General features: G+C 38.5%; 107 protein-coding genes, 1 riboswitch and 1 other annotated feature (2 of these 109 cut by a window edge). Of the genes, 86 read left to right on the top strand and 21 right to left on the bottom strand.

Annotation, left to right across the window (positions count from 1 at the left end):
• The 7 genes from dnaE to B5473_RS19870 all read left to right on the top strand — a co-directional run.
• A protein-coding gene (gene dnaE / locus B5473_RS19900) for a DNA polymerase III subunit alpha (protein ID WP_079528430.1) crosses the window boundary here: on the top strand, positions 1-1,519 show its final stretch. Its footprint begins 1,556 nt before the window's first position; only the last 1,519 of its 3,075 coding nucleotides appear in the window; its start codon lies off the left edge, out of view; it ends in the stop codon at positions 1,517-1,519.
• Positions 1,520-1,725: 206 nt separating this feature from the next.
• Complete coding sequence (locus B5473_RS19895) at positions 1,726-2,394, top strand: FadR/GntR family transcriptional regulator (protein WP_254865378.1); 669 nt, start codon at positions 1,726-1,728, stop codon at positions 2,392-2,394.
• Positions 2,395-2,420: 26 nt separating this feature from the next.
• The gene (gene accD, locus B5473_RS19890; RefSeq protein ID WP_079528425.1) at positions 2,421-3,293 is read left to right on the top strand and encodes an acetyl-CoA carboxylase, carboxyltransferase subunit beta; all 873 of its coding nucleotides are present in this window, start codon (positions 2,421-2,423) and stop codon (positions 3,291-3,293) included.
• Positions 3,286-4,242: an acetyl-CoA carboxylase carboxyl transferase subunit alpha gene (accA, locus tag B5473_RS19885; RefSeq protein ID WP_079528423.1), complete on the top strand. Its 957-nt coding sequence runs from the start codon at positions 3,286-3,288 to the stop codon at positions 4,240-4,242. Before accD ends, accA begins: the two co-directional genes overlap by 8 nt.
• A 155-nt stretch (positions 4,243-4,397) precedes the next feature.
• Positions 4,398-5,357, top strand: a complete 960-nt coding sequence (pfkA, locus tag B5473_RS19880) for a 6-phosphofructokinase (RefSeq protein ID WP_079528421.1) — start codon at positions 4,398-4,400, stop codon at positions 5,355-5,357.
• A 28-nt stretch (positions 5,358-5,385) separates the two neighbouring features.
• On the top strand, positions 5,386-7,146 hold the full coding sequence (gene pyk / locus B5473_RS19875) for a pyruvate kinase (protein WP_079528817.1): 1,761 nt from the start codon (positions 5,386-5,388) through the stop codon (positions 7,144-7,146).
• 143 nt (positions 7,147-7,289) lie between these two features.
• On the top strand, positions 7,290-7,679 hold the full coding sequence (locus B5473_RS19870) for an FxsA family protein (protein WP_079528419.1): 390 nt from the start codon (positions 7,290-7,292) through the stop codon (positions 7,677-7,679).
• Here the strand turns inward: B5473_RS19870 and B5473_RS19865 are convergent.
• On the bottom strand, positions 7,663-8,631 hold the full coding sequence (locus B5473_RS19865) for an AI-2E family transporter (RefSeq protein WP_079528417.1): 969 nt from the start codon (positions 8,629-8,631) through the stop codon (positions 7,663-7,665). The genes B5473_RS19870 and B5473_RS19865 overlap by 17 nt on opposite strands.
• 262 nt (positions 8,632-8,893) lie before the next feature.
• On the opposite strand from B5473_RS19865, the gene citZ reads away from it, so the two are divergent.
• The 3 genes from citZ (at position 8,894) to mdh (ending at position 12,500) form a co-directional block, all read left to right on the top strand.
• Positions 8,894-10,009: a citrate synthase gene (gene citZ, locus B5473_RS19860; RefSeq protein WP_079528414.1), complete on the top strand. Its 1,116-nt coding sequence runs from the start codon at positions 8,894-8,896 to the stop codon at positions 10,007-10,009.
• Between the two features lie 79 nt (positions 10,010-10,088).
• A complete protein-coding gene (gene icd / locus B5473_RS19855) occupies positions 10,089-11,351 on the top strand; it encodes an NADP-dependent isocitrate dehydrogenase (RefSeq protein ID WP_079528412.1) in 1,263 nt (420 codons plus the stop codon).
• 210 nt (positions 11,352-11,561) lie between these two features.
• Positions 11,562-12,500: a malate dehydrogenase gene (mdh, locus tag B5473_RS19850; protein ID WP_079528410.1), complete on the top strand. Its 939-nt coding sequence runs from the start codon at positions 11,562-11,564 to the stop codon at positions 12,498-12,500.
• A 53-nt stretch (positions 12,501-12,553) separates the two neighbouring features.
• On the opposite strand, the gene B5473_RS19845 is transcribed toward mdh, so the two are convergent.
• From B5473_RS19845 to B5473_RS19835, 3 genes are read right to left on the bottom strand one after another with little or no spacing between them, the layout of a single operon-like run.
• Positions 12,554-13,321 carry an ABC transporter permease subunit gene (locus B5473_RS19845; protein ID WP_079528406.1) on the bottom strand — a complete coding sequence of 256 codons (768 nt, stop codon included), beginning with the start codon at positions 13,319-13,321 and terminating at the stop codon, positions 12,554-12,556.
• 12 nt (positions 13,322-13,333) lie between these two features.
• Positions 13,334-14,272 (bottom strand): sulfonate ABC transporter substrate-binding protein, encoded by a 939-nt coding sequence (locus B5473_RS19840; protein WP_079528404.1) that lies wholly within the window; start codon positions 14,270-14,272, stop codon positions 13,334-13,336.
• Between the two features lie 13 nt (positions 14,273-14,285).
• Complete coding sequence (locus B5473_RS19835; protein ID WP_079528401.1) at positions 14,286-15,059, bottom strand: ATP-binding cassette domain-containing protein; 774 nt, start codon at positions 15,057-15,059, stop codon at positions 14,286-14,288.
• A 361-nt stretch (positions 15,060-15,420) separates the two neighbouring features.
• Between B5473_RS19835 and B5473_RS19830 the strand changes: the two genes are divergently transcribed.
• The 16 genes from B5473_RS19830 (at position 15,421) to B5473_RS19755 (ending at position 37,431) form a co-directional block, all read left to right on the top strand.
• The gene (locus tag B5473_RS19830) at positions 15,421-16,131 is read left to right on the top strand and encodes a response regulator transcription factor (RefSeq protein ID WP_079528398.1); all 711 of its coding nucleotides are present in this window, start codon (positions 15,421-15,423) and stop codon (positions 16,129-16,131) included.
• Positions 16,131-17,669, top strand: coding sequence for a two-component system histidine kinase PnpS (pnpS, locus tag B5473_RS19825; protein ID WP_079528394.1), 1,539 nt, complete (start codon positions 16,131-16,133; stop codon positions 17,667-17,669). Before B5473_RS19830 ends, pnpS begins: the two co-directional genes overlap by 1 nt.
• 267 nt (positions 17,670-17,936) lie before the next feature.
• Positions 17,937-18,908: an FtsH protease activity modulator HflK gene (gene hflK, locus B5473_RS19820; protein ID WP_079528392.1), complete on the top strand. Its 972-nt coding sequence runs from the start codon at positions 17,937-17,939 to the stop codon at positions 18,906-18,908.
• On the top strand, positions 18,905-19,978 hold the full coding sequence (gene hflC / locus B5473_RS19815; RefSeq protein WP_079528389.1) for a protease modulator HflC: 1,074 nt from the start codon (positions 18,905-18,907) through the stop codon (positions 19,976-19,978). Before hflK ends, hflC begins: the two co-directional genes overlap by 4 nt.
• 165 nt (positions 19,979-20,143) lie before the next feature.
• On the top strand, positions 20,144-20,584 hold the full coding sequence (locus B5473_RS19810) for a DNA polymerase I (RefSeq protein WP_079528387.1): 441 nt from the start codon (positions 20,144-20,146) through the stop codon (positions 20,582-20,584).
• Positions 20,585-20,821: 237 nt separating this feature from the next.
• A complete protein-coding gene (locus tag B5473_RS19805) occupies positions 20,822-21,976 on the top strand; it encodes an ATP-grasp domain-containing protein (protein WP_176142108.1) in 1,155 nt (384 codons plus the stop codon).
• A gap of 56 nt (positions 21,977-22,032) precedes the next feature.
• The gene (locus tag B5473_RS19800) at positions 22,033-23,715 is read left to right on the top strand and encodes a methyl-accepting chemotaxis protein (protein WP_079528380.1); all 1,683 of its coding nucleotides are present in this window, start codon (positions 22,033-22,035) and stop codon (positions 23,713-23,715) included.
• A gap of 537 nt (positions 23,716-24,252) precedes the next feature.
• On the top strand, positions 24,253-26,883 hold the full coding sequence (gene polA / locus B5473_RS19795; RefSeq protein WP_079528377.1) for a DNA polymerase I: 2,631 nt from the start codon (positions 24,253-24,255) through the stop codon (positions 26,881-26,883).
• Between the two features lie 12 nt (positions 26,884-26,895).
• Positions 26,896-27,768, top strand: a complete 873-nt coding sequence (mutM, locus tag B5473_RS19790; RefSeq protein ID WP_079528375.1) for a bifunctional DNA-formamidopyrimidine glycosylase/DNA-(apurinic or apyrimidinic site) lyase — start codon at positions 26,896-26,898, stop codon at positions 27,766-27,768.
• Positions 27,769-27,780: 12 nt separating this feature from the next.
• Positions 27,781-28,377 (top strand): dephospho-CoA kinase, encoded by a 597-nt coding sequence (gene coaE, locus B5473_RS19785; RefSeq protein WP_079528373.1) that lies wholly within the window; start codon positions 27,781-27,783, stop codon positions 28,375-28,377.
• 183 nt (positions 28,378-28,560) lie between these two features.
• Positions 28,561-29,580, top strand: a complete 1,020-nt coding sequence (locus B5473_RS19780) for a glyceraldehyde-3-phosphate dehydrogenase (RefSeq protein ID WP_079528371.1) — start codon at positions 28,561-28,563, stop codon at positions 29,578-29,580.
• A gap of 248 nt (positions 29,581-29,828) precedes the next feature.
• Complete coding sequence (gene nrdR / locus B5473_RS19775) at positions 29,829-30,296, top strand: transcriptional regulator NrdR (protein WP_079528369.1); 468 nt, start codon at positions 29,829-29,831, stop codon at positions 30,294-30,296.
• A 22-nt stretch (positions 30,297-30,318) separates the two neighbouring features.
• Positions 30,319-33,060 (top strand): DnaD domain protein, encoded by a 2,742-nt coding sequence (locus B5473_RS19770; RefSeq protein WP_254865377.1) that lies wholly within the window; start codon positions 30,319-30,321, stop codon positions 33,058-33,060.
• 5 nt (positions 33,061-33,065) lie between these two features.
• Positions 33,066-34,010 (top strand): primosomal protein DnaI, encoded by a 945-nt coding sequence (gene dnaI / locus B5473_RS19765; RefSeq protein ID WP_079528364.1) that lies wholly within the window; start codon positions 33,066-33,068, stop codon positions 34,008-34,010.
• 535 nt (positions 34,011-34,545) lie between these two features.
• A complete protein-coding gene (thrS, locus tag B5473_RS19760; RefSeq protein ID WP_079528362.1) occupies positions 34,546-36,477 on the top strand; it encodes a threonine--tRNA ligase in 1,932 nt (643 codons plus the stop codon).
• Between the two features lie 129 nt (positions 36,478-36,606).
• Positions 36,607-37,431: a manganese catalase family protein gene (locus B5473_RS19755; protein WP_079528360.1), complete on the top strand. Its 825-nt coding sequence runs from the start codon at positions 36,607-36,609 to the stop codon at positions 37,429-37,431.
• 62 nt (positions 37,432-37,493) lie between these two features.
• Here the strand turns inward: B5473_RS19755 and B5473_RS19750 are convergent, their stop codons facing one another.
• A complete protein-coding gene (locus B5473_RS19750; RefSeq protein ID WP_079528358.1) occupies positions 37,494-38,330 on the bottom strand; it encodes a manganese catalase family protein in 837 nt (278 codons plus the stop codon).
• A 457-nt stretch (positions 38,331-38,787) separates the two neighbouring features.
• Here B5473_RS19750 and infC point away from each other — a divergent pair, with 457 nt between their 5' ends.
• The 5 genes from infC (at position 38,788) to B5473_RS19725 (ending at position 41,076) form a co-directional block, all read left to right on the top strand.
• Entirely contained in the window at positions 38,788-39,291 is a 504-nt protein-coding gene (infC, locus tag B5473_RS19745; protein WP_139377776.1) for a translation initiation factor IF-3, read from the top strand.
• Between the two features lie 35 nt (positions 39,292-39,326).
• Positions 39,327-39,527: a 50S ribosomal protein L35 gene (rpmI, locus tag B5473_RS19740; RefSeq protein WP_008407727.1), complete on the top strand. Its 201-nt coding sequence runs from the start codon at positions 39,327-39,329 to the stop codon at positions 39,525-39,527.
• 76 nt (positions 39,528-39,603) lie between these two features.
• On the top strand, positions 39,604-39,963 hold the full coding sequence (gene rplT, locus B5473_RS19735) for a 50S ribosomal protein L20 (RefSeq protein ID WP_079528354.1): 360 nt from the start codon (positions 39,604-39,606) through the stop codon (positions 39,961-39,963).
• Between the two features lie 133 nt (positions 39,964-40,096).
• Positions 40,097-40,357 carry a DUF1294 domain-containing protein gene (locus B5473_RS19730; protein WP_079528352.1) on the top strand — a complete coding sequence of 87 codons (261 nt, stop codon included), beginning with the start codon at positions 40,097-40,099 and terminating at the stop codon, positions 40,355-40,357.
• A gap of 128 nt (positions 40,358-40,485) precedes the next feature.
• Positions 40,486-41,076, top strand: coding sequence for a peroxidase-related enzyme (locus B5473_RS19725; RefSeq protein ID WP_079528350.1), 591 nt, complete (start codon positions 40,486-40,488; stop codon positions 41,074-41,076).
• 38 nt (positions 41,077-41,114) lie between these two features.
• Here the strand turns inward: B5473_RS19725 and B5473_RS19720 are convergent, their stop codons facing one another.
• From B5473_RS19720 to B5473_RS19710, 3 genes are all read right to left on the bottom strand, one after another.
• Positions 41,115-42,167 (bottom strand): ABC transporter permease, encoded by a 1,053-nt coding sequence (locus B5473_RS19720; RefSeq protein WP_079528348.1) that lies wholly within the window; start codon positions 42,165-42,167, stop codon positions 41,115-41,117.
• Positions 42,168-42,169: 2 nt separating this feature from the next.
• Positions 42,170-42,847: an ABC transporter ATP-binding protein gene (locus B5473_RS19715; protein ID WP_079528346.1), complete on the bottom strand. Its 678-nt coding sequence runs from the start codon at positions 42,845-42,847 to the stop codon at positions 42,170-42,172.
• Positions 42,848-42,935: 88 nt separating this feature from the next.
• Positions 42,936-43,316 (bottom strand): sigma-w pathway protein ysdB, encoded by a 381-nt coding sequence (locus tag B5473_RS19710; RefSeq protein WP_079528344.1) that lies wholly within the window; start codon positions 43,314-43,316, stop codon positions 42,936-42,938.
• Between the two features lie 90 nt (positions 43,317-43,406).
• Here B5473_RS19710 and B5473_RS19705 point away from each other — a divergent pair, with 90 nt between their 5' ends.
• From B5473_RS19705 to B5473_RS19685, 5 genes are all read left to right on the top strand, one after another.
• On the top strand, positions 43,407-43,889 hold the full coding sequence (locus B5473_RS19705) for a dUTP diphosphatase (protein ID WP_079528342.1): 483 nt from the start codon (positions 43,407-43,409) through the stop codon (positions 43,887-43,889).
• An 84-nt stretch (positions 43,890-43,973) separates the two neighbouring features.
• Positions 43,974-45,062 carry a M42 family metallopeptidase gene (locus B5473_RS19700; protein WP_079528340.1) on the top strand — a complete coding sequence of 363 codons (1,089 nt, stop codon included), beginning with the start codon at positions 43,974-43,976 and terminating at the stop codon, positions 45,060-45,062.
• Positions 45,063-45,338: 276 nt separating this feature from the next.
• Entirely contained in the window at positions 45,339-46,946 is a 1,608-nt protein-coding gene (locus B5473_RS19695) for a spore germination protein (protein WP_079528338.1), read from the top strand.
• Positions 46,943-48,055 carry a GerAB/ArcD/ProY family transporter gene (locus B5473_RS19690; protein WP_079528336.1) on the top strand — a complete coding sequence of 371 codons (1,113 nt, stop codon included), beginning with the start codon at positions 46,943-46,945 and terminating at the stop codon, positions 48,053-48,055. Before B5473_RS19695 ends, B5473_RS19690 begins: the two co-directional genes overlap by 4 nt.
• Positions 48,052-49,182, top strand: coding sequence for a Ger(x)C family spore germination protein (locus tag B5473_RS19685; RefSeq protein WP_079528333.1), 1,131 nt, complete (start codon positions 48,052-48,054; stop codon positions 49,180-49,182). Before B5473_RS19690 ends, B5473_RS19685 begins: the two co-directional genes overlap by 4 nt.
• Positions 49,183-49,341: 159 nt before the next feature.
• Here the strand turns inward: B5473_RS19685 and B5473_RS19680 are convergent, their stop codons facing one another.
• Positions 49,342-49,794 (bottom strand): CoxG family protein, encoded by a 453-nt coding sequence (locus tag B5473_RS19680; protein WP_079528331.1) that lies wholly within the window; start codon positions 49,792-49,794, stop codon positions 49,342-49,344.
• 277 nt (positions 49,795-50,071) lie between these two features.
• Here B5473_RS19680 and argF point away from each other — a divergent pair, with 277 nt between their 5' ends.
• Positions 50,072-51,037, top strand: coding sequence for an ornithine carbamoyltransferase (argF, locus tag B5473_RS19675; protein WP_176142145.1), 966 nt, complete (start codon positions 50,072-50,074; stop codon positions 51,035-51,037).
• A gap of 269 nt (positions 51,038-51,306) precedes the next feature.
• Here argF and sspI read toward each other — a convergent pair whose 3' ends face one another.
• Positions 51,307-51,516 carry a small acid-soluble spore protein SspI gene (gene sspI, locus B5473_RS19670; RefSeq protein WP_079528326.1) on the bottom strand — a complete coding sequence of 70 codons (210 nt, stop codon included), beginning with the start codon at positions 51,514-51,516 and terminating at the stop codon, positions 51,307-51,309.
• Between the two features lie 123 nt (positions 51,517-51,639).
• Here sspI and B5473_RS19665 point away from each other — a divergent pair, with 123 nt between their 5' ends.
• The 8 genes from B5473_RS19665 (at position 51,640) to B5473_RS19630 (ending at position 62,305) form a co-directional block, all read left to right on the top strand.
• Entirely contained in the window at positions 51,640-52,401 is a 762-nt protein-coding gene (locus B5473_RS19665; protein ID WP_079528324.1) for a TrmH family RNA methyltransferase, read from the top strand.
• Positions 52,402-53,005: 604 nt separating this feature from the next.
• A complete protein-coding gene (gene qoxA / locus B5473_RS19660; RefSeq protein WP_079528322.1) occupies positions 53,006-53,893 on the top strand; it encodes a cytochrome aa3 quinol oxidase subunit II in 888 nt (295 codons plus the stop codon).
• Between the two features lie 37 nt (positions 53,894-53,930).
• Positions 53,931-55,895, top strand: a complete 1,965-nt coding sequence (gene qoxB, locus B5473_RS19655) for a cytochrome aa3 quinol oxidase subunit I (RefSeq protein WP_079528320.1) — start codon at positions 53,931-53,933, stop codon at positions 55,893-55,895.
• Positions 55,895-56,494: a cytochrome aa3 quinol oxidase subunit III gene (qoxC, locus tag B5473_RS19650; RefSeq protein ID WP_079528318.1), complete on the top strand. Its 600-nt coding sequence runs from the start codon at positions 55,895-55,897 to the stop codon at positions 56,492-56,494. The genes qoxB and qoxC overlap by 1 nt, the downstream gene beginning before the upstream one ends.
• 3 nt (positions 56,495-56,497) lie before the next feature.
• Positions 56,498-56,779 (top strand): cytochrome aa3 quinol oxidase subunit IV, encoded by a 282-nt coding sequence (qoxD, locus tag B5473_RS19645; protein WP_008407695.1) that lies wholly within the window; start codon positions 56,498-56,500, stop codon positions 56,777-56,779.
• 68 nt (positions 56,780-56,847) lie between these two features.
• Positions 56,848-57,076, top strand: a binding site (T-box leader).
• Between the two features lie 313 nt (positions 57,077-57,389).
• Positions 57,390-58,427, top strand: coding sequence for a phenylalanine--tRNA ligase subunit alpha (gene pheS, locus B5473_RS19640; protein ID WP_079528316.1), 1,038 nt, complete (start codon positions 57,390-57,392; stop codon positions 58,425-58,427).
• Between the two features lie 17 nt (positions 58,428-58,444).
• Entirely contained in the window at positions 58,445-60,850 is a 2,406-nt protein-coding gene (gene pheT, locus B5473_RS19635) for a phenylalanine--tRNA ligase subunit beta (RefSeq protein ID WP_079528314.1), read from the top strand.
• Positions 60,851-60,974: 124 nt separating this feature from the next.
• Positions 60,975-62,305, top strand: a protein-coding gene (locus tag B5473_RS19630; protein ID WP_439848463.1) for an IS3 family transposase whose coding sequence is annotated in 2 segments (ribosomal slippage) — positions 60,975-61,356 and positions 61,356-62,305 — 1,332 coding nt in all. Because the reading frame shifts where the segments join, the coding sequence is not laid out codon by codon here.
• Between the two features lie 58 nt (positions 62,306-62,363).
• On the opposite strand, the gene B5473_RS19625 is transcribed toward B5473_RS19630, so the two are convergent.
• Positions 62,364-62,840 carry a nucleoside-diphosphate sugar epimerase gene (locus tag B5473_RS19625; protein WP_079528312.1) on the bottom strand — a complete coding sequence of 159 codons (477 nt, stop codon included), beginning with the start codon at positions 62,838-62,840 and terminating at the stop codon, positions 62,364-62,366.
• Positions 62,841-62,966: 126 nt separating this feature from the next.
• Between B5473_RS19625 and B5473_RS19620 the strand changes: the two genes are divergently transcribed.
• Positions 62,967-63,506 carry a hydrolase gene (locus B5473_RS19620; protein ID WP_079528310.1) on the top strand — a complete coding sequence of 180 codons (540 nt, stop codon included), beginning with the start codon at positions 62,967-62,969 and terminating at the stop codon, positions 63,504-63,506.
• A gap of 42 nt (positions 63,507-63,548) precedes the next feature.
• Here the strand turns inward: B5473_RS19620 and B5473_RS19615 are convergent, their stop codons facing one another.
• On the bottom strand, positions 63,549-64,088 hold the full coding sequence (locus B5473_RS19615) for an ECF transporter S component (protein WP_079528308.1): 540 nt from the start codon (positions 64,086-64,088) through the stop codon (positions 63,549-63,551).
• Between the two features lie 225 nt (positions 64,089-64,313).
• Positions 64,314-65,651 (bottom strand): amino acid permease, encoded by a 1,338-nt coding sequence (locus B5473_RS19610; protein ID WP_079528306.1) that lies wholly within the window; start codon positions 65,649-65,651, stop codon positions 64,314-64,316.
• A gap of 377 nt (positions 65,652-66,028) precedes the next feature.
• On the opposite strand from B5473_RS19610, the gene B5473_RS19605 reads away from it, so the two are divergent.
• The 4 genes from B5473_RS19605 (at position 66,029) to B5473_RS19590 (ending at position 69,850) form a co-directional block, all read left to right on the top strand.
• Positions 66,029-66,679, top strand: coding sequence for a TrkA C-terminal domain-containing protein (locus tag B5473_RS19605; protein WP_079528304.1), 651 nt, complete (start codon positions 66,029-66,031; stop codon positions 66,677-66,679).
• A gap of 226 nt (positions 66,680-66,905) precedes the next feature.
• Positions 66,906-68,105, top strand: a complete 1,200-nt coding sequence (locus B5473_RS19600; RefSeq protein WP_079528302.1) for a quaternary amine ABC transporter ATP-binding protein — start codon at positions 66,906-66,908, stop codon at positions 68,103-68,105.
• The gene (locus tag B5473_RS19595; RefSeq protein WP_079528300.1) at positions 68,098-68,961 is read left to right on the top strand and encodes an ABC transporter permease; all 864 of its coding nucleotides are present in this window, start codon (positions 68,098-68,100) and stop codon (positions 68,959-68,961) included. Before B5473_RS19600 ends, B5473_RS19595 begins: the two co-directional genes overlap by 8 nt.
• A 1-nt stretch (position 68,962) precedes the next feature.
• Complete coding sequence (locus B5473_RS19590; protein ID WP_079528298.1) at positions 68,963-69,850, top strand: glycine betaine ABC transporter substrate-binding protein; 888 nt, start codon at positions 68,963-68,965, stop codon at positions 69,848-69,850.
• A gap of 138 nt (positions 69,851-69,988) precedes the next feature.
• Here the strand turns inward: B5473_RS19590 and B5473_RS19585 are convergent, their stop codons facing one another.
• Positions 69,989-71,179: a coenzyme F420-0:L-glutamate ligase gene (locus B5473_RS19585; protein WP_079528295.1), complete on the bottom strand. Its 1,191-nt coding sequence runs from the start codon at positions 71,177-71,179 to the stop codon at positions 69,989-69,991.
• A gap of 153 nt (positions 71,180-71,332) precedes the next feature.
• Between B5473_RS19585 and B5473_RS19580 the strand changes: the two genes are divergently transcribed.
• Together B5473_RS19580 and B5473_RS19575 are read left to right on the top strand one after the other, a co-directional pair.
• Positions 71,333-72,226, top strand: a complete 894-nt coding sequence (locus B5473_RS19580) for a LysR family transcriptional regulator (RefSeq protein WP_079528293.1) — start codon at positions 71,333-71,335, stop codon at positions 72,224-72,226.
• Between the two features lie 22 nt (positions 72,227-72,248).
• Complete coding sequence (locus tag B5473_RS19575) at positions 72,249-73,694, top strand: DEAD/DEAH box helicase (protein ID WP_079528290.1); 1,446 nt, start codon at positions 72,249-72,251, stop codon at positions 73,692-73,694.
• A 70-nt stretch (positions 73,695-73,764) separates the two neighbouring features.
• On the opposite strand, the gene B5473_RS19570 is transcribed toward B5473_RS19575, so the two are convergent.
• Positions 73,765-74,658 carry a TetR/AcrR family transcriptional regulator gene (locus tag B5473_RS19570; RefSeq protein ID WP_079528287.1) on the bottom strand — a complete coding sequence of 298 codons (894 nt, stop codon included), beginning with the start codon at positions 74,656-74,658 and terminating at the stop codon, positions 73,765-73,767.
• Positions 74,659-74,890: 232 nt separating this feature from the next.
• Here B5473_RS19570 and B5473_RS19565 point away from each other — a divergent pair, with 232 nt between their 5' ends.
• Together B5473_RS19565 and B5473_RS19560 are read left to right on the top strand one after the other, a co-directional pair.
• Positions 74,891-76,414, top strand: a complete 1,524-nt coding sequence (locus tag B5473_RS19565) for a DHA2 family efflux MFS transporter permease subunit (RefSeq protein ID WP_079528285.1) — start codon at positions 74,891-74,893, stop codon at positions 76,412-76,414.
• A 90-nt stretch (positions 76,415-76,504) separates the two neighbouring features.
• Entirely contained in the window at positions 76,505-76,876 is a 372-nt protein-coding gene (locus B5473_RS19560) for a VOC family protein (RefSeq protein WP_079528283.1), read from the top strand.
• A gap of 37 nt (positions 76,877-76,913) precedes the next feature.
• Here B5473_RS19560 and rnhC read toward each other — a convergent pair whose 3' ends face one another.
• The gene (gene rnhC / locus B5473_RS19555) at positions 76,914-77,843 is read right to left on the bottom strand and encodes a ribonuclease HIII (protein ID WP_079528281.1); all 930 of its coding nucleotides are present in this window, start codon (positions 77,841-77,843) and stop codon (positions 76,914-76,916) included.
• A gap of 262 nt (positions 77,844-78,105) precedes the next feature.
• Between rnhC and zapA the strand changes: the two genes are divergently transcribed.
• From zapA to B5473_RS19490, 13 genes are all read left to right on the top strand, one after another.
• A complete protein-coding gene (zapA, locus tag B5473_RS19550) occupies positions 78,106-78,366 on the top strand; it encodes a cell division protein ZapA (RefSeq protein ID WP_008405018.1) in 261 nt (86 codons plus the stop codon).
• Positions 78,367-78,371: 5 nt separating this feature from the next.
• Positions 78,372-78,911: a CvpA family protein gene (locus tag B5473_RS19545; protein WP_079528278.1), complete on the top strand. Its 540-nt coding sequence runs from the start codon at positions 78,372-78,374 to the stop codon at positions 78,909-78,911.
• A 215-nt stretch (positions 78,912-79,126) separates the two neighbouring features.
• On the top strand, positions 79,127-80,842 hold the full coding sequence (gene polX, locus B5473_RS19540; protein WP_176142107.1) for a DNA polymerase/3'-5' exonuclease PolX: 1,716 nt from the start codon (positions 79,127-79,129) through the stop codon (positions 80,840-80,842).
• Positions 80,843-80,856: 14 nt separating this feature from the next.
• Positions 80,857-83,223 carry an endonuclease MutS2 gene (locus B5473_RS19535; RefSeq protein ID WP_079528274.1) on the top strand — a complete coding sequence of 789 codons (2,367 nt, stop codon included), beginning with the start codon at positions 80,857-80,859 and terminating at the stop codon, positions 83,221-83,223.
• A 70-nt stretch (positions 83,224-83,293) separates the two neighbouring features.
• Entirely contained in the window at positions 83,294-83,707 is a 414-nt protein-coding gene (locus B5473_RS19530) for a DUF350 domain-containing protein (RefSeq protein WP_079528272.1), read from the top strand.
• Positions 83,708-84,130: 423 nt separating this feature from the next.
• Positions 84,131-85,822 (top strand): long-chain-fatty-acid--CoA ligase, encoded by a 1,692-nt coding sequence (locus B5473_RS19525; RefSeq protein ID WP_079528270.1) that lies wholly within the window; start codon positions 84,131-84,133, stop codon positions 85,820-85,822.
• A 104-nt stretch (positions 85,823-85,926) separates the two neighbouring features.
• Positions 85,927-86,508 carry a TetR/AcrR family transcriptional regulator gene (locus B5473_RS19520; protein ID WP_079528268.1) on the top strand — a complete coding sequence of 194 codons (582 nt, stop codon included), beginning with the start codon at positions 85,927-85,929 and terminating at the stop codon, positions 86,506-86,508.
• Positions 86,509-86,522: 14 nt separating this feature from the next.
• Positions 86,523-87,296 carry an enoyl-CoA hydratase gene (locus B5473_RS19515; RefSeq protein WP_079528266.1) on the top strand — a complete coding sequence of 258 codons (774 nt, stop codon included), beginning with the start codon at positions 86,523-86,525 and terminating at the stop codon, positions 87,294-87,296.
• Between the two features lie 61 nt (positions 87,297-87,357).
• Positions 87,358-88,131 carry an electron transfer flavoprotein subunit beta/FixA family protein gene (locus B5473_RS19510; RefSeq protein ID WP_008405030.1) on the top strand — a complete coding sequence of 258 codons (774 nt, stop codon included), beginning with the start codon at positions 87,358-87,360 and terminating at the stop codon, positions 88,129-88,131.
• Between the two features lie 56 nt (positions 88,132-88,187).
• On the top strand, positions 88,188-89,165 hold the full coding sequence (locus B5473_RS19505) for an electron transfer flavoprotein subunit alpha/FixB family protein (RefSeq protein WP_079528264.1): 978 nt from the start codon (positions 88,188-88,190) through the stop codon (positions 89,163-89,165).
• 271 nt (positions 89,166-89,436) lie between these two features.
• Complete coding sequence (trxA, locus tag B5473_RS19500) at positions 89,437-89,751, top strand: thioredoxin (protein WP_079528262.1); 315 nt, start codon at positions 89,437-89,439, stop codon at positions 89,749-89,751.
• A gap of 135 nt (positions 89,752-89,886) precedes the next feature.
• Positions 89,887-91,677 (top strand): excinuclease ABC subunit UvrC, encoded by a 1,791-nt coding sequence (uvrC, locus tag B5473_RS19495; protein WP_079528260.1) that lies wholly within the window; start codon positions 89,887-89,889, stop codon positions 91,675-91,677.
• Positions 91,678-91,709: 32 nt separating this feature from the next.
• Positions 91,710-91,888: riboswitch (Lysine riboswitch) on the top strand.
• An 89-nt stretch (positions 91,889-91,977) separates the two neighbouring features.
• Positions 91,978-93,210 carry an aspartate kinase gene (locus tag B5473_RS19490; RefSeq protein WP_079528258.1) on the top strand — a complete coding sequence of 411 codons (1,233 nt, stop codon included), beginning with the start codon at positions 91,978-91,980 and terminating at the stop codon, positions 93,208-93,210.
• 97 nt (positions 93,211-93,307) lie between these two features.
• On the opposite strand, the gene B5473_RS19485 is transcribed toward B5473_RS19490, so the two are convergent.
• Positions 93,308-93,724, bottom strand: coding sequence for a YslB family protein (locus B5473_RS19485; RefSeq protein WP_079528256.1), 417 nt, complete (start codon positions 93,722-93,724; stop codon positions 93,308-93,310).
• A 271-nt stretch (positions 93,725-93,995) separates the two neighbouring features.
• Between B5473_RS19485 and B5473_RS19480 the strand changes: the two genes are divergently transcribed.
• The 10 genes from B5473_RS19480 (at position 93,996) to B5473_RS19435 (ending at position 101,532) form a co-directional block, all read left to right on the top strand.
• Positions 93,996-94,610: a succinate dehydrogenase cytochrome b558 subunit gene (locus B5473_RS19480; protein WP_079528254.1), complete on the top strand. Its 615-nt coding sequence runs from the start codon at positions 93,996-93,998 to the stop codon at positions 94,608-94,610.
• Between the two features lie 95 nt (positions 94,611-94,705).
• Complete coding sequence (gene sdhA / locus B5473_RS19475) at positions 94,706-96,451, top strand: succinate dehydrogenase flavoprotein subunit (RefSeq protein ID WP_079528252.1); 1,746 nt, start codon at positions 94,706-94,708, stop codon at positions 96,449-96,451.
• A 16-nt stretch (positions 96,452-96,467) separates the two neighbouring features.
• Entirely contained in the window at positions 96,468-97,244 is a 777-nt protein-coding gene (sdhB, locus tag B5473_RS19470; RefSeq protein WP_079528249.1) for a succinate dehydrogenase iron-sulfur subunit, read from the top strand.
• Positions 97,245-97,386: 142 nt separating this feature from the next.
• Entirely contained in the window at positions 97,387-97,830 is a 444-nt protein-coding gene (locus tag B5473_RS19465) for an acyl-CoA thioesterase (RefSeq protein ID WP_079528247.1), read from the top strand.
• A 69-nt stretch (positions 97,831-97,899) separates the two neighbouring features.
• A complete protein-coding gene (locus B5473_RS19460; protein WP_008405041.1) occupies positions 97,900-98,121 on the top strand; it encodes a helix-turn-helix domain-containing protein in 222 nt (73 codons plus the stop codon).
• A 73-nt stretch (positions 98,122-98,194) separates the two neighbouring features.
• Positions 98,195-98,638 (top strand): MarR family winged helix-turn-helix transcriptional regulator, encoded by a 444-nt coding sequence (locus B5473_RS19455; protein ID WP_079528245.1) that lies wholly within the window; start codon positions 98,195-98,197, stop codon positions 98,636-98,638.
• Between the two features lie 16 nt (positions 98,639-98,654).
• Positions 98,655-99,455, top strand: a complete 801-nt coding sequence (racE, locus tag B5473_RS19450) for a glutamate racemase (protein WP_079528243.1) — start codon at positions 98,655-98,657, stop codon at positions 99,453-99,455.
• Between the two features lie 124 nt (positions 99,456-99,579).
• Positions 99,580-100,332 carry a ribonuclease PH gene (gene rph / locus B5473_RS19445; RefSeq protein ID WP_079528241.1) on the top strand — a complete coding sequence of 251 codons (753 nt, stop codon included), beginning with the start codon at positions 99,580-99,582 and terminating at the stop codon, positions 100,330-100,332.
• Positions 100,332-100,925: an XTP/dITP diphosphatase gene (locus tag B5473_RS19440; RefSeq protein WP_079528239.1), complete on the top strand. Its 594-nt coding sequence runs from the start codon at positions 100,332-100,334 to the stop codon at positions 100,923-100,925. Before rph ends, B5473_RS19440 begins: the two co-directional genes overlap by 1 nt.
• Before the next feature lie 106 nt (positions 100,926-101,031).
• Positions 101,032-101,532, top strand: a complete 501-nt coding sequence (locus B5473_RS19435) for a YfcE family phosphodiesterase (protein WP_079528237.1) — start codon at positions 101,032-101,034, stop codon at positions 101,530-101,532.
• 695 nt (positions 101,533-102,227) lie between these two features.
• Here the strand turns inward: B5473_RS19435 and B5473_RS19430 are convergent.
• Positions 102,228-102,779 (bottom strand): nucleoside-diphosphate sugar epimerase, encoded by a 552-nt coding sequence (locus tag B5473_RS19430; protein WP_254865376.1) that lies wholly within the window; start codon positions 102,777-102,779, stop codon positions 102,228-102,230.
• A gap of 242 nt (positions 102,780-103,021) precedes the next feature.
• On the opposite strand from B5473_RS19430, the gene B5473_RS19425 reads away from it, so the two are divergent.
• From B5473_RS19425 to tnpA, 6 genes are all read left to right on the top strand, one after another.
• Positions 103,022-104,098 carry an aldo/keto reductase gene (locus B5473_RS19425; protein ID WP_079528235.1) on the top strand — a complete coding sequence of 359 codons (1,077 nt, stop codon included), beginning with the start codon at positions 103,022-103,024 and terminating at the stop codon, positions 104,096-104,098.
• Positions 104,099-104,369: 271 nt separating this feature from the next.
• Positions 104,370-105,170 carry an ABC transporter ATP-binding protein gene (locus tag B5473_RS19420; RefSeq protein WP_079528232.1) on the top strand — a complete coding sequence of 267 codons (801 nt, stop codon included), beginning with the start codon at positions 104,370-104,372 and terminating at the stop codon, positions 105,168-105,170.
• Between the two features lie 15 nt (positions 105,171-105,185).
• The gene (locus B5473_RS19415) at positions 105,186-106,007 is read left to right on the top strand and encodes an ABC transporter permease (RefSeq protein ID WP_079528230.1); all 822 of its coding nucleotides are present in this window, start codon (positions 105,186-105,188) and stop codon (positions 106,005-106,007) included.
• Between the two features lie 84 nt (positions 106,008-106,091).
• Positions 106,092-107,105, top strand: coding sequence for an ABC transporter substrate-binding protein (locus B5473_RS19410; RefSeq protein WP_079528227.1), 1,014 nt, complete (start codon positions 106,092-106,094; stop codon positions 107,103-107,105).
• 39 nt (positions 107,106-107,144) lie between these two features.
• Positions 107,145-108,485: an LLM class flavin-dependent oxidoreductase gene (locus B5473_RS19405; protein ID WP_079528225.1), complete on the top strand. Its 1,341-nt coding sequence runs from the start codon at positions 107,145-107,147 to the stop codon at positions 108,483-108,485.
• Between the two features lie 202 nt (positions 108,486-108,687).
• Positions 108,688-109,161, top strand: coding sequence for an IS200/IS605 family transposase (tnpA, locus tag B5473_RS19400; RefSeq protein ID WP_139377765.1), 474 nt, complete (start codon positions 108,688-108,690; stop codon positions 109,159-109,161).
• A 177-nt stretch (positions 109,162-109,338) separates the two neighbouring features.
• Here tnpA and B5473_RS19395 read toward each other — a convergent pair whose 3' ends face one another.
• From B5473_RS19395 to B5473_RS19385, 3 genes are read right to left on the bottom strand one after another with little or no spacing between them, the layout of a single operon-like run.
• Positions 109,339-110,010, bottom strand: a complete 672-nt coding sequence (locus B5473_RS19395) for a GNAT family acetyltransferase (protein WP_079528223.1) — start codon at positions 110,008-110,010, stop codon at positions 109,339-109,341.
• Positions 110,010-110,690, bottom strand: coding sequence for a GNAT family N-acetyltransferase (locus B5473_RS19390; protein ID WP_079528221.1), 681 nt, complete (start codon positions 110,688-110,690; stop codon positions 110,010-110,012). The genes B5473_RS19395 and B5473_RS19390 overlap by 1 nt, the downstream gene beginning before the upstream one ends.
• Positions 110,680-111,558: a carbon-nitrogen hydrolase family protein gene (locus tag B5473_RS19385; RefSeq protein ID WP_079528219.1), complete on the bottom strand. Its 879-nt coding sequence runs from the start codon at positions 111,556-111,558 to the stop codon at positions 110,680-110,682. The genes B5473_RS19390 and B5473_RS19385 overlap by 11 nt, the downstream gene beginning before the upstream one ends.
• A gap of 309 nt (positions 111,559-111,867) precedes the next feature.
• On the opposite strand from B5473_RS19385, the gene B5473_RS19380 reads away from it, so the two are divergent.
• The 3 genes from B5473_RS19380 to B5473_RS19370 form a co-directional block, all read left to right on the top strand.
• Positions 111,868-113,319, top strand: a complete 1,452-nt coding sequence (locus B5473_RS19380; RefSeq protein ID WP_079528217.1) for an aldehyde dehydrogenase family protein — start codon at positions 111,868-111,870, stop codon at positions 113,317-113,319.
• A gap of 408 nt (positions 113,320-113,727) precedes the next feature.
• Entirely contained in the window at positions 113,728-114,915 is a 1,188-nt protein-coding gene (locus B5473_RS19375; protein ID WP_079528215.1) for an HD-GYP domain-containing protein, read from the top strand.
• A gap of 116 nt (positions 114,916-115,031) precedes the next feature.
• Positions 115,032-115,343, top strand: partial view of a peptidase gene (locus B5473_RS19370; RefSeq protein WP_079528213.1) — the 5' end (the start) only. Its footprint extends 873 nt past the window's final position; only the first 312 of its 1,185 coding nucleotides appear in the window; the start codon lies at positions 115,032-115,034; its stop codon lies off the right edge, out of view.

Genomic DNA, 115,343 nt, shown 5'->3' with positions numbered 1-115,343 from the left:
GCAGAACGGATTATTGAAAATTGACTTTTTGGGGCTCCGTAATTTAACGATTTTAGAGCAAATACGGAAGTCGATTAAGTTTACTCATAATACACAACTCAATTTTAATCAAATTCCGCTCAATGATGGGAAGACATTTGAGCTATTACAAAATGGCGACACTAATGGTATTTTCCAGCTAGAGTCGGATGGCATGAAAAATGCACTCCGTGAAATTAAACCGACCCACTTTTTAGATATTGTGGCGGTCAATGCATTGTATCGACCGGGTCCGATGGAATTCATCCCGATGTATGCAAGAAGAAAACATAAAAAAGAGCAGGTAATCATGCCGCATCCGCATTTAACACCGATTTTGGAAGAGACATACGGCGTTATTATTTATCAGGAGCAAATAATGCGCATTGCGAATGTAATGGCGGGCTTTTCTTTTGGTCAGGCTGATTTGCTCCGTCGTGCTGTAAGTAAAAAGAAGCGGGATGTACTAGAACAGCAGCGAGCCTCTTTCGTAAAAGGTGCTTTAACAAAAGGCTATACACAGCAGGCAGCGGAAGAAGTATATGCATTGATAGTCCGGTTTGCAGATTATGGCTTCCCGAAAAGCCATGCCGTTGCCTATAGTGTTATTTCCTATCAGATGGCATACTTGAAAGCCAATTATCCGGTCAATTTTTATGCTGCCCTCCTGACAAATGCAACGGGTAATCCGGAAAAACTTGCCCAAATTATAATGGAGGCAAAAGCAAGGGGAATCGAAATTCTGCCGCCGTCGATTAATCGAAGTATGCGTCACTTTAAAGTGGAAGGCGGGAAAATCCGATTTAGTCTCTCTGCGATTAAAGGTGTACCGCAGCCTTTTATGCAAAAACTGTTAATTGCGCGTCAAGAAAGACAAAAGCCTTTTGATTCTATATTTGATTTGGCTGTGACGTTGACGACAGCGAATTTCAACAGAAAAATTATCGAACCGCTCATTAAAGCAGGTGCACTTGATGAATTCGGCAAAGATCGTGCTACATTACTCGCTACTATTGAAGGTGCACAAAAACAGGCTGATTTCGTACGACCTGGCGGGGATGACTTGTTTGAAGGGGCATTGCTCGCATTCGGCAAACCGAAATACAGTGAAACATCGCCAATACCGGAAAAAATCAAATTGCAGTACGAAAAGGATGTGCTCGGTTTTTATTTATCAGATCATCCAATCGTAAAATTACGAAGCCATTATCCGGAAGTTACGGCTACTGTTCAAACTTTGGCGCATCTTAAAGACAATGCATTCGTAAAAATGATCGGTCAAGTTCGGGAAATGCGCCAGCTCCGTACAAAGCGCGGTGAACTAATGGCATTTGTTCAGATGGAAGATGAGTTTGGAACAGTTTCTTTAACATTATTCCCGAAAGAGTATGAGCAAGTTGTCGGGAAAATCCGGGAAGAGGGACTGCTTTATATCGAAGGCTTTTACGAGCATCGATTTAACAAACAGCAAATAAAAGTTAAACAGATTATTATAAAATAAATAGTATTAAAGAGCGCCTTCTAATAGCTTTAGAGGCGCTCTTTTTATATGGGTTCATCTAAATTTATCGAAAAAACGTAAATCTAGTTATATATTCGCAAATTTTATTATATATAAAATATAAGTTTTATATTTTCTCTTTACAATGTGAAAAACATTTTGTATTCTTACTTTAGTAACTGGTCTGACCACTTTTGTTAATAATAATGGAAAGCGTTAGTCACGGTGAGGTGAAAAATGTGGAAGATAAGCCCGCAAAAAAGATGTTTATTCAAATTGTGAAGCAATTACACGATTTAATTGCGGAACAAAATATTCAGGAAGGGCAAAAGCTTCCTTCAGAAAGAATGTTAAGCGAGCAACTGCAAGTGGGAAGGTCTTCGGTTAGGGAGGCTTTACGCAGTCTGGAGTTGCTGGGCTTAATCGAAACAAGGCATGGCGGTGGTACATATTTGGCTAGTATGCAGCACCATCAGTTTGTTGAAATTGTCGGATCATTTATTTTGCAGGACGAAAAATCGATTGCGGATGTGTATGCGACGAGAGAAATGCACGAAAAAGAAGCGATTCGAATTATTTGCCAGTCTGACAATTTGAGGGCACTTCCGATTTGGGAGAGCTTTTTTGTAAAGGTAGAGCTTGGGCAAGAGTTAAAAAGAGAAGACATACTTCGTGAATGTATGATCGTTTCAGGTAACCGGCTTGCATTAAAAATTTGGCTTCAGCTTCTTTCTTTCAGCAATAATTTATTGGCAAATGAAATAACAGAAGAAGAGAAAATGGAATTAAAAATACTGCTTGCTTCATTGCAAATGGGTTATTTACATGAAGCAACTGATTCATATGAAAAATGGATGGTCATTATTAAAGAATGATTACGTGAATATAAAGGGGGATTACGATGGCGATTCGTGATTTATTTACAATTAGTCGTAAAAAAAATACTGATAATATAACTAGAAAAGAAGATGAAAAATCCTTTCCGGAAGGCATCGTGACAAAATGTCCTAAATGTAAAACGATTCATGTCACAAAAGAACTCGAAAAAAACTTAAAAGTATGCGCAAAATGTCAGCATCATTTTAGTTTGAATGCCAATGAAAGAATTGCCTGTTTTTTAGATGAGGGTTCATTTGTTTCAATGGACGATCATCTTCAAACTACAAATCCATTAAACTTCCCTGCATATGTGGAAAAAGTGGAAGCGGATATTAAAAAGACAGGGTTAAACGAAGCAGTATTAACAGGTGTAGGTGCATTAAAAGGGATGCAGGTTGTTGTTGCGGTAATGGATTCGCATTTCCGTATGGGGTCGATGGGATCGGTTGTGGGTGAAAAAATTACCCGCGCTGTAGAAAAGGCGACAGAGCTGAAAGTGCCATTCATTATCTTCACGGCAAGTGGCGGTGCACGTATGCAAGAAGGGGTATTGTCATTGATGCAAATGGCAAAAACGAGTGTTGCTTTAAAACGCCATAGCGAGGAAGGCTTACTATATATTTCAATTTTGACGCATCCGACTACAGGTGGTGTATCGGCAAGTTTTGCATCGATCGGCGATTATAATATCGCAGAGCCTCAAAGTCTGATTGGATTTGCGGGACGTCGTGTAATAGAACAAACGGTACGCGAAAAGTTACCGGATGATTTCCAGACAGCAGAATTTTTATTAGATCATGGACAGCTTGATGCAATTTTCAACCGTACAGAAATGCGCGACAAAATTGCAACAATTGTTAAGCTGCATGTACAAGGAGGCGTATCGCATGTCTAAATTAATGGCATTTGAAGAACCGGTTGTAAAACTTCGTGAAAAAATTGTAGAGTTAAAAACAATTGCCACGGAAGCAGAAGTGGATATGAGCGGAGAAATCGAGAAGCTGGAAACACGCTTACAAGAACTTGAAAAAAACGTTTATGCAAATATGGAGCCTTGGCACCGTGTGCAAGTAGCCCGCCATGCTGACCGTCCAACAACACTTGAATATATTGAACGTATTTTTGAAGATTTTATCGAAGTACATGGGGATCGTACATTTAAAGATGATGCAGCAATTGTCGGCGGGATTGCATCATTCAATGGTCAGCCAATTACGATTATAGGACACCAGCGCGGGAAGACGACAAAAGAAAATATTCGCCGTAATTTTGGTATGCCTCATCCGGAAGGCTACCGCAAGGCGTTACGTTTAATGAAACAGGCAGAAAAGTTCAAACGCCCAATTATTTGCTTTATCGATACGAAAGGTGCGTATCCTGGTAAAGCAGCTGAGGAACGCGGTCAAAGTGAAGCGATTGCGCGTAACTTGTTTGAAATGGCGGGTATTCGGGTACCGATTATTAGTATTGTAATTGGTGAAGGTGGAAGTGGCGGTGCCCTTGCACTTGGAGTCGCAAATAAAATTTTGATGCTTGAAAACTCAACGTATTCGGTAATTTCTCCTGAAGGAGCTGCATCAATTTTATGGAAAGATGCAAGCTATGCTAAAGAGGCAGCTGAAGCGATGAAAATAACAGCCCTTGATTTAAAGCAGCTTAAAGTTATTGATGGGATTATACCGGAAGTTGCCGGCGGTGCCCATAAAGATATTGAGCAGCAAGCGATTTTTATGAAAGAATATCTTACAAGCGTTCTAAATGATTTAAATAAAGAGAGTGCAGATCAATTAGTTGAAAATCGTTATATGAAATTTAAAAATATTGGACAGTATATAGAACAATAAGGTTGTTTTATAACAGTAGTATACTTTGAAGAATGCGTGTGAGCGCATTCTTCATTTTTTTCAAAAGCTTTACAATTTGTTTTCTAGAATAGTTACATATGAGCGTATTTTCTGTTAATGTGGATAGTAACAGCGTAATAGGAGGAAAAGGTCGTATGAAGAAGATTGCGGTTTTAACGAGTGGTGGAGACGCACCGGGAATGAATGCTGTTATTCGTGCAGTCGTTCGTAAAGCACGTTTTCATAATGTTGATGTTGTCGGAGTGTACCACGGTTATGAAGGTCTCTATAATGGGAACTTCGAACTTTTAGATATTGGTTCTGTTGGCGATATTATTCAACGAGGCGGGACGAAACTGTATTCAGCACGTTTCCCTGAATTTAAGCAGGATGATATTCAAAATAGGGCAATCGAACGCATGAAAGAAGAGGGAATCGAAGGGTTAGTTGTGATAGGCGGCGATGGTACTTATCGTGGAGCCATGCAATTATCAGATAAAGGATTCCCGTGTGTAGGTATTCCCGGTACAATTGACAATGACGTACCTGGTACAGAATATACGATTGGCTTTGATACGGCACTTAATACAGTAGTTGAATCGATCGATAAAATCCGAGACACGGCAACAAGTCATGAAAATACGTTTGTTATTGAAGTAATGGGCCGCGACGCTGGAGACATTGCTCTTTGGGCAGGTTTGGCCGCTGGTGCGGAATCGATTTTAATACCTGAAGAGTCGTATGAGCTGGATGATATTGTAACGCGTCTTGAACGTGGGGCAGCTCGTGGAAAGCGCCATAGTATTATTATTGTTGCTGAAGGTGTAATGAATGGTCATAAACTTGCGCAGCTTTTGGAAGAACGCACAGGAATTAAAATTCGTACATCTGTATTAGGTCATATACAGCGAGGAGGGTCTCCATCTGCTCGGGATCGCGTTTTAGCAGGTAGATTTGGTGCAAGAGCGGTAGAGCTATTGTTGGAAAACAAAGGTGGAAGAGCAGTTGGCGTGAAAAATCACGCTATAATCGATTATGATTTAAGAAAAGCATTTGAAACTAAGCACCAAGCAGACTTAAGTTTGTATACATTATCAAAAGAGCTTTCAATTTAAAGTGCATAAAAACGGAGATGACAAAATTATGAGAAAAACTAAAATTGTTTGTACTATTGGACCAGCTAGTGAATCACCAGAAATGTTAGAAAAGTTAATTGATGCAGGGATGAATGTTGCCCGCTTAAATTTCTCACACGGAAATCATGAAGAACATGCAAACCGTATTGCTGCAATTCGTGATGCAGCAGAACGCATGAAAAAACCGGTTGGAATTTTATTGGACACAAAGGGACCTGAAATCAGAACACACTCAATGGAAAATGGTGAGTTACATTTAGTAACAGGACAAGTAATCGATATTTCGATGACAGAAGTTTTAGGAAATGAATCACGTTTCTCCATCACATACGATCAGCTGATTGAAGACGTAGACCAAAACGATATTATCTTATTGGATGACGGTTTAATCGAATTGCGAGTACTTGCGAAAGATACGGAGCAAGGGTTAATCCATACAATCGTTGAAAACGCTGGTATTTTAAAGAATAAAAAAGGTGTAAACGTACCAGGCGTTTCTGTGAAATTACCTGGTATTACAGATAAAGATGCGGCAGATATTTTATTCGGTATTGAGCAAGGTATCGATTTCATCGCAGCTTCATTTGTTCGTACTGCAAAGGATGTACTCGAAATTCGTGAACTATTGGAGCAAAATAACGGCAGCCACATTCAAATTATCCCTAAAATTGAAAACCAGGAAGGCGTTGACAACATCGATGAAATTATCGAAGTTTCAGACGGTTTAATGGTGGCACGCGGGGACTTAGGTGTAGAGATTCCTGCAGAAGAAGTACCATTAGTACAAAAATCATTAATCAAAAAATGTAACCAAGTCGGCAAGCCTGTTATTACAGCTACACAAATGCTGGACTCAATGCAGCGCAATCCACGTCCTACTCGTGCAGAAGCATCAGACGTTGCAAACGCAATTATGGATGGTACAGATGCAATCATGCTTTCTGGGGAAACAGCAGCAGGTCTGTATCCGGTAGAATCAGTAGCAACAATGAACAAAATTGCAATTCGTACGGAAAATGCTTTAGATTACCGAACAATTGTATCAACACGAAGCCGTGAAAAAGAAGCCAATATGACAGAAGCTATTTCTCAGGCAGTTGCCTATACTTCGATTAACCTTGGTGTTAAAGCAGTATTAGCTCCGACTGAAAGCGGTAATACTGCAAGAATGATTGCAAAATATCGCCCAGGTGTATCAATCATCGCAGTTACAAGTCAGCCAAATGTCGCTCAGAAATTGACATTAGTATGGGGCGTTAAACCAATTTTAACGCAACGTGTTTCAACTACAGATGAAATTTTAGAGTTATCAGTTGATGAAGCGCTAAAACATGAGTTTGTCAGCCATGGTGATGTGGTTGTTATTACTGCTGGTCTTCCGGTTGGTGAAGCAGGTACAACGAACTTAATGAAAGTACATGTAATTGGCGACTTATTGGCACGTGGACAAGGTATCGGTAAACTGTCAGTTGTTGGTAATGCAATTATCGCTAACAATGCAGCAGAAGCATTAGCTTACGATACTGAAGGAGCAATTATTGTAACAGTAGGCTCTGACCGTGAAATGATGCCAGCAATCGAAAAATGCGCAGGTATTATTACTGAAGAAGGCGGGTTAACATCCCACGCTGCAGTAGTCGGCTTAAGCTTAGGTATTCCTGTAATTGTCGGTGTAAAAGAAGCAACTAGTCTAATCCAGCACGGACAGGAAATTACAATGGATGCCGAAACGGGTGTTATTTATAAAGGACACGCGAGCGTTCTTTAAGATTAATACGGATAAAAATTAATTTAGTACAGCAAAACCACCATTTCTTATAATGAAAATGGTGGTTTGTTTTTTGTTATAACCTCTTTTTGAAACTTTTTCTTTGCTGTTTCGTATAAACTAAAAGAAGAGGGGGTTCATAAATGAAAAAGACTTTATTTGGATTACTCGCACTCGTATTTGCAGAAATTGCGGTATTTATCGTAATTGGAAACGCGATCGGTGTTTTCTATACATTGTTATTAATCATTTTCACATCCATTGCAGGACTGTTGATCGCCAAAAAACGCGGTACAAAATCTATACAGGATATTCAAAAAAGCATGCAGCAAGGTCAACCACCTGCAGTACCGGTCATTGAAACATTTATGATTTTTGTTGGCGGCATTCTTTTGGCGTTACCGGGCTTCATTACGGATATTCTTGGATTACTATTTGTATCAGGAATTACACGAAACCTGTTTAAGCCGGTCATCTTCTACTTTTTACGTAAGAAAATGAAAAGAGGACAAGTCGTTATTTTGCAAAAATAGCGTGTTGTTTCACTTTAATGGCAATCATCAATAATATTGGACTGAGAATGATTCCGTAAAAACCGAATAATAATACTGAGGCAGCGCTGATTAGAAATGTGTGGATCATACGTAAATGCAACGTGTGTGACCAGAGCATTGATTCAGTTAGCTGCCTTATCATTTGTACAATAAAGTACAGAACTAAAATGGCAATACCCATTATCGGTTCGTTTACAATAAAATAATAAATGGAAACTGGAATCAGGAAAATTCCGATTCCTAAAAAAGGCAGGCAATCTGCAAAGGCAATTAAAAAGGCTTTAATAACAAATGCTTCAAACTTCATAAAATAAAACCCTATACATAGCAGGATAAACGTCAGTGTAAACAATTGCATTTCCACTACGATAAAGCGGCCAATAAGCTCCATTCCTTTTTGGAAGTAGCGAGCCCATGTAGTGCGATAAGCTTTCGGTATATAAGCGAAAAACCATAATCGGTTTTTATAGCTCTCCATCAACGCGAAGTAGAATGTCACAATGAAAATGAAAAATTCAAATATAGACTGAAAACTGTTTTTTATAAAATTGATTGTATAGAACAGCAAGTCCCTTATTAAACTTTGAAGTTTTTCTACAATAAACGGTAGAAGCGGATGTTTCATATAGGTGCTGTCCAAAGATAAGAGTGTTGACTGCAGCTGAGGAAGAATAGTGATAAAGCTGTGAATAATGAGCATGATAACCGAGACGACAACCGAAAATAGAAATACAGAAAGTATAATGACTACGAGAAAGAATGGCAGTCTAAATTGCTGCTTGAAAAAAAGGAATACGGGAAATAGTAAGTAAGCGAAAAATAGACCGAAAATAATAGGGGGAATGAAATAAAAAAGGATAAAATAAAGTAAAAGAACGATAAAGTTCCTACTTTTTACTAGCCATTGGTTTGTTTTATTTGTATAATCCATTTATCTCACTCCTAATTATTACCTAGATTAACTCATTACAAATTATAAATTCTCTTTTTTGCATGAATTCTATCACATATGTGATTTTTTCCTAAAATCCTACTAATTCATTCACAAAGCCGTCAAAATTGATTATAATGAAATTTGTAAGCGATTTACTTATAGGTTCAATTGAGCAGAACGATATGAGTGTGCGACTTTTTAATAGAGTAAAAAGAAAGCACTTACAAAATTAATTTACTAAGTGAAGGAGCGATTTTTTATGTCAGCAACAAAAGGTTTAGAAGGTATCGTAGCAGCAGAATCGAAAATTTCTTCAATTATCGATGATACACTTACATATGTAGGGTATGGCATCGACGACCTAACTAACAATGCGACTTTTGAAGAAGTAGTATTCTTGTTATGGAACACGCGTTTACCAAACGCTGAAGAATTAGCTAACTTAAAAGAAGAACTAGCTAAAAATATGGAAATTCCAGCGGCAATCACAGATTTATTCAAATCTATGCCTTTAAACACAGTGCACCCAATGGCAGCACTTCGTACAGCTGTATCTATGTTAGGTGCATTTGACGAAGAAGCTGATGTTATGGAAGCTGAAGCAAACTACCGTAAAGCAATCCGTTTACAAGCGAAAATTGGTACAGTAGTAACTACTTTTGCACGTGTACGTCAAGGTAAAGAACCAGTTGCTCCAAAACCAGAATTAGGTTATGCAGCAAACTTCTTATATATGCTGAAAGGTGAAGAACCAGCAGCAATCGAAATTGAAGCATTCGATAAAGCGTTAATTTTACACGCTGACCATGAATTAAACGCTTCTACATTTACTGCACGTGTATGTGTTGCGACATTATCAGATGTATACTCTGGTGTAACTTCTGCAATCGGCGCATTAAAAGGCCCATTACACGGTGGTGCTAACGAGCAAGTTATGAAAATGTTAACTGAAATCGGTTCAATCGATAACGTTGAAACTTGGGTTCAAAACAAATTAGATAACAAAGAAAAAATCATGGGCTTCGGTCACCGCGTATACCGCAAAGGCGACCCACGTGCACCTCACTTACGTGTAATGTCTGAAAAGCTTACTAAATTAACAGGCAAACCAGAATTATACGATATGTCAGTGAAAATCCATGACATGATCGTTGAGCAAAAGAAATTACCTGCAAACGTAGACTTCTTCTCAGCATCAGTATATGATTCTTTAGGTATCGAGCATGACTTATTCACACCAATCTTCGCAGTATCTCGTACTTCAGGTTGGGTAGCGCACATTTTAGAGCAGTATGCAAACAACCGTCTAATCCGTCCACGTGCGGAGTATGTTGGTCCAGATATGCAAAAATACGTTCCAATTAACGAGCGCTAATTAAAAAAGTATGTTAAAATATCTGGGACTGTGATTTGACACAGTCCTAGATTTATGATTATTAGGAGGCAAATTTCCAATGACTAACAAAATCGTAGTAGAGAATGGTAAATTAAACGTTCCAAACAATCCTGTTATTCCTTTCATCGAGGGTGACGGTATCGGTCCAGATATCTGGGCTGCAGCATCTCGCGTAATTGACGCAGCTGTAGAAAAAGCTTATAACGGTGAAAAGAAAATCGAATGGTTAGAAGTATTAGCAGGTGAAAAAGCATTCAACCAAACTGGCGAATGGTTACCAGCTGAAACTTTAGAAAAAATCAACGAATACTTAATCGCTATTAAAGGTCCTTTAACAACTCCAATCGGCGGCGGTATCCGCTCTCTAAACGTAGCATTACGTCAAGAGTTGGATTTATATGTTTGCTTACGTCCAGTACGTCACTTTGACGGTGTTCCTTCACCAGTTAAACGTCCAGAAGATGTTGACATGGTAATCTTCCGTGAAAACACTGAAGATATCTATGCTGGTATCGAGTACAAAGCTGGTTCTGACGAGCAAAAGAAATTATTAAACTTCTTACAAAACGAATTAGGCGTTAACAAAATTCGCTTCCCAGAAACTTCTGGTTTAGGTATTAAACCAGTATCTAAAGAAGGTACTGAACGTTTAGTACGCTCTGCAATCGAGTACGCTATTTCTCACAACCGTCCATCAGTAACTTTAGTACACAAAGGTAACATCATGAAATTCACTGAAGGTGGATTCAAACAATGGGGTTACGATGTAGCTGAAGCTGAATTCGGCGATAAAGTATTCACTTGGAACCAATACGATGCAATCAAAGCTGAGCAAGGCGAAGCTGCTGCAAACGAAGCACAATCTAAAGCTGTTGCAGAAGGCAAAATCATCGTAAAAGATTCTATTGCTGATATCTTCTTACAACAAATCTTAACTCGTCCTAACGAGTTCGACGTAGTAGCAACTATGAACTTAAACGGTGACTACATCTCTGACGCATTAGCTGCTCAAGTTGGTGGTATTGGTATCGCTCCAGGTGCTAACATTAACTACTTAACTGGACACGCTATTTTCGAAGCTACTCACGGTACTGCACCTAAGTATGCTGGTCAAGATAAAGTAAACCCATCTTCAGTATTATTATCAGGCGTATTAATGCTTGAGCACTTAGGCTGGCAAGAAGCTGCGGACTTAATTACAAACTCAGTAGAGAAAACAATCTCTTCTAAATATGTAACTTATGACTTCGCACGTTTAATGGATGGCGCTACAGAAGTTAAATGTTCTGAATTCGCTACAAAATTAATCGAAAACTTCTAATTAAAAGTTTTACTCATTTGCCTATATATGTGAAATTATGAACAAATTGTTTAGTAATGAATAATATAGTTATATAATTTTACAGTAATGGAAATAGTTTACTTTTATTAAATCAATATTGTTAAAAAGGGAGAGAACATTATGTTTTCTCCCTTTTTTTGTATATAATTTTCATGTGTAAAGATAATTACGTTGAAGGAGTGGTTCTAGGTGATATTAAAACGTAAAAAAATCTCAGTTATTGGTAGTGGTTTTACAGGTGCAACCGCAGCATTTTTAGCAGCGCAGAAAGAATTAGGCGATGTAGTAATTATTGATCTTCCAACAGCAGAAAACCCTACGAAAGGAAAAGCATTGGATATGTGGGAAGCAGCGCCAATACAAGGCTTTGATTCTTATGTAAAAGGCTCTTCCGATTATGAGGATACAGCAAACTCGGATATCGTTTTAATAACTGCGGGTGTTGCCCGTAAGCCAGGAATGAGTCGTGATGATTTAGTACAGATTAATCAGGGTGTCATGAAAGCCGTTGCCACGGAAATAGCCCGTACTTCACCTGATGCGACGATTATTGTACTTACAAATCCGGTGGATGCGATGACTTATACAGTATTTAAAGAATCAGGCTTCCCGAAACAAAGGGTTATTGGTCAATCGGGTGTGTTGGATACTGCCCGTTTCCGCGCATTTATTGCCGAGGAACTGAATGTATCGGTCAAAGATATATCTGCACTTGTATTAGGCGGTCACGGAGACACAATGGTGCCTTTAATACGGTATGCCTCGGTAGGTGGGGTTCCGTTACAAAGCTTAATACCTGCAAAACGTTTAGAAGAAATTGTGCAGCGTACCCGTGTAGGTGGCGGTGAAATCGTGAACCTTTTAGGTAATGGTTCTGCTTATTATGCACCGGCTGCAGCAATGGTGGAAATGGCAGAGGCAATTTTAAAAGATCAAAAACGAGTATTGCCAGCAATTGCCTATTTAGAAGGCGAGTATGGATATGAAGGGATTTACTTAGGTGTTCCGACATTATTAGGGGCTGGCGGTATTGAGAAAATATTCGAACTTGAGCTGACAGAAGAAGAAAAAACAGCGCTTGATCATTCTGCAGATGCTGTTAAAGATGTAATGAAAGCACTGAAATAACTAAAAAAGGGCCTTTCAGTTATTTACACCGAAAGGCCCTAATTGTTTTTTATTTACTGATATACTGGATTCCATTTCAATAATTTTTTCTCTAATAGTTTTGCAATGGAGTCCGCAATTTTTCCTAAAATAGCATACAAAATAATGGCCAATACAACAATATCAAGTTGCATATATTCACGGGCATTCATCGACATATAGCCAATTCCTGAACTTGCCGCAACCGTTTCTGCAACAATTAAAGTAAGCCACATAATTCCTAATGAGTAGCGAATACCTACTAAAATGGATGGCATTGCACCTAAAATAATCACTTTAAAAAACAGTTTGTATTTCGAAAGATTATAAATCTTCCCCATTTCGATTAACCGTGGATCAACATTGCGGATGCCATGGTATGTATTAACATAGATCGGGAAAAATACGCTGATAGCCACTAAGAAAATCTTTCCTTCTTCACCAACACCAAACCAAATAATAACTAACGGAATGAGTGCCAAATTCGGAATATTACGCAACATTTGAATAGTTGTATCCAAATAACGCTGTGCGAAAGGAACGATTCCATTTAAAATACCGATTACAAAAGCGATACTCCCGCCGATCAGGAACCCGATTAGAGCACGCGTCGTACTAATTTGAAGATGATCAAACAGAACACCGGAAACTGCTTGTTCATAGCCCGCTTTTACTACATCGGAAGGGGCAGGCAAAATTGTATTGGCAAGAATGCCGGTTTTATTCGATACTTCCCATATGACAATAATTAAAATAGGAATGATCCACGGTTCAATCAAATGAAACCATTTTTTCTTCTTCATTTTTCTCACCTCTTATGGTTTCCAAATATAGTTTTCGAGATTTTCTACAAGATTAGTCGTTAAACCAATGTCATAAAGATCTTCATTTAATCTTTGTAAATCTGCCTGTGCAGCTTCATCCAAATAAGTAGCTACAGATGAACGTCGTGCTAAGCTTGTTACCCAAACATCTGCGGCGATACCTGTATTCTCTTCAAGGATTTTGGCTGCATCACTTGAATCAGTATCAATGGCTTCACCGACTTTAGATAGTTCTTCCACATAGGCAACCACTGCGTCTTTATCGGATTCGATAAATTTATCAGATGCATAGTAGAAACCGCGGTGTTCCACAATACCTTCTCCTGTAGCTAAAATTTGATTGCCTTTACTTTCGGAAACCGTCATATACGGATCCCAAGTAACCCAGGCATCAACCTCGCCGTTTTGAAATGCGATAGTGGCATCCGCAGGACTTAAAATAACAGATTCTACATCATCCAATGTCAGATTAACTGTTTCCAGAGCAGTAACTAATAAATATTCGGAGATGGAAGCTTTATTGTACGCAATCTTTTTCCCTTTCAATTGTTCGATTGATTGGATAGAGCCATCGTTTTTTACTAAAATTCCTTCTGTTTGAGGAGATGATTCTTCACCTGCAATGTACTTGAAATTCATTCCTTTTGATAATGCCATCATTGAAGGAGCATCACTTGCATTGGCAAAATCGATCGCTCCGGAGTTTAATGCTTCCATAATTGAGCTTCCTGTATTAAATTCAGCCCATTCCACTGAATAACCTAATTCCTTTAATCGTGATTCTAGTTCGCCATTCGCTTTTAATAGCAATGTTGTACCGTTTTTCTGGTAGCCGATTCGAACCTTTTTATTTTCAGCATTCGATGATGAGCACCCGACTAAAATAATTGATAAAGTTAAGAGCAAAAAGACTGATAATAGTTTTTTCATTTGTAATGCCTCCTTAAATAATCGCTTGTAATTCTTTTTGTTTAGTTGGTGTTTCTGTATTTGGTTGTTGCCCTAATAAATGCTGAAGCAGAATTTCCTCAAGCTCCGCAAACTGCGGATTTGAACGTGTTCTTGGACGAGGAAGTTTTACCGGTAAATCTAAAGCAACGTTTCCGTCTTCGATTAATATAATTCGATCTGCCAATGTAATTGCTTCTGCCACGTCATGTGTCACGAGTAACGACGTATATTTTTGTTTTAGCCACAATTGTTCAATTAGATTTTGCATTTCCAGTCGTGTCAGTGCATCCAATGCACCAAGCGGTTCATCCAATAACAAAAGTCTTGGCTGTGCACTAAGCGCACGAGCTAATGCAACCCGTTGTTTTTGGCCTCCTGACAGTACATGTGGCCACTCTTTTGCACGGTCTTTTAATCCTACGTGTTCAAGTGATTTTAATGCGATTGGTTGCCAATCCTTTTTCAACTCTGTGCCAACCCCTACATTTTCTAAAACAGACAGCCATGGAAGTAAACGATCTTCCTGAAACATGACACGAACGCCTGAAAAGTCTTCCTGTTGAATACCGTCTTTTAAAGATTCTCCTGCTGTTTTTTGTTCTAAATTTGCAATGATACGAAGAAGCGTACTTTTTCCGCATCCGCTTTTCCCGACGATTGCAACGAATTGTCCAGCAGGGATTGTTAAATTAATATCCTTTAATACCTGTTTTTCACCGAAACTTTTTGTTAAATTTACTAACTCAATATTGATTCCATTTGTCATGGAAGCACCTACTTTCCGTTAAAATACTTAACATATTGAATTACTCGGAATTGTTGATAAAAAAATTTACACATGTCTTAAAGCGTGTATAAACAATTTTTCTAAATGTTACCATAATAATAAATATTCAGTCAATAGTAAAAATTATTTTACCAATCGAAATAATATGATTTAGAGATCTCTCCAATTAAAAAAGAGCATAGAAGTAGCTGAACAGAGGAATAATTGTACTTTTCAAAAAAAGTTGTTACTATGAAGATAGTGCTTTTATCAGTACATATTTAACGAAATAGTTGATAGCCAACCACTGGAAGATTGATTTTGAGATGGGGGTTTCAAATCGATTTTGGAGGAACTTATAATGGTTAAAACGGTTTTAGTAGTAGAAGATGAAATGCCAATTGCAACATTATTAAAATATAACTTGGAACAAGCAGGTTTTGAAGTTCTATTGGCTCATGATGGTCAGGCGGGTCTTGATACAGCAGTAGAACAAACACCGGATTTGATTTTATTGGATTTAATGCTGCCAAAACTTGATGGTGTTGAAGTTTGTAAGGAATTACGACGTTTGCGCATCAATATACCGATTATTATGCTGACTGCTAGAGACGATGAATTTGATAAAGTATTAGGTTTAGAGCTCGGTGCGGATGATTATATGACAAAGCCATTCAGTCCGCGTGAAGTAATTGCCCGAGTGAAGGCTGTGCTGCGACGTTTCTCTGGACCGGTTGTGGAAGAAACAGTTGAATCGAGTGAAGTAGTATACTCATTCGGTAATTTAAAAGTTTTCCCGGAGCGATTTGAAGCATTTATCGATGAAGAGTCTTTGGATTTCACGCCGAAAGAATTTGAATTGCTTGTTTACTTACTTGAAAATAAAAACCGTGTATTAACGCGTGATCAGCTGCTTAGTGCTGTATGGAACTATGATTTTGCCGGGGATACTCGAATCGTAGACGTTCATATTAGTCATTTGCGGGATAAAATTGAAGAAAATAGTCGTAAACCGCTGTTTATTAAAACAATTCGTGGTTTAGGTTATAAATTTGAGGAGCCAAAAAAATAATGAACGCAATGAAAAATCGTTTATTTTATTCGTTTATTTTAGTAATTGGATCAAGTTTAGCTGTTCTAGGACTGTTCATAGGGCAGCTTTTTCCATTTTTTGCCGATGAGTTTGTACATGAAGTGACAAAGGATTCTGAGCAGCAATTGGAGCAAGTGATCGAGCAGGAACAGATTGAACTTACTGAAACACAAAAAGAAGCCATTTTAGATACTTATACAATTGATCGACATGCAGAAGGATTACAAAGTACAAAGCAAAAAATATATTTAATTATTGCCGCATTATTACTAGGCGGTTTAATTATTATGAGTTTTATGGCATACCGGGTTGTAAGCAATTTTATTACACCGATTGTTAATATTACAAAAACTGCAAGAGAGCTCTCGAAAGGAAATTATCGTGCGCGTGCTTTTGCGAATGGACCGAATACAATTGTTGAATTAAGAAATTCCGTTAACATTTTGGCACGCAATTTACAGGATATTACGAAAACAAGAGCAATTGAAGAAGAACGTTTAAAAACATTGATTGAAAATATGGGCAGTGCGTTAATGATGATCGACCGTGAAGGTAATATTTCGATTGTTAACAAGAAATTCCAGACATTGTTCGAACTCCCGAAAGAGAAGCTCATTGGTAAGAATTTCATGATGCTCGGATTGCCAAAAGAGCTTGAGAAGTTTATCGATCATGTGTTTTTAACGGAATTACCATATCGACAGCAGCTTGAAATGGAAATCGCAAATGAAGAATATTATGAGCAAGTTTATGGGGCGCCTGTTGTTGGGGAACATGGACGCTGGCTTGGCGTTGTCATTGTAATGCATGATGTGAGTGAACTTGTGCGTTTGGAGCAGATCCGAAAAGATTTCGTAGCGAATGTTTCGCATGAGCTAAGAACACCGATTACTTCAATTAAAGGATTTTCTGAGACACTTCTAGACGGAGCATTTAAAGACGAGCAGATGCTGCTGTCCTTTTTGACAATTATTTATGATGAGAGCAATCGAATTCAGGTTCTTGTCAATGATTTGCTTGAGCTATCCAAAATTGAGCGGCATGGTTTTACACTCGATGTAGTGCCAACAAAGCTTCAGGATATTTTAGTAAGGGTTGTTGATTTGACAAGCTCACAATTGGAAAATAAAAATATGCAGTTTGATGTAGAGATAGTGCAGGATGCGGTTATTTTAGGTGATGTAAATCGTTTAATGCAAATTTTTACAAATTTAATTAACAATGCGATCGCTTATTCTAAAGAAGAAACTACAGTTACACTACGTATTAGTGCCAATGATCAATACGGAATATTTGAAGTGAAAGATGAAGGAATCGGTATTGATAAAGCTGAAATATCACGTATTTTTGAGCGCTTTTACAGGGTAGACCGGGCACGAAGCCGAAATTCTGGTGGGACAGGTCTTGGTTTGTCCATTGTAAAGCATTTGATCGAAGCACATAACGGTAAAATTACAGTAGACAGTGAAGTAGGAAAAGGGACGAGTATTAAAGTGTTCCTACCTTTGAAGGATTAAAATTTAACAGTAAATTTACAAAACGTTAAATTGAACTTTATACTGCGGTGTTATAGTTCTTAATAGAAACCCCCGTTTCTAAAAGAAGGTAACGCTTAGCAAGAAAACTAAATATAATAATGAAGAAACTGCGTAAAAAGTTGGAAACTTTTTATGCGGTTTTTTTCGTTTACATTTTTTGATAGCTCATTTTGAAAAAATATGAAACTTTTACAATTCATTACCCGTAGAATAAGAGGAAATTGAAAAGTAAGGAGGCTTTATACGATGAGTGTAAAAAGAACATTAATGTGGGTAGCACTTATTCTAATGGCTGTCGTAGCTATTATTGTTGTGACGACATCCTGGTATACAGTAGATGAATCGGAACAGGCAGTAGTCATTACATTTGGTCAAGCGGATGAAACAATACAAGATTCAGGACTTCATTTTAAATTACCATGGCCAATACAGTCTGTAGAGATTTTATCAAAAGAAACGTACAGTTTACAGTTCGGCTACAAGCAAAATCCGGATGGTACGGTGGAAGCATTCGATAAAGAAACAAAAATGATCACAGGTGATGAAAATATTGTTTTAACAGATCTTGTTGTTCAATGGCGCATTGTTGAGCCAAAAAAATATTTATTTAGTTCACAGGAGCCGCGAACGATTTTACATAATGCGACTTCCAGTGCGATTCGTTCAATTATTGGCAGCTCAACAATCGATGAGGCATTAACGGATGGTAAAGCTGATATAGAAGCAGAGACACGTGAATTACTTGTATCGTTAATCGAAAAGTACGATATCGGTATTGGGGTTTTAGGAGTTAAACTGCAAGACGTAGAAGTTCCGAATGAGGAAGTACGTGCAGCATTCACAGATGTTACCGATGCACGGGAGACAAAAAATACAAAGATTAACGAAGCGGAAAAATATGAAAACCAGCGTGTAAGTGAAGCAGTTGGTGAAGCAGCGGCAATTCTTTCAAAAGCGGAAGGGGAAAAGGCTTCGCGTATTGAGCAAGCGACAGGTGAAGTTGCGCTATTTAACCAGCTTTATGATGAATACCGCCTGAATAAGGATATTACACGTGAACGATTAGTACTTGAAACATTGGAGGCAGTTTTACCGAATGCCCAAATTTATATTATGAATGATGACGGCAGCGGTACGATGAAGTACTTGCCGATTCAGCCAATGCAAACAACACCTCCTTCTACAGAAGAGAAAAAAGAAGGGAGCAAAAGTGAATGAGTAACAACAAAAACAATTTTGACGGCGATTTAGATGAGTTTGTGAAAAAACTGTTCGGCAACAAAAAAGGTTCGAAAGAAGTGAAGGAAGTACCGAAAGCTGCCGATCCTGACCAGCAAGTAAATAATGGTGATACAAAAGCCAAAAAAGCTCCAACGCCATTAAAGAAAGATAAAAAGCCGGTAAATGTAAAGCAATGGGTATCTTCTGCAATTGTATTAACTGTTGTATTTGCCGCCTTAATCATCGTATTTGCGAATCTGTATATTGTAAAAGAAAACGAATATAAAGTAGTTCGCCAGTTCGGGGAAGTGGTGAAGTATGAAAGTGAGCCGGGACTTCATATGAAAATTCCGTTCATTCAAAGTGTGACAACTCTTCCAAGCAATTTAATGACACATGATATGACGGAAGAAGAGATCAGTACGAAAGATAAAAAGCGAATTATTATTGATAACTATACTGTTTGGCGTGTGACGGATCCAAAGGCATTGATTTCAAATGCAGGGCAGTTGCTGAATGCGGAAAGTCGTATGGAGGAGTTCATTTATTCGGCACTTCGTACAGAGTTCGGTCAGACGGAATACGGCGATATTATTAATGAAAAAGATTCAAAACGCGGGAATATTAACGACCGTGTTACACAACGTGTCAATGAGTTAATCGATTCAGCCAATTTCGGTATTGAAGTAATTGATGTACGAATTCGTCGTACGGATTTACCGGAGGAAAACGAGCAGTCTGTTTATACAAGAATGGTTTCGGAACGTCAATCGATTGCGCAAAAGTATCTGTCTGAAGGGGATGCGGAAAAGCGCAGTAAAGAGGCAAAAACAGATCAGGAAGTACAGGTAACACTTGCGAAAGCAAATAAAGAAGCCTCTGTCATCCGTGCAGAAGGTGAAGCACAGGCTGCACAAATTTATAATGCCGCTTACTCGAAAGACCCGGAATTCTACAGTTTATTCAGAACGTTAGAATCATACAAGAAAACAATCGGCAATGAGACGATGATTATTATCCCGTCAGACTCGCCATATGCCAAACTGTTATCCGGTCAATTGGATTAAAAAATGTGAAAGCCATTTGGAATGCAACCGTTCTAAATGGCTTTTTCTTGTGAGGAAAAAATTACATTATTTAACTTCATTAAATTTTCAAATTATATTATTGGAAACTATTATTTTACTGTTATACTATAGTATAGTTAGTTCATATAGGGGGAGTGGCAAAGTTTGAGTAAAGTAATACAGAATAGTTTAATCGCATTTATTATGGCAACATCTGTAACGGCGCTTTTTTATCAATCCAATATTAATTTCGTGAAGGTGGAAATTTTTCATATACCAATTTTATTTATTGCTATTTTAGTATTAAGTTTGTTTATCGCAGAAGACGTACGGGATTCGTTCAAGAAAGTACTATGGTTTGAAAAACGTGAAGACAAGCGTCCGATCTGGCAAGTTGGTATTGGTATGATCTTTTATTTCACACAAATTGGATTCGTGGAAGTATTTGCGCGTGGGTTAATGCCATACGATTTAGGCGGCATGCCGATGTATGTGATCATTCCATTTTTAAATGCCTTTTTATTAACGGTTATTTTTGAAGAGATTTTTTATAAAGAAGAAAAAAATAATGTACATGCTGTGAAATTCAAAAATAAAATTAAATAGATATAGAACGCGCGGGATCTTATCCCACGCGTTTTTTTTGTATTATAGCAAGTTTATTTATAAAAATTGAAAATAAATAGGAAAATTTGAATTAATGTGTATAATATAACAAGTGTAGTATTTTGTGCATATAAGATAATAATTTTTTTGGGGTATAAATACTTATATATCCTGAAAAATTAGGTAATAATGCACTTTGTTTAATTAATGGTCCATACATATAAGGAAGTGAAAGTTTTGATTTTATTAGATACAGCTTATGTATCCCCGCTCTTAGCAGAAACATTGATTGAAAAAAAAGTAAAGATTTTGGATATTCAACAACGGTTGATTCTAAATCACAAATCACAAGCTGAGCAAGATCTGAAGAAAGTATTTCAACAAGAGGATTTAATCATCATGAATTCCGAAGAAGCTGTTCAGATTCTAAATGAATATTATGCAGAATCGCATGTAACAAAAACAGCAAATTTATTTAAAAACAAATTTGCATTCAGAAAGCGTTTAGCTGAGAGTTACCCTAATTTCTTCTTTTTAGAAACTACTTCAGGGGAATTAGGGCAACTTGATCTATCCTCACTACCCTATCCGATAATCTTTAAGCCAACAGTCGGGTACTCAAGTGTTGGGGTTTACCGAGTAGAGAATGCACAAGAATTCCAAAGCATAATCGAGACGATGGAACAGTGGAGTGAAAACGATTCAGAGGATGTTTTGGGGAGCGAGTCCTTTATCATTGAAAGTTATATTGAGGGGCAGGAATTTGCAATCGATCTTTTCTTTGATGAAAAGAATGATCCGGTTGTGCTCAATTTATTTGCGCGTATGTTCAAAGACGAAAAAGATATGAGTGATCGTATTTATTATACGAGCAAGCAAGTCCTGCAAAATTACTTAGCTCCGATTACCGAGTATCTGCAAGGGCTTGGGGAAATCTTCAATTTACGGAAAATGCCGCTACACGTAGAACTGCGCATGGATGATGAAGGAACAATTGTCCCGATTGAAGTGAATCCATTACGCTTTGCAGGAGCTGGTACGACAGAATTGGGAAGTTTTGCATATGGGGTTAACTCATACGACTATTTTTTCGAACAGAAAAAACCGGATTGGGCTGACTTAATAAATGCAATGGACAATAAAATTTACAGTTTTACCTGTGCCGAGTTTGAAGGTGAGATAAAGGTTGATGACGAGCTTGTAATACACCATGAGTTATTGCAACAACAATTCCACCATATTTTAGAATATCGTCATATTCCGCATGGGCAGGGTGCGACGTTTGCTGTTATTTTCTTTAGCAGTGAATCATTAGCACAAAATGACCATATCTTATCGTTGAACTTTATGGATTATGTAGAAAAAAAAGAATATTTACATGTAAATAACTAAATTTGGGGGGACGCTTGGTGAAAACAATTTAATAATTGTTTTTAAGAGCAATTTAAATGTTAAAAAAATTTAATTCAGTAAAAACTAGGATTTTATTAGGGATTTTAGTTCCGATTATTTTATTAAGTATTGTTTTTAGTTCAATTTTATTCTTGGTTTCTAGTAACTTGATTAATAACCAGATCATTCCGCAGCACAATCAAAATTTATTGTTGAGTATGGAAAAATTCAGTACGCTTTTTGATACAGGCTTAGTGAATGATGCTAAGAAAAACAAGGATTCATATGAAAAATTACTGGAAGTCACAACTGATTTCCAAAATGATTTTGATTTGGAAAATGCCTATATTATGAGTAAAGTTGATGGAGAGGAAGTTATTTTGGTATTGGGGAATTCGGAAGATTACCTGACACCGCTTGCTTTCACAAAAGATCAGACAGCGGCACTTTCCACAACTGACATAGTGGCGAGCGATATTTATGAAGATGATTATGGTAAACATCAATCAACCTTTCTTCAAATTCCTGGGACTGATTCTGTTCTGGGATTGGATGCCGATGCGGATTTTATTGATGAATTGAATCGATTGTTAATTATAATTATTTTGACTTCATTGCTTGTTGCATTGATTATAGGCTCAATTATAGCGGTTATCGTTTCGAAAAAAATTGTGAATCCTTTAAATCAGCTTTTAAACCACACTGAAATTGTGGCACAGGGTGATTTATCAAAACAATTGGAAGTTTACAGTCATGACGAAATCGGGCATTTAACAACTAGCTTCTCGGATATGCAATCGCAATTGAAAGAGACTATCTACCATGTAAACGATACATCCGAACATGTTGAGGAAAGCTCTTCGATATTAAAAGAAACAATCGAACAGTTAACAATTACATCGAATCAGGTATCGGGCGCAATTCAGGAAATTGCTTCTAGCACTGAGATGATTACAGAAGGTGCTGTGCAGAACCGGGAGGCAGTGGAACAAATCGCATTCAAAATTGCAGAAATTTCCAATGTTACAAAGTTAGTAGCACAGGAAGCGATAGATACCAATAATGTCGCAACACAAGGAAAAGAAGTTATTCATAAATCTGTTGCAGGAATCGAAACAATTAATGAAACGGCGAAAATGTCATTAATGAAAACAGAACAAATGAATAGCCGTTCTTTAGAAGTTGGTCAAATCACGAAAATTATTTCAAGTATTTCAGATCAAATCAACTTACTTGCTTTAAATGCGGCAATCGAAGCGGCAAGAGCAGGGGAATACGGGAAAGGTTTCGCAGTAGTAGCGGATGAAGTTCGTTCATTGGCAGAACAATCGGCGAATTCGGCAAGCGATATTACGACATTGATTAATGAAATGCAAAAAGATTCAAATGAATCCGTTATTGCCATTAATAGTGTAGTAACAAAAATCGAGCAGGAAAGCGAGACGATTTATTCGGCTGTTGAAACATTTAATACAATCTCCAAATTAGTGGATAATATGAAAAATGAAATTCAAAATGTAACAGATGCATTCCAAGGTATTGTAACGGACTCTAATCAGGTACTTGAAACAACGGATATAACGGTTCAGTCTTTAGAAGAATCCAATGAGCATTCTCAAAGTATTGCTGCATCAATAGAAGAACAGACAGCATCGACTGAAGAAATGCTTAGCATCGCACACGAATTGAATGAAATGATTATTAAGTTAAAAGGACAAATTAATCATTTCAAAATATAAAGATTTGCTTTAGTTGCTAAATAACTTCTAAACTAAATGAACTTAATTCAATGATGGAAAAATCCAGATTATGCTATATTGCATTCATCTGGATTTTTTCTTTATAGGAGGGGATTCATGTTGTGGAGAATTTCATTTACATAATTATTATAAGAAGGAATTTGAGATAAAATGAGTCATTGCAACTAGAGGTTATTATCAGCTGAAGTTCAGTCCTTAGGAGGGACAGTTGCATTACGTCCAGCTTACTTGTGGCGAATAAGAATTTTATTGGAGAAGAATTTGCGTTAATGTTGGCAATTCAATGCAATAATCGCTAAAGTAGAAAGAGAACATACAATCGTAACGTAACCTCTTTCGGTACGTTTTGAACACATGCCGAATGTTGATGCTTCCGGTCGGAGCAACAGATTCGGTCATGAGTATTTAAAAGAAAATCAGGTCAAAAGCGTCGGATGACTGATTAGCGTCCTGTGAATTTGACTCGAATCCGGGCCTAATCACATCGAGGTGAAATTGAATAATGGAGGAACTTGCATGACAAAACAAAAATTGCTTTTATTAGATGGGAACTCATTAGCATACCGTGCCTTTTTTGCATTACCGCTGCTGACGAATGACAGTGGTATTCATACAAATGCAACTTACGGATTTACAACAATGCTGCAAAAGATTATCGGTGAGGAAAATCCTACACAAATGCTTGTTGCGTTTGATGCCGGAAAAACGACTTTTCGCCATGAATCATTTGGTGAATATAAAGGAGGCCGTCAAAAAACTCCGCCTGAGCTTTCCGAACAATTTCCTTATATTCGTAAGCTGATTGATGCATATAAGATTAAACGCTATGAGCTTGAAATGTACGAAGCGGATGACATTATCGGAACGTTGGCGAAACAGGCTTCTGGAAAAGGAATCGAAGTTATCGTTGTTTCAGGAGATAAGGATTTAACGCAGCTCGCAACAGAGGACGTTACAGTATATATTACCCGTAAAGGGATTACCGATATTGAAAAATATACACCGGCCCATATTGAAGAAAAGTATGGACTGACACCAGAGCAAATTATCGATATGAAAGGGCTTATGGGCGATCAATCGGATAATATTCCGGGAGTTCCGGGTGTTGGTGAAAAAACAGCGATTAAATTATTGAAGGAACACGGTACGATTGAAAAACTATATGAAGCGATGGATTCATTGAAAGCATCGAAAATGAAAGAAAAGCTGGTAGATAATGAAGAAATGGCACATTTGTCAAAAAAACTAGCGACAATTCATACAGATGCTCCGCTTACAATTACACTTGATGAATTAGCTTATTCAGGTCCGGATGAGGAAGCGCTTCTTAATGTATGGCAGGAGCTTGGGTTTAAATCTTTAATCGAAAAGAGCGATTTTGAAGCAGTAGAGACAGAACAAGCGGAATTAGTATTTGAAAATGTACAGCATATTACAGCTGACATGCTCAAAGAGACGATGGCTATTCACCTGGAGCTGGAAAATGAACATTACCATAGCTGTAATGCCCTCGGATTAGCATTGTCTGATGGGGAACGTACTGTTTATACAGCGATTGATAATGTTGTTGAAAATGCAGAGTTAAAAGCATGGCTGCAAGATGAAACAAAGAAAAAATATGTTGCCGACAGTAAAGCGACACAAGCAATGCTCCATCGTTTAGGGATTGAGCTAAAAGGTGTGGAGTTCGATTTATTGTTAGCTTCGTATATTGTAAAACCGTCGATTTCAGGTGATGATGTTGCAACACTTGCAAAAGAATTTGGTTATCAGGATGTACAATCCAATGAAGCGGTTTACGGAAAAGGAGCAAAATGGATTGTTCCCGGTGCAGACCATGTAGCAGAACATGTAAGCCGAAAAGCTGTAGCGGTTTGGAAGCTGCAGCCAGTTTTAGAGCAAACACTGAAAGAAAATGAGCAGTTTGAGTTATATAAAGAGCTGGAACTGCCGCTTGCACATATTTTAGGGAAGATGGAGAGCGAAGGGATAACAGTCAATATCGATACATTGCGTCAAATGGGCGATGAACTGAAGACAAAGCTCGAAGTAATGGAAGCGACAATATATGAACTGGCAGGCGAGAAATTCAATATTAATTCACCGAAACAGCTTGGTGTCATTTTATTTGATAAACTTGGATTACCTGTCATTAAAAAGACGAAAACTGGATATTCAACAGCAGCCGATGTGCTGGAAAAGCTGCAATCCGAGCATGAAATTGTGAAGCATATTCTGGAATACCGAACACTCGCAAAACTGAAGTCAACTTATATTGAAGGGTTGATTAAAGAGGTACATGAAGCGGATTCGAAAGTGCATACTCGTTTCCAGCAGGCATTAACATCAACGGGACGTTTAAGCTCAACAAACCCGAATTTACAAAACATCCCGATTCGTTTGGAAGAAGGGCGCAAAATTCGAAAAGCATTTGTTCCATCGAAAAAAGACTGGATTCTATTTGCAGCAGACTATTCTCAAATCGAGCTGCGCGTATTGGCACATATGTGCGGTGATGATGCACTTGTGGAGGCGTTCCAGCAAGGAATGGACATCCATACACGTACGGCAATGGATGTGTTTAATCTTGAAAATCCGGATGATGTGACGAGCTTAATGCGTCGCACTGCAAAAGCTGTTAACTTTGGTATTGTGTACGGGATTAGTGATTATGGCTTATCGCAAAGCCTTGATATTACGCGTAAGGAAGCGGGAATTTTTATCGAAAACTACTTGCAGAGCTTCCCGGGTGTAAAAAATTATATGGATACAAGTATTGAAGAGGCCAAGAAAGCAGGCTTCGTTACAACGATTTTAAATCGCCGCCGTTACTTGCCGGACATCACAAGCTCGAACTTCAATTTAAGAAGTTTTGCGGAGCGTACTGCGATGAACACACCAATCCAGGGAAGTGCCGCGGACATTATTAAAAAAGCAATGATTGACATGAATGCACGCCTTGAACAAGAAGGCTTACAGACGAAGCTATTATTACAAGTACACGATGAGCTTATTTTTGAAGCACCAAGAGAAGAAGTTGAAATTTTAGAACGTATCGTACCTGAAGTTATGGAAAATGCAATTAAGTTAAGCGTGCCGTTAAAGGTTGAGTTTTCATATGGTCCTACATGGTACGATGCGAAATAAGGAGTACCATTTATGCCAGAATTACCAGAAGTAGAAGGGGTCGTACGTGATTTACGGCCAATCGTAGAAGGGAAAACGATTGAAACTGTCTCTTTATCGGATGTCGTTTACACATCGCATGAAGCAGGTAAACAGGCGATTGTAAAAAACGCAAAGCCTTCTCAATTTGAACTGTTAGTACGCGATATGACAATCGATAAATTGGAGCGCAGGTCAAAATATATATTCTTTCATCTTAAGAAAAATGATGAACGTTTTATGTTAGTGAATCATTTAGGGATGAGTGGAGCATGGTTTGTTGTGAATGATGTGCTGGAGATTACGGAAGAAAAATTCCGGAAGCATATTCATGCGATATTCACATTGGCGAGCGGAGAATTGCTTGTCTATGCTGATATCCGCCGTTTTGGTGAATTGCGCTTTATTAAAGAAATTGCCGATCATCCGCCATTGTTAAAAATGGCACCGGAGCCTTTTGATGAAATCGCCTGTGATTTTTTCCTCATGCAAAGTGAAAAACCGAAATTCGCTAAAAAACCAATTAAAGAAGTCATCATGGATGGGCAGGTGATTTCCGGTTGCGGCAATATTTATGCAACCGAAGCATTGTTCAAAATGCTTATTCATCCGGGGAAAGTAACGAATGAGTTAAGTCGTGAGCAAAAGACGCAGCTCTTTCACGTAATATGTGATGTATTGCAGGAGAGCATTGATTCCGGCGGGTCGACAATTTCAGACTACCGAAGTATTAATGGCGGTGCCGGAACTATGCAGCATCGACTGAAAATGTATGGAAAAAAGCAATGTGTTGTATGTGAAACAAATACAGAGTCGCTCGTAATCGCGGGCAGAACATCAACATATTGTCCGCAATGTCAAAAGTAAAGGGGAATTGCTGTGATTATTGGTTTAACGGGTAGCATTGCCAGCGGAAAGAGCACAGTTGCAAAAATGATTGAGTCATACGGATTGCCGATCGTTGATGCAGATGTAGTAGCGCGACAAGTAGTCGAGCCTGGCACACCGACATTAAATAAAATTGCAGAAGCATTTGGACCGGAAGTCATTGCACATGATGGTTCAATGGATCGGGCAAAAGTAGGAAGTATTATATTTCATAATGAGGAAATGCGGAAAACTTTAAATGGCATCATACATCCGGCTATTCGTGAAGAAATGCTGCGTCAGCGCGATGAATTTATTTCGTTTGGCGAAAAAAATATTTTCATGGATATTCCGCTGCTATTCGAAAGCAAGCTGGAACATTTCGTTGAAAAAATTATTGTAGTTTCTGTAAAAAAAGAAGTGCAGCTGCAGCGCTTAATGGAACGAAACGGCTTTTCGGAAGAAGAAGCAAACGCTCGTATGGCGACACAGATTCCGGTTAAAGAAAAAGAACAGTTAGCTGATGCGGTTATTCATAATAACGGCACGCTGGAAGATACAGCAATTCAGCTTCAAAATATTTTGTATGAGTGGAACGTACTGAAGTAAAATAATACCTCAACTAATTTTATTAAAAGTTGGTTGAGGTTTTTATTTTGAGGGTATGTATTATCTGAAAATAACAAATTTATTTTAGTGGATTAAATATGTTCAACTTTTTATAATATGTGTTATACTAATCAACGAATAAATAAAACGAATGAATCGTACTTTTAGGAGGATTTAAATAATATGACAGTTTCTATTGCAATTAATGGTTTTGGCCGCATTGGTCGTATGGTGTTCCGACAAGCAATGATGCGCGGTGACGTGAATATCGTAGCAGTGAACGCAAGCTATCCATCTGAAACGTTAGCACATTTAATTAAGTATGACACAAATCATGGTGTTTTCCCGGGAACTGTTGAAGCAGTCGAAGGTGCTTTAATTGTAAATGGCAAACGTGTTGAATTAGTTAGTGAACGTGATCCATTAAAATTACCATGGGCTCAAATGGGCGTAGATATCGTAATTGAAGCCACTGGTAAATTCAATGACCGTGAAAAAGCAGCAAAACATATTGAAGCTGGCGCGAAAAAAGTTATTTTAACTGCTCCTGGTAAAAACGAAGATATTACAGTTGTTTTAGGTGTAAATGACGACAAATTGGATTTATCAAAGCATGATGTCATTTCGAATGCATCTTGTACAACAAACTGCTTAGCTCCTGTAGCAAAAGTATTAAACGATGAGTTCGGTATTGTAAACGGTTTAATGACAACAGTTCACGCTTATACAAACGATCAAAACAACATCGATAATCCACACAAAGATTTACGTCGTGCACGTAACTGTGGATCATCTATTATCCCGACTTCAACTGGTGCAGCAAAAGCATTACGTCTTGTTTTACCGGAATTGGATGGAAAAATCCACGGTATGGCATTACGTGTACCAACACCAAACGTTTCTTTAGTTGATTTAGTTGTAGATGTAGAAAAAGACGTAACAGTAGAAGAAGTAAATGCAGCATTTAAAGCGGCAGCTGAAGGCAAAATGAACGGTATTTTAAACTTCTCTATGGAGCCATTAGTATCTTCTGACTACAATACAACAACATACTCATCTACTGTAGACGGTCTAACTACGATTGTATTAGCTGACCGTAAAGTAAAAGTCATCGCTTGGTATGATAATGAGTGGGGTTACTCTGCTCGCGTAGTAGACTTAACTAAGAAAATTGCAAATGAATTAGCAGCAGTAAGTGCATAATTTATAGCTTCAATAAGTGTGATTGAACACTTAAAAGAGGCATAAACACGCGCCTTAATGACACAAAAAGAACCTTTTGCAGAAAGTAAATCATTTTTGCAAAAGGCTTTTTCTATTGTGTGAAGCAATAATGCACTATATAATTGAATGACTTTCCATTGGAAAATTTCAACGCGCGTGAAGCACTATTTCAAGCGCGTTGTTTTTGTTATAATAGAATTAAACTAACTTTTAGGAGAAATTATTATATGAGATGTCCAGCTTGTCAATACAACGGGACACGCGTTGTAGACTCAAGACCTGTTGATGATAATAAAGAAATTCGCAGACGTCGTGAATGTGAATCATGTGCCTTTCGCTTTACGACTTTTGAAAAAATTGAAGAAACCCCGTTAATCGTTGTGAAAAAAGATGGTTCACGCGAGGAGTTCAGCCGTGAAAAAGTATTGCGTGGTCTAATACGCGCATGTGAAAAACGGCCGGTTGCTTTAGAACAATTAGAAGAGATTGTATTATCGATCGAAAAAGAATTGCGCCGTTTAGGCAATGCGGAAGTACGCTCGGAAGATGTCGGGGAGATGGTAATGGACCGACTCGCGAAAATTGATGAAGTAGCCTATGTACGCTTCGCATCTGTTTACCGCCAATTTAAAGATATTACTGTATTTATCGAGGAACTGAAAGAAATCATGACCCGTCAATCAAATGACAAATAAGTGTTAGGAGGGATAAATGGTAATGATGAATCAGCTAAATCCATATGACCATTGTGAAATTCATTGCCCTCAAACTATCACTAGTGAGCATCAGCTTGCATTGCAATTATGCTATCAGCCGATTATCGGTGTTGAAGCTACAGCACTATATTTAAAGTTATGGGTTGAAACACAACAACACGAAAAAGCAACTTGTTTTCATAGCAACCTGCTCGATTCATTAAGTTTTAAACCGAAGCAATTACTGGAAGCAAGAATAGTATTAGAAGCAATTGGTTTAGTGAAGTCCTTTGAGAAGATGATGGATTCATATAAATCGATGAAATATATTTTATATCCGCCATTGACTGGCCATGACTTCTTTGATGATTCAATTCTTTCTGTAGCGCTTTTACGAAAAATCGGTCGCGAACAATATGAATCATTACGTAATAAATTAGCAAAACATGATATTTCATTACAAGGATACAAAGATGTCACATGCAGCTTTAATGATGCATTTGTTGCAATAACAGAAACTGAACTAAAGCAAGTAATGCAGGAAAATACAGGTTCGGTAAACGAACGTTCGAAAATGTCGTACCCGTTTGAGTATGACTTATTTGATTTTAAAAGCTTCATGATGGGCATGAGCCAAAACTTAATCCCAAGTAAGTTATTTACACTGGATATTAAGATTGCCATTGCTAAATTAGCGTTTATGTATAATTTCTCTGTGACGGATATGCAAAGAATAGTGTTACTCGCATGGGATACAGATGAAGGTCTTACGAAAAAAGAGCTTGAAAAACGCTGTGAAGAATACTACCAGCTGAACGTAGGTGTCGCAAAGCCGAAACTGATTAAAAAACAGGACATTTTCCGTTCGGTAGAAGTCATCAATACCGCCCCTGCAAAAACACAGCAAAATATTAATGATAAAGAAGGTTTAATCGAGTATTTAGAAAAAACCTCACCGATTGAAGTTTTCCAAAAATTTAATGGTTATTTGCCTCCGGAATCCGTAGTAATGGAATTTAATAATTTCATTAGAAAAGGGGTTTCTTACGGCACATTGAATGTTTTGATACATTATATTTCAATGAATGACGAGTTAAATTATAATAAAAACTTTATGAAGGTAGTCATGAATAACTGGCTGAAAAAAGGTGCGAAAACAGCCGAAAATACAATGGAAATTGCAAAGGTTGAACATAGTTACCGTGATCGTAAATCGAAAAACTTATCGCAAATTACGGTTACAAATAACGATTTGAATATAGTTGAAGAAAATAATAACTCGAAAACCGATTCTCCTGATTCAGCGCTCGTTGATTTTAAAAATTCTACACCTTATCAGTATTTGCTGATTTTGACTCATGGTGAAGAACCATTTTCAGGGCATGTGAAAATAGCAGAATCGCTTTACAGTTCTTATGATATCCCGATAGAAGTGGCAAATGTGATCATTCGTCATGTATGGGACTCGACAAAAGGCAACTTGCCGGAATCGTTTGTAGAAGCATTGGCATCTGAAATCCGGTACAATCAAATTAAAACAGCCGAGCAAGCATTGGACTATATTGAAAAGCGAAATGAACGCAATCTTATTAAAGTGACAGAAGATTATTTAACGGTAGATGACCAGTCGATTCACTATGATAAAACGGTGCCTTATTATTTCCTGAAATCACTGTATAAAGGGAAAAAACCGGTGAAATTTATTGTCGATTTAGCCGAGGAACTCGTATTGCAGCAAGGCCTTTCAGTAGGTGCAGTCAATGTGCTGATGGAATATGCCTATAATGAGAGCAATGGGAAACTAACGAAAAACTTTGTGCAGTCTATCGCCGGCAACTGGATGTTAAACCCTCCAGCAAACGCTTTAGAAGCTCTTCGTATTGTAGAAGAAAGCGATGGAACGCAATTGAAGGCTTCTAAAATTACGATGGATACACCGCTTGCATTTAAAGTTACCGTTAAGGATATGTCAAAATGGATTCCGGCTTTCGATGAAACATTGCCATATGATTTCATGAAAAATTTACTTAACGGTAAAGAACCGGTTGAAATGTTAGTGAAGCAAGTGGATGACCTCGTATTAAAACATGGCATTAAAGTCGGTGTTGTCAACGCAATTCTTGAATTTATATTAACGAATAAAACGAGCCGTTTTGGACGTAATCAAATTCAGACACTTGCACTGAATATGCAATTGAAAAACATCTTATTGGCTAAAGATGCACTTGCTTACATTGAATCGAATTATAAAGAAAATAAAGTAGACGTAAAAATTACCGAGCAGGATTTACCGAAATATTATCCTCCAGGTTATGTGTTTACACCAGAATTGGCCCGCTATGAAAAAGCGACGCCTTATGTATTTACAAAAGAGTTAAACGATGGTCATGAGCCGTTTGCTTATGTTGTCGCAACAGCAGAAAAATTGATCCTGCATTACAAGATGGTCCCGGCTGTCGTCAATTACATGCTAGAGTATGTAATGGAAAAAACAGAAGGTGCATTGCCTGAAAAATATATTAACAGTGTCGCAAATACATGGCGAAACAATAAAATTCAGACGATTAATCAAGCGAAGATATATACTGAAATGCAAGATAAGAAAAACAAACAGCGCGGGGCAAGAAAAGTTGGTGTTGTTCCGGATTGGTTTAAAGAAAAAGATCAGGAACCTGTACAACAGGCAAATTCCAACAATACTCAAAACAATATTGATTTTGAAGAGCAGCGCAAAAAGTTATTAGAGCAATTAAATAGTGATTAAAGCAGGTGAGTACTATCGAACCAATAAAAGATTCGCTCAATAAAATTAATATCCCATCATTTGAGCAAAAATATAATGAATTAAAAAACCGGGTCCTTTCACATCCAAGTGTAAAACAGTTTATGACTGACCATAATATGACGGAAAACTCGGCTGTTATCCAATATGGAATGACAACTCTTTTCGAATTTGTAGAGCAAAAGCACTCATGCTGTGGGGCCGGTTCTACATCACAATGTCAAAATTTCTATAAAGGCCATGTTCCGCAATTAATGCTTTCGAATGGTCAAATTAATATTATTTACCGCAAGTGCGAACAAATGATTAAAGAAGATGACCAGCGTGAATTAGCTTCAATGATGAAAACGATGTATATGCCAAAGGATGTCCTGAAGGCAGACTTTAATGAAATGGATATGAATGATAACTCCCGCATGGCTGCGACACAGTTTATGGTTGAATTCAGAAAACAATACCGTGAAACGAAAGAGCTTCCTGCAAAAGGGCTGTATTTATACGGCACATTTGGTGTTGGAAAAACCTATATTTTAGGCGCCATCGCAAATGCATTATCAAAAGAACGTATTCAAACTTTATTAGTATATATGCCGGAATTCATCCGTGAATTAAAGTCGGCGGTAACAGAAGGTTCGATTGAACAGAAAATCGACTTTGTAAAAAAAGTACCGGTACTAATGCTCGATGATGTAGGTTCAGAGCCGATTTCTACTTGGACAAGAGATGAAATTATCGGGTCGATCCTGCATTACCGTATGGCGGAAAAATTGCCGACATTTATCTCTTCGAACTTCAATTACAAACAGTTGGAAGAACAATGGTCCGTAACTGAACATGGGGCAATTGATGAAATGAAATCTGGCCGTATTTTACAGCGAGTACAAGCATTAACGACACCGCTTGAAATTACCGGAACAAACCGCAGAAGATAAAATATTAAAAGTTTTATTTTTCAATATTGCATTTCTGCAAAATCGAGCGTATACTTTGTACGTAAATAAACAATAAATGCATTGAAAAGGACAACAAGTTTAACGAACTGGCTTTTAGAGAGGGAAGACACGGCTGCAAGCTTCCTAGCACAAGCGTTATACTTTACTACCTTGGAGCAGTGGCGGGGCCAATCCGCCATCGTTTCTCAGTACGTTAACTGACCGAGAGCTTCTGATTCGTTTTAACGAAGAAGGAAGAAGGGTGGCACCACGAGCATACAGCATCGTCCCTTTATTGGGATGGTGCTTTTTATTTTGCCTAAAAGTGCTGAACAAATTTTATAAAAGAGTAGTGAAATGATATTTGCAGGGAAAACTAGTTGATTGGAGTGGAGGTTCGACTCCAGCGGGAAAAGCACGAGTGAGAGACTACAGGCTCGAGCCGTGCCCACGGAAAGCGTAACCGAAACGGAAATCAACGGCATTTAAAGACGGCATTTTATCACTTTCAAATATTTAAAAGGAGGACAACAACATGTCAGAAATGATCAAATTAACATTCCCGGATGGCGCAATAAAGGAATTCGCCAAGGGAACATCTACATTGGACGTTGCAGGCTCAATCAGCCCAGGTCTAAAAAAATCAACTTTAGCAGGTAAAATTAACGGCACATTAATCGATGCAAAAACTGGAATCGAGCAAGATGGTGCAATCGAAATCATTACAAATAAATCAGACGAAGCATTAGAAATCCTTCGTCACTCTACTGCCCACTTAACAGCACAGGCAGTAAAACGTCTTTACCCGGACGCAAAATTAGGTATCGGTCCAGTTATCGATTCAGGCTTCTACTATGACATCGATTCACCAACACCGATTACTGCAGAAGATTTACCAGCTATCGAAAAAGAAATGAAAAAAATCATTTCTGAAAACATCGAAATCGAGCGCAAAAACGTTTCTCGTGATGAAGCACAAAAAATTTACGAGGAAGTTGGCGACGAATATAAATTAGAACTACTAGAAGCAATTCCAGCAGATGACCAAGTATCAATTTACTACCAAGGCGATTTCTTTGACCTTTGCCGTGGTGTACACGTACCATCTACAGGTAAATTAAAAGAGTTCAAACTATTATCATTAGCTGGTGCTTACTGGCGCGGTAACTCAGACAACAAAATGCTGCAACGTATTTACGGTACTGCATTCTTCACAAAAGACGAGTTGAAACACCATCTTCAAATGCTTGAAGAAGCAAAAGAACGCGATCACCGTAAAATCGGTAAAGAATTGGATTTATTCATGACTAGCCAAACAGTTGGTCAAGGTTTACCGCTTTGGTTACCAAATGGTGCAACAATCCGCCGTACTATTGAACGTTACATCGTAGACAAAGAGTTATCTTTAGGCTACAAACACGTATATACACCAGTGCTTGGCTCGAAAAAATTATACGAAACATCAGGACACTGGGAGCACTATCAAGACGGCATGTTCCCTCCAATGGAAATGGACAATGAAACACTTGTTTTACGTCCAATGAACTGTCCTCACCATATGATGGTATTCAAAAATGGTCTGCACTCTTACCGTCACTTACCAATCCGTATCGCGGAGCTTGGCACAATGCACCGTTATGAAATGAGTGGTGCGGTATCTGGTCTGCAACGTGTACGCGGAATGACTCTAAATGACGCGCACATTTTCGTACGTCCGGACCAAATTAAAGCAGAATTCAAAAAAGTAGTTGAACTGATTTTAGAAGTATATAAAGACTTTGATTTGAAAGACTTCTCATTCCGTCTTTCTTACCGCGATCCAAACAACACAGAGAAATACTTTGATGACGATCAAATGTGGGAAACTGCACAGGCAATGTTAAAAGAAGCAATGGATGAGCTTGGATATGACTACTTCATCGCTGAAGACGAAGCAGCATTCTATGGTCCGAAACTAGACGTTCAAGTAAAAACAGCAATTGGTAAAGAGGAAACTTTATCGACTGCACAACTTGACTTCTTATTGCCACAACGCTTTGATCTTTCTTACATTGGAGAAGATGGTCAGCCACAACGCCCAGTTGTTATCCACCGTGGTGTTGTATCGACAATGGAACGTTTCGTAGCATTCTTAATCGAAGAATACAAAGGGGCATTCCCAACATGGTTGGCACCGGTTCAAGCAACAATTATTCCTGTTTCGAATGCAGTGCACTATGATTACGCACGCGAAGTACAAGAAAAATTAGCAGCAGCTGGTATCCGTGTGGAAATGGATGACCGTGAAGAAAAATTAGGTTACAAAATCCGTGAAGCACAAATGCAAAAAATTCCGTACATGCTTGTACTTGGAGATAAAGAAGTAGCAGAAAATGCGGTGAATATCCGACGTTACGGTTCAAAGGATTCAGAAACAATCAGCTTTGAACAGTTCCTTGCAGATATTACAGCAGAAGTGAAGAAATAATAAAAAGAAGGCGGCCCTCATTTTGTAGGCCGCCTTTTTAGTTTTTAAATTGCAAGCTACGAATTTTATATTTTTAAAAGCACTTTTTAGGTAAATGCATATAGTAGGAAATATAAAAGGAGTGAATAAATGTTTTATCATATAAAGGAACTGCAGTATGAAGCCAAGCCGTGTAAACCGGATCCGGTTATGGCCCGTAAAATGCAAGAAATTCTCGGAGGGCAATTTGGGGAAATGTCTGTAGCACTTCAATATTTATTCCAGGGCTGGAATACGAGAGGCAATGAAAAATACCGTGACTTACTGATGGATACGGGCACGGAAGAGCTTGCTCATATAGAAATGATTTCAACAATGATCGCGAGATTGCTGGATGGGGTAGAACCGATAATATTAGATGAGGCTGCAAAGGACCCGCTGATAGCAGCAATTTTAGGGGGCAGTAACCCGCAACATATAATCGTAAGTGGTCTAGGGGCTGCACCGAAGGATTCCAATGGCGTGCCCTGGAATGCCGGCTATATTGCAGCAAGCGGCAACTTACTGGCGGATTTCCGTGCGAATCTGAATGCCGAATCACAAGGGCGTCTGCAGGTAGCACGCCTGTATTATGAAACGGATGATCCAGGGGTACGTGATATGTTTTCGTGGTTGCTTGCTAGAGATACAATGCATCAAAATCAGTGGGTTGCAGCGATTAAAGAATTAGAAGCTCAGGAAAATATTGTTGTGCCAAGCACTTTCCCTAAAGAGCTGGAAAAACGGGAAGTAGCCTATACATTGTTTAACTTCTCCCGTGGAAATGAAAGCGCGCACGGGCGCTGGGCACACGGACCGAGTATGGATGGGGAGGGTGTCTTTAATTATGTGGAACACCCGCAACCTTTTGCGCCGGCTCCTGTTTTACGGCCAGCACCGCCAGTTATATTCGACACACCGCCCAATATGATGTAAAAGAAAAAACTGTCCTCGACCTGATGGTAATACAACAAGTCGAGGGCAGTTTTTATAGTAGATTATAATTTTTTATCTACATCGATATCATGGTGTAAAGTTGTTGGTGGTACTGCTGGGTTCGGTACTTGTCCCATTGGTGCCGGGTTATCCAAGAATACAAATTCCCCAGTTCCGTCTGGTGCTGTGCCTTGTGCCCACGGACCATTTTTAGAGGCTGTACCTTCTGATAAGCTCCATAACTCATAGGCATGCGGCTGAGCTTCCAACTCGTCTTCCGGTGCGAATGAAGCAGGAACGACGAAGCCTTTCTTTTCTTCAAGCTCTTTAATAGCTGCCATCCATTGATATTGGTGATAACGGTCGCGTGCCAGCATTTTTCTGAATACAGTACGTACACCTTCATCTTTTGTCATATGGTATAAACGCGCAACTTGTAAACGGCCTTGTGATTCTGCATTTAAGTTTGCGCGGAAGTCTGCTAGCAGGTTACCACTCGCTGCAATATAACCGGCATTCCATGGTACACCATTAGAGTCTTTTGGAGTAGCCCCTAAACCACTAACAATTAAATGTTGCGGATTAATGCCGCCCATAATTGAATTCATCATCGGATCTTGCGCAATTTTTTGCTGGTCATCCGGTGATGCACCATCAAGTAATTGACTAATTAAAGAACATAGCATTTCGACGTGACCGATTTCCTCGGTACCGATATCCATTAATAAGTCTTTATATTTTTCTTCGCCACGGCAGTTCCAACCTTGGAACAGATATTGCATCATGACACTCATTTCACCGAACTGACCGCCAAGAACTTCCTGAATTTGTTTCGCTAATAATGGATCTGGTCTTTCAACTTTTACCTCAAATTGTAATTCTTTCTGATGTCTGAACATATTAAAAATTCCTCCTATCGATAAAATGTGGGTCCCTAATTAGATACCACGAATTTTTCAAGTAAAACCTGGAAATGATAATTAATTTCATTTATTTTAAAAATAAAGAGAAATAATAAAATTAATCATATAAAAATGCTTGACGTTATTTTGGGCTCGTGTTAAGATTATTTAGGTTATGAATACAAAAGTTTGAAAGTAGAGGCTGCCCGCTTCTCACCTGACAAGTGCTTTTATATAAGTTACGTGCAGGTATTAGAAACGTTGAATTGTTTTACGCATGAATGCGTATGCACATATAGCGGGCGGACATCTCAAATGTCCGTCCTTTTTGTTTGTAAAGACAAGAAGAACATATGGACATCACGCAGAGGTGTACCGTTCGACAGGGTTATACTTTACACCAACTCATGTATTCGCGACAAACACTTGGAGGTGGATTAATATTAGCAAAGACATGTATGTAAACGAAGGCATCCGCGCGCGCGAACTTCGTCTAATTGACCACAATGGTGATCAGCTTGGTCTAAAAACGCGTACAGAAGCGTTGGAAATTGCCGCTCGTGCTAACTTGGATCTTGTCCTTGTGGCCCCTCAAGCCAAGCCACCAGTCGCTCGTATCATGGACTATGGTAAATTTAAGTTTGAACAGCAAAAGAAAGACCGTGAAATTCGTAAAAACTCTAAAGTAATCGTAATGAAAGAGGTTCGTTTGAGCCCAACAATCGATGAACATGATTTTCAAACGAAATTACGTAATGCGATTAAGTTCCTTGAAAAAGGAGATAAAGTTAAAGCTTCAATTCGCTTTAAAGGTCGTGCAATCACACACAAAGAAATTGGTCAGCGTGTGCTAGATCGCTTTGCTGAAGCTTGTGCTGAAGTATCTACGGTTGAACAAAAACCGAAGATGGAAGGCCGAAGCATGTTCTTAGTTCTTCAACCGAAGACAGAGAAATAATACGTATGTAGAAACAAGTTTAGGAGGAAATCGACATGCCAAAAATGAAAACTCACCGTGGAGCTGCGAAACGTTTCAAAAAAACAGGTACTGGTAAATTAAAATTTGACCGTGCTTATGGCTCTCACTTATTCGCTAACAAATCAACTAAAGCAAAACGTCACTTACGTAAAGCGAAAGTTGCAACTTCAGGCGATTTCAAGCGTATCCGTACATTATTAACTTACATGAAATAATCTTGACCGTTTAAAAGATTATTAAAAACAAAAAATACAATCAAACATTCGAAAGAATTAGCAGGAGGTAATTACTATGCCACGCGTAAAAGGCGGAACAGTAACACGCGCTCGTCGCAAAAAAGTTTTAAAATTAGCAAAAGGTTACTTTGGTTCAAAACACACGTTATACAAAGTAGCTAACCAAGCAGTAATGAAATCAGGTCAATATGCATACCGTGACCGTCGTCAAAAGAAACGTGATTTCCGTAAATTATGGATCACTCGTATCAATGCAGCTGCTCGCATGAACGGTTTATCATACTCTCGTTTAATGCACGGCTTAAAAGTAGCAGGTATCGAAGTTAACCGTAAAATGTTAGCTGACTTAGCTGTAACTGATGCAACAGCATTCGCTCAATTAGCTGAAGAAGCTAAAAAAGCAGTTGCTAAATAATTTTTGACCTTGTCAAAAACTATTTTTGCACCGAAAGCGTAAGCGACAAGTGCAAAATATTTAGTTGTAGATATAATAAAGACTGATAGGGATTTGCTCCTTATCAGTCTTTTTTTGACTAGGGGGAATTTTGATGGAATTAGCAGCACTTTCATATGTTGCAGTTGTTTCACTCGTATTATGTATATATATGTACATAGATAAAGAACGTGCCAAAAAGAAGGAATGGCGTATTTCTGAACGGACATTATTAACATTGGGCGTTCTAGGAGGGGCACTTGGCGGTGTTTTAGGAATGTACTTATTCCGTCATAAAACAAAGCACAACAAGTTTGCATTTGGCTTTCCTTTACTTGGAGCAATTCATGTTTTCTTACTCGTACAGTTATTTTAATATCATTTTGAAGCATAGACTAAATTTGTCTATGCTTTTTTTATACAGGTAAGCAGATTATTCCTTTGTTAGATTAATAGTTGTAATTTATAATAAATTCAGTAAATTCAAAAGCGGGGAGTTATGAAATGAGCAAATACGAAGAGCAGTTGTCTTATTTACAGAAGCCAATTGAAGAGGAAATACCGGAAGATGTACAGCAACTTTTCGATCAGCATGTTGAAAAGCAGCTGGAGCAGAATGGATTTGTAAATAATTTATTTAAAATTCTTCCATTGAATGCGCTGCAGTATAAAGGGTTTTTGGAATTCAAATATTCCTTGTTCAACGAAGAAACAACGTATTTGTCGTTAGCAGACAAGGAAATGATCGGGCTCGTTGTCTCTTCGACGAATAATTGCAATTATTGTCTTACTTCACATAGTGATGTCCTTCGCGGGATAACAAAAAATCCTGGCTGGGTGGACCAATTAACATATAATTACCGCTCTGCAAAACTTACGGAAAAGCAGCGTGCTTTATGTGATTATGCTTACCGGGTAACGAGGTATCCAAATGAAATAACGACTAAAGAAGTCGATTTACTACGTGAGGCTGGCTTTAATGATCATGAAATATTGGAAGCCGCATATGTTGCCGGATTCTTCAATTATACAAACCGCTGGGTAAGTACGATTGGGGCGGTCGCAAATCCTGGCCATTACGGACATAATCGTTAAAACGGATGCTGCAGTAAAATGCAGCATCCGTTTCTATGTTAAATAATAAAAAATAGGAGCATCATAACAATGCCAATCGGAGTAAAAAAGCGGTATTTGATACGTTTCTTTGCCTGAAACCACTCATTTTCCTGAACGGGCATTAATTGAAAAAAAGGCGCTTGTTTAATTTCATTGAGTATAGAGCTAAGGGCAACGTTTAAACCGACAAAAGAAAATATGAGGACAACTGCTTTTGCCCATATAGGGAGCACGAAGAGAAGACCAATGCTAATGACAATGAGTTGAACAGGCGATTTTAAGTAATTCAGTTTTCTCAAGATTGTTTTGTAAATTAAATTATCGATCCTATGTGTACTTAATACTTTCTTTTTCGCAAGTAAAATAAGCGGCTGCTTCGTCTTGGCCGGCATATAATAACGCATTTCCAGGCTAAATTGGTAAATGCGCTTCATCCAACTGTAAAAGGCTTCATATTCCCAACGTGTTTCGATTGTCCAGTAACGATTGCTTAGTACAATATTTAGTAAAAGTAGATGAACAGCAAGAAGCAGTATGGAAAATCCCCATAATGGTAAAATGCTGAGGCAAAAAATAATAAGTGCATGAATTAAGAATAGTAATGGCCATTTTGTAAACCACTTTTGACATATATACTGTATACATATATGAAGTGCGCTTATTATATTTAAAGCGAAAAGGACTTCCCATAATGGCAATATGATAAAGGGCGAAGCGAGCAATAATAGAATTACAAGTACACAATTATAAAGTAAGAATGAATAACTATAACCCCATAATTTAATATGATGAATTTTCCTTCCCTGTTGTTTATAAAATAACAGATCAGCATCATATATAAAGAGGCGTAAAGATGGTTTAACTAAGAAGAAGCTTAATCCAAATAACAGAAGGAGTAAGGGAATTGGCTGAAGTTCAAATACTTGAAAATTACCAGCAATATCGCGATATAGGAAAAAGCCGATAATGATACTCGGCACTAAAAGGTATAGGAGAACGGTCCAATCTGTAATTGATTTAATTAGTTTAAAATTGAATTGATATGAGCGATAAAGACGTTTAGTAAACATTGTTATAACCTGCCTTGCAATTCATAAAAGATATCCAGTAAAGAAATAGGTTGTCCGATCAATTGTTGAAGCTCATGCAAGGTACCCTTAGCTTGAATATTTCCTTCATGAAGGAGAATGTAATGGTCACAAAGCATTTCAGCCATCTCTAATTGGTGTGTGCAAAGTAAAAAGGTTGCACCTTGCTGTTTTCGTTCATCAATTAAAACGAGCAGTTCCCGCATAGCTCGAGGATCTAGACCCATGAATGGTTCATCCAATATGTAGAGTGGTCGTTCGATTAAAAAAGCCAACACAAGCATCACTTTTTGTTGCATCCCTTTAGAAAAATATATCGGCAAATCATCCAGTCGCTGGTCAATTTGAAAAAGTGTAAGTAACTGCTTTGCTTTATCCCAAAGTGTTTTGTCGTTATATTCATCAATTAAAAATTGAAGATGCTCGCGCAGTGTGAAATGCTCATATAATAATGGACGTTCTGGAACATAACCGTAGGAGGGTATAGTGATTGTCCCTTCAAAATAGGGAATAACACCGAGCATTGATTGAATTGTAGTACTTTTTCCTGCGCCGTTTCCACCGATTAAACCAATGATTGTACCAGGTTGCATCGAAAATTCAATTTGTTCGACGCTTGATTTATTTGGTATGTAACCTGCTTTTTTAATATATACTTCCATAATATTTCACCTCATCCATTTATACGGGAATAGGAGAAAAAAGTTTCAAAAAAGCGAACCTCACAATCATGAGGTTCGCTATCTCCAGTTAATCTTTCATCAGTTGTTCAATCGGATTTTTCCAATTAATCGAGGCGTTTGGATAATTCATGAGAATCTCATTTTCCAAATACAAAAAATCTTCTTTCGTAAACCCTTGAAGTTTCATCGCATCATGGACAAAGACGAAAATACTTACGACTTCAAATGTATTGTCAGTCGTACCTAAATACTTTTCTCCTTCAAATAATGCTCCCTTATACGAAATGAAAAAGTTTTTCCGAATGTTTTTCACATCATCATAAAAATAATATTGTCCATTTTCATAGGCCTCATCCAATTTACGCTTTGGGTCGATTAAGTAGCGTACCCCTCTATAAAATATGTAAATGATGAGAAGGATGATGGCAAGTCGTAACAATATAGCCATGAAACTTCCTCCTTGCTTACGTTGATTCCCTCCTATACGATTGAGTAGTATAAAAAGTTTCATTTTATTTTGAAAAAGAGGGATGTTTTAATGCAATTTCGTCAATTATTTGAAAAGCAGCGGCAACTTGACCGATTTATTGAAGAAAACCAACATGTACAAAAGGATGTGTTTGACGAAAAAGGCCTCGCATTGTTAGTCGAGCTAAGTGAACTTGCTAACGAAACACGCTGTTTCAAGTTTTGGTCAACGAAGGGGCCATCGGAAAGAGCTGTCCTTTTAGAAGAATTTGTAGATTCGGTTCACTTTATGCTTTCACTTGGAAATATGCGCGGCTTTCTTTTGGAGGAGTGGCCCTATTTAAAAGAAAAGCAAAAGTTAACTGAAACATTTCTTAATACGACACAGACGATTCTGACGTTTTTGCAGCACCAAACAGAAGAAAATTACAGGGCAATGTGGGAACAGTACAGCTTAATTGCCTATAACTTAAACTTTACAATCGATGACGTTTTGCAGGCGTATGAATTAAAGAATGAAAAAAATTATGAGCGACAACGAAATGGTTATTAATTTACCTAAAGTCGAGAAACTATTTCACATTTCGAAATATTGTCGCTATAATAAAGAAGAGTAATTATTAGGGGGAAAACCGATATGACAAAGCTCGATGCTACATTACAAATGTTCAAAGATTTAACAGATGCAAACGGCATTCCAGGAAATGAACGTGCACCACGTGAAGTGATGAAAAAGTACATCGCACCATATGCAGATGAAGTAGAAACAGATAACTTAGGCAGTTTAATCGCAAAAAAAGTAGGCGATGAAAATGGTCCGAAAATTATGGTTGCGGGTCACTTAGATGAAGTTGGTTTCATGGTTACACGCATCGACGATAAAGGGTTCGTCTTCTTCCAAACAGTAGGCGGCTGGTGGAGCCAAGTAATGCTAGCCCAACGTGTGACAATTACAACACGTAAAGGGGAAGAAATTATTGGTGTGATCGGATCAAAACCACCACATATTTTACCGGCTGATGTTCGAAACAAAGTAGTGGATATTAAATCAATGTTCGTTGATATCGGTGCCACTTCCAAAGAAGAAGCAATGGAGTGGGGCGTACGTCCTGGCGATATGATTACACCATATTTCGAATTCAATGTAATGAAAAATGAAAAACATCTATTAGCGAAAGCATGGGACAACCGAATTGGCTGTGCGATTGCGATTGATGTACTGAAAGCATTAAAAGACGAAAAGCATCCAAACATTGTGTATGGTGTCGGGAATGTGCAAGAAGAGATCGGGCTTCGCGGTGCGAAAACGTCATCATTTAAAGTACAACCGGATATCGGTTTTTCTGTAGATGTAGGTGTTGCTGGTGATACACCAGGCGTGACACCGAAAGAGTCAACTTCGAAAATGGGCGCAGGTCCACAAATTGTCGTATATGATGCATCAATGGTATCTCATACAGGCTTACGTGAATTTGTCCTTGATGTAGCTGATGAAGCGGGCATTCCATACCAGTTCGAAGCTATGGCTGGCGGCGGTACGGATGCAGGAAGTATCCATATTACAGCAAACGGTGTACCATCATTGGCAATCGGTGTTGCAACTCGTTATATTCACTCCCATGCGGGTATTTTACATCGTGATGACTATGATAATGCGGTGAGATTAATCGTAGAAGTGATTAAACGATTAGACCGTGATACAGTAAATAAAATTACATTTGAATAATCTATAAAAACTGCAGATAGAATAATTTGAAAAATTAGCAGCTTAATATTATAATACGCAAAAATATCCATTTCCTTATAAAGAAATGGATATTTTATTTTAAAATTCCCCTTTAACCACCAACCTCTTATTTCCCTGTATATCTCCAACCTGACCTATTTTATTGATAAAATAAGTACTTTTTGAATATTTGACTATAATCTGGCGATAATAAATTCATTAATCAGTAAAACATAGAGTGCAAAAAGTATAATTTTAGATAAGTGGGGGAAGCTTATGTTTTTTGAAAAAAAGAATAAGAAGGCAACGTTCAAAAAACAAACAGGAGATTTAACAAGGCCTTCAAAAGATAATCTGGGTGAAAAAAACCAATCTACTTCATCAAATTCCGAAGTAACTACCCAAACGGATGATTGGCAACCCATTTCCGATTCAACTGATGTTTTTATAAAAAAAGTAAAAGAGCAAATTCATTCACCGGCTGATTTAGTAATTCGATATGTAACAGATTCAATTACTATTTTGTATATCGATAACTTAATAAAAGAAGATATATTGAACGGAAAAATATTACCTGTCTTGCAGAACATACAAGAAGGAACACCGAGTAGTATCCATAGTCAGTTACCTTTGCCACAAGTTAACGTGGAAAAAAATTTAAATCAGAGTATCGATACTTTGTTAACGGGCGCTGTTATGATTCATGTGGCGGGACATGCACTGGTCACTATGGTCATTATTCCAGCAAGAGAATCACGAGGATTGTCCGCACCTGAAAATGAATCGCAAGTTATCGGTGCACAAGTTGGTTTTAATGAAAGTCTCTCCACAAATATCTCGCTTATTCGGCGATATATTTTAAGCAAGAATCTTAGTAACGAAAAACTGAAGGTTGGAAATCAGACAAATACAGCGATTTCCATAATTTATATAGCTGGAGTTGCAACAGAACAAAATGTTAATACTGTCCGACAAAGAATACAGGCTCTTGATATTGAAGATTTGATCGATAGTGCGGAACTCGCAGAATTAATCGATGACAGCTCCATGTCTATATTCCCGCAAATGTTATTAACGGAGCGCCCCGATCGATTTTGCGACGGTATATTGGGTGGGAAAATAGGTATTCTTGTTGATGGCAGTTCAATGGGGATACTTTGTCCTTACTCATTTATTGAGTTTTTTCAAAGTAGAGAAGATAAAAACTTGCGGTGGCCAATTGCAACCTTTGTGAGATGGCTAAGATTTGCAGCAATATTTATCTCCATTTTTTTTACCCCATTGTATGTAGCATCATTAACTTTCCATTATGAAGTGATTCCACAGCCGCTGTTAGTGCCCCTTAGTGAATCAAGAGCTAAAGTACCGTTTCCTCCAATACTAGAGGCGCTTTTTCTGGAATTGATTATGGAACTCCTTCGTGAGGCTGGGGCAAGATTACCGACAAAAATAGGCCAAACGATTGGAATTGTCGGAGGGATCGTCCTTGGTACAGCAGCAGTGGAGGCAGGGATTACGAGTAATATTCTGATTATTATTGTCGCTCTTTGTGCTCTTTCTTCCTTTATTACACCGAGTTATATGATGGGAAATGTCATTAGATTGCTTCGGTTTCCAATCATCATTTTAGCTGGGTTTTGGGGTTACTATGGTATAATGCTTGCCTTTTGTATTCTGGTAATTCATCTATTACGACAAACAAGCCTAGGTGCTCCTTATATGGCGCCATTTTACCCGCCTAGACTTAAAGATTTGGGCGATAGCCTCATTCGTCTGCCATACCCGTTTATTATCCGGAAATCGTCAAATGCGCGAGTGGAAAATCCGGATTATTCAAAGATGCGTGTAAATCTTAAGGGTGATAAGAAGAAGGTGAAAAAGTGAAGAACAAGCTGCAAATTGATTCTACTCAAACATTCAATGCCCCTCTTCTCTTTTTCATCATCTGTTCTGCTCAAATAGGTGTAGGAGTTCATGGATTTCAAAGTATTATCTATAAAGATGCGAAACAAGATGCCTGGATTTCCATCATTATTAGTTTTATTGCAGCACATTTTATTGTCTTTATAATTTTTAAAACGTTGGAATTGTACGAAGCAAATGATATTTACGGAGTGAATTTGGATTTATTCGGTAAATACTTAGGGAATTTTATTAATTTGACCTATATTGTTTATTGCGGTTTGGCGTATTTCGCCATTATTAAAAATTATACAGATGTTATTAATACATGGGTATTTCCAGGCTTAAGTTCTTGGTTTATTACCATTACACTGCTTATAACTGTAAGTTATGCATTCACGGGCGGCTTACGAGTAATAATTGGAGTTTGTTTTTTTAGCTTTTTTTTAAGTCTCTGGATTTTAATTGTACTGTTATTTCCTATTGAATATTCGAATGTTAATTACCTGTTGCCTGTACTAGATAATGATTTTATAAGTCTACTCAAAGGAGCGTATTCGATGACGCTTACAATTGTAGGTTTTGAAATTATTAATGCAATGTATCCTTACGTCAAGGAAAAGAATAAAGCTCAAAAGTTTGTCCACTTTGGCTTGCTGTTTACATTGGCTATTTATTTGTTTGTTATGTTGGTTACATTAACTTTTTTTAGTGGAGAACAGCTTGAGAAAACGATTTGGGCAACATTATCATTATTCAGCATTGTCCGTTTGCCATTTCTTGAACGGATTGAACTGATAACGGTCTGTTACTGGATGATGATAATATTGCCGAACCTTTGTTTATTTGCATGGTCTGCTTATCGGGGTGTTAGCCGAATAATTAATATAACGGATAAGAAATTTGTTGTTATTTTCTCCCTTTTTATATTTATAGCATCATTGATTGTGGAGACACGGGTTGAGATTAATACATTCAACAACTATTTTGGGTACTTTGCATTTTATATCGTATTTGCTTACCCTGTCTTATTATATTTCATTGCTCTCCTAAAGAAAAAAGTCTTAAAACGGCAAGCGAGAAGGGAATGAATGAGCTGACTACGTTTAAAAAACTGATTTTGCTGTTTACCTGTATTATCTTTTTGGTAGGTTGTGCAGAACAGAAAATTCTAGAAAGAATCAGTTTAACGACATTGGTAGGCTTTGATTTAGGTGACAAGGATAAGTTGGCCGCCACTGCTGTTATCCGACAAATTAATCCGGATTTAGAAAGTAAAATTGAATTGCAATCTGCAACTGCATTAACAAGTAGAGGGGCACGTGCAAAAATTGATTTAAAAACATCGAAGAGTATTGGCTCAGGGCAATTACGGGTTGTGTTATTCGGTGAAGAGCTGGCGAAAGCGGGATTAAATGAGAACATTCATATTTTAAAAATGAATTCCGAAATCAGCAACGCAACATATATGGCTACTGTAGAAGGAAGTTTGGACAATATATTAGAGTATAAGTATGAAAATATAACAGATCTTGGCCAGCATATTTATCAATTAATCAAATATAATGTAGACAAGCGCTATATTATTTCATCGACCCTCCATGAAGTTAACAGAGATAAACTAACGTTTTTGGGCAGTTATTCCATGCCGATATTAAAAAGAGAAGAGGAAAGTATCCAAATTTCGGGTATTGCTTTTTTTAACAAAGGGAAAATAGTCGGCAAACTCCCGGCAGAGGAAGCAATTTATATATTGATGGTTAAAGGGAAGACGAATAGTGGAACGCTTGAATTGGAAATACCTATTACAACATTGGAGAAATCTCCCTCAGATTTTTCGGGAAAAATACCAATAGCCATCGACTCCATAGATTCAAAGCGGAAGATTAAATTAGTAGATCCAGAAGTGCCTGAATTCAATTTAACGATTGACATTAAATGCCGATTATTGGAAGTAGATTCAGATGTAAGCACTGATGGTTCTAATATCTTTCATAAACTTGAGAAAGAAATCAACAAGAAAATTGAAAGTGAAATTAATCAAATTATAGACTATAGCCATGAAATCGAAACCGATATATTCCAGTTTGGCGAATATTATAAAGCTCAAAATCGACATGCGGATATCGATAAAGAGAAATGGAATGAAATGTATTCGGAAATGAAAGTGAACGTTACAGTAAATACGACAATTGTCCGTGACGGTGTGTTCCAATAGTTCTTTATAATTGAATACTGTATTTAGAATAAAAGAGGATGAAAGAAATAAAGTTCATTCTCTTTTTATATTTATAAAACTATATTACTGTACGCTCTCCAATATAATAAGCAAAAACCATTAATTTTCCGGTTATCGGGAAAGTTAATGGTTTTTTGTTTATTTTACATCATGTAGTGCAGTAAGCTTTGTTTCAATTGAGTTCGTCAAATCGGTCGTCGCTTTAGGTACGAAACTTTCCAATACAGGATTGATCATCATTCCCATAAAACCGCCGGCAGATAAATCCAGGCTTCCTGTAACCTGAGCGGATTCGTTATTGCAAGCAGCAATATTAAAATAGCCGTTACCGTCAAAATTATCGGACAATCCTTTAATGTTGAATTTTACATCAGTTGGCTCAATAGAATCCGTAATATCGACTTGAAGTGTAATCTTTTTTTTCGTGAATCCTAAATCTGCCAGTAAAGTCCAAGTGAACTGTGTATCATATTGTGCTTCATGCTCGATATAACCTGGGATTAATGGTGCCCAATTATTGTAATCCTTTAAAAAATTCCATATTACATCGTTTGATAATGGTAATTCCACTGTATGGATAGCGTTCGGCATAATCATTCCTCCTAAAAATCAATTAGCATTACAAGTAAATTATTTCCAAAAAGTAATGCTGTAAATAGTATGCTAAAAATTGAATGGGAATTCAATAAAAATTAAAAATTCTCCAATAAACAGTAATAATATCGCTTAAGTAAAATTTTTGTTTTATAAAAACGGTGTAATTATTGAATAATTAAATTAATTTAAAAAATTTATAATAATTCACTTGATTTTATAATTATTCATTTGTATAATAAAACCAACATAAAGCTCACAGAGGTGTGTAATGATGAAGTTATTAGAAGAGGTGCAATTAAAGCCCGTTGAAAGTTTACAAGGAAAAGACTTACTAACACTGCTTGACTATACGAGTGAAGAAGTAAAGCAACTGCTTGAACTTGCGACACAGTTGAAAACCATAACAAAAGCGGGCAAATGTCCACGATTATTGGAAGGTAAAACACTCGGCATGATCTTTGAGAAAAGTTCAACGCGTACACGTGTATCATTTGAAGTAGGTATGCAGCAGCTCGGGGGATATGGCATGTATATGAATGCACGTGATATGCAAATTGGCCGTGGTGAACCAATCTCCGACACAGGAAGAGTATTGTCAGGCTATTTAGATGGAATTATGATTCGTGCCAACTCTCATACGATGGTTGAAGAATTGGCTGATAATGCATCGATCCCTGTCATTAACGGGTTAACGGATCTTGATCATCCATGTCAGGCATTAGCTGATCTTGAAACAATTGCCGAAAATAAAGGGGAATTGAAAGGATTAAAAATTGCTTATATAGGTGATGGCAATAATGTGGCACATGCGCTTATTGTTGCTGCAGCACATGTTGGTATGCATGTTGCCGTTGCAACGCCACCAGGATATGAATGCGATAAACGTATTATTGAGAAAGCACAAGCGATTGCTTCTCGTAACGGCAGTACAGTTGTCGTAACGAATGACCCAGTGGCAGCTGTTACAAATGCAGATGCTGTTTATGCAGATGTTTGGACATCTATGGGGCAGGAAGAAGAGACACAAAAACGACTGAAGGATTTTGCGAAATACCAGATTAATGCTGAATTGGTTGCCCATGCAAAGCCGGATTATATGTTCCTTCATTGTTTACCGGCACATCGAGAGGAAGAAGTTGCGACGTCAGTTATTGACGGCCCAAATTCTTATATATTTGAGCAAGCAGAAAATCGCCTGCATGCACAAAAAGCAGTTTTAGTATCTTTACTGGCGTAAAACAAGCAACAGGCAGTTGGCTTTATACTACGGGTTGTAGTCGCCGCTGTGAACCATACATTATTTATGGGCAGGAAGGGCAAATAAATAATGTAGTAGTCCAACATGAATAACAACGGGAGACGCTGTGACGATTCGTGAAGAACTACAAGTGATGTCTGTATTCAAGATGGAATGCCCCATCACTACATAGAAAAAGCAATCCGGGAGACGCTGGATTGCTTTTTTGTCTGGAATCATAATTGAATGATGGGTGGTTATGCTAAATGTTAGCTGACAAATTGTTTTGCTAGTTTTTGTGAAAACTCATTTCGCTCATTTTCGCTTGCACCGTTCCACCATTTCTCCAGGAATACACCAAGGCCTGGAAGTAAATGTTCCTCGCCCCGTGCAATTGCATCATTGACGATATCCTGAAATTCAGCGGCATCTGAGCCCATTACATTGGCAGTAATTGCTTGTCGAATTTGAAAATCCATATGAAACCTCCTTTTCCCATACTTTGTTCAAAATAATAAACTTTATACATGGCATTGCATTATGGATTACAAAATAATTGTGCTAAAATATACAATCGAGTACGTAAAAAAGGACGGGAAATCATGAAAAGAATCGAATCGACACAAAATGCGCTAGTGAAGCATTGGAAAAAGCTTGTTACACAACGAAAAGAGCGTGAAAAAACAGGAGAGTATATAGTAGAAGGTTTTCATCTAGTGGAAGAAGCATTAAAACATAAAGATCAAATCGTGCAAATCATTGTGCGTGATGGTGTAGATCTACCATTACTATGGGCAATAGATGAAGTGGTATTAGTACATGTGAATGATGCAGTTTCAAAAGAAATTGCGGAAACTGAAAATTCTCAAGGGGTATTTGCTCATTGTAAGCAACGCCAAATTTCCGAAGATGAACAATTCAATTGGCGCAAAGTACTTTTAGTCGATGCGGTTCAAGATCCGGGAAATATCGGTACAATGATCCGAACTGCAGATGCAGCTGGAATTGATGCAGTTATTTTAGGGAAAGGCAGTGTCGATGCATTTAATCCGAAATCTTTGCGTTCTGCACAAGGCTCTCATTTCCATATTCCAGTCGTACGTGGCGACTTGTTGGAATGGGTGGAAAATCTGCAGGCTGATGGTGTTCGTGTATACGGCACTTCATTGGATGAATCTATTTCTTATAAAAAAGTGGAACCAAGTGATTCATTTGCTTTAATTGTGGGTAATGAAGGGAGTGGCATTAATCCGCAAATTTTGGCAAAAACAGACCAGAACATCATCATTCCTATATTTGGCGGGGCAGAATCACTGAATGTTGCGGTGGCAACAGGAATTTTATTGTATGCATTTGTAAAATAAACAGGTGAAAAGTTAAACGAGGGATTTTGTAAGTAAGTACTTATAAAATCCCATTTCTTTTAAAATATAAGGTAAAAAGTGGGAATAAAACCCATAATATGAAACAAATTGCGCTTTCTGATAAGTCGCAAAATATGAACTTTAACGAGTTCATAGAAATGTCATTTTTGAAATGAAAGCACCTTTTAGCTCGCAATTGCTTTGTTTTCCTGCATTTGTCGTCATTATTTTAAAATATTAAAAAAGAATTGCTCGAAAAATGGCAGAAATAAGGGTTTTTTCCAATTTGATGTTTTGACACTTATTTGATGTTTAACTAAAATCAAAGTAGGTTAGACAGGCGCCTTAAGTTGTCACAACAAAAAAATAAAATAATGCTTTTTAAAATAGTGTGCAAACTGTTAATTATGGGATTCAATTTAAAGGTTCTAAATGGTGATGAATTGATGGTCTGGCTATTTGCCACTATATGCATAGTGTAAATGGTAATAAGTGAAATTATTCATTCGTAGTAACACTATCGTCATTATTTTATTTTCGCTCTCACATGAAAGCGCTTAAGCAAAATCTAACAAGCTCTATTTATTTGGAAAGGAGTCCAACTATGAAAGTAAATATGAAGGGAACATTACTCTCTTTCATGGGACTAGGTGCTATCCTATTAGCAGGCTGTAACGATAAGTTAGCAGTACTTGATCCTAAAGGTCCTCAAGCTCAAAGACAAGCCGATGACACTATGTTATTAATTTACTTAATGTCAGGGATTGTTCTAACAGTATTAGCAATTTTGGTGTTTATGTTATTTAAATACCGTGCATCAAAACAAAGTCCAGATTACGAGCCACCGCATATTCATGGTCACTGGCTTGTAGAAACAATTATGATTGGTATTCCTGTAATCATCGTTATTTTCTTATCATTTGTTTCTGTTAAGAGTAACTACATTGTTGAGAATGTTCCTCAAGAATATGAAGATCAGGAACCTTTAGTTATTTATGCTTCTTCATCTAACTGGAAATGGCACTTCAGCTATCCAGAACAAGGTATTGAAACAGTAAACTACCTATACATTCCTGCTGGACGTTCAATTGAATTCAAACTTTATTCTTACGGTCCAATTACAAGTTTCTGGATTCCACAACTTGGTGGTCAGAAATACGCAATGGCAGACATGGTAACAACATTACACTTAGCTGCTGACAACCCAGGCGAATTCTGGGGACGTAACGCGAACTTCTCAGGTCGTGGTACAGCAGAAAACATTTTTGATGTAACAGCATTAACTCAAACTGAATTTGATGAATGGGTAACAGAAGTTCATGAAACGGCTGCTCCATTAACAGAAGAAAAGTTTGACGAATTATTAGAGCCAGGTCATCTTGGTAAACAAACTTATACTGGTACACATCTAGAGTTCTCACCAGCTCCGGAACATAACCATGAATCTTCAGAAGAAGACCAAGAAGATGAAGAGGATCATTCTTCACACTAATTTTTGAAAGTAACAACTTTTCGAAAGGAGTACTACTATGTCGGAATTCTTTGCACAGTTTGCAGTTCCACACCCAAGCACATTAATTTATATCGCAATGGCTTCTATAGTTTTAGGGTCAATCGCGTTAGTAGCAATCGTTACTTATTTTAAATTGTGGGGCTACTTATGGCGTGAATGGATTACAACTGTTGACCATAAAAAAATTGGTATCATGTATTTAATCACCGCTTTAGTTATGCTTTTCCGCGGCGGTGTCGATGCCGTAATGATGCGTTTACAATTAGCTGTTCCAGAGAACGGTTTCTTAGACGCTCAGCACTATAACGAAGTATTTACAACTCACGGAGTAGTCATGATTTTATTCATGGCGATGCCATTCATTACATTCTTCTTTAACTTTTTAGTACCTTTACAAATCGGGGCACGTGACGTAGCGTTCCCACGTTTAAACAACTTGGCATTCTGGTTATTCTTCATGGGTATGGGATTATTCAATATCTCATTCATCGTTGGTGGATCTCCTGATGCTGGATGGACTTCTTATTTCCCGTTAGCGGATAATGAGTTCAGTACATCGGTTGGTACAAACTATTACATGCTATCACTGCAAATTGCAGGTCTTGGTACGTTAATGACAGGTATTAACTTCATTACGACAATCTTTAAGATGCGTGCACCAGGTATGACATTATTCAAAATGCCAATGTTCACTTGGTCAGCACTTATTGCAAACTTAATTATCGTATTCGCGTTCCCAGTATTAACAGTAGCATTAGCTATGGGTACATTGGACCGTCTATGGGATACTAAATTCTTTGCTATCGGCGACGGTGGTATGGACATGCTTTGGGCCAACCTATTCTGGGTTTGGGGTCACCCTGAAGTATATATCTTAATTTTACCGGCATTCGGTATTTTCTCTGAAGTTATTTCTACATTCGCACGTCGTAACTTATATGGTTACACGTCAATGGTATGGTCAATGATTTTAATTTCAGTATTCTCGTTCGCTGTATGGACTCACCACTTCTTTACAATGGGGCAAGGTGCATTCACGAACTCGATCTTCTCGATCACAACAATGGCAATTGCAATCCCGACAGGGGTTAAGATTTTCAACTGGTTATTCACACTTTATAAAGGGAAAATTGTTATTACAACACCAATGTTGTATGCATTACACTTCATTCCTTTATTTACACTTGGTGGTGTAACAGGGGTTATGCTTGCGATGTCAGCAGCTGACTACCAATACCACAACACAATGTTCTTAGTAGCCCACTTCCATAACGTAATCATCCCTGGTGTTGTTTACGCGATGTTAGCTGGTTTAACGTTCTACTGGCCAAAAATGTTCGGTTTCATGTTAAACGAACGTATTGGTAAAGCAACAGTTTGGGTAATGTCATTCGGTTTCGTACTTGCATTCATCCCAATGTATATCACTGGTTTAGATGGTCAAGCTCGTCGTATGTACACTTTCTCTGAAGCTTCAGGTTTCAGTACATTAAACATGGTATCGTTCGTAGGTGCCGGAATTATGTCTGTTTCTTTCATCATGTTAGTATGGAACATTTGGTACAGTTTCAAAAACTCTCCACGCGACATCGGTTCAGATCCATGGGATGCACGTGGTCTTGAGTGGGCGACACATACGCCAATTCCACACTATAACTTTGCAATTACTCCAGACGTAACTGATTCAACTTCAGAAGCATTCTGGGATTCTAAGAAAAATGGCACGAAGTTATTCAAAGGTGAAATTCAAGATATTCACATGCCAAATAACTCAGGTCAAACATTTATTTTATCAATCTTCTTCTTCATCGGTGGTTTCGCTCTAGTATTCAGTATGTTTACTTTAGCTATCATCAGCTTAATCGGTATTTTAGCTTGTATGGGTTACCGTTCTCTAGAAGACGACCATGGCTACCATATCCATAAAGAAGAGGTTGAATTAATCGAGAAAAAATATGAAAAAGAAGGAGGTGCGAAATAATGGGTAAAGTTAATAACAATGTTCCATTGGAATATTCAACAGAGGAAAATAACCTGAAAATCTTCGGATTCTGGACTTTCCTAGGTGCGGAAATTATGTTATTCGGTACATTATTCGCATCATACTTTGTTCTATCTGGTCGTACAGGTGATGGCCCGACTCCAGCTGAGATTTTTGAAATCGGTCCAGTATTGGCAGAGACATTCATTCTTTTAACATCAAGTTTTACAATCGGTTTAGCCATTCATGCGATGCGTCTTGGCAGTAAAAAAGCGACATTGTCATTTATGGGTATTACATTATTACTTGGTGCAGCGTTCATTTCTGTAGAAGTATATGAATTTATACACTATGTACATGTTGGTGCAGGTATTACGACTAGTGCCTTCACATCTGCTTTATTAACAACGTTAGGAACTCACGGTCTTCACGTAACGTTCGGTTTATTCTGGGGAATCTTCATTATGATCCAAATCGCTAAACGTGGACTTAACTCAGTAACAGCAGGGAAAACATTTATCTTCTCACTATACTGGCACTTCCTGGATGTTGTTTGGATCTTCATCTTCAGTTTCATTTACTTGAAAGGAATGATGTAATCTATGGCTAAGTTCTTTCCAATCGGCCAAATTATGGGCTTCGTATTTTCACTGATTTTAACAGTGATTGCAATGCTTGTTTACTTCACAGATATGTCATTCACAACTGGAATGGTTATCCTGTTAGTAACAGCATTCATTCAAGCAGGTTTACAGTTTATTGTTTTCATGCACGCTGGTGAAACAAATGACAAGTGGGCTATCTACTCGAACATCGTATACGGCATCGGTTTAGTAGTATTGACTGTTTTAGGTTCATTATTAATCCTTCTTTGGGATATGTAATGATGAAAAGCACTCCAACTAGTTGATAAATGTACGAAAATACATTAAACTAGTTGGAGAATATATTACGAAATGCGTTGACCGGGAAGAGTAGGTATACAACATTTGTTTTAGGGAATGCAAGCCAATGACTGAAAGCTTGCTAACAAATTGTATAGTGAAGTTCACCCCGCGAGCAGCATCCGGGATCCACTTGTGGTGAAAGGATTGCCGGCTAGACATAGTCGTTAGCTCCAATGAAGTGATTGCTTATGCAATAACTAGGGTGGTACCGCGAAACTCGTCCTCGTCCCTTTCTTAGGGGACGAGGATTTTTTATTTTCAAAAATGGTGATGATTAGTGTGTATTTATGAGTTTGTAAAAGCCAATATTAGTTGCTTGGAGTGTAGGGCGATGAGTGTTCGTGCTGACGGTTTCACCTTTCGCACTGATAAAACATTAGCTGAAGGCTAACGCCTTTCGCTACATGCAGAGCATCCTGCGGGAAAAGCACGACGCTCGAGATTACAGGCTCGAGCTATGCCCGCGGAAAGCATTCGCCCGGAACGGAAAGCAACGGGTTCAGAACAGGCACTATGACACTGGATTTTATTAAGGAGGACTTTGTAAATGGAACAACAATTAAAGCAATTGGAACAAGAAGCATTAGCCAAAATTGCCGATGCAGCTGACTTGAAAGCATTAAACGAAGTTCGTGTTGCGTACTTAGGTAAAAAAGGACCAATCACGGACTTATTAAAAGGAATGGGGAAACTTTCTGCAGAAGAACGCCCGAAAATGGGTGCCCTAGTTAACACTGTGCGTGAAAACGTAACAGCTGAACTTGAAAAGAAGGTTGCTGTATTAGAAGAAGCAGCAATTTTAGCACAGCTTGAAAACGAATCAATCGATGTCACGTTACCAGGCGCTAAAGTACGTGCAGGAAACCGTCACCTGTTAACACGTGTAATCGAAGAAATCGAAGACCTGTTTTTAGGAATGGGCTACGAAATCGTAGAAGGACCTGAAGTAGAAAAAGACTACTATAACTTTGAAGCAATGAACTTGCCTAAAGGTCACCCGGCTCGTGATATGCAGGATTCATTCTATATTTCAGAAGAAACATTACTGCGTACGCATACTTCACCAGTTCAGGCACGTACAATGGAAGCCAAAAAAGGCGAACCAATTCGTGTAATTTGCCCAGGTAAAGTATTCCGACGTGACACAGACGATGCAACACATTCACACCAATTCATGCAAATTGAAGGCCTTGTGATCGGTGAAAACATCCGCATGTCTGACTTAAAAGGAACTCTTGATGCATTAGCGAAGAAAATGTTTGGAGCAGAACGCGAAATCCGTCTTCGTCCATCATTCTTCCCATTCACAGAGCCATCTGTAGAAGTAGACGTTTCTTGTCATAAATGTTCAGGAAAAGGCTGTAATGTATGTAAACAAACTGGCTGGATCGAAATCTTAGGTGCCGGAATGGTACACCCGAACGTACTTGAAATGGCTGGCTACGATTCAACTAAGCTTTCAGGATTTGCTTTCGGTATCGGTGCAGAACGTATCGCAATGTTAAAATACGGTGTGGATGATATTCGTCATTTCTATACAAATGACACACGCTTCTTATCACAATTCCACCAGGCAGAAGTGTAAGAAGGAGGACAATATAAATGTTAGTTTCATTAAAATGGTTAAGTAAATATGTAGACATTTCTTCTTTAGAAGCAAATGAATTAGCAGAAAAAATTACGCGTGCGGGGATTGAAGTTGATGCAGTAATTGACCGTTCACTAGGCATGTCAAATGTTGTTGTTGGTCATGTTGTATCAAAAGAAAAACATCCGGAAGCAGATAAATTAAATGTGTGTCAAGTGGATGTTGGAGAAGAAGAGCTTCAACAAATCGTGTGTGGTGCTCCAAACGTTGATGCTGGTCAGAAAGTCATTGTTGCGCGTCCAGGGGCAAAATTGCCAGGCGGCATTAAAATTAAAAAAGCGAAGTTACGCGGACAAGAATCAAACGGAATGATTTGTTCACTTCAAGAGTTAGGCATTGAAGGCCGACTTGTGCCAAAAGCTTATGCGGATGGGATTTATGTATTACCTGCCGATTCTACTCCAGGTGCAGATGCATTAGAAGTTTTAGGCCTACGTGATACAGTACTTGAACTTGGTTTAACACCAAACCGTTCGGATGCAATGAGTATGCTTGGTGTTGCTTATGAAGTAGCTGCGATTTTATCCCAAGATGTAAAATTACCGGAAATCGATTATACAGCTTCAGCTGAAAAAGCGGAAGATGTTTTAAAATTAACGGTAGAAGATAAAGAAGCCAACCCGATGTATGCAGCAAAAGTTGTAAAAAACATTGAAGTAAAAGAATCTCCATTATGGCTGCAGCATGCGCTTATGTCTGCAGGAGTACGACCACATAATAACGTAGTTGATATTACAAACTACGTATTAATGGAATACGGTCAACCATTACATGCATTTGACTATGATAAATTGGCAACTGGTGAAATCGTGACGCGTATGGCTCGCGATGGCGAAGTGATGACAACGCTAGATGATCAGGAACGTAAATTGGCTGGCCATAATCTTGTCATTACAAATGGCCAAGAAGCTGAAGCGGTTGCAGGTGTTATGGGCGGTGCTAAATCAGAAGTATCAAATACTACAACGACAGTAGTAATCGAATCTGCATACTTCAATCCGGCTTCTGTACGCCGTACTTCAAAAGAAATCGGCTTACGTTCGGATTCTTCAGCGCGTTTTGAAAAAGGTGTTGATCCTAATCGTGTCCTTCCTGCAGCAGAACGTGCAGCACAATTACTTGCTGAATTAGCAGGCGGGGAAGTACTTGAAGGTACAGTGCTAGTTGATGAACTTGATAAGTCACCTGCTCGTGTTGTTGTATCACCTGACTTTATTAACGGCCGTTTAGGTATGAAGATTTCTTTAGAGGATATGCTGTCTATTTTAGAGCGTTTAAAATTTGATGTGGAAGCAGCAAATGGCTTATTAATCATTGATGCTCCGACGCGTCGTCAAGATATTAAAATTCCGGAAGATATCGTTGAAGAAATTGCACGTATGTATGGCTATGATGAGATTCCTGTAAGCTTACCTGCGAGTGATCAAGTTGGCCGCTTAACGCCATATCAAGCAGGACGCCGTATTGTACGCAATGTTATGGAAGGTGCCGGTCTTTATCAAGCGGTAACTTATTCATTAACTTCAGCAGCGCACGCTCAAAAGTTTGCATTAATAGCTGAAGAGACGACAAAATTATTGATGCCTATGTCTGAAGAACGCTCAACATTACGCCAAAGCTTAATTCCTCACTTAGTAGAGGCAGCAAGCTATAACGTAGCCCGTCAAGCGGAAACAGTAGCATTATATGAAATTGGTTCAGTATTCCTTGGACAAACTGCTGAAGAGCTACCGTTTGAAGAAGAGCACTTAGCGCTTGTGTTAACAGGTAAATGGATTGATAATACATGGCAGGGCGAAAAGAAAAATGTTGATTTCTTCGTTGCAAAAGGTATTGTAGAAGCGGTATTTGCAAAATTAGGCTTAACATCTCGTGTTAGCTATGTAAAAGCGCAAGTAGACGGCTTACATCCTGGTCGTACAGCTGATGTATTATTAGATGGCGAAAAAGTGGGTGTCATTGCCCAGCTTCATCCGCAAGAACAAAAAGCATTTGATGTAAAAGAAACTTATGTAGCTGAATTGAACTTGAATGCTATTTTAAGTGCAACACAAGAAGAGCTTGTTTATTCAATGATTCCGCGCTTCCCGGCAATGAGTCGTGATATCGCATTAGAATTGGATGTAGCAGCTCCAGCTGGTGAAATAGTAAGTATTATTAAAGGTGCAGGAACTTCTTTATTGAAAGAAGTAAAAGTATTTGATGTTTATGCAGGGGAGAAAATGACGGCTGGTAAAAAATCAGTAGCCTTCTCATTAACTTATTTCGACCCAGAGCGTACATTAACAGACGAAGAAGTAGTCGCAGCGCACAATAAAGTATTAAAAGCATTAGCAGCAGCTGGTGCAGAAGTACGCTAATTAACAATAACAAAACCCGAATGGTTCAATAAAATGTACCCTATAAGATAGACACTTTGAAAAAAGCCTATCTTGTAGGGTATTTTTATTTATAATAAGAAAAAAGATACTGGAGCGGAATTGAATGACAAAAATCTACTTCACAGAGAAACAACAAGCACAATTAAAATGTAATCCGAATGTACAGGCCGTCAGTGACAAGGCCATTACCTATACAGATGAATTTAAGCGTCATTTTATTGCAGAAAATGAAAAGGGGAAATTACCAAGAGCCATTTTTGAAGAAGCGGGATTGGACGTTGAATTAATCGGTTTGGAGCGTGTTCGTTCTTCCGCAAAACGCTGGCAAGCAGCTTACCGAAAAGCCGGAATAAATGGTTTACAGGATACACGTAAAACGAATTCGGGACGCCAACTTGAACGTGAATTAAGCCTTGAAGAAAAATATGCACGTTTAGAAGCGAAAACGCGATTACTTGAGGCAGAGAATGAACTACTAAAAAAGCTGGATCTACTCGAAAGGCAGATGTTGAAGAAGAAATCACAATTGAAGCGAAAATAAAATTTGAATTAATTCAAGGAGCCATCGAAAAGTATAAATTGAAGCGCATGGTGAGCTACTTATGTGAAATGATGGGTGTTTCCCGTTCGGGTTATTACAATTATTTTGATGAACAATCCGCCCAAAACCGGGCAACCCAAGATGCGGCAGATGAAGTAGTGAAAGAAATCATTTTAAAGGCCTATCATTTCCGAGGACGCAAAAAGGGAGCGCGCCAAATCAAAATGACACTTCAAAATCAATATAGTATCACCTACAACCTAAAACGAATTCGTCGCATTATGAAAAAGTATGATATTGTTTGTCCCATTCGAAAAGCGAATCCTTATCGACGTATGGTAAAAGCAACGAAAGAACACCGTACATGCCCAAACGACTTAAAACGGAATTTCAAACAAGGTGTAGTAGGAAAAGTGTTATTAACAGATATCACGTATTTGACGTATCGAAACGGAAAACGCGCTTATTTATCCACGATTAAAGACGCTGAAACGAACGAAATTTTAGCGTATGAAGTATCAAATTCCTTATCGTTGGATATCGCCCTCGATACATTAAAGAAATTGAAAAAACACAAGCATTTAGTGAAAGATGCCTTTATCCATTCGGATCAGGGCTTTCATTATACAAGCCCGATCTATCAAGCATTGGTGAAGCGATTGGGCTTAGGTCAGTCCATGTCACGGCGTGGGAACTGTTGGGATAATGCGCCCCAGGAATCATTCTTCGGGCATTTTAAAGATGAAGCCAATCTAAAAGAGTGTGAGACGTTAGAAGAAGTAAAACGAGAGATAAAGAGTTATATGACGTATTACAATTATTATCGAGGCCAGTGGAATTTAAAAAAACTGCCGCCTGTAAAATACAGACAGCAGCTTCAACAAGTTGCCTAGGCTTTTTCAAAATGTCCTTTACAAAGGGTACACTTTACAATGACCATTCGGGTTTTTGTTATTGCGGAGATTGTTTGGCAGGCTTGACCATTCCTGTAACAGCACCGACTATAGCACTTAATGTATGGACAATTCCAAACGTATAAAAGTTAAGAAAAACGTGATTCGTATACTCGTTTAATAGGGGGAAACGATAGATTGTGGAACCGGGTGTCTTCGTATCACCACCGAGGGATGCATACACATTGTTTGAAAAATCAATGGAATAATAGATGAACGCCACTAACAGTGCAACTCCAAATATTAAATAAATTATACGCATAAGTTGATCTTTTGCATTTCTAGCACTTTCCGTAAAGAAGCGAAACGTTATAAATAAACTAAGTATAATGAATGGTGCAACTAGTGCTAAACCTAGTGCGCCAAGATTTCCTCCATTTGCAACATCGTCCGGTTTTACCGTAAAAAAGTTCTGAATGATTAAGACTCCAAATAAACTGATGCCCATACTTATGAGCCAACTAAGACGCAACATGTAAATCCTCCATTTCTCTTTTCACTATACATTGTCATGCATTTCGTTTCAATGGAGGATCTACTATTCATTTAGTGGAAAAGTTCAGTATAATAGAGAAGAATGCAACTTAGGGGAGGTATATTCATGTTAAAAAAAGAAGAAGCAGTATTAGTACTGATTGATATTCAGGGGAAACTGGCGCAGGTTGTTGAGGAAAGTGCACTCGTTGTAGGTAATATCGCCACAATGGTACAAGGGGCAAAATTACTGGAATTACCTATATTATGGCTTGAGCAATATCCGAAAGGGCTTGGTCCTACAGATGAGCGAGTTGCAGAGCATTTAACAGATGAAAAACCGATTGAAAAAATTACATTCAGCGCTTATGATACTGAGGAATTTGTACAAGCATTACAGCAAACAGGACGCAAAAAGATTTTATTGGCCGGAATTGAAGCGCATATTTGTGTATATCAAACAGCTGCTCAATTACTGGAAAACGGTTATGAAGTCGAAGTGCTGGCAGACTGTGTGTCTTCACGAACAGCAAGTAACCGTGAAGTAGGCATCCAAAAAATGATGCATCTTGGTGCTCAAGTAACTAGTGTAGAAATGGCATTATTCGAAATGCAGCAAGTAGCAAAAGGCGATATATTTAAAGCAATCAGTAAGTTGGTAAAATAAAATCAGATTGGTTAGCGACAATAGAGCGCTAACCAATTTTTTTTATTTGAAAAGAGGCAGTTTCTTTAAAGCGATACATACAGGTAGTGCAATAAGAAGACCTACTGCGTTTTGAACGAGGTTTCCTGGTATTGAAGCCAGTGGAATGACCCAGTTTCCATAGAGAACACGTTCACAAATATAATAACCGCCAAGCATAAATGGAATTGAGATAACGATAGCCGCAAAGTTGTAAATAATGCTTCCGCCATTTTTTCCGTGCATTGTAGCGATTTTACCAACAATATAGCCTTGCAGACCCCGTGTAATGAATGTAAATGGTGCCCATAATGTCCAGCCAGATAAAATATCAAACAGTGCCATACCGAATGCTCCGGCCATTGCGCCCTTCTTTGGACCAAATAAGATTGCGATAATAAAAAGCATGGCAGAACCTAAATGAACGAGCCCCCCATTTGCAGCAATCGGCAAACGGATATTAATAAAAAATGTGGCTACGAATACGAGTGAAATAAGAAGGCTTGTAATAATTAAATCTTTTGTTTTCTCTGATGAAGTAGTGATTGATCTTGACGATTCCATAATAATTGACGCTCCCTTGCTTGAAATTAACTCTCATATTAGCAATTCGTTGGCATCTGTAAAAGGTTCAAAAACAAACAATTTAATAAGGTCAGAAAATTTGCAGATTGCTTCTCTCAAATACGATGCGGAATTTCTCAAAAAAAAAATATAATCGCAGCAAATTACGGGAACTAATTTGCTGCGCTTTTTATATAGAGCGGTTATTGTACCAGCTCTGTTCTACTATTTAGATTTAGAATTCATCATAGAATGTTTTTTTCCATATGTGAAATAAACAATTATACCGATAATAAACCAGATTCCACAAGCGATCCATGTGTGCAAGGAAAGTTGGGTAATCAGAAAAATACATAAAATAAATGATAAGATTGGTAAAATGGGATAAAACGGTACTTTGAATCGATCTTGCGGCAAGTCTTTATTTTTACGCAAATATAAAATGCCGGCAGAAACGAAAATAAATGCAACCAGTGTACCCATATTTACTAGTTCCGCTAACAAATCCAATGGAACAAATCCCGCAAAAAATGAAATAATTACTGTAAACAGCCACGTATTTTTAGCAGGCATTTTGCGTTTTTCACTTAATTGTGCCAGCATTTTTGGCATTAAGCCATCACGGGCAAATGCCATCAACAATCGTGTCCCGCCGTACATCATGACTAATATAACGGTCATCATGCCTATGACAGCACCGAGTGAAATAATTCCCGCTGCCCGTTCCTGATCGATTACTTGCATCGCATAAGATACAGGATCGGTTACATTCAGGTCTGTATATGGAACAATCCCTGTCAGTACAAGTGAAACTACAATATATAGTACTGTACAGACAAGCAGGGAACCGATAATTCCGATTGGCATATTGCGCTGTGGATTTTTTACTTCCGCGGCAGCAGAAGATACGGCATCAAACCCTAAGTAAGCAAAAAATACGAGCGCGGCACCTGTGAAAACACCGCTCATTCCAAATGGCAGGAAAGGTGTCCAGTTATCCGGTTCCACATAAAAAACACCTACTACAATGAACAATAAAATAACGCCAAGTTTAATTGCGACCAATAATGCATTGAAACGTGTCGATTCTTTCATTCCCAATGACAGTAAAGCACCTATCGCAAAGATAATACATATCGCAGGCAAGTTAATATAAGTACCATTTTCAGGACTGAATGCTCCTGTCAAAGCTACCGGTAAATGGATACTCAACCCTTCCAGCAGTGAAACGAAATAACCTGACCAGCCTGTTGCTACGGCAGCTGTTGCGAGACCGTATTCCAATAATAATGCCCAGCCGACAAGCCATGCTATGATTTCTCCAAAAACGATATAGCTATATGAATAGGCACTACCTGCAACGGGTACAGTAGAAGAAAATTCAGAATAGCATAGTGCTGCTAATGCACAAACGACTGCAGCAATCGTAAAGGAGAAGACAATTCCGGGTCCTGCATGAAGCGCAGAGACCGTCCCCGGTAAAATGAAAATGCCTGTACCGACAATGGCACCGACACCTAACATAATTAAATCAAAAGGACCCATTGTTTTAGGTAACTGCATGTTTCCACTTTTAAGTAAAAGGTCATTGATTGGTTTTTTTTCTAAATAATTTTTCCATTTTTACACCTATTTCTAATTTACAATAATCAAAATTTTATCATCATTTTTCTGAGTAATAAACAAGTTTATTGAGTTAAAGTGCTAAAGTGTTAGTTTTGTCGAAAAAATAATAAATAACTCGAATAAAAAAGATAATAATGTTATTGTTAGTATTTAACAGAAAATAATACCTAAATTTTATTTCAGTTTATTAAAGGAAACTGTATAAAATCAGCGAACTATTTGTTGTTTTTATAAAAAGGTATATAATTTCGATATAGTATAAATATAGGAATTTTGCTTATGCATACTGAACACAGCACAAAGGAGTGCAAATAATGGAGAAGAAAATCCAAATTAAGCAGCCTAAATATCAAGTAATCGCAGAAGATATTGCCGCTAAAATTGTTGAAAAAAAATATGTTGTCGGGGAAAAGATTTATGCCCGTTCATCGCTGGCATCTCAATACAGTGTTTCATCGGAAACCGCGAGACGAGCGATTGCCGTTCTGCAGGATCTAAATATAGTAGAAGCGACAAAGGGGAGCGGTGTTGTCATCGTTTCCTATGAAAACGCGGCTAAATACATTCAACGGTTAACAGGTGTTAAATCGATAAGAGATTTACAAAAACAATTAACCGACAGTATTGAACGCCAAATTGATGAGTTGCATCATTTCCAGGATACCTTAGGAGAAATGGTCAACCGGACAAGCCGCTATCAATCGATAAACCCGTTTGTACCTTTTCAAATCGATATTACTGAAAATTGTCCATTCCTATCAAAAAATGTTGGCGAGATCAATTTCTGGCAGGAAACGGGTGCTACAATAATTGGCATCAAAAAAGATCATGAGCTAATTGTTTCGCCAGGTCCATACGCAACGCTCTCTGCCGGAGATACATTATTTTTTATTGGTAAAGAAGAATGTTATTCGAATGTAAAACACTTTTTACAGCTAGAAAGTAACAACTTTCGATCAGAATAGATAAAGGTCGTCAAATTTATAACAAAAACAAACTACTCCTTCATTGTATTTCGGGAGTAGTTTTTTCTGTTTAAAGGACTTTATTTCTAGATAGAGGAGCAAAAAAATCAATTCTTATTTGACAATAGTAACAACGTCTATTAATATAAAAGTTGTTGCTTTTAACAACTCGAGATAAATATAAAGTTGTTACTAGCATGAAATTAATTATATTAGGAAGTGGATTATGGGGAAAATTAAAATAGACCGAGTCACTAAAGTATTTGGAAAAAATACATCACAGGCATTAAAGCTCGTGAAGCAAGAAAAATCCAAAGAACAGATATTAAAAGAAACAAATGCTACTGTAGGTGTATATGAAGCTAGTTTGACAATTGAAGAGGGTGAGATTTTCGTAATTATGGGGCTTTCAGGAAGTGGGAAGTCTACATTAATCCGTTTACTCAATCGTCTCATTCAACCAACGAGTGGTGATATTTATATAGATGATCAAAATATTACAAAGCTCAATAAAAAAAGCCTGCAGCTTGTTCGCAGGGAAAAAATGAGCATGGTGTTTCAAAACTTCGCATTATTCCCGCAACGTACCATTTTACAAAATGCAGAGTATGGCCTGGAAGTCAGAGGCGTTCCGAAAGAGGAAAGACGATTAAAAGCAGAAAAGGCTTTACAGAATGCAGGGTTGCTCTCCTATAAAGACCAGTATCCAGAACAATTATCAGGTGGTATGCAGCAGCGTGTAGGACTTGCACGGGCGTTGGCAAATGATACAGAAATCATATTAATGGATGAAGCTTTTTCTGCTCTTGATCCGCTCATTCGTAAAGAGATGCAAGATGAGCTATTGGAGTTACAAGCTAATTTACAAAAAACAATTGTCTTTATTACACATGATTTAAATGAAGCGCTTCGTATTGGTGATCGTATTGCTATTATGAAGGATGGAAAGATCATGCAAGTAGGAACAGGGGAAGAGATTTTGACTAACCCTGCAAATGAGTATGTCCGTTCATTCCTGGAAGATGTAGACCGTTCGAAAGTATTGACGGCGGAAAATGCAATGATTCGTCCAATGACAATTCAAATTGATCATGAAGGGCCAAAAGTTGCGTTGCAGCGTATGAGAGAAGACAAAGTAAGTGTCCTCTTGGCAGTAGATAAAGCCCGAAAATATTTAGGCTATATTACTGCAAATGATGCACTGGAGCTTGCGCAATCCGGTGAAAAATCACTGCAATCAATTTTACGCAATGATATGCCGATTGTTGAACCATCTACAGTTATACAGGATATTTTATCGGTTATTTCCGATTCTCCGACACCGGTTGCTGTAGTCGAAGAGGGAAAACTGCGCGGTGTACTAATCCGTGGAGTTGTTTTAGAGTCGTTAGCCTCTGAAAAAAACGGGGGTGTAGACAATGAGTAAAATTTTAAATTTAGCAACACCATTACCGGTAGCTGAAAAAGTAGAAGATTTGATGGATATTGTAACAGACACATTTTCAGCCCAATTCCGTTTCATTCAAAACAACGGTGAAGATATGATGGATCTTGTTACATCCGCATTAACAGCTATTCCGCCGTATGTATTTATTTTAATCATTGCCGTGTTAGCATTTTTTGCAACAGGCAAAAAATTTGGCTTAGCCATCTTTTCAATCATTGGTTTACTGTTCATATTAAACCAGGGCTTATGGGATCAGCTTATGAATACATTTACACTCGTGCTGTTTTCTAGTTTAATTGCGATTGTAATCGGTATACCACTCGGCATTCTGATGTCGAAATCAAAAGTAGTGGAAGAAATTTTAAAACCAATTTTAGACTTTATGCAAACAATGCCTGGATTCGTTTATTTAATTCCAGCTGTAGCATTTTTCGGAATTGGTGTTGTACCAGGTGTATTTGCTTCAGTTATCTTCGCATTACCACCAACTGTACGTTTTACAAATCTCGGTATCCGTCAAGTTCCGACTCATTTAATCGAAGCGGCGGACTCTTATGGTAGTACATTCACTCAAAAATTAGTGAAAGTAGAACTGCCACTTTCAAAATCTACTATTATGGCCGGTATTAACCAAACGGTACTATTATCACTATCGATGGTCGTTATTGCATCAATGATCGGTGCACCAGGTTTAGGTCGTGAAGTATTATCGGCACTACAACGAGCACAAATCGGTAATGGATTTGTTGCGGGGATAAGTCTAGTAATCTTCGCTATTATTGTAGACCGTTTAACACAAAGTTTAAATAAGCAAAAATCAAATGGGGGAAAGTAAAATGAAAAAAATGAAATGGATGCCTGCAGCAACAGCAATGAGCGCTGCGCTATTATTAGCTGCGTGTGGAGATGACACAACAGAGAAAAAAGAAACGTCATCATCAGAAGATTTAGGTTCAATTGAGTTAGCCTATGTAGAATGGGATTCAGAGGTTGCTTCTACGTATGTGGTGGCAGAAGTACTGGAAAGTGTCGGCTATAAAGTAGACATTACACCATTGGACAATGCCATCATGTGGGAGGCAGTTTCTAAAGGTGAAGCAGATGCGATGGTATCTGGCTGGTTACCTGCTACACATGCTTCACAGTATGAAAAATACGGTGCAGACGTAGAAGATTTAGGACCAAACTTACAAGGTGCTAAAATCGGTTTAGTTGTACCAAGTTATATGGAAGCAACATCAATTGCTGATTTATCTACAGAAGCGGCATCAACAATTACAGGTATTGAAGCAGGTGCAGGTGTTGTTGCGGCTGCTGAAAGAGCACTTGAAACATATCCGAACCTAGAATCTTGGGCATTACAACCATCTTCATCAGGTGCGATGACAGTAGCTTTAGAACAAGCGATTAAAAATGAGGAAGACATCGTTGTGACAGGCTGGAGCCCACACTGGAAATTTGCAAACTATGATTTAAAATATTTGGAAGATCCTGAAGGTGTATTTGGCGGAGAAGAAAGCATTCACACATTTGTACGTCAAAACTTGGAACAGGAGTCACCTGATGCATTCAAAATTTTAGATGCCTTTGAATGGACAACAGAAGATATCGAAGAAGTCATGCTGAACATTTACTCAGGAACAAAACCTGAAGAAGCGGCACAACAATGGGTTGAAGAAAACCAAGACGTTGTAAACAAATGGACAGAAGGTATTGAGAAGTAAATCAAACCAGTCTATAAAAGACTTAGTCTAAATAAGTAACGGTGCAAATTTCGGAATTTGCACCGTTTATTTTTTACCTATTTAAATACGAAATAAAAGACTCAACTTCCGCTGACGGAAATTGAGTCTTTTTGTTTTTTATTTTGTATAGTTATCGAAATAACCTTGGATGTAGATCATTGGTGTTCCTTTATCGCCTGAACCAGAAGTTAAGTCAGATAATGAACCGATTAAATCTGTCAGCTTACGAGGTGTTGTACCTTGCGCAGCCATATTACCAGTTAAATCTTCTTCTTTGTTGTTGATATATTCTTTGATTGCTTCTTTCAGTTCTTCACCTTGCAAGTTAGAGAAATCATTGTCCGCTAAATACTTCAACTTAATTTCGTTTGGAGTACCATCGAGACCTGGAGTGTAAGCAGGTGATACAACAGGGTCTGCAAGCTCCCAAATTTGACCTACTGGATCTTTAAATGCGCCGTCACCGTAGATCATTACTTCTACAAGTTTACCTGTAGCCGCTAAAATTTTCGCTTGGATGTCATCAACGATTGGTTGACAGTTGTCCGGGAATAATTTCACGCTATCTTCTGTCGATTTGTTTGATCCAAGTAATCCGTAATTAGAGTTAGAGCCAGATCCGTTTACAGATTCAGCTAAAATGTTGTCAAGACCATAAACTTTTTCTGCTCCAGCAGCTTTTAAAATACGTTTTGTACGGAAACGAGAGTGAATATCGCAAGTTAAAATGCTTTTCGTATAATCTAAAATCGTTTTTGCATTGTTTGAGAAGATGACTTCAACTTCTGCACCTTGTTCAACGATTAATTCTTTATAATATTCGATGTAGTCCACACCTGTAAATGTATGTTTGTTAAAACCGAAATGACCACGGAATTCAGCTTCTGTCAGCACATCTGTCCATGGGTTAATACCTTTTTCATCAAGTTCATCCAATGATACTAAATGGTTGCCCACTTCATCAGATGGGTAGCTTAGCATAAGAACGATTTTCTTTGTACCTGCTGCAATTCCTTTTAAAATGTTAGAGAAGCGGTTACGCGAAAGAATCGGGAAAATCACACCTACAGTGTCATCACCGAATTTTGATTTTACATCAGATGCGATATCTGAAATTTTAGCGTAGTTACCTTGTGCACGTGCAACAACAGATTCAGTCACTGTCACAATATCACGATTCTCAATTTCAAAGCCTTCTGTCTTTGCAGCATTTAACGCTGTATCAACAACGATTTGAACAATATCGTCCCCTTCATTAATAATTGGGCCACGAAGACCTCGTACAACCGTTCCTACTACACGTTCCAAAATAATCTCTCCTTCAAAAGCTGTAAGTTATATTTTAATTGCTTTTGCTTAATGTTAAGCAAAACATAAGTAATCTCACAATGTTTACTATAACCTGTTCATGTGATATAAGTAAAATTAATAATTCTAATATCAGATATAAGTGAGGGTTATATGATAATAAAGTTGGAAGCATATCGCATTTTTAATGAAGTAAGTCGAAGTAAAAGTTTTTCAAAGGCAGCAACTGCTTTATATATGACACAGCCGGCTGTTAGCCAGTCTATTTCAAAACTTGAGAAAGAACTTGATACAGTCTTATTTAACAGAACACCAAAAGGGGTAACCTTAACTGAAGAAGGCGAATTGTTACATGAATATGTCAATTCTGCTCTTGGCATTTTAGACGCGGGAGAAGAGAAAATTGCCGAATTTAAAAATCTGCGTACAGGCGTATTACGCATCGGGGTTGGGGATACGATTTCAAGATACTTTTTACTGCCTTATTTAGAGGCATTCCATATTAAATATCCTGGCATTAAACTAAAGGTTTTAAACGGTACAACGAATGAAATATTAGCTTTTATTAAATCAGGGGAAGCGGATTTAGGCATATGTAACTTGCCGATTCATGATCCACAGCTTCAAGTTATCCCTTGTAAGGAAATTCATGATATATTTGTGTGCGGACAAAAATATAAAAATTTATCAAAAAAGCCAATTCGCCTCGATATGCTCATGAAGCTGCCGTTAATTTTTTTGGAGAAAAAGGCAAACTCCCGAAATTATGTGGAAAACTATTTAAAAGAACAGGGCTATACAATTTCACCTGAATTCGAATTAGGCTCACATGATTTAGTATTGGAATTTGCAAAAATTAATTTAGGTGTCGCAAGTGTAACAAAGGAGTTTGCGACCGATTACTTGGATAAAGGGCTTTTATATGAAATTGAGCTCCAACAGCCAATTCCTAAGCGTAATTTAGGAATTGTCCATTTAAAAAATGTTTCACTTTCAAAAGCAACGAGAAAATTTATCGCTATTGTTGATCCGGGAATCATTCATTAATAGAAGAAAATGAGGAATAAATATGACAAATAATTTTAACGACTATCCATTATCACCTGAACTACAACATGCGCTTAAAGATTTGGATTACAGCACACCGACCGAAGTTCAGCAAAAAGTGTTGCCCCATGCATTAAAAGAACATGATCTAATTGTTAAAGCACAAACAGGAAGCGGAAAAACTGCTGCATTTGCGATTCCGATTTGCGAAAACATCGATTGGATCGAAAACAAGCCACAAGCACTAGTATTAACACCAACACGTGAATTGGCTGTCCAAGTAAAAGAAGAGTTTACCAATATTGGACGTTACAAACGTATTAAAGCTACCGCATTATACGGAAAACAGCCGTTCCGTTATCAGCAGGACGAATTAAAGCAAAAAACACATATTGCAGTTGGTACACCGGGACGCGTACTTGACCATATCGAAAAGGGGACATTAAAGCTTGATAAAATTCGCTATGTTGTCCTTGATGAAGCAGACGAAATGCTAAACATGGGCTTTATCGAGCAAGTTGAGGCGATATTGGCTCATGTGGAACATCGTGAAGTAATGATGCTGTTTTCAGCGACAGTACCGGAAACGATAAAAAAACTGGCATCCAATTATTTAAAAGAACCGATCGATATCGAAGTCCATTCGGAAGAGGCTGCACCAAAAATTGAACATGCTGTTATTGAAGTACAGGACGAGGGAAAAACAGCTGCTGTCGAAAAAATTGCTGTTGTGGAAAATCCGGATACGTGCATTATTTTCTGTCGTACGAAAGATCGTGTCGATGCCTTGCACGATTATTTATATGATCGAGAGTACAGTGTCGATAAGTTGCATGGCGGTATGGATCAGTCAACTCGTCTACTTGTCATGAATGATTATAAGCGAGGAGACTTCCGCTATTTAGTGGCAACAGATGTTGCGGCGCGCGGTATTGATATCGAGAACATATCGTTAGTAATTAACTATGATTTGCCGATGGAAAAGGAAGCGTATGTACATCGTACTGGCCGAACAGGACGTGCCGGCAAGGAAGGGAAGGCTGTTACTTTTGTGACCCCGTTTGAACATGACTTTTTGGCGGGAATTGAAGAACTGATCGGATTTACGATTCCGAAGATGGACTTGCCGACACATGAAGAAGTAGAAGCAAAGGCTGAGGCGTTTGACAAAAAGATGCAAAGCCGACCACAAAAGAAAAAACAAAAGAATGCCAAAGTCGATGCCAACATTACGAAACTCTATTTTAACGGCGGTAAGAAGAAAAAGCTGCGTGCTGTTGATTTTGTCGGAACGATTGCAAAAATTCCGGGTATGACCGCGGCAGATATCGGCATTATTACAATTCTGGATACGTCTACATTCGTGGAAATTCTAAATGGTAAAGGCAATCTCGTGTTAAAAGCGATGAAAACAACGCCGATTAAGGGCAAGCAATTGAAAGTGCACATCTCAACGAGCAATAACTAATAAAAAGCCGTATTGAACAGATCACGTTCAATACGACTTTTTTTATTGGTGAGGGAATCAGATGCGTGTATTACTTCTGATCCCCGTTTTTGATAAAGTACCATAATAAATTTGCAAGTTCGACATTTTCTCCGGCATGCGGTGTGTTTGTAAAAGCTTCACGGAAAGGCTTAAGCAAAGTTTCAATAACAGCAAGACGTAATTCATTACGATGCAGTTCATCTAGAATACTTTCAGTGAATTGTACCCCAACCTCATTGTCAGTATCCAATTTTAACTGATCAAGGAAGCCTTGGACCTTTTCAATTAAATCACTCTTTGTAATCGACTGATAAATTTTTTTCTCTTCGACTAGCTGAAGTGCATCCTGTGTAATGAGGATTTCACCATTTTCCAACATAATAGGATAAATTGCTTTAACGTTACGTAATGCAATTTGCAATATTTTCTTCTGGTCGGTTATTTCACTGTAAAAGAGACGGAGGGAATAGGTTAAATGGTGAACCATCGCAAAATATAAAATGGCGATCTCAAGAGAATAAGGGCGGACTTCCTCACCGAAAATATCTATGAAACGATTGGATACCCACTCGATTTCCAATAGGCGATAGCGTTCCAATAATCGACGGAGCTCCTTGTCATTCGATTGAAAGATATTTTCGAACAAGGATACTAAGTTTTGCTTTTTATTAATTTGCATAAGAACGAGAATTTGTTCCAATAATAAGTTTTCATCGGTAATATCTTGATTTAGCAGCATCTCATGGCGTAATAAGCTCGCTTCGTATCTAGTCTGTTCCATAATTGATTTAAAACATTCCACTTTAGATGAGAAATAATTATAAAATGTCCCTTTTGAAATAAGCGCTTTGTCTAAAATGTCCTGTATTGATGTTTCATGAAAGCCTTTTTCGATAAAAAGCTGTAATGCACTATCAAGCACCTGTCTTTTTCGTTGATTCATGAACTTCCTCCATATCAATTAAAACGATTTACTATACCTATAAAGTAATAAAATCGAGAAAAATTTTGTGCTATTTAATCTGAATTGTACTCTCATTCTACTGTTTAAAACGTGTATTCGCAATGTTTTTAGACTGCGAGTATAAAATTGTTGAATTTATTGGACTCTGAGTATAAAATAGTTCGAGTACAGAAATAGGAAGATTGAAAGATTGAGGAAGGGAAATAAAATTATGGAACAGACACAAGATGTAAAAACATTTAAAAAACCCCCGTATTTAATGATAGCCGTATTATTTGTTGGGGCGTTTGTAGCATTTTTAAATAACACATTATTAAACGTAGCTTTACCGTCTATTATGACTGCTTTTGATATTGAAGATTATTCAACAGTACAATGGCTAGCGACAGGCTATATGCTTGTAAGTGGGGTATTGGTTCCTGCTTCGGCGTACTTAATTACAAAATTCAGAACACGACCTTTATTCATTATATCAATGACGATTTTCGTTATTGGTACAGCATTGGCCTCATTTGCGCCTAGCTTCGAATTTTTATTGGCAGGTCGTATGATTCAGGCAGCTGGTGCAGCAACGATGGCACCGGTTTTAATGAATGTTATGCTTATCAGCTTCCCGGTTGAAAAACGCGGGCAGGCGATGGGGATGTTCGGGTTAGTTATGGTATTGGCACCAGCAATCGGACCGACTTTATCTGGATGGATTGTTGAACATTATGACTGGAGCGTTCTGTTCAAAATGATTCTTCCAATTGCCGTTTTATCACTTTTACTGGCAGTTTGGAAACTGGAAGATGTATTGCCAAATCGTGATGCTAAAATTGATATGCTATCTGTCGTATTGTCGACAATCGGTTTTGGTGGATTATTATATGGTTTCAGTACAGCAAGTTCAGCAGGCTGGTCAGCGGTTGAAGTTTGGGGTACGATCGCTGCTGGAGCAATTGGTTTAGCATGGTTTATCATTCGCCAATTCCGTTTAGAGCAGCCTTTACTAGATTTACGTATTTACACATATCCTTCTTACGCATTAGCTTCTGTCGTATCAATGGTATTATCTGTAGCAATGTTCTCAGGGATGATTTTAACACCTGCCTATGTGCAGAATGTTCGCGGAATTGAACCGTTTGAAGCAGGATTAATGATGTTGCCAGGTGCAATTGTAATGGGGATTATGTCGCCAATTACAGGGAAATTATTCGACCGTTTTGGACCGCGCATTTTAGCGGTTGTCGGATTAGCAATTACTACATTAGCGACAATCGGATTAGGTTATTTGGAAGTTGATTCAACTTATTTATTTATTATTTCTTTATATACAATTCGTATGTTCGGTATTTCTATGGTTATGATGCCGATTATGACAAACGGTTTAAATGCTTTGCCAAACCGTTTAAATCCGCATGGTACAGCTATGAACAATACAGCTCAGCAAGTAGCAGGGGCAATTGGTACAGCTGTTTTAGTTACAATTTTCAACTCACACACAAAAACACGTGCAGCTGAAATTGCAGCGGATATGCAAGCGAATGCTTCATCTGCAGTACAACCGACTGCTGAGCAAATTGCACAAGCCCAAGCACAAGTAATGCAACAGGCAATGCTTGACGGGATTACGTTCAGTTTCTTCGTAGCAGCAGGTATTACAGTCGTAGCTTTAATTTTAGCGATATTTATTAAGCGTGTAGACGTAACGAAACGTGAAGACTTTATGGGAAATGTACCAGAAAAAAAATAAAATAATGAAACGGCGGGAGATTTTATCTCCTACCGTTTTTTTTATTTGTTATACTTGGTTAAAGTACGCGTTTAAAAAGGAGTTCGAAAAATGATTGAACAATTAGGGCAAGTCATGTTGTATGTAGAAGATCAGGAACAATCAAAAAAGTTTTGGACTGAAAAATTAGGATTTACTGTAGTTTCCGACATCAATAACGGCATGCGAATTATTACGGTTGCACCAAAGGATGAAGCGCAAACAAGCATTGTATTGCATGATAAAAAGAAAATAGAAGAAATGTCTCCTGAATTGAATTTATCTACGCCTTCATTAATGTTTTATGCAAAAAATTTAGAGGAACTGTATGAAGATTTTAAAGCAAAGGGAATTACGGTTGGGGAGTTCATGAAGATGCCTTTCGGGAAAGTGTTCAACTTTGCCGATGATGAGGAAAATTATTTTGCAGTAATGGAAAAATAAGATAGGAGCTGTGCCAATAATGGCGGCAGCTCCTTTTCTATTTTCTCTTTTGCAGAAGTTTGCGTGCTTTTTCAGTATTGGCAAAATGCCATTTCGTCATAGAACGAAGTGTCTCTTCGCCATGCTTCAACCAAATTTTAGCGGCCATTTCATCTACTTTGCCGCTCGCTCCTTTTTGAAGAGGGAACCCTGTCACTTTTGCAAGACGATCCATTTCTTTAAGAAATGCATAACGTGCTAAAATCGAGGCGGTAGCAACAGCTACATGCAGATTTTCGGCTTTAGTCGAGAACAGAACATTTTGACGGACAATTTCTTTTTCATTCTTAATGTGATTATAGTAAATTCCGCGCTCTGCAAATTGGTCGATTAAAATATATTGCGGGGTTTCCGGTGCTATTTTTGTCAATACATGCTTTAATGCCTGATTGTGCAGCAACGCTTTTATTTTCCCCTGCGAGTACCCGCGTGCCTGAATTGCATTGTATTTATCATTGCGCAGCGTCAAGATACTGTGAACACAAACCTTCATTAGATCTGGAGCAATTTGACGCATATAATCATCAGTCAACTGTTTCGAATCCTTCACACCAAGTTCCTGGACGAGCGCTATTTTATCTGCGGGAACATAGACAGCAGCAACAGTTACAGGGCCAAAGTAATCGCCTGTTCCGGTTTCATCTGAACCTAAAACGGATAATGTTGCAAAATTGTCTGGGAGTGTATCACCTTTCGTGGAGGCAATTCTAGCCGTTGGAGCACCTGCTTGCCCCCAGCGTGCTGCTTCACGTTCTGCACCAGCCCCTTGAAACATTACTTTTCCAGATTTATATGCAGTGATGGCCGTATCGGCAAGTTTTACCGCAAAAATAACGCCAGGAGCCTTTCGTTCAATGAGAGCGTCTTTATAGAAATGTTGAATTGATTGCTGTTGTTCAGCACTGCAAAGTAAAACGATATTTGTCATAATCGATCCTTTCAAAACAATGTATTACTATGAGTATAGCTTTTTGAATAAAAAAGGGGAACTTACATATGTATGCTTCTTTCACAGGAACATTCGGGACATGGTGTTGCGATAGTGAAATTGGAAATGTTATGATGTACAATAGGAAAATGGCATCGTTATATAATAGAATCAATCAGGTTTGCTTTCAATCTTTTTATTGGGCAAAAAACGAAAAAAGTTTATTCGTTACTGTTCACTTATTTTTTCTGGAGGGATTATTTTGGCTGAGCAAGAAAAGAATCGCATTTCCGTAGAAATATATGGTAATACATATAAAATGGTAGGAACAGAATCATCGGTCCATATGCGTCTTGTTGCTTCATTAGTGGACGACAAAATGCGGGAAATCAGTGCCCATAATCCATCTTTAGATACAGCGAAGCTAGCTGTATTAACAGCCGTTAATTCTGTGCACGACTATCTATTATTAAAAGAACAATTTGAAAAACTAGAAATACAATTGAAACATTTGAAGGGTTGACATACATGTTGGATTTAATCATTCTCGCAGTCTTTATCATTAGTCTTATAGTTGGAGCGAAACGAGGGTTCGTTGTTCAGCTTATTAATATCGGAAGTTTTATTGTTGCCCTCATTGTAGCGATTATTTATTATAAGCCGCTAGCAGAAAAATTTGTTTTATGGATTCCGTATCCTGGCTTTACAGAAGGTTCAACAATGACGCTCGTTCTGGATTCACTCGATGTTGACCGTACATTTTATCGCGTCTTTGCGTTTGCCATTATTTTCTTTGCAGTAAAGATTGCCCTCCAAATTGTCGGGTCTATGTTTGATTTTTTAACGTATTTACCTGTATTGAGTTCATTAAACTATGTATTAGGTGCAGTTCTTGGATTTATTGAAATGTATCTTGTACTATTTATTGGACTGTATGTTGTGGCATTACTGCCGGTGGAATCGATTCAAACATTCATCGACAGCTCAATTTTGGCAGGACTCATACTTGAGCATACCCCGCTTATTACGAGCATGTTCCAAAATTGGTGGTATATCCAAAAAAATTAACTTATTTCAGCGGGTGTCCTAAATTCAGAAAAGGAGTTACTAAAGAAAGAAGTCAACCTAAAAGCATCGCATTATGCTAATACAGCTGACTTATCCGCACACCGTGGATCTTTAGCCGGTTCAGGACACCATTATGCCGAGGCGTAATTGATTTGAAAATCATGCGAATGCTTCTCTCGATTTTCGGGAGGAGCTTTTTTAAAGGAGAGATAATGATGAACAAAAAAATTATTATTCGTACATTAGAAAAAATAGCTTTATATATGGAGCTGCAGGCAGAAAATCCGTTTAAAGTATCCGCCTTCCGAAAAGCGGCAGCGGCACTCGAGGCAGATGAGCGAAGCCTAAGCGAAATCGATGATATTACAGCAATTAAAGGAATCGGAAAAGGAACGGCTTCGGTAATTACAGAGCTGATGGAAATCGGGGAATCGACTGTATTGAAAGAGCTGGAGGCAGTCGTACCAAAAGGGCTTGTTCCGTTGATGAAACTACCGGGTTTAGGTGGTAAAAAGCTTGCTAAATTGTATCAGGAACTTAACATAGTTGATGCAGCCACATTAAAGGCAGCTTGTGAGGCAGGTCAAGTAAGAGGGCTTGCGGGGTTTGCGGCAAAAACAGAGGAAAAAATTTTAAAAGAACTTGAAACTTTTGGTTCCCGTGCTGAACGATTACCTATTTGGCAGCTGGAGCCTGTTGTATTGGAAATTAACGAGCTTTTAGCAAGTCTGCCTGAAGTAGAGCTGTTCTCGGTTGCAGGGAGCTTCCGACGCGTTGCGGAAACGAGTAAAGACGTTGATTTTATTGTAGCAACAAAGGAGTATGAAGTTGTACGTGAAGCGATTTTAACGCGCCTTGCAATATTGGAAACCGTTGCGGCAGGGGATACAAAAGTGTCCGTAATATTGGACCGTGAAGAACCGGTAAGTGTAGATTTCCGTTTAGTGACGCGGGAAGAATTTGCAACAGCACTTCATCATTTCACTGGCTCGAAAGACCACAATGTACGCATGCGTCAGCTTGCAAAATCAATGGGTAAAAAAATTAGTGAATATGGTGTCGAGCAAGAAGACGGCACTGTCGTAACATTTGAGTCGGAAGAAGCGTTTTTTGCGCATTTTAACTTACCTTTTATTCCGCCGACTGTGCGTGAAAGCGGGAAAGAGCTGGATCGTTTGGACGAGCTAAGCGGATTAGTGAAGCTGGAAGATATCGTAGCGGATCTTCATATGCATACAACTTGGTCAGATGGCGCGCATTCAGTTAGCGAGATGGGGCAAGCTTTAATGGATATCGGATATTCTCATGCAGTAATTACCGATCACTCTCAATATTTAAAAGTGGCGAATGGATTAACACCTGAACGACTTGAGCAGCAAAAGCTTGATATTTATGCATTTAACGAAGCAAATCCAAATTTCCGACTGTACAGAGGTACGGAAATGGATATTCTGCCGGATGGAACATTAGACTTTGGTGATGATGTTTTAAAAGAACTGGATTTTGTTATCGCATCGATTCATTCAAGTTTTACACAATCGCAGGACAAAATTATGGCGCGCTTAAAAACAGCGGTAGAAAATCCGTACGTCCATATGATTGCTCACCCGACAGGCCGTATCGTCGGGCAGCGCGGAGGCTATGACCCGGACGTACCGTTATTGATCGAATGGGCTGCAGAACATGGTAAAATATTGGAACTCAATGCTAATCCGTACCGCCTGGACTTAAGCATCGAATATTTAATGCTGGCAATGGAGAAAAATGTACCAATCGCCATCAATACAGACGCCCATGCTATTGACCAACTGCGCTTTATGGACATCGGTGTCAAATACGCACAAAAAGCATGGCTGAAAAAAGACCTGATCGTTAACACGTGGTCAAAAGATAAATTCGAAGCATTTATTGCGAAAAATAAAGAAAAGTAATAGGAGGTGTTCTCATGATCGAACAACGAGCATTGAAAACACTAGAATTTCATAAAGTACGCGAGCAAGTGGCGGCATTTTGTACAAACTCTATCGGAAAACAAGCGATTGATGAACTTGTACCGGAAACAGATTACGATACAGTTGTCGAACTCCTGGAAGAAATGGATGAAGGACTCGCGATTTTACGTGTGAAAGGCAATGTGCCGTTGGGCGGCATTTTCGATGTACGTCCACATGCAAGACGCTCACAAATCGGCGGTATGCTCAGCCCGATGGAATTAATGGAAATCGCAAGCACAATACGAGCAAGCCGGATTTTACGGAATTTTATTGAAGATATTGAATCAGAAAATACAATTGAAATCCCACACTTTATCGAACGTAAAGAACAAATGCCTGTCTTGACGGCATTGCAGCACGAAATTAATGACTGTATCGATGATAATGGTACGGTGCTTGATTCAGCGAGTCCTGCATTACGCTCAATTCGTCAGTCATTGCGTTCAGAAGAATCTAAAGTGCGTCAAAAGCTGGAAAGTCTCACACGTGGTTCAAATGCAACAAAAATGCTGTCTGACGCGATTATTACGATTCGTAACGACCGCTTCGTAATCCCTGTTAAACAAGAGTATCGTTCACATTATGGCGGGATCGTCCATGATCAGTCAGCTTCAGGTCAAACATTGTTTATCGAGCCTGATGCAGTAATTCAAGCGAACAATGAAGTACAGCGCCTTAAAGTGAAAGAAAAGGCTGAAATCGAGCGCATTCTATCCGAGCTTACATTAAAGGTACAGGAAGTCGGTCATGAAATATTTGTACTTGTGCAGTTACTTGGGGAATTGGACGTTATTTTAGCAAAAGGGAAATATGGACAGGCAAATAAATGCACAATGCCAAAAATGAATAAAGAAGGTTACACACGACTAGTCCGCGCACGACACCCGCTATTGCCGATTGAAGAAGCAGTTGCCAATACGATTGAATTTGGACGCGATGTTACAGCAATTGTAATTACTGGACCAAACACCGGCGGTAAAACAGTAACATTGAAAACAGTGGGACTGTGTACAATCATGGCACAGTGCGGACTGCCTGTTCCGGCACTGGATGGTTCGGAATTGGCCGTGTTTGAGCAAATTTTTGCTGATATTGGTGATGAACAGTCAATTGAACAGTCATTATCAACTTTCTCTTCTCATATGGTGAATATAGTAGACATTTTAAGCAAATTTAATGAAAAATCGTTAATCTTATTTGATGAGCTTGGCGCAGGTACCGATCCGCAGGAAGGTGCAGCACTCGCAATTGCTATATTGGATGAAACAGTTGATCGCGGTGCGCGTGTTATGGCGACTTCTCACTATCCGGAGCTGAAGGCATATGGCTATAACCGTCCATCTGTTGTCAATGCGAGTGTAGAGTTCGACATTGAAACACTTAGCCCGACTTATCGATTGCTCATTGGAGTGCCGGGTCGTTCAAATGCATTTGAAATTTCCAAACGTCTTGGATTAAGTTCAAATGTAATTGACCATGCAAAATCCTTTACGGGTACTGACCGTCATGAAGTAGAGTCTATGATTGCTTCACTTGAAGAAAGCCGATTACGATCTGAACGTGAAGCGGACGAAGCTCATCTTTTACTGGAAGACGCACAAAAAATTCGAGCAGAGCTGGAAGAACGTCTTCGTATTTATGATGAGAAAAAGGAAAACCTGGAGAAAAAAGCGAAAGATAAGGCTCGTAAAATTGTCGATGAGGCGAAGAAAGAAGCGGAATCGATTATTGCAGAGTTAAGAAAGATGAAAGAAAATGCCGCATTATCGGTGAAAGAGCATGAGTTAATCGATGCGAAGAAGCGTCTAGATAATGCAGCACCGATTGATAACAATAAAGTGCTTCAAAAGGCTGTCGCTGCCCGTGAGCGTAAGCAAAATCTGCAAGTGGGCGATGAAGTGAAAGTATTAAGCTACGGTCAAAAAGGTACACTCCTGCAAAAAGCAGGTAATGAGTGGGTTGTTCAAATCGGTATTTTGAAAATGAAACTACCCGAATCTGATTTAGAGTATGTGAAACCAGAAAAAGAGCAGGCTACTCGTCCGATGATGAATGTGAAAAATCGCAACAGCATCGTGAAACTGGAACTTGATTTACGTGGGGAACGATATGAAGAAGCACTTATTCGCACAGAAAAATATTTGGATGATGCGTTATTAGCGAACTATCCGCGTGTATCGATTATTCACGGTAAAGGGACTGGTGCATTACGCCAAGGGATTCAAAACTTCCTGAAAAATCATAAGCGTGTTAAATCATACCGATATGGTGAAGCAGGCGAAGGCGGATTCGGTGTTACAGTCGTAGAACTAAAATAGTTGTTGCTCCTTTTAAATTATGCGCTAATATTAAACATAGAAAGAAAATAATTAAAGGGGGTAAAATGGATTGCTAGGATCAGATTTTTGGCACCATCCTCTCGTAGAAACAGCAGGCTATTTTAGTGTGGTAGTCCTTTGCCTATTCGTATCGATGATTTTATTTGAGGTCGTAACAAAGTATAAAAATTGGGATGAAATAAAAAAGGGAAATGTCGCGGTCGCTTTAGCTACTGGAGGAAAAATTTTAGGCGTCTGTAATATTTTCAGATATTCAATTAACCAGCATACATCATTTATTGAAATGCTCGGTTGGGGTTTGTTTGGTTTTACGTTATTGATTTTTGCCTATTTTTTATTTGAATTTTTAACGCCGAAATTTAATGTGGACGAGGAGATTGCTGCTGACAACCGTTCAGTTGGATTTATCTCATTTACAATTTCTCTCGGTTTGTCATTTGTTATCGGAGCAAGTATTTCATAGGAGCATACACATGGAAACATTATCGAAAATCTTACTCGTCGTCTGTTTCATCTTTCTGGCAGTCGGCATTTACTACATGATGACACTCTAAACATAAAAGCAAATGAACTGGCATTTAGTTAGTTCATTTGCTTTTTTATTAGCTGATTATATCAATCGAATTATATAGACTTTATTTAGACTGTTAATAAAAAAATATTTAAACTATTTAAATACTTTTGTGAAAAAGTATATTTCCATACTAAACGAATAGTCCTATAAGTTTTAAATTCAATAATACTATAAAAGTCAAAATAAATAATGAGAAAATATATGCATAAACGAGAATATAATGTGTATATCTATGAAAATAGTTTGAAACCATTTCCAATTTTCATTATAATGATGTAAACAAGTAAAGCTTTAGCAAAGGGGAGGAGTTTTATGACAGAAAAGGTTTGGTTGGCAAGCTATCCGAAAGAAGTACCACATTCTATTGAGCTGCCGGAAATTCCTGTACACCAGTTTTTAACACAAGCATTTGAGTCAATGCCGAATAAAGTGGCAATCCACTTCATGGGGCGCGAGCTTACGTACAAGGAGCTTTATGAATCAGCATTGAAGTTTGCGAACTACCTGCGTTCTCTAGGGGTGGAGAAGGGGGATCGAGTAGCAATCATGCTGCCGAACTGTCCGCAAGCAGTCATCGCCTATTATGGTACGATGTACGCCGGTGGGGTTGTCGTACAGACGAATCCGCTTTATACAGAACGGGAGCTGCAATATCAGATGGCGGATTCCGGAGCAAAAGTAATTTTAGTGATGGATATTTTATATCCAAGGGCAATGAAAATATTACATGAGACTAATATAGAAAATGTCATTGTTTCAGGAATTAAAGACTATTTGCCATTCCCGAAAAACTTGGTGTATCCGTTCATCCAAAAGAAACAGTACGGTTTTAGTGTAAAGGTGGAACATAGCGGAACGAATCACCTGTTCACGGAAATCATGAAAATGGGTAAAACGGATAAAATCGAGCAAGATTTTGATTTTGAAAATGATTTGGCGTTATTGCAATACACTGGCGGGACAACAGGTTACCCGAAAGGTGTTATGTTAACTCATAAAAACCTGATTGCAAATACATTAATGTGTGATGCATGGATGTATAAATGTAAAAAGGGTGAAGAGACAATTTTAGGCATACTTCCATTCTTCCATGTATACGGTATGACAACGGTATTAATATTATCTGTCATGCAGCAAGGCAAGATGGTACTACTTCCTAAATTTGATGCAGAGCAAGCGTTGAAAACAATTGATAAACAAAAACCAACTTTATTCCCCGGCGCCCCAACAATGTATATTGGCTTGTTGAATCACCCGGATTTAGCAAAATATGATTTATCGTCAATTAAAGCGTGTTTAAGCGGTTCTGCTGCATTGCCACTGGAAGTTCAGGAAAAGTTTGAAGAATTGACAGGCGGTCGTTTAGTAGAAGGATACGGCTTAACCGAAACTTCTCCAGTTACACATGCCAATCCAATTTGGGACCACCGTATCAACGGTTCAATCGGTTTACCTTGGCCGAATACAGAAGCGGTTATTTTACGTTCAGGTGAATCGGAAGTGTTACCTGTAGGTGAAATCGGCGAAATAGCGGTAAAAGGACCACAAGTTATGAAGGGTTACTGGAATCGTCCTGAAGAAACAGCAATGACATTTACCGATGGCTGGTTTTTAACGGGTGATTTAGGTTATATGGATGAAAAGGGTTATTTCTATGTTGTTGACCGCAAAAAGGATATGATAATTGCAGGCGGATTTAATATTTACCCGCGTGAAGTAGAAGAAGTGCTGTATGAACATGAGGCAATCCAGGAATGTGTCGTAGCCGGTATACCAGATCCATATCGTGGTGAAACCGTAAAGGCATATATTGTTCTTAAAGAGGGTAAATCTGTTACAGATAAAGAGCTGAACGAGTATTGCCGTAAAAACTTGGCTGCTTATAAAGTGCCTCGTTTCTATGAATTCCGTCAAGAGCTGCCGAAAACAGCAGTCGGAAAAATTTTACGTCGTACGCTTATTGAAGAAGAAAAACAGAAATTGGCACAACAAGAAGCAAAATAATTAATTGTTTAGCAAACTATTGACAGAATGCAGAACAAACTATAATATGAAAACATGAATGAATGGTCATTCATGTTTTCATATTTTTTTTGGTGGTGATCTGCTTGAAACGAAACAAACCCAAATATATGCAAATAGTAGACGCAGCAGTCATTGCTATCGCAGAAAACGGCTATCATCAAGCCCAAGTTTCAAAAATAGCCAAACAAGCTGGGGTTGCTGATGGTACAATCTACTTATATTTCAAAAACAAAGAAGATATTTTAATTTCTGTATTTCAGGAAAAAATGGGTATTTTCGTAGAGAATTTACAGGCTATAATAAAAAGTGGGGAAACTGCTTCAGATAAGTTATGTAAAATGATCGAAAATCATTTCCATGTTCTATCAAGTGATCGCCATCTGGCAACGGTAACTCAGCTTGAGCTACGGCAATCGAATAAAGAAATTAGACTGAAAATTAATTCTATTCTAAAAGAATACTTAATTTTGCTAGATCAGATTTTAATCGAAGGTATGCTAAATGGTGAATTTAACCAGACGATGGATGTTCGTATTGCCAGACAAATGGTGTTTGGCACAATTGACGAAATTACGACAACTTGGGTAATGAATGAAAATCGATATGATTTATTAGAGCAAGCTCCGAAAGTAAAGCAATTACTGCTAAACGCACTAAAAGCATAAAGGGGATGTAGAGGATGGAGTTTCTAAGTTGGAAAGTAGAAGAAGGGGTCGCAGTTGCAACGATTTCAAGACCACCAGCAAATGCACTTTCACAAGGCTTGATCCAAGATGTGAATGCACTTTTAGACGCTGTAGAAGAAGATGAAAATGTACGTGTCATCGTCTTGCATGGCGAAGGACGTTTCTTCTCTGCAGGTGCGGATATTAAGGAATTTACGAGCGTACAGTCAGGAGAAGCATTTACAGGGTTGGCGAAAAATGGACAAGATGTTTTCGAGCGTATCGAAACATTAAGTAAACCGGTCATTGCCGCGATCCATGGTGCAGCATTAGGCGGCGGCTTGGAACTTGCGATGGGATGCCATATGCGCTTCGTAACGGCATCGGCAAAATTAGGCTTACCTGAGCTATCATTAGGCTTAATACCAGGATTTGCAGGAACACAGCGATTACCACGATATGTTGGTGTAGCAAAAGCAGCGGAAATGATGTTTACAAGCGACCCGATTTCGGGGACTGAAGCTGTTGAATGGGGATTAGCAAACCGTGCTTTTTCCGATGAAGAGCTGTTGCCTGAAACATTGAAAATCGCTCAAAAAATTGCTAAGAAATCACCAATTGCTCTTAAAGCAGCGATTCAAATGCTGAATTACTCGAAACCATCATCTTATTATGATGGCGTAAATGCTGAAGCAAACAGCTTCGGTGAAGTATTTGTTTCTGAAGATGCTAAAGAAGGAATCCAAGCATTTATTGAAAAGCGTGAGCCAGTATTTACTGGCAAATAAAAAATGTATTCTTCCCTGTTTTTCGGGATTAAAATTAAAAAGCTTTTAGGAGGTCTAGATTATGAATATTTTTGTATTAGTAAAACGTACTTTTGACACAGAAGAAAAAATCGTCGTATCCGGCGGTAAAATTCAAGAAGATGGTGCAGAATTCATCATCAACCCATACGATGAGTACGCAATTGAAGAAGCAATTCAAAAGCGCGACGCATTAGGCGGTAAAGTAACAGTTGTGACAATCGGTGGCGAAGATGCAGAAAAGCAGTTACGTACAGCTTTAGCAATGGGTGCCGATGAAGCGGTATTGATTAATACAGAAGATGATTTAGATGAGCTTGACCAATATTCTTCAGCTTATATTTTAGCGGAATATTTAAAAGACAAAGAAGCAGATTTAATTTTAGCAGGAAATGTAGCGATCGATGGTGGTTCAGGACAAGTTGGCCCGCGCTTAGCAGACCTGCTGGGCATTAACTACGTAACAACAATTACTTCATTGGAAATCGACGGCACGAACGTTAAGATTGTGCGAGATATCGAAGGGGACGCTGAAGTATTAGAAACATCATTACCATTATTAGTAACAGCTCAACAAGGTTTAAACGAGCCACGTTACCCATCTTTACCAGGTATTATGAAAGCGAAGAAAAAACCGCTTGCAGAACTGGAATTGGATGATTTGGATATCGATGAAGACGATGTTGAAGTAAAAGTAGAAACAGTTGAAATTTACTTACCGCCACAAAAAGCGGCTGGTCGTGTATTAGAAGGCGATCTTTCTGCACAGGTAAAAGAATTAGTAAACTTACTTCATAACGAAGCGAAAGTAGTCTAATAGAAGTCAACTAGAGTACGAAAATTTTTACGAAGATGGTAATGGAGGGATATTCTATGTCAAAGAAAGTTTTAGTGTTAGGTGAAGTTCGCGAAGGGAGCTTACGTAACGTTTCATTCGAAGCAATTGCAGCAGGTTTACAAATCGCTGACGGCGGTGAAGTAGTAGGTTTATTAGTAGGGGATGCAGTAGCTGGTTTAACGCAGGAATTAATCGCATATGGAGCGAGCCGTGTTATTACAGTAGAACATCCACACTTGAAAAACTATACATCTGACGGATACAGCCAAGCAATTTTAGCAGTAATCGAACAAGAAAATCCAGAAGCAATCGTTTTCGGTCATACTTCTTTAGGTAAAGACTTATCACCAAAAATTGCTTCACGCTTACAATCTGGTTTAATTTCAGATGTAACGGAAATTCAAGGTGGTGGCGATGATACAGTATTCGTCCGCCCGATCTATTCTGGTAAAGCATTTGAAAAAGTAAAAATCAAAGATGGTATTATTTTTGCGACAATCCGTCCAAACAATATTCCACCATTAGTTAAAGACGATTCTCGTACTGGTGAAGTATCATCAGTGTCAGTTGATATTACAAATTTACGTACAATCATCAAAGAAGTTGTGCGCAAATCTACTGAAGGTGTAGACCTGTCAGAAGCGAAAGTAGTAGTTGCAGGTGGTCGTGGTGTTAAATCCGAAGAAGGTTTTGAGCCATTAAAAGAGCTTGCAAATTTACTAGGTGGAGCAGTTGGCGCATCTCGTGGTGCATGTGACGCTGAATATTGCGATTACTCACTACAAATCGGCCAAACTGGTAAAGTTGTAACACCTGACTTATATATCGCTGCAGGGATTTCTGGTGCGATTCAGCATTTAGCTGGTATGTCAAACTCAAAAGTTATCGTTGCGATCAACAAAGATCCAGAAGCAAATATCTTTAAAGTAGCAGACTACGGTATTGTTGGTGACTTATTCGAAGTAGTACCAATGTTAATCGAAGAGTTCAAAGCACTTAAAGTAAATGCATAAAAAGTGATCAAGAGCTTCCTTCTTTGAAGGGAGCTTTTTTATTTTAAGTGTTGTAGTTTGGATGGTGCGTATGAAGATTGAGTACGTATAAAGCTTTAAAATGTTTAAATAAAGGGTATACGTATTCTAATACCCTCAAATAAGTATTTATATTGCATTCGAAACAAACACTAAATTTGAGGTACATTTATATTCCCAAGCATTTTACTACTGTTTAATTGGGAAAACATGCTATACTACAACCATATGTTATTTAAGGAGGCTATTTAATATGGCAATTGTACACGCGACAGATCAAACTTTCCCACAAGAAATTTCAAACGGCACAGTTTTAGTAGACTTTTGGGCTACTTGGTGCGGACCATGTAAAATGATCGCTCCAGTTCTTGAAGAATTAGATACAGAAATCGGTAACGACGTTAAAATCGTGAAAGTGGATGTAGATAACAACCAAGTTACTGCTGCAGAATACCAAATCATGTCAATTCCTTCATTATTATTATTCGTAGATGGTGAAGTAAAAGCAAAAACTGCTGGCTTCATGCCAAAAGAAGCGTTAATTGATTTCATTAACGACAACAAATAATTAAACCTCTGGCCATTCAAACGCCAAGGCGCAATTGATATGTCAAAAAGCCGTATGCCGTATAAGGTGTACGGCTTTTTTCTTATACTCCAATCAGTTAAAATAAAAGAAAGGACATATTAGACAGGTGAGAATATGAATGCAATCATTAAAGCAAAACTAGAAATACTACCGAATGAATCAGGTTGCTATATTATGAAAGACCGTCAAGGCACGATTATATACGTGGGTAAGGCTAAAGTATTGAAAAATCGAGTGCGTTCTTACTTTACGGGAAGTCATGATGGTAAAACTGCGAGACTAGTCAGTGAGATTGAAGACTTCGAGTATATTGTGACTTCAAGCGATTTGGAAGCCCTTATACTGGAGCTGAATCTAATTAAGCTGCATGACCCGAAATATAATGTAAAATTAACGGATGATAAAACGTATCCCTATATAAAAATAACGAATGAACGATATCCTCGTATTATTACGACAAGAAAAGTGAAGAAGGATAAAGCAAAGTATTTCGGTCCTTATCCGAATGCCTATGCGGCGAACGAAACGAGGAAATTACTGGACCGTCTGTATCCACTTCGTAAATGTACACATCTGCCTAACCAGGTGTGTCTGTACTATCACTTAGGTCAATGTTTGGCACCGTGTGTGAAGGATATTGAAAAACAAGTGTATGATGAAATGATTGATGAGATTTCGAAGTTCTTAAACGGGGGCGTAGAAGAAATTCAGCAAGACCTTCAGCAAAAAATGATGGACGCTGCCGAAAATCTGGAGTTTGAGCGGGCAAAGGAATTCCGGGACTTGATTGCTCATATCGATCAAATTATGGAAAAGCAAAAAATCGTCACGGATGATTTGAGCAACCGCGATGTATTTGGCTATGCAGTTGAAAAAGGCTGGATGTGTGTCCAGGTGTTTTTCGTACGTCAAGGCAAACTCATCGAGCGGGATGTCTCGATTTTCCCGATTTATAATGAGCCGGAAGAGGAATTTTTAACATTCGTCGGCCGTTTTTACGAACAGCCGCATCATCTATTGCCAAAAGAAATCTTTGTACCGAAATCGATTAACGAAACCATTTTACAAAAGCTGTTGGATGTGAAGGTGCTGACACCGAAGCGCGGTTCCAAAAAAGAGCTTGTTGATCTAGCAATGAAAAATGCGGAAATCGCCATTCATGAGAAATTCCAGTTAATTGAACGTCAAGAAGAGCGGACAGTCGGGGCTTGTGAAGCACTTGCTGAAGCGATGCAAATTCCATTGCCGCTAAGAATAGAAGCATTCGATAACAGTCATATGCACGGTGCTGATCCGGTTTCGGCGATGGTTGTTTTTATCGACGGAAAGCCTGCGAAAAAAGAATACCGGAAATATAAAACAAGAGAAGCGGCCAAACATGATGACTATGGTGCGATGCAGGAAGTTATTCGACGCCGTTACACACGCGTACTGCGTGAAAATCTGCCATTGCCTGACCTGATTCTTATCGACGGAGGAAAAGGACAAATGGAAGTCGCACGTGAAGTAATTGAAGACGAGCTTGGGTTAGTCATTCCGATAGCAGGATTGGCTAAAGACGAAAAGCATAATACGTCCCAGCTTTTATTTGGTACGCCTCCGGAAGTTGTCCCGTTAAAGCGTACAAGTGACGGTTTCTATTTATTGCAGCGCATCCAAGATGAGGTACACCGATTTGCGATTACGTTTTTACGTCAGCAGCATCAGACGAATGCCATCACTTCTGTTCTTGATGGGATTGAAGGTGTGGGTCCGAAGCGAAAGCAGCAACTCATGAAGCATTTTGGATCCGTGAAAAAAATCCGTGAGGCAAGCGAGTTGCAGCTGCAGGAATCCGGAGTGCCGGCAAAATTGGCGGAAGTCATCTATCGTCATTTTCATGAAGCAGCATTGAATAAAGAATAGAGTTATGCTAATATATAAAACAATTCAATATTTACTAAGATAGAGGCGCAGTATTCAACAGTACATTGCTCGAGGAAGAACAATTCCATTGACAGCAATCGAAAGGGGGTCCTGCCGAAGTGAAGTGCGTATTGTTCGCGCAGTTTGCTGGTTTTGCATTTAAGAGATGTAAAACTGTCAGAGCTTTATGTTCTGGAGGGCTATCCTGAAAAACTTATAACTATTATTTGTATTGACGGCGGCTTTCCATGAACATGGAAAGCCGTCTTTTTTTGTTTTCGAATTTAAGGAGGGGAAAGAATGGAGACAGTTGTAGTGAAATTTGGTGGTCCGGCATTGACTACACCGGAAAAAATAGCACACATAGCTAAAAAGGTGATAAAAGAGCAAGGACGTGGCATAAACTTAGTCGTTGTCGTTTCTTCAATGCCCGCTATACGACGAGGATTGAGACAATATGCTGCTGAAATTACCGATGAGCCGTCGAAACGGGAAATGGATGCACTCGTCTCATCAGCGACACAAATAACAAGTACTATGCTTGCAATGGCAATTCAGGAGCATGGAGGGAAAGCTGTGTCGCTTGCTGGATGGCAAACAGGTATCCAGACAAATCAAAAACATGGCAACGCACGGATCGATCATGTCGATAGTAAACGAATTCAGGATCATTTGGCATTAGGTGAAATCGTAGTAGTAGCAGGTTTTCAAGGAGTTACGGGGACAGACAATATTTCAACATTCGGCAAAGGGGGGTCTGAAACTTCAGCGGTTGCACTGGCGGTTGCCCTCGAAGCAGAGCGTGTCGAGGTTTTTTCATCAGTTGAAGGGATTTTCACTGCAGACCCAGAAATTGTAAAAGGATCTAGGAAACTACCGGAAGTTTCTTATGATGAGATGTTGGAATTTGCAAATTTAGGGGCTAAAATTTTGCACCCACGTGCGGTTGAACTTGCCAAAAAATACAATATACCGCTCATTGTACGCTCTTTCGTACAAGACGTGGAAGGCACTTTTATTAAAGGGGATGTAGACATGGAGAAAAACTTACTTGTACGCGGGGTAGCCTACGAATCGGATATTATTCGTTTGACGATCGGCTATGATTCTTATGAAACCGCGTCATTAGCAGAAGTGTTTAGTGTTTTAGCAGAAAATGATATCAATGTGGATATTATTGTTCAAGCAGTCATCGATGGCGTGAAGCCGACCATTTCCTTTACAATTTCCAAAGATGAGTTTGCGGAAGCTTTACGGGTACTGGAAACTAGTAAACTGTCACTTGGATTTAGTTTTGCAGATTTTGAAGTAGGTTTAGCGAAAGTATCTATTATCGGTTCTGCGATGGCATCCAATCCGGGGGTGGCGGCTCGCATGTTTGCACGTTTAGGACGCGAACATATCCCTGTGAAAATGGTCAGCACTTCGGAAATTAAAGTTTCTGTCGTTGTACCACAGGAAGAAATGGTTCGTGCTGCGAATGTGTTGCATGAGGAATTTAATTTGGCAATGAAAGAAGTAACCGCTTCTTAAATTAATAGCTGGAAATGAGCTTAAGAAGCTTATTTCCAGCTTTTTTTATTGAGTAAACTTGCTGCTTCAGCAATAGACTATTATTATAAGTTGAAGGCTAAATTTTCTCTTTTAAATCCCATTTTAACGTAAATTTTACGACATGTTTGTCATTATCTTTTTCCTCATAGCATTCCGTCAAATAGCCTAGCTGCTTTTGTTTCTGCTCTGCTAAAAAGCCAGCTTCAAGACGGAAGCAACGTTGTACAATATTGAGTGGCAATTCCTCTGTTGTCGAAAGTATGTAATGAAGTTCGTCCTTCGTTTCTTTTTCCAGAACTAACTGGCCCCAACCAGCTTCCATAAAAAAGGAAGGTAGTTCATCCATTGAAAATAATGGGAACTTTCTTGCAATTTCTTTACCTGCCCAATATAAAACATCTTCTTCATGCTTACCTAGAATAGAAGGAAGAAGATGGTCACGAATGATTTCGTAGCCAAAAGTTGGAATCGTTTTCATTTTGTACCCTTCCATATAAAAAACCTCTTTCATAAATTTTCTTATAATTTTCATTCTTTCATGAAGAAATGAGTTATAAGCAGAAAAAACGGTTCCCAAAACAGCGTAAAACCGTCTTTAAAATGATTATAAAATATCCTGCGTTGCCTTGACGCTAGTATCTGTTGAGAGTACAATGGACATGTCATAATATTGTACCATGATGAAATGCGCAGTCAACATCCCAACTTTTACAAATTTGAGGCGTTGCGCATGTGTATTTCAAGTACTAAGGGGGGTAACAGTTTTGTCGAAAGATCGTGAATTTTTATGGCGCCGCTTACACTCGTTATTAGGTGTAGTTCCTGTCGGGTTGTTCTTGGTGTTCCACTTATTTCTGAACTTCACTGCAGTTGGCGGTGAAGAAACTTACAATAACGCAACAGGTGTTATGGAATTACTTCCACACTCGTTATTGTTAGCGATGGAATGGATTATTATCTATATTCCATTAATGTTCCACGGATTCTATGGAGTGTATATTGCTTTCACTGCAACATACAATACTGGACGTTTCAGCACATTCCGTAACTGGATGTTTGCATTGCAACGTTTCACTGGTATTTTCCTTGTAGTCTTCATTGCGTGGCATATTTTCCAAACACGTATCCAAAAAGCATTAGGTGCTGAAGTTGAATTTAATATGATGGTTGAAATCGTTGACAATCCATTAATGTTAGTATTCTACATCTTAGGTATCGTTTCAGCAGCATTCCACTTAGCGAACGGTTTATGGTCGTTCTTAGTAAGCTGGGGTATTACGCAATCTAACAAATCTCAACGAATCGCAACTTATGTTACGTTGTTAATTTTCGTAGTATTAGCAATCGTTGGTGTTGCAGCTATCTTAGCATTCGTCTAATCCCTTAACTTGATCACTACTACATAGTTAAGATGCTAGATGGAATAGAATATGAGTAAAAGTTTTTAGCAATTAATGAGGAGTGAGAAATAATCATGGCAAAAAGTAAAGTTATCGTCGTTGGTGGCGGTCTTGCTGGCTTAATGGCTACGATTAAAGCAGCTGAAGTTGGTACTGAAGTTGAATTATTCTCGTTAGTTCCAGTTAAACGTTCACACTCTGTATGTGCACAAGGCGGAATTAACGGAGCAGTTAATACAAAAGGTGAAGGGGATTCTCCATGGATCCACTTTGATGATACAGTTTATGGTGGCGACTTCTTAGCGAACCAACCACCAGTTAAAGGTATGTGTGATGCAGCACCTGGTATTATCCACTTAATGGACCGTATGGGTGTAATGTTCAACCGTACTCCAGAAGGTTTACTTGACTTCCGCCGTTTTGGTGGTACGTTAATGCACCGTACAGCATTCTCTGGTGCGACAACTGGTCAACAATTATTATATGCCCTAGACGAGCAAGTTCGTGCACACGAAGTAGCTGGTTTAGTTACGAAGTATGAGCATTGGGAATTCCTTGGTGCGGTGCTTGATGACGAAGGCGTTTGCCGCGGTATCGTAGCACAAGATTTACGTTCTGAAGAAATTCGCTCATTCCGTTCTGATGCTGTAATTATGGCAACAGGTGGTCCTGGTATTATCTTCGGTAAAACTACAAACTCAGTAATCAACACTGGTTCTGCTGCATCAATTGTTTACCAACAAGGTGCAACATATTCAAACGGTGAAATGATTCAAATTCACCCAACAGCGATTCCTGGAGACGACAAAAACCGTCTAATGTCTGAATCTGCTCGTGGTGAAGGTGGACGTGTATGGACGTATAAAGACGGTAAGCCTTGGTACTTCCTAGAAGAGAAATATCCTGCTTACGGTAACTTAGTACCACGTGATATTGCAACACGTGAGATTTTTGACGTGTGCGTAAATCAAAAGTTGGGTATTAACGGGGAAAACATGGTATACTTAGACTTATCCCATAAAGATCCGCATGAATTAGATATTAAATTAGGTGGTATTATCGAAATCTACGAGAAATTCGTAGGTGATGACCCACGTAAATTACCGATGAAAATCTTCCCAGCGGTACACTATTCAATGGGTGGATTATGGGTTGACTATGACCAAATGACTGAAATCCCTGGTTTATTCGCTGCAGGTGAATGTGATTACTCACAACACGGTGCAAACCGTTTAGGTGCGAACTCATTATTATCAGCGATTTACGGTGGTATGGTTGCAGGTCCAAATGCTGTTAAGTACATTAAAGGACTTAAAAAGCATGCAGAAGATTTACCAGAAGAAATCTATACGCGTCGCGTACAGGAAGAAACAGAGAAATGGGAAGCTATCCTAAAAATGGATGGTACAGAAAACGCTTACTTACTACACAAAGAGCTTGGTGAGTGGATGACTGACAACATGACTGTTGTACGTGTAAACGCAAAATTAGAAGAAACTTATGCGAAATTAACTGAGCTACAAGAGCGTTGGGAAAACATCAACATTAACGACACGCAAAAATGGTCGAATCAAGGTGCTCACTTCACTCGTCAGTTAAAGAACATGCTATATTTAGCTAAAGTTATGACTAAGGGTGCATTATTACGTGACGAATCTCGTGGGGCTCACTACAAGCCTGAATTCCCAGAACGTGATGATGAAAACTTCTTAAAAACAACTATGGCGAAGTTCGATCCGGCAACGGGCGAACCAATTATTACTTATGCCGATGTAGACGTTTCGTTAATTCCACCACGTAAACGCGACTACTCAGCGTAGAAGGGGGAACTAAACAGTGGAAACAGTAAATACTGGTAGAACAGTTAAGTTAGAAATCGTTCGTCAAGACAATGAGAATGGTGCTACACGCGTTGAAAAGTTTGAAGTTCCTTACCGTCCTGGTATGAACGTTATCTCTGCTCTAATGCATATTCAAAAAAATCCTGTTACTGCTGATGGTCAAAAAACGACTCCAGTAGCATGGGATATGAACTGTCTGGAAGAAGTTTGTGGTGCATGTTCAATGGTAATCAATGGACGTCCTCAACAATCTTGTTCAGCATTAGTAGACAAGTTAACTCAACCAATTCGTTTAGAGCCAATGAAAACTTTCCCGGTTATCCGTGACTTACAAGTAGACCGTGAGCGCATGTTTAACGCACTTAAGAAAGTTAAAGCATGGGTACCAATCGATGGTACTTATGATTTAGGCGAAGGTCCACGTATGCCAGAGCGCAAACGTCAATGGGCTTATGAATTATCTAAATGTATGACTTGTGGTGTATGTATGGAAGCATGTCCAAACGTTTCTGAATCAGCATCATTCATCGGTCCATTTGCTTTATCACAAGTACGTTTATTCAACACACACCCAACAGGTGCGATGAATAAAGACGAGCGTTTAAATGCAATCATGGGCGACGGTGGTCTTGCAAACTGTGGTAACTCTCAAAACTGTGTAGCTGCTTGTCCAAAAGGTATTCCTTTGACAACATCTATCGCTGCACTTAACCGTGAAACTACAGTTCAAATGTTCAAAAACTTCTTCGGTTCTGACCACATGGTTGACTAATCGAATGAATATAATTGACCCTCACCTTGGTGGGGGTCTTTTTGTTTAGCATCACTTTTTGATTTCTGACAAATTATGCTATAATGAATGAGTATTCATTATCAGGGGATGATGAAGTAGTCAAATAAAGGGGGAATTTTTTATGCGAGCTACATATATTCAGGATGCAACAGAGTGGATGGCAGGATTTTCGTTTTCGACAAAAGTAAAGGTACGCTTTTCGGAAACAGATATGTACGGGCATGTAAATAATACAAAAGTATTTGCCTATTTCGAATATGCACGTATCGAATATTTTAAAGCATTAGGATTTGATTTTACTGCGGGATCGGATACGGGAAATATGCTCGTGGTCGCTGATATTCAGTGTGATTATTTAAAAGAAGTGTTCTTTGATGAAGAATTGACAATTTTTGTTAAAACTGCATCAATCGGCACTTCTTCCATGGATTTGCATTATTTAGTGAAAAATGAAAAAGATGAAGTGTGCTATACAGGGCGCGGAACGCTTGTACAATTGAGCAGTGACACGGGGAAAGGTGTCCCATTACTGGAAGCGCAAAAAAAATTATTGCTTGGGAAATAGTTAAATGCCCTCACCTGCTTTGTATTTTCGACATAATGTACAAAGAAGAGGATAGGAGGGTGTTGCAAAATGAATCGTCCGCAGCATCGTTCGCTGTTAACAAAAAGAGAACGCGAGATTTTTGAGCTATTAATAAAGGACTATTCAACACGGGAAATATCAACTAAGCTAGGCATTAGTGAAAAAACCGTTCGTAATCATATTTCCAATACGATTCAAAAGCTGGGTGTATCAAGTCGTACGCAAGCGATTCTTGAACTATTAAGACTTCAGGAATTGTCGATATACTGATTCGATGCTTGCTATTTTATAAAAAAAACTTCAAAATAGAACTATGAAACGCATCGAGGAGTGAATGGAGTAGATGAAAGATCACAGCACACATAGCTCTGAATCTGTAGCAATCCTGGAAAAAGAACTAAGATATATTTCACACTTAATCAAACAAAAAGGTCGAGAAATTTTAAGTAATTATACGATTACACCTCCGCAATTTATTGCATTGCAATGGTTGCATGAATCGGGTGATATGACGATCGGTGACTTGTCGACGAAAATGTATTTAGCATTTTCGACAACGACAGATTTAGTGGACCGGATGGAGAAAAATGAATTGGTACAGCGTGTACGTGACGAAAATGATCGACGTGTTGTACGGATTCATCTTTTACCTGAAGGCGAAAGAATTATCCAGGAAGTAATTTTTAAGCGTCAAAATTATTTGCGGGATATTACACAGGAATTTAACGCAGAAGAGTTTGAACAATTATCAAGAACATTACAAAAACTACATTTATTAATGAAATAGGATAGAGGCGGTACTAGTGAATGCCCCAATTGGTGTTATCGATTCCGGAGTTGGCGGATTAACAGTGGCAAAGGCGATTATGGAGCTTTTGCCGAATGAAACAATATATTATATAGGTGATACGGCGCGATGTCCTTACGGGCCACGCACAAAGCAAGAAGTCCGCAATTTTACATGGGAGATGGCAAAAGCGCTCGAAAAGATGAATGTGAAGATGCTTGTCATTGCATGTAATACTGCGACTGCCGTTGCATTGGAAAGTCTGCAAAAACATATGCCATTTCCGGTTTTAGGAGTTATTAATGCAGGGGCACGAGCGGCCATAAAAAAGACAAAGCGCAATGAAATTGTCGTATTAGCGACAGAAGGCACGATCAAAAGCGGCGCATATGAAGAAGCGGTGAAATCATTATCGACAAAAGCGAAAATAATTCCACTTGCCTGTCCGACATTTGTGCCACTCGTTGAAAGTGGCGAATACGAAGGCCAATTTTCGTATGACCTCGTTGCGAAAGGATTAAAGCCGCTTGAAGATGAGCGATTTGATACAGTCATTTTAGGCTGTACACATTATCCTATTTTACAAAAGCAAATAGAGGCAGCAGTAGGCTCACAAGTTCACGTCCTGTCATCTGCCGAAGAAACGGCTAAAGATGTCGAAGCGATTTTAAGCTATACAGGACAATTACGAACAGATGAAGAACCGCCGCATCATATTCTGCATGCATCTGGCTCCGTGCCGATTTTCCGTTCCATAGCAGAACGTTGGCTGGAAAAAGGTGAATTGGATATACGCAAAATTACATTCGAAAAATAGTTGATAGCTCAAATTAGGCATTTTGTCTAATTTGAGCTTTTTCCTTCTATGTCTTGCTTTTCTGCTTTAGACCCTCCTTAAATTGTGATAAGATAAGTGCGCGAACAAATTGAGGAGGTCACGAATGACTAGACATGACTTACGAGCTGTGAATGAATTACGTCCAGTTCAAATTGATAATAATTATTTAATGCATCCGGAAGGCTCGGTATTAATAACAGTTGGAAATACAAAGGTGATTTGTACTGCAACGATTGAAGAAAAAGTACCTGGTTTTTTACGTGGACAAGGTAAAGGTTGGATTACGGCTGAATATTCCATGCTACCACGCGCTACAGAGCAACGCACACGCCGTGAAAGCTCTGCAGGGAAGGTAAGTGGCCGCACGATGGAAATTCAACGCTTAATCGGCCGAGCATTACGTGCTGTCGTTGATTTAGAAGCACTAGGTGAAAAAACGGTATGGATCGACTGTGACGTGATCCAGGCAGATGGCGGAACGCGTACGGCATCGATTACAGGAGCATTTGTAGCGATGACACAGGCAATTGCAAAACTAGGCGTAGACAAGCCGTTCGTGAAATTCCCCGTAACAGATTATTTAGCTGCAACTAGTGTCGGAAAACTAGAAAACATTGGCGCAGTTTTGGATTTAAACTATGTGGAAGATTCAGCTGCACAAGTCGATATGAACGTTATTATGACAGGTGCCGGCGAATTTGTGGAATTACAAGGTACAGGCGAAGAAGCGACATTCAGCCGTTCGGAACTTAATGAATTACTTGATTTAGGAGAAGCCGGAATTGCACAGCTAATCGAAATGCAAAAAACAGCACTAGGCGACATCGCAAACTTGATCGGAAAGGCGGAAGCATAATGAAACAAGTAGTAATCGCAACAAAGAACAAAGGAAAAGCAAAAGACTTTGAAGCACTATTCGGACCATTTGGCTATGAAGTTGTCACAATGTTTGACGTTGCTCCAGATGTGGAAATTGAAGAGACAGGTACAACTTTTGAAGAAAATGCAATATTAAAAGCGGAAACATTAGCGAACATGCTGGGCCAAATCGTGATTGCGGATGACAGCGGTTTAGCGATCGATGCATTAAACGGTGAACCTGGTGTGTATTCAGCACGTTATGCCGGCGATCATGACGATGAAGCGAATATGGTGAAAGTGCTTGAAAACATGAAGGACGTACCGGAAGAACAGCGTACAGCCCGTTTCTGCTGTGCCTTGGCAATTGCAGGCCCGAATATGGAAACAAAAACAGTATTCGGTACATGTGAAGGTGTGATTGCATATGAAAAGAAGGGAACGAACGGATTCGGTTATGATCCGATTTTCTATGTGCCTGCATTGGAAAAACATATGGCTGAGCTGTCTGCCGAAGAAAAAGGTGCCATTTCACACCGAGGCAATGCCATTCGCAAACTGGCATTACAGTTAGCAGAATTTCTGAAATAATGGATTCGGTAATTGTTGGAAATTGTAAAAATTTGTTTAATAACGATTGAATTTTCGTTTCAATGCTGTCACACTAAGTATAGAAATGTAAAGGATGTGGATACGAATGAAGCTATTGATTATGAGTGATACACATGGTGACGAGGAAATCATTGAACGTGTAAAGGGCTACCATCCAGATGCGCATAAAGTGATCCATTGTGGTGATAGTGAATTACCGTATGCACATCCTGCTCTGCAAGGAGTAGAGCGTGTGAAAGGCAACTGTGATCATGACCATAACTATTTAGAGGAGATGCTGTTTCAGGTAAATGGAGACCGTGTGTATGTGACGCACGGGCATTTATACGATGTGAAAAACTCTCCGATGAAACTGATTTACCGCGCAAAGGAAGTCGGCGCACAAATCGTATGTTTTGGTCATTCACATGTACTTGGTGCAGAATATATTGACGACATTTTATTTATCAATCCGGGCAGCTTACTGAAGCCACGACGGATAGAAGAAAAGTCGTTTGTTACCCTGACAATAACTTCCACACATTTTACATTACAATGCTATGACGATAATAATAATTTGATCGATGAATTGTTTTATGAGCGTTAATTATTAAAGTGAAGCCTTGAGTTAAGGAGGGCTTCACTTTTTTCATGCAGAATTTAGGGAACAGAAAATTATTTTAGTTAAATAATAATTTTGTTTAATTTGTTTGTTGACTTTAAATATAATATACCATATAATAAAAAATGTCTTTATTACCAATTGGTTTAAAGAAATTGTCTCAGTAGCTCAGCAGGATAGAGCAACGGCCTTTAAGTAAATAGGAGCCTTTATACGGAAAATTAACGTATAAAGTGGACGACACCGTATCGGTAAACCCTTAACAGATTATGCTGATGGCAATACCGAGGAAACGAGAACATTTGAATGGCTTTATGCAGGTAAAATGTTTGCTGCAAGAAATTGCGAGAGGTTCCGTAGAGACTAAACGTGTCGCACCTGAAATGGTGAAGTTATAGTCCAGACCAACAAATTATACATCTGTATAAGTAGTGAAAACTATAGTGGTAAGCTAAGCCGTCGGTCGGGGGTTCGAATCCCTCCTGGGACGTAAAGTAACTTAGAGAGAACACTCAATAGAAGACGCAATTAACCTTCAATTATTACAATTGGAGGTTTTTTGTTTTAACGAATACTCCCATGAAACAGGTCGACCAGTACTTTCTGGCTGACCTTTTCATTTGCACGGATTATGATTAGTAGTTGGATTTCCGGAGATTAAATCCAGCATCGCATAAAATTTATTTCAATGCGATATTTTCGATATACAAATCAACATCTTTCATCAATTGTTTGAATAAAATTCTATTTTTCTTTTTTATATTTATTTTTTTTCTTGCAGACTTTAAAGAGAATTCTTCATGAACGATACAACTTCTCAGGTTCGCCAATAACTTAGTATTATTTTTAAAAGTTAAGTGATCACCCAATTTCCTCTCTAAATCAAGAATGATATTAATGTCCGACTTATTTTTATATTTATGATTAAAGTAAACTTTATAAATGTCTTTAAGCAGTTGTTCAGTTAATGAATACAACTCAACTGTGAGCGTTGCATATTTTCGGTCCCTGCGGCGTCCATAAAATTCTTCCAACTCATAATCGCTCAATAGCTCCACCCATTTAAAAGCACCTGATTTATTCGAAGTATTTTTTACGATTTGCTGAAATTCTTTTTCGATTAAACAAAGATCAGCAAATGCATGATCTTTTAATTTTTTGATTTCTTTCTTTTTACTCATCTCAAACACTTCCTTCCGACGATTGGTTTTAACTGCAAAGGGGATGCTCATTCGCTCAATGACCCCTGTGCGACAAGTCACCTATTTTTTCTTACCCGAATTTTTATAGTAATCAACTATTTTTTGACTCCTTCATATACCGCAAAGGATTTCAGAGGTTAGACGAAGACTCCTAAATCGCTCTTTTAACGGACCCCATCTCTAACTAAAATTGTGCAATATAACATGAAAAGTTCCTAGAATGTTTTATTTAATAGGGAACATGGGAAATACAATGCATAGGAGGGATGATGATGGATTATAATTTATTCGGCAATTCAGATTTGAATGTTTCTAAATATGCTTTGGGTACCGTGATGTTCAGTACAAATGGCCTTGTGGAAGCGGGTGCCATGGATCAGACAACCGCAAATTATATGGTGGATTATGCACTGGATCAAGGCATCAATCATTTTGATACAGCGAATATGTACGCAAAAGGTGATGCAGAAGTTATTTTTGGCAAAGCGATAAGAGATAAACGCCAGGATATGATCATCAGCAGTAAAAAAGGATTTCAGCTGATCGATAAACCAACCGATACGGGAGCTTTAATTAATGTTGATTCATCGATAGATGCGCTATTAAAAAGACTAGGTACGGACTATATTGATCTATATTATGTACATTGTTGGGATGGTCAAGTAGACGTTAGTGAAACGGTCCAAGAGATGAATGAATTAATTAAAAAAGGGAAAATTCGTCATTGGGGAGTATCCGATTACAACGGCTGGGCGCTTGCGAAGACACATACGTGGGCTGTAGAAAACAATATGATACCGCCAATTGCACAGCAAATCTATTACACACCGGAATCTCGTGAAGCAGAGTACGAAATTTTGCCGGCCGGTAAAGAATTGGGCATTGCCAATAGTATTAGGTCCCCACTTGGTGAGGGGCTGCTTACTGGTAAATTTACAAGAAACAAAATGTTCGAACCAGGTACAAGACAAGGGAATGGCTGGCCGGAAACATATATTAAAAATCCGGATTTGTTTTATAATCTAATTGATTTATTGCAAGATGTTGCGTCTAAACATAAAGCGACAGTCCCGCAAATTGTTCTTGCATGGTTACGTGATCGACCAAATGTAGATTCAATTATCTTGTCTGCAAGAACTAAAGAACAGTTGCATGAGAATATTGCATCCTATAATTTAAAATTAACAAACGAAGATATTTCACAAATTAATGACCTGACAGCACTGGAACCTATTTATCCATCATGGCACCGCGCTATGAATACATTGGATAGAGCTTCAAATGCAGAAAAGGTCTATTTAGATGAATACATTAAGTTGATGGATAGAAAAAATCAGACAGGCTTATAATTAACGACTTCTAGCAAATTAATAAAAAATAATCTGATAATTCCAATAAAACTAGTTGACATTTAAATCCGTTTTACTTATTATTAATTTCAATATATGGCTTAGCAAGCTCACTAGAGATACTAGAGGCTCCCTTATCTAATTGATAAGGGAGCCTTTTGTTTTAAATGAAAGGGGGATTAACTAATTGTGAGTGGACGATTCATATAAAAAAATTTTTACAATAATCATACTATTTTAATTGGAATTGTATGAAATTGGAGGGTTAGCAATGGAAAAAATCAAGTTTGAACACGTCTCCAAAAACTTCTTAGTCCGAGATGAAAACAGAAAAGGGGCACAACGTGAGTTTACCGCTATTCAAGGCATTGACTTCTCAGTAAAGGAGGGTGAATTCATTACTTTAGTAGGGCCGAGCGGATGTGGAAAATCTACATTACTCGATTTGTTGACAGGTTTAACGAATCCGACAAAAGGCAGGATTCTTATTGATGGTCGTGAAATTAGGGGACCAGGACTGGACCGTGGGATTGTCTTTCAACAGTATGCATTATTTCCATGGAAAACTGCACGCGGCAACATTGAATTTGGGTTAGAAGCGAAAGGCATTCCGAAAAAGGAGTGGCAAGAAAGAACCGACTATTATTTGGACCTAGTAGGCTTGAAAAACTATTCTGATCGCTATCCGCATGAATTATCAGGGGGGATGAAGCAGCGTGTAGCAATTGCGCGGAGTTTAGCATTCAATCCAGATGTATTATTAATGGACGAACCATTTGCCGCATTAGATGCGCAAACTCGTGAAACATTACAAACGGAATTATTGCGCATTTGGAAGAAGACAGGTAAGACAATTATTTTCATTACCCATGGAATTGATGAGGCCGTGTACTTAGGAGAACGGGTTGTTGTTCTTTCAGCCAATCCAGGTACTGTCAAAAAGATTATAGATATTCCATTGAACAATCGTTTAGCAGACGCAGATATTAAATCAAACCCTGCATTCGTAAAAGCGAGGCATGAGGTATGGAGTTTATTGCATGAACCGGAATATCAAGGCGCACACATTTAAGAAGGGGGTTTTTAGATGGTAACACTAAATAAACCGACGCAAATCGAAGAACCGAATAAACGACATAGGGCTTCCGGAAAATCACTTTCAATCATAATAAAAGCCTTTAAGAAATCAATCGTACTTATTTTGTTTGTATTATTATGGGAGCTGGCCCCACAGCTAGATTTTGTAGACAAGACGTTTTTACCGCCATTTTCCGAGGTCATTCTTGCATGGTGGGACCTATTTATAACAGGAGAAATATGGAGACATTTTGAGGCGAGTATTTTACGCTCACTTTTTGGCTTTGCATTAGCATTAGTCATAGCGATACCATTAGGTCTGCTAATTGGATGGTATCCGTTAGCAAGAGAGTTACTAACACCAATCTTGGAGCTATTCCGTAACACAGCAGCATTAGCGCTGTTACCGGTATTTATTTTACTGTTAGGGATTGGTGAAGTTTCTAAAATATCAATTGTCTTATATGCATGTACTTGGCCCGTTTTATTAAATACTATTTCTGCTGTAAAAAATGTGGATCCATTATTAATCAAATCAGCTTTCTCAATGAATATTTCTTCGTTTAAATTGTTTTACAAAGTTATTTTACCTGCGTCGGTCCCGACGATTTTTACTGGTATTCGTATGGCGGGGACGGGTGCGATTTTAGTATTGATTGCTGCTGAGATGATTGGTGCAAAAGCGGGACTTGGTTATTTTATTACGTATTCGCAATATAATTTCCTGATAGCTGAAATGTATGCGGGCATTATTACTATTGCATTATTAGGCTTATTGATTAACTATGGCCTCTCAGGTGCAGAGCGCTACTTCTCGCGATGGAAACAGTAAATATTTTATTTTTAACTAAAACCTACTAATTTTATTTGTTTAGTTATGTATATTGTGTTTAAACAGGAAAAGGGGAATCGTAGCATGAAAAAGATTTGGTTGTTATTAGTCGTATTAAGTGTAAGTCTGGGAGCTTTAGCAGCGTGCTCAAAAAATGATTCACGGAGTACAGCAAGCGCAAATGGTCAAGATCGAGTTATACAATATCAAAGCACACCAGGAAATATAATATTCCCTGAATTAGCGGAGGCCCTTGGTTATCTGGGGGATTTAGAGCTGGAAAAAGTAAGTGATATGGTCGGCGGTCCAGAAAGTATTCAACTAACAGCAACAGGCGAAATAGATTTCGGTTCAGCATTTAACGGTGCCATTATTAAATCCTATGCACAAGGTATAAAGATTAAATCTGTTGTAGGCTCTTACGGAAGTGATGAAAATACATTTATCGGCTATTACACATTGGACGACAGTGGCATTAAAACAGCGAAAGATTTAATCGGCAAGAAAATCGGAATGAACACATTAGGAGCGCACTCTGAGTTTGCAGTAAAACAATTTTTACGTGATGGCGGTTTAACAGAAGATGAAATTCAAGGGGTTCAATTAGTCGTTGTACCAGGCGCAAGTGCAGAGCAAATTTTACGGGCTGGTCAAATCGATGTTGTAGCACTTAGTGGTATCGGGAAAGAACGCGCTTTAGAAACTGGCGGCATTTATCCGGTATTTAAAGATACCGATTTATTTGGTGAATTTACAGCAGGCGAATTCTTTTTTACTGAAAAGTATATTGAAGAAAATCCTGACACAGTTAAAACATTTGTAGAAGGAGTTTCGAAAGCAATTGAATGGGCTAGAACAACACCCCGTGAAGAAGTCATTGCAAAATTTGAGGAAATTGTTTCTGCACGTGAAGGTAGTGAAACAACGGAAAATTTAAAATACTGGCAAAGCACAGGGATTGCTGAAGAAGGTGGACAAATTGCAGAAAAGGAATTCCAAATCTGGATTGACTGGTTAGTGGAGAATGGTGATTTACCAAAGGGTCAAGTGAAGTTAGAGAATCTATTCACAAATGAATACAATCCATATGCCAAATAAAGTTTTTAACTAAATTCAACGAAAAAGGAGAATATTAAAATGACAAAAAGACAATTAAGTTTAGGTGCGTTTATTAATCTGCCGGGTCACCATGTTGCGAGCTGGAGACATCCAGAAACCGAAGTTCGTAAAGTAACAGATTTAGCCTATTTAACAGAAATCGCACAAGTTGCGGAGCGCGGTAAGTTTGATAATTTATTTTTTGCAGATGTATTTGGTCAGCCGATTTTAGAAAATGCACACTCAGGATTGAAGCTGGATCCGGTCGTGATTATTTCTGCATTAGCTGCTGTCACGAAAAATATCGGTTTAACAGCAACATTAACAACATCGTATAATGAACCGTTTCATGTAGCACGTAAGTTTGCAGCAATTGATCATTTATCAAACGGCCGTGCAGCCTGGAATGTTGTGACTTCAGCCAATGAGCGAGAGGCATTGCTGTTTGGCCGTGATGCACACTTTCAACACGCAGAACGTTATGAACGTGCAGATGAATTTGTAGATGTTGTGAAAAAGCTATGGTATTCGATAGATGAAGAGGCATTGGTAATTGATAAGGAAAATAGTCATTATTACAACTTAAATAAAGTGACTGAAATAAATCATGAGGGGAAATTCTTTAAACTGAAAGGAACATTGGATGCGCCGTCCACACCACAAGGCCATCCGGTAATCGTACAGGCAGGCTCTTCGGAGGCAGGAAAAGAGCTGGCTGCGAAAACAGCTGAAGTTATTTTTACAGCATGGCAAACACTGGAGGATGCACAAGCATTTTATAAAGATGTTAAAGGCCGTTTAGCAAAATACGGTCGTAATCCTGAAGACCTTAAAATATTGCCAGGGGCTTTCATTGTTGTAGCTGAAACAGAAGAGGAAGCAATTGCGAAACACCAGCAATTAAATAACTATATCACGCCAGAAGTAGGGTTGGCTTATCTATCCGGCTTTACAGGGGTAGATTTATCGGAGCACGACTTTGAAGGGCCAATTCCAGATTTTAACGGTCAGCAAATTGACGGCACGAACCCGAATATTCGAACGAGTATTGTGAAAGGTATTGTAGAGGCAAAAGGGTTAACAACTTTGAGGGAATTATACAACAATATTGCAGGGGCTCGCGGGCATCGCGAAATTATCGGGACGCCAACCCAAGTGGCCGATCAGTTGCAGGAATGGTTTGAAAATGAAGCGGCTGATGGTTTTAATATAATGGCACCAACTTTCCCGCAAGGCTTCAACGACATTGTAGAACTAGTAATTCCAGAATTGCAGCGACGAGGAATATTTAAAACGGAGTATGCAGGTACGACATTACGTGAAAATCTTGGCTTAAAACGTCCGGTTAATCCATATATACAGCAAAAAGTTCCACTTTAATCTGTAATTTAGCGTTTCTGACAATTTAAAAGCACTTCAGTTTCTATAGTACTTAGAATCTGAAGTGCTTTGTTATGGAAACGAAAACCCCCTGCTATGCGGGGGGTTCTAAAAAGCTTTTAGCTATGGACAAAAAAAATACTCCAGTCGTACAATAAAATCAGGTCTGGTCAACCGATTACGTACGAAAGGAGCTCCAATATTGGATAATAAAAGTTTAGCACATACAACATGGAATTGTAAGTATCACATCGTGTTTGCGCCAAAATACAGAAGAAGAATGATCTATGGGAAAATAAAAGCAGATATCGGTAAAATATTACGTCAACTGTGTGAAAGAAAAGGCGTAGAGATTATTGAAGCTACAGCGTGTCCCGATCATATACATATGTTAGTGAGTATTCCACCGAAGCTTAGTGTATCTGCGTTTGTGGGTTATCTTAAAGGGAAAAGCAGTTTGATGATATTCGATCGACATGCAAATTTGAAATATAAATATGGCAACCGAAAATTTTGGTGTCGAGGATATTATGTGGATACAGTAGGGCGAAACAGAAAAGTCATTCAAGAATATATAAAAAATCAATTGCAGGAAGATCTGCTGGAAGATCAGATGACAATGAAAGAATTTATTGACCCATTCACAGGGGAAGAACTAAATCGAAGAAAAAAATAAGTACACCGCTTTAGCGGTAGTCGGAAACGTAGTGCGGTTGGCAGACCTTTCAGAGCGTCTTTAGACGTGGGCCAGTAACCCAGCGTTTCACGCGCAGAGAAAACCACCAGTTCAACTGGTGGTTTTTATTTGTGAGAAACAGTTAACTGAGTGCACGATCAATATAATTAAATACTATTAAATCGCCACCAACTCAACACTTTCCTTTACATCAAGCTGCTCGATCATCTTTACCCATGCATCTGGCTTTTCCGGCAATACTGCATAGTACGTCTTTAAAAATGTCGCAATCAGTGATGCATTTAACTCGGTTTGTTCGTAGTCAGCGGGCATAAAGCATAGATCAAGTCCGCTTACAGCTTTTCCGTCCAACTGCCATGATGGATGGACGTATGGGAAGTTTAGCCGTTTGTAGCCTAAATGTGATAACACTTCACGGCGTACGAACGGGTCCATTGGTTTTACTCCGCCAAAGCCGTGATCGTCTACACGATACGGGTCATAGATTTCTGCAAACATGCCCGCCATTTGCTTGTTGTTTTCCTGTGCCAATGCTTGTAAATCTGCCGCACGTTTTGTCGCTAAGAAACGACCGACGCCAATACCTTCTCGGCCGATAATTGTAAAATCAGTCATGCCAACATTCAAATCTTTATAATAACGGTACTCTGTTGTTCCAACGACTTCACCTTCATGGACAGCGACAAATACGCGAATGCTTGGATCCTCCAGCGGTTCTTTCCATAAATCAAATGCTAATACTTCCTCTGGTGGAAACACCGTTTTTAATAGTTCATACATATCTGCAAACAGTGGATCTGTAATTGATGTTATGCGATGATAATCCATTAATAAGCCTCCTTGATTTGGACGAAAGGATTGCGCCATTCCATTAACACACCATAATGATGCGACTCTTCATCCTCTAAATAGTGGGGTACAACTTGTATCGGCATGCGACCGCAGCGTAGTAGAAACGAAATGACCTGGTCGTGTATTTCACCACGCAAAACGGCTTCGATATACGCTTCTGGTGAAAGCTGTTCGGCATGGTGATGATAATTCGGCATCCGGCTGCCGCCAAGCAGACGAACGCGCTTTTGCTCAATGACGATTTCGTACATCGAAAGCATGAGCCACTTGCCAAGCCCTAAACTGCGATAAGCTGGGCGCACACAAAGATCAACAATGTAGAGCGTATCGCCATTTGGATTATGAGTTCGAATATAGCCGTTATCGGTTTTGTCCTCCCACGTATGTATGGGATCGTTTGGGTCAAAATCAACGAGCAACGATGTCATGGAACCGACGAGTTGCCCATCCACTTCAATGCAAAGTGTTCCTTCCGGGAAATGTGTTACATGACTTACAAGCTGTTCTTTACTCCACCATAGCTCTGAAGGGAATGGAGGAGGAAAGCAATCCTGTTGAATACGGATAAGGGCATCAAAATCTGCAGGCGTGTAATTCCGGATTGTCGCAAGGATCGGCTTGCTGTCTTGAAACACATAAAACTGTTTACGGTACATTGATAAAACTGCTTTCCCAGTCATTGTATAAATCGGTACGACGGTCACGCCACGTTGTTACAGAGCCCTTTTCGCGTACTTGATAAAGCAGTGCCAGATCTAAATCCCCCGTAACAACCATATCGTTATTGAGCTCTCCTTCAACGACGATTCCACGCGGTGGAAACGGGACATCATTTGGTGCAATAATGGCGGACTGTCCAAAATTCATGCGCATAAAATCAATGGTAGGGAGCGACCCGACAGTAGAAGCGGTAACGACATATACCTGGTTTTCAATAGCGCGGGCATGACTTGTATATCGAACACGATGGAAGCCATGGCGATCATCGGTACAAGATGGGCAAAAGATAACATCCGCGCCACGAGCTTTTGCCATTCGTACGATTTCAGGGAACTCGATATCGTAACATGTTAAGATTGCAATTCTACCTTTTTCTGTATCAAAAAGGTGTAACTCATCACCTGCCGCCATATTCCACTCGTTTACCTCGGTTGGGGTAATATGAAGTTTCGCCTGTGTGGCAACCGTGCCATCCGGATAAAATAAGTGAGCGACATTGTAGAGTTTGTCATTATTCCGTATGACATGGGTACCGCCGATAATATGCGTCTTTGTTTTAACGGCTAAACTTGTAAATAAATCAAGGTACTGCACTGTAAAATCAGGAAGCTCATTGATGGAAAGTGGCTCTCCTTTATCGTTGCCTATTGATAACAGCTGCGTAGTAAAAAACTCAGGAAATAAAATAAAATCTGTCTCGAACTCTAGCGCAGCTCGTACGTAATATTCTACTTGCTGAGCAAAATCCTCAAATGATCGAATCGTATGAAGATGGTATTGAACCGTTGATACACGTAGTTTCATATGGACCTCCTTACTATTTTTACATAATATTACCAATATTTCACTAGCAATAATAGTATGTTTTTCAGTTTATTTCAATGCGTATTTGGAAATGCATTCGTAATTTACGTATATTGTGAAGATTTTCACTTATACTAACGTGGCAAAATGTTTAAGTAGAAGAGAATGATTTTATTAAAGAAAATGATATTTGTAGTAATAAAATGACGAATCAAGGGTACTAAGTGATATATGTACATGCACTAAGGTAAGAGGTATGGCATTTTGAATAAAATTCTACTGCACTAAACGTTGGAAAGGATGATACCTATGAATAAAAAGTGGAATAAGCAGTTTATTGGTGGCGAATGGAGAGAAGGAAACAGCGAAAGAGTATACGTAGACCAGAATCCTTACAACGAGGAAACGATTGCGGAAATTCGGTTGGCAAATGAACAAGACATAGATGAGGCGTATCAAGCGGCCAAAGAAGCACAAAAAGAATGGGAACAGGTCAATGCTTATCAAAGACAAGCGATTATAGAAAAAGCTGCCCAAATTGTAGAGCGAAAAAGAGAAGAAATCGTGCAAATTTTAGTGGAGGAAAATGGGGCTTCCCATACAAAAGCCAATATTGAAATTAGTGGTGCGATTGGCATTATGAAAGAGGCTGCTACGTTTCCTCTTCGGATGCATGGGAAAATCATGCCATCCATCATTCCTGGGAAAGAGAACCGAGTGTATCACAATCCGGCTGGGGTAGTGGGGATTATTAGTCCATTTAACTTCCCGTTCCATTTAACGATGCGTTCCCTTGCACCTGCTTTGGCAACTGGTAATGGGGTTGTACTTAAACCGGATCTGCAGACGATGATTTCGGGTGGACTTATTTTAGCTGAAATTTTTGAGGAGGCCGGCATCCCTAAAGGATTGTTAAATGTTACAGTTTGTAGCTCATCTGAAATTAAAGATGCATTTGTTGAGCATCCTATTCCTCAAATTATTTCTTTTACCGGCTCTACAGAAGTAGGACGCCATATTGGAGAGGTATGCGGCAGAAACTTAAAACGTGTAGCTTTAGAACTTGGTGGAAACAATGTCATGCTCGTCTTGAAAGATGCAGATGTTCAAAGAGCAGCTGCTTCTGCCGCATTTGGCAAATTTTTAAACAGTGGACAGATTTGTATGTCGCTGAATCGGATTGTTGTTGAACGTCCAGCGTATGATGCGTTTATAAAAGCATTTGTGGATAGAGCATCCAAAATTAAATATGGAGATCCAAAAAATGATGATGTGGTTGTCGGTCCGCTTATTAATAATAAACAAATCGAACGAATTCAGAGATTAATCGACCAAAGTATTGAAAAAGGAGCAGAATATGCCCTCCAAGGGGAAGTAAAAGGGAATGTACTAGCTCCAACTATTTTGATTAATGTAACGAATGATATGCCGATAGCACAGGAGGAAATTTTCGGACCTGCTGTAGGTGTAATCGTTGTAGATAGTGAGGAAGAAGCGATTCGCGTTGCCAATGACAGTGACTATGGACTAAGCGGTGCCGTTCATGCCGGTACAACAGAACATGGTGTTGAAGTGGCTAAACAAATTATTACAGGAATGATTCACGTCAATGATCAGGGAGTTAATGATGAACCGATCGTTGCGTTTGGCGGAGAGAAAGCTTCAGGTTTAGGCCGATATGGTGGTGAATGGGCTATCCATGAATTTACAACAACAAAATGGATTTCTGTTCAGACAGACCCACGAGAGTATCCGTTTTAATTGTTTATAAAGTAATATTCAATAAAAATCGACCTAATCCTAAGCTGGATTAGGTTTTTTATTTTTAGAAGAGGGATGACTTTGTTTTATAGAAATGAGTCTTTTGGTTTAGGTGTTTTAGAATAAAATGCTATAAACTTATACTAATTGAAATATATAAATTAGGAATTGAGTTGTATTAAATAAAAGAGTATTGTAAAAGAATATATTAGTATTCAAATTGAAATATAGAAAATTATAAAAAGTTAATTATAGGTACAAAAGAGATATAAGAACGATAAAAGAGGAAATAAATAAGAAAATGAGAAATTTAAATCATGGATATATAGAACTAATTTCCAATATCGTGTTATAATTAAATTTGGAACATAAGGTCTATTGATTTGTAATTAAATTGTGAGGTAAATAATGAAAAAAACAACATTTTTACTAGAAGAAAAACGTTCAACAATATTATTTTTATGGTTATTCTATGTCGTATTTTTTGTGTATGACATATTATACTATGATCTTTTTCCTGCATTTCCTTGGCATGACGTGAATGATAAAAGTATAATATGGTATAATTTTATGTATGTTAAATATGGAGTAATACTTGGTTTGATACCTTTATCTATATATTTAATTAAGGTAAACAAAACAGAATTTGTAAAATATATAATATTTATTGAGTACTTTACCACTAATCTATTTTCAGATATATTGTATTATAAAGATAGTTCTCATTCGTATACTAGTGGGAATTTAGTTGAGATTATATTTATTCTGTTCTCACCTATATTTGTAACTAAAAAATTTACATATTATGTATCAATTGGCTTGATTGTAAAATATATTATAGTAGGAATAGTTATACAGGATCCGATAGTCATGTTTCCCATAATCATAATGATAGTGTGTTCATTTATTGCTTTTATACTGCTACATCGGATATTAAATTATATAAAAGCTTTGAAGAACTCATATGATGAACAATTGGAAGGCATTGTTAAAGGTGTCATTGCTACATTGGAATTGAAGGATCCATATACGCGTGGCCATAGTGAACGGGTTGCTGCTTATGCAATGAAAATGGCAGAAGCTACAGGGAAATTTAAACCATCTGAGTTAAATTATTTTTATTATGCCTGCCTATTACACGATATTGGAAAAGTTAGTATTCCAGACTCCATTTTGACAAAGCCTGGTATGTTGACGGACGAAGAATTTGATATAATTAAGACGCACCCTGTGGTTGGAGCAGAAGCTATCAGAGATGTTGAAGGAATTGCAGATAATATAGGAGTAATTTACTATCACCATGAAAGATGGGATGGAAAAGGTTATCCAAATGGACTCTCAGGGGAAAATATCCCATTTTTAGCGAGAGTTACAGCGGTAGCCGATGCTTTTGATGCAATGACATCATCTAGGTCTTATCGTCCTGCACTTCAGTTTGAAGTAGCATATCAACGAATTCTCGATGGTCAAGGAAGCCAATTCGATCCACAACTGGTAGAATTATTTAAACAGATTTATCCTGATTGGGTGCAAATTTCTAAAACTTATTGTAAAGGTGTAGACTTGAGAGGGGGGAAGAAGATTGAAAATTCGTAAACTTAATAAAATCAAAGTTACTTGCTTTTGGTGTTTCCTTATTCCAAAATAAGTAGGTACATACTTAGGATGCTAAATAATAGCATCCTATTTTAATTTAAAGAGGAGGCTATATATTGAAGGTATCCTTACAATCTGAAATAACGTTGTACCCATTATCCATTCGAAAAGATAAAAAACATTATATTGTAGAGGAGCCGATTTCCGGGGATTTCTTTGAATTGCCTGAGATTGGTGTTGATGCCATCAAACGTTTGGAACAAGGTGAGGAACTCGTTTCCATTGAACATGCATTAAAAAAATCGTATCCAGATGAAGAAGTGAATATTGTTGATTTTGTTGAGCAGCTGTTGGAGTTAGGGCTTGTTCAGGAAGTAGATGGTGTGCTCGTTCAAAAAGAACAGTCAAAATCTTCGGCACGTTCGGGC

The sequence above is a fragment of the Solibacillus isronensis genome, assembly GCF_900168685.1.
In the GTDB taxonomy this organism is placed as follows: domain Bacteria; phylum Bacillota; class Bacilli; order Bacillales_A; family Planococcaceae; genus Solibacillus; species Solibacillus isronensis_A.
The sequence above is the reverse complement of the archived record's forward strand: the minus strand, read 5'-3'. Positions and strand labels throughout refer to the sequence as shown.

Coding starts and splice junctions, on each gene's coding strand:
- B5473_RS19870 (WP_079528419.1), top strand. CDS start 7,290: ATGAAAAAGACTTTATTTGGATTACTCGCACTCGTATTTGCAGAAATT.
- B5473_RS19730 (WP_079528352.1), top strand. CDS start 40,097: ATGGAATTAGCAGCACTTTCATATGTTGCAGTTGTTTCACTCGTATTA.
- qoxB (WP_079528320.1), top strand. CDS start 53,931: ATGTCGGAATTCTTTGCACAGTTTGCAGTTCCACACCCAAGCACATTA.
- B5473_RS19575 (WP_079528290.1), top strand. CDS start 72,249: ATGACAAATAATTTTAACGACTATCCATTATCACCTGAACTACAACAT.
- B5473_RS19710 (WP_079528344.1), bottom strand. CDS start 43,316: ATGGCTATATTGTTACGACTTGCCATCATCCTTCTCATCATTTACATA.
- polX (WP_176142107.1), top strand. CDS start 79,127: ATGAACAAAAAAATTATTATTCGTACATTAGAAAAAATAGCTTTATAT.
- B5473_RS19390 (WP_079528221.1), bottom strand. CDS start 110,690: ATGTACCGTAAACAGTTTTATGTGTTTCAAGACAGCAAGCCGATCCTT.
- B5473_RS19405 (WP_079528225.1), top strand. CDS start 107,145: ATGACAAAAAGACAATTAAGTTTAGGTGCGTTTATTAATCTGCCGGGT.
- qoxD (WP_008407695.1), top strand. CDS start 56,498: ATGGCTAAGTTCTTTCCAATCGGCCAAATTATGGGCTTCGTATTTTCA.
- infC (WP_139377776.1), top strand. CDS start 38,788: ATGTATGTAAACGAAGGCATCCGCGCGCGCGAACTTCGTCTAATTGAC.
- B5473_RS19440 (WP_079528239.1), top strand. CDS start 100,332: ATGAAACAAGTAGTAATCGCAACAAAGAACAAAGGAAAAGCAAAAGAC.
- accD (WP_079528425.1), top strand. CDS start 2,421: ATGGCGATTCGTGATTTATTTACAATTAGTCGTAAAAAAAATACTGAT.
- thrS (WP_079528362.1), top strand. CDS start 34,546: ATGTCAGAAATGATCAAATTAACATTCCCGGATGGCGCAATAAAGGAA.
- B5473_RS19605 (WP_079528304.1), top strand. CDS start 66,029: ATGGAGAAGAAAATCCAAATTAAGCAGCCTAAATATCAAGTAATCGCA.
- nrdR (WP_079528369.1), top strand. CDS start 29,829: ATGAGATGTCCAGCTTGTCAATACAACGGGACACGCGTTGTAGACTCA.
- pnpS (WP_079528394.1), top strand. CDS start 16,131: ATGAACGCAATGAAAAATCGTTTATTTTATTCGTTTATTTTAGTAATT.
- B5473_RS19380 (WP_079528217.1), top strand. CDS start 111,868: ATGAATAAAAAGTGGAATAAGCAGTTTATTGGTGGCGAATGGAGAGAA.
- B5473_RS19395 (WP_079528223.1), bottom strand. CDS start 110,010: ATGGATTATCATCGCATAACATCAATTACAGATCCACTGTTTGCAGAT.
- hflC (WP_079528389.1), top strand. CDS start 18,905: ATGAGTAACAACAAAAACAATTTTGACGGCGATTTAGATGAGTTTGTG.
- B5473_RS19505 (WP_079528264.1), top strand. CDS start 88,188: ATGTCAAAGAAAGTTTTAGTGTTAGGTGAAGTTCGCGAAGGGAGCTTA.
- B5473_RS19595 (WP_079528300.1), top strand. CDS start 68,098: ATGAGTAAAATTTTAAATTTAGCAACACCATTACCGGTAGCTGAAAAA.
- mutM (WP_079528375.1), top strand. CDS start 26,896: ATGCCAGAATTACCAGAAGTAGAAGGGGTCGTACGTGATTTACGGCCA.
- pfkA (WP_079528421.1), top strand. CDS start 4,398: ATGAAGAAGATTGCGGTTTTAACGAGTGGTGGAGACGCACCGGGAATG.
- pheT (WP_079528314.1), top strand. CDS start 58,445: ATGTTAGTTTCATTAAAATGGTTAAGTAAATATGTAGACATTTCTTCT.
- polA (WP_079528377.1), top strand. CDS start 24,253: ATGACAAAACAAAAATTGCTTTTATTAGATGGGAACTCATTAGCATAC.
- B5473_RS19435 (WP_079528237.1), top strand. CDS start 101,032: ATGAAGCTATTGATTATGAGTGATACACATGGTGACGAGGAAATCATT.
- B5473_RS19800 (WP_079528380.1), top strand. CDS start 22,033: ATGTTAAAAAAATTTAATTCAGTAAAAACTAGGATTTTATTAGGGATT.
- uvrC (WP_079528260.1), top strand. CDS start 89,887: ATGAATGCAATCATTAAAGCAAAACTAGAAATACTACCGAATGAATCA.
- B5473_RS19420 (WP_079528232.1), top strand. CDS start 104,370: ATGGAAAAAATCAAGTTTGAACACGTCTCCAAAAACTTCTTAGTCCGA.
- B5473_RS19415 (WP_079528230.1), top strand. CDS start 105,186: ATGGTAACACTAAATAAACCGACGCAAATCGAAGAACCGAATAAACGA.
- B5473_RS19615 (WP_079528308.1), bottom strand. CDS start 64,088: ATGGAATCGTCAAGATCAATCACTACTTCATCAGAGAAAACAAAAGAT.
- B5473_RS19485 (WP_079528256.1), bottom strand. CDS start 93,724: ATGGAAGGGTACAAAATGAAAACGATTCCAACTTTTGGCTACGAAATC.
- sspI (WP_079528326.1), bottom strand. CDS start 51,516: ATGGATTTTCAAATTCGACAAGCAATTACTGCCAATGTAATGGGCTCA.
- B5473_RS19430 (WP_254865376.1), bottom strand. CDS start 102,779: ATGAGCATCCCCTTTGCAGTTAAAACCAATCGTCGGAAGGAAGTGTTT.
- B5473_RS19770 (WP_254865377.1), top strand. CDS start 30,319: ATGATGAATCAGCTAAATCCATATGACCATTGTGAAATTCATTGCCCT.
- B5473_RS19515 (WP_079528266.1), top strand. CDS start 86,523: ATGGAGTTTCTAAGTTGGAAAGTAGAAGAAGGGGTCGCAGTTGCAACG.
- sdhA (WP_079528252.1), top strand. CDS start 94,706: ATGGCAAAAAGTAAAGTTATCGTCGTTGGTGGCGGTCTTGCTGGCTTA.
- B5473_RS19565 (WP_079528285.1), top strand. CDS start 74,891: ATGGAACAGACACAAGATGTAAAAACATTTAAAAAACCCCCGTATTTA.
- hflK (WP_079528392.1), top strand. CDS start 17,937: ATGAGTGTAAAAAGAACATTAATGTGGGTAGCACTTATTCTAATGGCT.
- B5473_RS19410 (WP_079528227.1), top strand. CDS start 106,092: ATGAAAAAGATTTGGTTGTTATTAGTCGTATTAAGTGTAAGTCTGGGA.
- B5473_RS19510 (WP_008405030.1), top strand. CDS start 87,358: ATGAATATTTTTGTATTAGTAAAACGTACTTTTGACACAGAAGAAAAA.
- B5473_RS19620 (WP_079528310.1), top strand. CDS start 62,967: ATGTTAAAAAAAGAAGAAGCAGTATTAGTACTGATTGATATTCAGGGG.
- B5473_RS19590 (WP_079528298.1), top strand. CDS start 68,963: ATGAAAAAAATGAAATGGATGCCTGCAGCAACAGCAATGAGCGCTGCG.
- B5473_RS19845 (WP_079528406.1), bottom strand. CDS start 13,321: ATGAAGAAGAAAAAATGGTTTCATTTGATTGAACCGTGGATCATTCCT.
- B5473_RS19895 (WP_254865378.1), top strand. CDS start 1,726: ATGGAAAGCGTTAGTCACGGTGAGGTGAAAAATGTGGAAGATAAGCCC.
- B5473_RS19840 (WP_079528404.1), bottom strand. CDS start 14,272: ATGAAAAAACTATTATCAGTCTTTTTGCTCTTAACTTTATCAATTATT.
- B5473_RS19425 (WP_079528235.1), top strand. CDS start 103,022: ATGGATTATAATTTATTCGGCAATTCAGATTTGAATGTTTCTAAATAT.
- B5473_RS19685 (WP_079528333.1), top strand. CDS start 48,052: ATGAATGAGCTGACTACGTTTAAAAAACTGATTTTGCTGTTTACCTGT.
- accA (WP_079528423.1), top strand. CDS start 3,286: ATGTCTAAATTAATGGCATTTGAAGAACCGGTTGTAAAACTTCGTGAA.
- B5473_RS19665 (WP_079528324.1), top strand. CDS start 51,640: ATGAAAAGAATCGAATCGACACAAAATGCGCTAGTGAAGCATTGGAAA.
- B5473_RS19700 (WP_079528340.1), top strand. CDS start 43,974: ATGACAAAGCTCGATGCTACATTACAAATGTTCAAAGATTTAACAGAT.
- B5473_RS19525 (WP_079528270.1), top strand. CDS start 84,131: ATGACAGAAAAGGTTTGGTTGGCAAGCTATCCGAAAGAAGTACCACAT.
- B5473_RS19465 (WP_079528247.1), top strand. CDS start 97,387: ATGCGAGCTACATATATTCAGGATGCAACAGAGTGGATGGCAGGATTT.
- trxA (WP_079528262.1), top strand. CDS start 89,437: ATGGCAATTGTACACGCGACAGATCAAACTTTCCCACAAGAAATTTCA.
- pyk (WP_079528817.1), top strand. CDS start 5,386: ATGAGAAAAACTAAAATTGTTTGTACTATTGGACCAGCTAGTGAATCA.
- B5473_RS19580 (WP_079528293.1), top strand. CDS start 71,333: ATGATAATAAAGTTGGAAGCATATCGCATTTTTAATGAAGTAAGTCGA.
- B5473_RS19570 (WP_079528287.1), bottom strand. CDS start 74,658: ATGAATCAACGAAAAAGACAGGTGCTTGATAGTGCATTACAGCTTTTT.
- B5473_RS19375 (WP_079528215.1), top strand. CDS start 113,728: ATGAAAAAAACAACATTTTTACTAGAAGAAAAACGTTCAACAATATTA.
- pheS (WP_079528316.1), top strand. CDS start 57,390: ATGGAACAACAATTAAAGCAATTGGAACAAGAAGCATTAGCCAAAATT.
- rplT (WP_079528354.1), top strand. CDS start 39,604: ATGCCACGCGTAAAAGGCGGAACAGTAACACGCGCTCGTCGCAAAAAA.
- rpmI (WP_008407727.1), top strand. CDS start 39,327: ATGCCAAAAATGAAAACTCACCGTGGAGCTGCGAAACGTTTCAAAAAA.
- B5473_RS19720 (WP_079528348.1), bottom strand. CDS start 42,167: ATGTTTACTAAACGTCTTTATCGCTCATATCAATTCAATTTTAAACTA.
- rph (WP_079528241.1), top strand. CDS start 99,580: ATGACTAGACATGACTTACGAGCTGTGAATGAATTACGTCCAGTTCAA.
- B5473_RS19455 (WP_079528245.1), top strand. CDS start 98,195: ATGAAAGATCACAGCACACATAGCTCTGAATCTGTAGCAATCCTGGAA.
- B5473_RS19535 (WP_079528274.1), top strand. CDS start 80,857: ATGATCGAACAACGAGCATTGAAAACACTAGAATTTCATAAAGTACGC.
- B5473_RS19680 (WP_079528331.1), bottom strand. CDS start 49,794: ATGCCGAACGCTATCCATACAGTGGAATTACCATTATCAAACGATGTA.
- B5473_RS19385 (WP_079528219.1), bottom strand. CDS start 111,558: ATGAAACTACGTGTATCAACGGTTCAATACCATCTTCATACGATTCGA.
- B5473_RS19865 (WP_079528417.1), bottom strand. CDS start 8,631: ATGGATTATACAAATAAAACAAACCAATGGCTAGTAAAAAGTAGGAAC.
- B5473_RS19560 (WP_079528283.1), top strand. CDS start 76,505: ATGATTGAACAATTAGGGCAAGTCATGTTGTATGTAGAAGATCAGGAA.
- B5473_RS19725 (WP_079528350.1), top strand. CDS start 40,486: ATGAGCAAATACGAAGAGCAGTTGTCTTATTTACAGAAGCCAATTGAA.
- B5473_RS19780 (WP_079528371.1), top strand. CDS start 28,561: ATGACAGTTTCTATTGCAATTAATGGTTTTGGCCGCATTGGTCGTATG.
- B5473_RS19625 (WP_079528312.1), bottom strand. CDS start 62,840: ATGTTGCGTCTTAGTTGGCTCATAAGTATGGGCATCAGTTTATTTGGA.
- rnhC (WP_079528281.1), bottom strand. CDS start 77,843: ATGACAAATATCGTTTTACTTTGCAGTGCTGAACAACAGCAATCAATT.
- B5473_RS19490 (WP_079528258.1), top strand. CDS start 91,978: ATGGAGACAGTTGTAGTGAAATTTGGTGGTCCGGCATTGACTACACCG.
- B5473_RS19835 (WP_079528401.1), bottom strand. CDS start 15,059: ATGACAAATGGAATCAATATTGAGTTAGTAAATTTAACAAAAAGTTTC.
- citZ (WP_079528414.1), top strand. CDS start 8,894: ATGTCAGCAACAAAAGGTTTAGAAGGTATCGTAGCAGCAGAATCGAAA.
- B5473_RS19460 (WP_008405041.1), top strand. CDS start 97,900: ATGAATCGTCCGCAGCATCGTTCGCTGTTAACAAAAAGAGAACGCGAG.
- B5473_RS19750 (WP_079528358.1), bottom strand. CDS start 38,330: ATGTTCAGACATCAGAAAGAATTACAATTTGAGGTAAAAGTTGAAAGA.
- B5473_RS19705 (WP_079528342.1), top strand. CDS start 43,407: ATGCAATTTCGTCAATTATTTGAAAAGCAGCGGCAACTTGACCGATTT.
- qoxA (WP_079528322.1), top strand. CDS start 53,006: ATGAAAGTAAATATGAAGGGAACATTACTCTCTTTCATGGGACTAGGT.
- B5473_RS19545 (WP_079528278.1), top strand. CDS start 78,372: ATGTTGGATTTAATCATTCTCGCAGTCTTTATCATTAGTCTTATAGTT.
- argF (WP_176142145.1), top strand. CDS start 50,072: ATGAAGTTATTAGAAGAGGTGCAATTAAAGCCCGTTGAAAGTTTACAA.
- B5473_RS19695 (WP_079528338.1), top strand. CDS start 45,339: ATGTTTTTTGAAAAAAAGAATAAGAAGGCAACGTTCAAAAAACAAACA.
- icd (WP_079528412.1), top strand. CDS start 10,089: ATGACTAACAAAATCGTAGTAGAGAATGGTAAATTAAACGTTCCAAAC.
- B5473_RS19610 (WP_079528306.1), bottom strand. CDS start 65,651: ATGCAGTTACCTAAAACAATGGGTCCTTTTGATTTAATTATGTTAGGT.
- B5473_RS19755 (WP_079528360.1), top strand. CDS start 36,607: ATGTTTTATCATATAAAGGAACTGCAGTATGAAGCCAAGCCGTGTAAA.
- qoxC (WP_079528318.1), top strand. CDS start 55,895: ATGGGTAAAGTTAATAACAATGTTCCATTGGAATATTCAACAGAGGAA.
- B5473_RS19830 (WP_079528398.1), top strand. CDS start 15,421: ATGGTTAAAACGGTTTTAGTAGTAGAAGATGAAATGCCAATTGCAACA.
- B5473_RS19600 (WP_079528302.1), top strand. CDS start 66,906: ATGGGGAAAATTAAAATAGACCGAGTCACTAAAGTATTTGGAAAAAAT.
- B5473_RS19715 (WP_079528346.1), bottom strand. CDS start 42,847: ATGGAAGTATATATTAAAAAAGCAGGTTACATACCAAATAAATCAAGC.